The sequence below is a fragment of the Marinitoga piezophila KA3 genome, assembly GCF_000255135.1.
In the GTDB taxonomy this organism is placed as follows: Bacteria; Thermotogota; Thermotogae; order Petrotogales; family Petrotogaceae; genus Marinitoga; species Marinitoga piezophila.
Genome location: NC_016751.1, coordinates 1,326,444 through 1,441,786, shown reverse-complemented (window position 1 = coordinate 1,441,786; position 115,343 = coordinate 1,326,444). Strand labels below are relative to the sequence as shown.

The window sequence follows — 115,343 nt, the reverse complement described above, 5'->3', positions numbered from 1 at the left end:
TTCCATGTTAAATGCTCAATTAGCTTATGAAGAAGTGAAGGGTACAAATACATTGGAAGAAAAAATTAAAAAATTATCTTATGAAAAAGCTAAACTAAATTATGAAAATACGCTTATAAAAGCTCCTATCAACGGTATAATATTTGGATTAAATGTAAGAAAAGGAGATATTTTGCCTTCTCAACAAAAATTATGCATAATAGCAGATGATTCAACATTAGAATTTATTGGATATATTGACATTTTTGACTATAATAAAATTAAATTAAATCAAAAAATAAAATTAAAAATCAATGGACTTTCCGGGGAATATTTTGAGGGAGTAATTTCCTATATTTCGCCAGGAACTGTTGAAAAAGGTTCATCTGATAAAGTGAAAATAAAAGCGAAAATCATTACTAAAAATAGCGATAAACACAAAAAGATTTACTTTGGAGCAACTGCAGAAGGTGAAATTACAACGTTAAATCTTACAGATATAATAAAAATTCCATCAGATGCTGTAATTTTTGAAAATGAAAAAACCTATGTAAAAATCAAAAATGGTGTTGATGAAAATGGAAATCCAAAAATTGAAAAGAAAGAAATAAAAATAGGATTAATTACTGATGATTTTATAGAAGTAAAAGAAGGATTAAAAGATGGTGATACAATAATGATTAAAGCTGCAGATAAAAATCTTTCCATTTTTTAGAAGGTGAAATAATGGAAAAGGTGATTTTTGAAGTAAAAGATGTTAAAAAGGTCTATAAAATGGGAGAAGTTAATGTAAATGCACTTGATGGGATTAATTTTAAGATAAAAGCTGGAGAGTTTGTTATAATTATGGGACCTTCTGGCTCTGGAAAATCTACAACTCTTCATATAATAGGGTGTCTTGATACTCCAACCTCTGGAAAAGTATATGTAGACAATATGGATGTAAGTAATCTTTCAGAAAAAAAATTAGCCCGTATCAGGCGAGAAAAAATAGGCTTTGTATTTCAACAATTTAATTTATTACCAAAACTTACTGCATTGGAAAATGTTGAATTACCAATGATTTATAAAGGACTTCCATCTTCTAAAAGACGAAAAAAAGCCAAAGAATTATTGGAAATGGTTGGATTAGGTGATAGAATTCATCATAAACCCTCGCAACTTTCTGGAGGACAAATGCAAAGAGTTGCAATTGCAAGAGCACTTGCAAATGACCCACAATATATACTGGCAGATGAACCCACAGGAAATCTGGATTCAAAAAGCGGTGAAGATATTATAAATATATTAAAAGATCTCAATAAATCTGGAATGACTGTAATTATTGTTACACACGATCCTGATTTAGAAAGTCTTGGAACACATAATATTTATTTGAAAGACGGATTAATACAAAAGGAGAGTTTCAAATGATTATAGAAATGATAAAAGAAGCTTTCAGATCATTATTTGGAAATAAAATGCGATCATTTTTATCAATGCTTGGAATAATAATAGGTGTAATGGCTGTTATAGTTGTATTATCTCTTGGAAATGGAGCTACATATTCAGTAAAAAAAGATATTGAATCCATTGGATCCAATATAATTATCGCATATGCTTATTCTCCTAAAGAAAAAATTACTATAAAAGAATTAGAGACTTTCAAAAAAAATTCTCAATATATTTCCGAAATAACTCCTAATATATCAAGTTTTGCAGAAGCATCATACAGAAAAAACAAATTTCCCGGTCAAACATTTGGAACAACAAATGATTTTATAAAATTATATAAATTGGAAATATTACAAGGGCGATTAATAAATGACGCCGATAATAAAGCACGTTTAATGGTTGCTATGATAGGAGAAAATATAGCTCAAAAATTGTTTAAACATGAATTCCCAATAGGAAAATATATAAAATTAAAAATTAAAGACAGAGTTATAAAATTAAAAGTTGTAGGCGTTTTAAAGAAAAAAGACATTAACATGTTCCTCAATGTCGCTAATAGTATCTTTATACCTTATACTACATTAATTGAACGAATTTTAAAAACCAATGCTATAAATGAATTTTTTGCCAAAGCCAAAAATGGAGCAGTTATTGAACAGGCAAAAGCAGAAATTCAATTTTTTCTAAAAAACAAGATAAAAGATAAAAAATACTTTGAAATATACAGTCAAACAGAGATGCTGGGAACTGTTAATGAAATAACAAATATGTTAAATCTTGTTTTTGGTATTGTGGCTGGAATTTCATTGCTTGTTGGCGGTATAGGTATTATGAATATAATGCTTGTTTCTGTTACTGAACGAACTCGTGAAATTGGTATAAAAAAAGCTATTGGTGCTACAAACGCTAATATACTTATGCAATTTTTAACAGAATCAATCTTTTTAACAACAGTGGCTGGAATAATTGGACTTATTATAGGATTATACGTATCAAAAGGTATTGGTATATTAATAAAGATTACTCCGTTCTTTGATATTAATCAGATAATAATGACTGTTCTTATTTCTATGAGTATAGGCCTATTTTTTGGAGTGTCTCCTGCTGTAAAAGCTTCTAAACTTAACCCGGTTGATTCTTTAAGATATGAATAATAAAAAACAACAAAAGCCATATAGGCTTTTGTTGTTTTTTATTATATTTACTAATATTTTTTTAATTCTTCAAATAATAATTTTATAAATTCTTCTCTATTTACCTTCAATGCCCACTTTGAATTTGGTTTTTCAAATTGCCAGTAATCAACTACTGTTTCTCCATATGTCAATTCGCCTTTTACCTCAACCTGAGCATAATATTCTTTGAATTCAAATAACTCCGGTTTTATTAAATAAGCTATTGTACATGGATCATGTAAAGGTGCTCCTTCTATTTTAAAAACATCATAATATGTCTGGTGAAAAAATTCCAATAAAATTCCCATCTTTGATACTATCTCAGAACTGAATTTTTGCATTTCTTTTATTTCATTCATATGTATCTTTGCCTGATGTGTAACATCAAGTGGAAATACTGTAAGGTTAAAACCAGCATTAAAAACTATTTGCGCTGCTTCTGGATCCGCATATATATTAAATTCCGCACGCGGTTTCACATTTCCAAATTCTATTCCTCCACCCATTATTACCAGTTCTTCTACCTGTGAAACTAATTCCGGATAATTCAGAGCAAATTTGGCGATATTTGTTAAAGGACCCACAGCAACAAAGGTTATTTTGCCAGGATTTTCCTTTACCTTTTCAGCCATAAATTCTAAGTAATTTTTCTCTTCAACCTTTTTTGTAGGTAAAGGAAGGTTTGCTCCTTCCAGACCACTTTCTCCATGAATATCCGGTGCCACTATTTGATCTCTTATTAAAGGTTTCGCAGAACCCTGAAAGACAGGAACATTTATTTTTCCCATTTCCGTAAGTATTAATGCATTTCGTGTAGTATTTTCTACATATGAATTACCTGCAACAGACACTATTCCCAATAAATCTATTTTTTCTGAAATACCTGCAAGTAATATTGCCACTGCATCATCGTGTCCAGGATCACAGTCAAGGATTATCTTTCTTTTCACATTTTCCCCCCCAGTCAAATATATATAATAAACAATTATTCTAAATCATCTTTTAATCCTATTGTGTTTAAGATTATCGAGTCTTTTTTTCTCCATTTTTCTTTTACTTTTACATATAAATCAAGATATACCTTATCGTCTAATAAAGCTTCTATGTCCTTCCTTGCAAGCATACCTATCTTCTTTATCATACGCCCATTTTGGCCTATTATAATACCTTTTTGAGACTTTCTTTCAACATATATTTCAGCTCTAATATATACCAGATCCTCTTTATCTGTAATTTCCTCAACAACAACAGCTGTTGAATGTGGAATTTCCTCTGAAGTTAAATGGAAGATTTTCTCCCTGATTAATTCAGAAATCATAAAAGCAAGAGGTCTGTCTGTTGCCATATCTTCTGGATAATATTGTGGACCTTCTGGTAAATTTTCTATTATCTTATCCATAAGGACTTCAAGATTTTCACCTGTTAATGCTGAAATTTTTATTATTTCTATTAAATTTTTTGCATTTTCAAAAGCTTCTTTTATTCTTGTTTCTGCTTCCTGAACCTGCTCTGGTGTTGCTGCATCAATTTTATTTATTACCAATATTGTTGGGATATTTGATTCTTTTATTATTTTAGCTATATTAATATCTGATTCCCTCACCTGATCAATAGGATCAACAAGGAATAAAACCATATCCTGGCTTTTTAAGGCATTAACCGCTATCTTTACCATATATTCCCCAAATTTATGCAAGGGTTTATGAATACCCGGAGTATCTACCAATACTATTTGTGCATTTTCAGTATTTAAGATACAGTTTACCCTATTTCTTGTAGTCTGTGGTTTATCAGAAACTATTACAACCTTTTTCTTCATTAATGCATTTATTAATGTCGATTTCCCAACATTAGGCTTTCCCGCTACAGCAACAAATCCGCTTTTCATTACATCAGCTCCTTTAAGCTTTTCATTATTTTTTCAGTAGCTCTGCAATCATCTTCATTATATGTAATTATTTTATCCAGACTTTCCTTATTTCCACGCAGAAAGTTTTTATACTCAATAAATATTGCATATCCATTGAGGTCTGTTCTCCATTTAAATCCAAAGAAACGACTGATATCCTTTAAAGAGTATGAAGTTACAGGTAATGCCACATTCTTTTGAATCTTTTCATATAAATCATATGACCTGTTTTCAATTTTATCGAGATATTTATATAAATGAGAACGATTCTTGGTAATTAATTGCAATCTTTTTATATCATATACATCATAATGCACAATTATCTCTTTTGTTCCTTTTAAAAATTTCAAAAATTTTTCAAGGTTATCATCTGTATTCTGAACATTTAAAAATGGTTTATATTTTCCCTGATATAATATTCCATGAAGAAAATCAAGTTCTTTATAAGTTTCCACATCATATACTATGTATTTCTCAGGAATATCAAATTTATTTATTATTATAGGTTTATTTTCCATTAATGATTTTAAGTTATATAATGGTTTCCTGAACTGCGGAGGAACCTGCTCAATTCTATTTTTTTCAACTGTTTTTAAAGGATTAATTCCCAGATCCTTTAAAAGATTCAGGTAACTTTTTGAAATACCTGGCACTATATTTAGATTGCCTTTTTCAAGCAATTCTTTGTGACATCTGCTTTTTAATTTACAGAATTTACAATAATTGCCGGGATTTTTTTCATTTAATCGTTTAAAGGTTTCTATTTCTTTTTCAAAAGTTGGAAGCTTTTTTATAATCCATCTTTCTGAAAAATAATGCATTTTGCTTTCTAAGGTTATTTCAACTCCGCGTACTTCTTTACCCTTTTTTTTAAAGTAAAGATATACGCTAATTATATGAAATATATGACTTAGTTTTAATTTTCTTGATTCTCTCGATATCCTTATTACCTTACGTCTTTTATCATAATCATCATAATTGGCTGTAATTTTTACTCCATTTAATTCTATATCAAAGTATTTCCCCGGCCTTTTATAACTTGAAACAAAATACGGACATTTTTTTATATTTTGATAATTTAACAAATCCATTTTTTCAGCTCCAACTTTTTATTTTATTAACTGTATAACTTGGATATATCTCCAAATTCAAGGAATAGATTGGCTATATTTTTCAAAAATCCCAATCTATTCATTCTAATACTCTCATCTTTATCCATAACAAATACATTATCAAAATAATTGTCAATACTATCTTTCATGGTTAATAATTCATCTATTGCTTCTTTGTAGCTTAATCTTTCTAATTTTTCTTCTATCTTTCCTTTGGTTTCAAGGTATTTTTCAAACAATTGCTTTTCTGCTTCTTCTTTAAATAATCTTCCTTCATATTTCAATGAATTATGCTTTTTAGATATATTCTGAACCCTCTGGAATGTTTTTATAAATACCTTAAATTCTTCGGAATTTGCAACTTCATTTAAAGCTTCTGCTGCAAGATATGCTCTTAATGGTTTATTCCAATTTACCAAAACTGTATTTATAACCTCTGAAGAGATTTTCTTTCTTGATAAATAAGTTTCAAACCTATTTTTAAAGAATTCGGAAATTTCATTTTCCTTATATTCAACACCTATTAATTCTGAAATTTTTCTCATTAGTTCTTCAAGATCTATATCCCAGTTGTTTTCTATTATTATTCTTAATACACCATATGCCTTTCTTCTTAAAGCAAATGGGTCTTTTGAACCTGTTGGAATTTTATTTATTCCAAAGAATCCAACTATATCATAAAGTTTATCTGCCATAGAAACTATTAAAGAATTAAGTTCCAAAGGCAAAGTATCGGTTTCTTCAACTGGTTTATAATGTTCTTCAGCAACAATATATACATCTTCAGAATAATTATGATGTTTTAAATATATCCTTCCCATTGCTCCCTGTAATTCCGGGAATTCATAAACTATATGTGAAGGTATGTCTATTTTTGAAAGTTCTGTTGCTTTTATGAGATTTTCGTTTTTATAATCCAATGATTTTGCTATTAATTCTGAAATTTTCATCATTATATTTATTTTATTTAAATATGTTCCTAGACCAGCCTGATATGTAATTTGATTTAATTTCTTTAAATACACCTCAACAGGTGTATTTAAATCTTCATCATAATAGAATTTTGCATCGTCAAGTCTTGCGTTAATAACCCTCGAATAACCGTTTACAACATTTTTTTCTTCACTTAATCCATCCTGAAATGCTATATAATTATTTGAAATCTTACCATTTTTTCTTGCAACAAAACTTCTTTGATGATGTTTAACTGTTATTTTTATTACTTCCTCTGGAAGCATTAAATATTCTTCGTTAAATGTTCCCACAACAGCTGCCGGATATTCTGTTAATTGAGCAATTTCATTTATTAATTCTTCATCCATTTCTATTTCCAATTCATTATTTACAGCAACCTTTTCTAACTCTTCTTTAATTCTTTCTTTTCTTTCTGAGTAATTAGCAATTACAAAATTTTCTCTTAATATGTCAAAGTACTCATCAGGTCTGGAAATAAATACTTCGCCTTTACTCATAAATCTATGCCCGAAAGTTCTTCTTGAAGAGTTAATTCCGAACAATTCAAAATCTATTATATCATAATCTAATAACGCCATTATCCAATGCACCGGTCTAACAAATTCATATTCACCATTTGACCATCTCATTGGTTTTTTAAATCTCAATTTTTTTATTACAGCTGGATATATTTCTGCAAGGGATTCGGAAATAGGTCTACCTGCTTTTTTTATCTTTGCAAATAAATATATATTGCCTTTTAATTCTTTCTCTTCAATTTCATACTCTGTTCCTTCAAGAGATCTTAAAAAACCCTGATATGGTTTTGTTGGATTTCCGTCTTCATCAAATGAAACCTTTTTAGCAGGTCCTTTTCTTTCCATTATCATGTCTGGTTCTTTTTCTGGTAAACCTTCAAGATAAACACCAAATCTTCTTGGGGCAATGAAAACTTCCAGCTTTGTATAAGATATATTATGTTTTTTTAATTCTTCTTCCATATTTTGATATAACTGAGTAATTATATTTTCATATTCACTTGAAGGTAATTCTTCAACGCCTATTTCAAGTAATGACTTTTTATTCATCATTCTCTCCTCCAATTGCTTCGAGGTATGTTTGTGCTGTCTTTCTTGCCATGTCTCTAATTAAAAGTATATATTTCTGTCTTTCATTTACACTTATTGCATTTCTTGCATCAAGTAAATTAAACGCATGCGCTGCTTTTACAAGATAATCATATGCAGGTAAATATAATTTATTTTCAATAAGATACTCAAATTCGTTTTTATATGTTTCAAAAAGATTATACAACACTTCTATATTTGCTTTTTCAAAATTAAAGATTGAGAACTGTCTTTCATTTTCTTTGAACATTTCTCCATATTTCACATACTTATTCCACATTGTTTCATATACATTCTCTTTTCCCTGCAAATACATAGCAAGTCTTTCTATTCCATATGTAATTTCAAGTGAAATAGGTTTTAATGAAACTCCACCCATTTGTTGGAAATATGTGAATTGCGTAATTTCCATTCCATCTAACCATACTTCCCAACCTACTCCCCAGGCACCAAGTGTAGGTGATTCCCAGTTATCTTCTACAAAACGTATATCATGTTCATCTGGATTAATTCCTATCGCCTTTAAAGATTCTATATAAATTTCCTGGGATTCCTTTGGTGACGGTTTTAATATTACCTGATATTGATGAAACCTTTGCATTCTATTTGGATTTTCACCATATCTTCCATCTGTTGGTCTTCTACTCGGTTGAACAAATGCAACATTAAATGGTTTTTCACCTAATGTTCTAAAAAATGTTGATGGGTGATAAGTTCCTGCACCCATCTCCATATCGTAAGGTTGTTCTATTACACAACCATATTCAGACCAGAATTTATCTAATTTTAATATTAAATCCTGAATATACAATGTCAGTTCCTCCTTTATTCAAGTGAAATTAACAGCGGATAATGAGGTTGTCCGCCATTGTGTATTTCAACCTCTAAATCTGAAAATTCTTCCATTAATTCATTTGCTATTAATTCTGCTGTTTTTTGTTCTATATCCTGACCATAGAATATTGTCATTATTTCAAATCCTTCAGCCAATTTTTCTCTTAATACCTTTAAAACAGCTTCATTTAAATCAAATCCATGTGCTTTTAATTCTTTTCCCACAAATACCAGATATTCATCTTTTTTAATGCTTTCTCCTGCTATTTCAGAATCTCTAACTGCATATGTTACTTGAATAGGAACAACTGCTGAGATTTCAGACTCAATTGCCTCTTTTAATTCGTCCTTTTCCATTGTATCATCAAATGCAAGCATTGCAGCTACGCCTTCCTGAATATACTTTGTTTTTACAACCAATACTTCTTTATCTTCAACCATATCTGCAACTTTTTCTGCTGTAAGTATAATATTTGGATTATTTGGCAATATTAATATCTTCTTTTGTGGCAATTTTTCTATGGCTTCCATGAAATCCTTTACACTTGGATTCATTGTTTGGCCACCAAATATTACCATATCAACACCTAAACTCTTAAATATCTGAGTCAATCCGTCTCCCGGAGAAACGGTTATTATTCCCCAATTTTCATTATTTGTTTCAAAAACTTCATTTTGTTCTTCTGTATTATCTGTAGTATTTTCGGCAGTATATGTTTCAGTTACATGTTCATGTTGTACCTTCATATTATCAACTTTTACCTTATATAGTTCTCCATATAATAAAAATTCTTCAAAAACCTTTCCAGGATGATTTGTATGTACATGTGTTTTTAAGAAATCTCCCTGATGAACCAGCACTATAGAGTCACCTAATTCTTCAAGAAATGCTCTTATTTTATCCAATTCTTCCTTTGAAATATCCGGATCATTTAATTTCAAAACACATTCTGTACAATACTGGAATTTTATTTCTTCGTATGCAATTTCTTTAATCTCTTCAGCTGAAGCACTTTCTATATTCTTTAAATCTACTTCAGTATCTCCATTTATAGCATCTCTAAAACCTTTTATTATATAGCTAAGCCCTTTTGCACCAGCATCTACAACATTAGCTTCTCTTAATTTTTTTAAGTATTTTGGAGTTTCTTCTACTATTTCTTCTGAAATTTCATATAATCTGTTTATAAACTCTTCAAAATCTTCTATATCAGATAATTCTTCTTCTGCTCTTTCTGCGAGTTTTCTAATCAATGTTAGCATTGTACCTTCAACAGGCTTAATAACCGCATGATATGCAACCTCTTTCGCTTTTTTCAAAGCTTCTATAAAATCTTTTGTAGTTACAACTTCTTTATCTTCAAGGGTTTCTGTAAAACCTCTAAAGATTTGAGATAAGATAACTCCAGAGTTTCCTCTGGCTCCCATTAACAATCCATCTCTCATATTTTTCATTATATCTTTCATTTTATTTTTATTCTTAGTCTTATCAAGCCATTCACATGCTTCAAGCATACCCGATGACATATTTGAACCTGTATCCCCGTCCGGAACAGGAAATACATTTAATGCATTTATTTCATCTTTTTTCACTATAAGGGTTTCTGCTGCTTTTTTAAATGCTATATAAAAATCCTTTGCATGTAATTCCTTCATGTTTTCACCTCTTTAAATTTTTATTCCTACTACTTTTACATTTACTGTTACGTCTACATCCCCCAGAGCTTCCTTTATACGATGATAGACATTTTCCTGGGCATTAGCAGCAACCCTTTTTAAAGGAAGACCATATTCCATATAAATATAAAGATTTACAGTTACCTTATTATCCTCTTCAATTACTTCTACACCTTTTTCCTGTGGCTTTTGTAATACAGATGCCAATTTATTTAATAAACCACCTTTTCCAATATCTACAGTACCATATGATTCAAGTGCTGCTCTATATACTATTTCATTAAATACTTCCGGTTTTATGGTCACTGTTCCGAGATCTGTTTCTATAATCATAAATAACACCTCCGTTATTTTTATTTATTCGAGTATAGCCGAAAGATATCCAACGGTTCTTTCATAATCTCCAAATATTTCTCCACTTGTTGTATGATGTAATATTCTTACATTTTCAAATCCTGTATATAATAATGTATTTATTGCTCCAAATCCACATGCTGTTATATTATATTTTTTTATATACTCATATACCTTTTCAGGCGATTTTTCTTTTAAGGCTTCTATAATAAAATTTCCCTTTTCCAGGGTTACTTCATGATTTTCATAATGATTTAAATCACTTGATGCAATTATAACCACACCATCTTTAGCAAATTTTTTTATAACTTTACTTAACTTTTTCGACATTTCTAATGTTTGAACTCCCATTATTATAGGAACTATTTTAAAATCATTTCCATATAAATATTGCAAAAACGGCAATTGCACTTCTATAGAATGCTCATATTCATGAGCTATAATATCTCCTTTGATTCTCAATTCAGATAATATAAAATTAGAAATTTCCGTATCCACATCTATGGTTCCAAACGGGGTTAACCATGAACCTTCTGGATATACCGACAAAGATGGACCTACACCTGTATGATTAGGTCCAATAATTATTGCTGTTTTTACTTTTCCTTTTTTCATCAATTCATAATATCCATATGCCGCTGTTTGTCCTGAAAAAACATAACCAGCATGCGGAACAATTAATCCCGTTAAGTCAATTGATTTTTCAGGTATTTCAATCTCTTCAAATCTTTCAAAAAAAGATGAAATTTGTTTTTTTAATTCTTCATAATCAGCAGGATAAAATGTTCCAGCCACTACAGGATATCTCATTTTATTCGCCTCCATATCCTGTTAGTTTTGGCCAAATAAACAATGTCAAATTATATTCTCGATTTCTCTCTTCTGTTGTTTTAAACAATTCGCCCAAAAAAGGGATATCTTTTAAAAACGGGACTCCGGTATTTAATTTTTCCTTTTTTAATAATTTTAATCCACCAATAACTCCAACATAACCATTTTTTATTAACATCTTTGTTTTTAATTCGCGTGATGTTTCCGCATTATATTTAGATATTGAAGATTTTTCCGGTTCACTGACTTTTAAAGATAAATCTAAATCTATTAAATCCTGATATTTATTATATCTCGGTTCTATTTCAAGAAACAATCCACTTTCTATATACTGTATAGAAGACTCATTTACTATAGGTACTCTATAAACAGATTTAAACATAGCTTTACTTCCAGATTTTACTATTATTTTGGGTTTAGATAATAGTTGCGAATTTGATTTTGAGTTAATGTTTTTTACATCAAATACCGCCTCAATAATTTCAGCATATAACTGTGGTGTAATTATTCCATTATTTAAAGATGCCACTATATCTTTAGAATTAAACCTGTTCTCTATTTTCCTTATTGTTTCTTCTAAAATCGAAGAATCGATTATAGATATTTCTATTGATATAACCTCTGGGATTTTGCTTTTTATTATCAAAATCCCTTCTTTATCTTCCAATATATAATTATATTCATTTAAAAGATATTCAATATTTTTTTTATTTGAATAATCTACATTATAATTATACACCGAAATAGCTTTTAAATCATCATTATTTATCAAACTGTAATTTTTTTCTTTTGCAAATTTTTCAATAATTTTATACAGAGAAATTGTTTCATTTTTTTCTTTATTTTTATTAATTATACCCTGTTTCAGTAATGAAATATCTGCTTTTACATCTGTCGCTTCATCTGATTCATCGGAAATCTCTTCTTCATTTTCGAATTTTTCTATATAATCTTTTATAATGCCTATATCTTCTTCTTTCCCTCTTATTATATAATTTTTTTCTATCTTTTGAATTATAGTATCTTTAAAAATTTTATTAAAAGGTAATAAATCTAATTTTGACTCTATTATTTCAATTTTAATGTTATTTTTATTATTTATATTATTACTTTTTTTATTATTATAATTAATATTAATATTTTCTATTTTTTTCAGTATTTCTTTAAGTTTTTCTATTTTTTCCCCTTTAACCAGATATAATGTTGTTGCAATTTGCGAAATTTCCACATCAAAAAAAGCTTCTAATTTTCTCAAATCATAATTGCTTTTTATTATATCAACTTTATATATTTCGTCTGATTTCTGCATTTTTGCGGAGTTTTCTCCATTTTTTTCAACTTTTTTTAAATGTATCTCTCCATTCTTTTCAGGATATATCACTTCTATTGCATGATTTATTTTTTTTATCTGTTCTGTTTTTTCGTTTGTTGCGTATATAAGATATACATTTTCATTTACTTTAATTCCTTTTATTCCCATAAACCTGATTAATCCCAAAAAATCAGGTATGTTAGATTCTATTAAGCTATAAATATACTCTTCCTTTTTGGTATTCGCATTATTTTCGCGAACAATTATTGGAAAAGCTGTTTTTTCAATATTTAACTTTGAAAAAAGTATGTTATTTTCATCTATATAAAAATACTTTAATCCGCTTTTTTGAATTAATATTCTGAAAATATCTTCTGGATAAAACTTTTTCAGTGTTAAAGAAATATACTTTTCTGGAACTGGATCTATATAATACCTATTCAACTTTACTTCATCCAATACCATTTCAAGAATATCCTTTATCAATATCTTTTTAAAATAATAATCTTTATCTCCTATTTCACCAAATCCTTTTACAATTATTTCCAAATTTTTATTATCCAGTTTATTGATTTTTATATCTCCCTTATTAACAGGAAATATCGTTTCAAATTCAATAATATTATTATATGTATGAATTTTTTTTACAGGCCCACGATAAATCTCCATAGTTTTATCCTCAAATTTTATATTATCTGAAAATATGCATTTATATATATTTTCTCTGTTAAACATCTCAAGAGATGTTAAAATATTGGTAATTTTAATAATTGTTGTATTTTCCACTTGATCAATAATTATTTTATATGAAAATAAATTTATATACATCATCAAAAAAAGAATAAATGGTATGTATAATTTTTTCATCTCAACACCTCAAATCTTTTTTTGTTATTGTCATATAACAATATACCATCTTTAAATATTTTTATAACCCGTTTATCGTTTTTTATTTCTCCATTTTTCAATTTTATTAATTGATTTCCTATATATACATATCCTATCAAATTACCTTCATTTTCTACAACACCTGCAAATTTTAATATTTCAGATTCAGGTAAAAAATTTTTTTCTTTCCAGAGTTCATCTACATCAAAATCTATCCCTTGAAAGAAATTTTTATACTTATTTTGTTTCTCTAACTGAATATTTATAACTTTAACATTTTCAGGAATTTGTCTTTCAATATATATATCATAACTATTATCAAAAATATCTTTTTTTCTCAAAAATAATTTGTCTATTATTACTCCATTTTCATTTTCCAATTTAGATATTATACTGGATATTTCAATTGAGGATAGATTTTTTTTTATTATCGGGTTTTCAGAACATGCTATCTTATACTGAGGAATTTCCACACTTTTTTTCGGGATATTTACCTGTGTTTTATTCATAATAAACAAAGAAATTATAATAATTATTATTGAAAGAGCGTATCTATATATCATTTTCTCAACTCCAGTATTTTATATTGCTTGTATACCAGATCTATATCTCCCTTTTCTTCAATTTCAAATGGTGCCACTATTTCAACCGAATCTTTAATAGATACTGCTATTGTCGCTTCCAGTGTTGTATTAGCAGAATATTTCAGAGATAATATACGAACTTCAGTTTCAAGTTTCTCAAGAAATTTTAAAAAATTAAAAAATTCTTCATTAGTCTTTCTGGCTAATTCTATTCTTTTTTTGTATTCCTGAAACATCTTTTCTCTATTATCAATATAATTGAGTTTAATTTCATAAATTTTATTATTGTAGTAATATATAGAAAATCCCATAAATATTATTGAAATTGATAATATCACATAGGAAAATATATTTAAATATTTTCTCAATCGAGATTCAAACCCCCACAACATTTTTAAAATCACCTTCTAATATTATTTTTTTTATTTTTTCACAATCCAGATTTACACAATAAATATCTTCTGACACATTATTTATATATATTCCATACTCAAAAAACTCTTTTTCTCTATAATAAAGAATTTTTCTTTCCTGAATTTCAAATACTATTGTTTTATATTTTGAAAAATCATTATTAGAAAGGTGTTTCCATAATAATAAATTTATTGGTATATAGTAATCATATTTAATTGAAAATCTGTATTTAAACATAGATTTTTTCAAATATAAATAATACATATTTTCTCCTAAATCTATAACACCAACCTTTTCCTTTGAACTCTCGTAATCTCTTGCATTATTTATAATATACATGTTTAATTCATCTTTATCACTGAATTTTTTTATAATTCCGTAATTATGAACAATATTTATTCTCTTTTCTCCAAAAAAAGATTTCTCTTTTATCTTTTCTTTAAAAAGATATTTATTGTTATAATAATACTTTTTTACCACTTTATCCCTCCCCATGAAAAGGCCGAAGTTACAGGAAGTATTGAAAATCTTAAATATACATTATCGTTTATATATATAGTTCCTCCAGGCCCCTGCATCATAAAATTAAAAAATTGATATACATGAGCATAATTTTTATACTGGGTGTATGGAAGCTGAAGAAATATATTACCAATAAAATATATTTTACCTGCTACTATAACCCTTGAATTCTTCTTTTTAAAATCTATAGAATGATACTTTGCCTGCACAAAAGTATCCATCATATACACAAAATCTATTCTCTTTTTTATGTCTTCAAAAAATGTATGTTTTATAATTATAGGAGCAACTAATATTAAAATACTTTCTATTAACAGTACAACAATCACTTCAAAAAGTATAAATCCTTTTTTTGACTTCATCTATATCCCCTCAAACATATTAATAGCATTAAACATCCCATTATAAAAGGTATATACAATTTCTAAAATTATAACGGACAATATTGATATTAAAATTGGTTCAAATATCTTTTTTAATTTTTGAACATAAGTACCTATTTCCAGATTAAGATGGGTTTCCATTATCTCCAATGGCTTTTTCATATTTCCAATATCATTTGATAAAGATAGTGCATATATTAATTCACCAAAAGAGCTGTCTTTAAATGCATCGGATAAATCTTTTCCATTTTTTATTTTCAAAAGCATCTCATTTATTTCTTCCGCTACTTTTTTAGATGTTGCAATTTCCGAGCTCTTTTCAAATGCTGAATATAAAGTATCCCCACTTTCTATAAAAATTAATGTATTCTCAATAAATTCCAGCAAATAAAACTTCATATATAAATTACCTAAAAAGGGGATTTTATATATTGTTTTATCAAATTTTCTTCTATACTTTAATAGAACAGCTACGGCTATAGCAATAATTGAAAACAATAATATTATCCCCCAGGAGAAAAGAAAATTAAATTTTACATTAAATGTTTTTGAAAAAATAGGGGATATATAAAATTGAAGAAAGAAAAGAAGGGATATTATTGCAGAAAACAATAACAAAGGGTAAGCAATTATATTTTTAAATTCTTTATAATTATTAATTCTATTTTGATATATATTCTCAAGCCTTTCAAGCATTTTAATCATTTCTTTTTCATCTGAAACACCAGAAAGCGATACCCTTAATTCATAATCAAAAAAATATGCGGAACGTAAACTTTCCACATATGTATTACCAGCTATTAAATTATTTACAATAAAATCAAGTGCAACCTTTAATTGATATGTAATCCCTGTATTTTTTCTCATTAAATCTACAGCATCAAAAAATGTAATATTGGTTGCCAGTAATGCTTTTAAAGATTTTATAAAGGTAAGATGTTCTTTTTGAGATAACTTCTTAAATTTTATTCTTTTCACAAATTCGAATTTCTTTATTAAAATACTTTTATTAACCCTTTTAAGTGCATCTGTTTCATTTTTTCCAAATACATATCCTTTTATTTCTCTGGAATATTCTTCGCCTTCGAAATAAAAGAGTTTCATAGACTATACCCCCTATCCCTTTAAACAATCCGAAAAAAATTATATCATAATCATGTACAATTTAAAAAGCTTTGACATAAAAGGATAAATATGGTAGAATTATTCTGTAAAGCCCCGATTTTTTTATACGATATATATAATGGACCCTGAAAACAAAGAAGGTGATAAAGATGATTAATGGTGTATCGGGAGTTGGCTCATATCAATATACACCTCAAATCAATACCAGAAATGCTGCATCATCTGCAGCTAATCAGCAAATGGCTCAAAAAACCAGCCAGGACTTTGATAATCTATTAAACGCTATAGTTTATCAACAGGATGGTTTAACCCGAAAATTAGTAAGGATAATCGGTGATATGTATCAGGGAAAAAATCTGGATATTTTAGCTTAAATGCGGGCTTTAATGCCCGCATTAGTTATTGGAGGGAAAAAATGCTTTTAGACTTACATTCACATTCAACATATTCAGACGGAACATACAAACCAGAAGATCTAATATTATTGGCTAAAGAAAAAAATTTAGAATTATATTCTATAACAGACCACGATAATATAGATGCACAAAAAGAAGCTATTGAATTTGCAAAAAAATATGATGTAAATTATATTACTGGCGTAGAAATCAGTTGCAAATTTAAAAATATGTTTGATCTTTTGGGATATGGCATTGACATAAATAACGAAAAATTAATATCCACACTTAATAGAATTCAGGATTATAGAAAAAATAGAAATAATTTAATGATAGAACGACTCAAAGAACTTGGTTTTGAAATAACCTTAGATGAAGTTGCCGAAGAAGCTCAGGGAGATGTTATTGGTCGACCACATTTTGCACGTGTTCTGTTAAAAAAAGGATATGTCAAAGATAGAGAAGAAGCTTTTGATAAATATCTTGGAGACGGAAAACTTGCATATATTCCAAAACAAAAATTACAACCAGAAGAAGCTGTTTCTTTAATAAAACAGGCTGGGGGTTATCCTGTAATTGCTCATCCAAAGTATTTAAAATTATCTCCATCGAAACTTATAGATTTAATATACTATTTAAAACCTTTTGGATTATGGGGTATTGAAGTTTATTATTCCAAACATACAAGAAAAGAAATTGAAATTTTCAAGGATATTGCTTTAAAAACAGGATTAATGATAACAGCAGGAAGTGATTTCCACGGAGAAAACAAACCTGAAATTGACCTTGGAATGAGCGTGGAAGATGAATACCTAAAAAAATCTATAGATGTATTAAAAGGGTGATGAATTTGAATTACAAAGAAAGAGAAAGATTATCAACCATATCATCTATAGTTTCCATAATTGCAAACGCATTACTTGCAATACTCAAAATAGGTATTGGATTCTTTACCAATAGTATGGCTATATTAGCCGATGGTCTTGACACAGCAACAGATATATTAACCTCTGTTATGACATTAATCGCAGGAAAAATCTCCAATAAACCACCGGATATTGAACATCCATATGGACATGAACGTGCGGAAACAATAGCCACAAAAATTGTATCTCTTATAATAATGTATGCGGGTATAGAAGTATTTACAAATTCCATAAAACGTTTAATAAATCATGATGCAAATATAGATAATCTGCTTTTTGTAGTTATTATTTCTGCTATTTCCGTAGTGGTAAAGTACTCCCTGTACAAATATAGATTATATATAGGAAAAAAAATAAATAGCAACGCAACAATTGCAGATGCTTTAAATATGAGAAATGATGTTTTTACTTCTTCTTCTGTTTTAATAGGAATATTAGTTCTATACTTCACAGGATTATGGTGGATTGATTCCGTATTAGCTATTTTTGTATCTTTAATGATTTTAAAAACAGGATTTGAACAGTTTATGGAATCATCAAGTGAATTAATGGAAAGTTCCCCTGAACTAAAAGAATTATATGAACTCGTCGCAAACTGTTCATGCAAAACAGCCAAAGCACAAAATCCTCATAAAATAAGGGCAAGAAAATTTGGTCATAGATATTTTGTTGATATGCATATTGAATTGCCACCGGAAATGACAGTAAAAGAAGCAAATGAAATATGTGCAGAATTGGAAAAAAGAATAAAAGAAAAAAATCCTGCTATTAAAGATATAATAATTCACGTAGAACCATATGGCAATGCCGAAAAGGAATGTTTTGGATTATCAATAGATAATATAAAACACATGAAGGGGGAATAATTGTGTATCCTGTAGTTCATATTTATCCTGAAAAAATAAAGGAAAATGCTCTAAACATCAAAAAAATTTTTGAAGAAAGAGGAATTTCATTTACTGCTGTTACAAAAGTTACCGCCGGAAATATTGATGTAGCAAATGCTTTAATAGAAGCTGGCGTTAAATCAATTGGGGATTCAAGAATACAAAATATAATTGATATGAAAAATGCCGGTATTGATGCAGAATATATGCTCTTAAGAATTCCTATGAAAGACGAAATAGAACTGTTGGTTAAATATGTTGACGTTACACTTGTTTCTGAAATAGAAACAGTAAAATGGATAAATGATGCAGCTGAAAAAACTGGAAAAATACAGGATATAATCTATATGGTTGATGTTGGTGATTTAAGAGAAGGCGTATGGTATGAAAATGCCGTAGAAGAAATATCTAAAGTCAAAGATTTTAAAAATATAAAACTCAAAGGTATAGGAACAAACCTTGGATGTTTTGGTGGAGTTTTACCTTCAAAAGAAAATATGACAACATTATTGAACATAAAAAAAGAGATTGAGGAAAAATTAAACATAAAAATTGAAATAGTGTCCGGTGGAAATACTGCAGCATTACCGCTTGTAGAGAAAAATCTATTGCCTGAAGGAATTAATCATTTCAGACTTGGCGAATCTATTATATGCGGAACCGATGTAACAAATAATAGAATTGTACCAGGAAACAATGTTGATACAATGATTTTAGAAGCACAAATTATAGAATTAAAGGATAAACCTTCAGTACCTGTTGGAGAAATAGGTTTTGATGCTTTTGGAAGAAAACCAGAATTTGAAGATAAAGGAATAAGAAAAAAAGCCATTCTGGCTATAGGTGAACAGGATATTATCGCAGATGGACTTATTCCTTTAGATGAAAAATTAGAAGTATTGCACGCAAGTAGCGACCATACCATCGTAGATGTAACTGATTCTGAAAAAGAATATAAGCTTGGAGACACTATAAAATTCAGAATGAGTTATGGATGTCTTTTAAAAGTAATGACAGGTAAATATGTTGAAAAAATAATCCATAAATAATTAACCCCCCGGGTATTTAGCCGGGGGGTTAATTAAAAAGAGTAGCTATATATTTTATTATCGCTTCCGTAAATAAATGTGGTATTAGAAATCCATTTTACAAAGGTTATATGTTCATAATCAGTAATATACTTCGCTATAGTTTCATTTGTATTTATATCCTTTATTAATATAAACTTTCCATCTGTAAATATTATCCTTCCATTATATATATCCAGCGAAATAATCTTTCTAAGTGAATGAGATATTATTTTCTCCATATTGCCTGTGAAAATATTATATATATATAAATTAAATTTTGTATCTTCAACAAGAAGTTTATCGCTGGAGTATGGAATTATTGTTCTTACTGGATAACGAATTACAATTGTTCTATCATATTCTGGTTTATCGTTATAATGAATTATAATCCTGTTTGATGGCGAGGTTGTGAATCTTTTAAATTTGTCTTTTGAATAATATGAAATCATGGTTTTATTGTCAGGTGTTCTTTTGATTTCCGAAATCAATCCCCAATTTCCATAGTATTTTTTTACTATTTTTTTATTTTTATAGTCATATTTTACTATTTCTCTGTTTTTATTTCCATAATAGATATAATCACCATCAAAGTCTGCAGATAATTGCAATTTCTGGTCTTCAAATAGTTCTTTGCCATTTTTTAAGTTATATAATCTAACTTCACCGTCATTACATGAAATAAATAAAATATCCTTTATTATTTTTAAATTTGAAAGGTAATCAAATAATTCTATATTTAAGATTTCATTTCCATCTTTTTTTATTGATACTTCACAAAATTCATTTTCTATTATTTCATAATCTCCTATTTTCCAGTAATTATTTATATTATTTTCTGTTTTAAAAAGTAATTTTTCGTTTTCGATATAATCTGGATAGTCCTTTAAGCTACGAATTTTTCTGTATAATTCTTTATTTTCAGGTATTGTATAGTCCAGAGCATAAAACCTTAAATATCCATCGATATTTTTTGCAAATAGATTTTTTGTAAGGTATCCTATTTCAGGATATGCAACCCTTCCAACATGCATAATATTAACAGTTTTAAATGTATTTAAATCTATTTTCAGTATTTTACCGGAAAGATATAATACATACAGATAATTTTTGTTATTTGAAATCTGGCTGAGATAATCATTTTCTAAAAATAGTTCTTTTACTATTTTCAAAGTGTTTTTATCTAAAATGGTTATTTTATTAAATCCGGAGGTTACTATAATATAATTTTCTGCAGGAATTATATGCTTTATAAACCAGTCTGAGATTTTAATACTTTTTGTAATTTTATTGTTTTCAAAAATAGATACCGTTCCGTCTTCATTTCCAAGGAGTAATTTATTTCCAATTCTTTTTACAACATCGGTATTTATATTATCTATTATTTTCTGTAGTTTTCCTGTATTTAAGTTGTACTTATATATTTCATATCCAGTTGAAAACACAAATATATTATCTAAAATATCTCCTTTAATAAGCGCAGGTTTATCAACTTCTAAAGGTATTTTATGAATTAAAAGACCGGTGTTTTTATTATATATATTTATAATTATATAATCTGCCAAATAGTTATAGGTTATAACATAATTATTATCAATATAGGATAAAAATCTTCCGTTATAAAGAGAATACCTTTTATTAAAAAGATCATATACTGCAATAGAATTATTTATTCTTCCAACTATTTGATTATTATAATTTAAACCAATTTCCCCCTTAAGATTATATATATTTTGAAGCTGAATATTTCCTATAATATAATTTTCATAATATAAATAATAAAAATAATTTGCAGCATATATACCATTAAATGAATTTCCAGAATAATTTTTAACCCATTTAAGCCAATCGCCTATTAATTCATCAAAGTTTTTTCCAGAAATATCTTCAATATTCGTAAAGTAATTTATGTAAAGATTTTTTATTTCATCAATTGTATAATGCTGCAACATATACTCAAAAAATGAAGAACCATATGCGTATATATTATCGTTTTTTGCCATTTCTTTTAGCATTTTATCTGGATTATCAAAATCAAGTTTTTTCCCGTATTTAAAAATAAATTTTAAATACGCAGTATTATATCCTGAGGTAAAATATTGAGGAATTGACTCAACAAGTATTTCAGAATGTATTTTATCCTTTTTATATTCATTTTGGTATTTTTCATATTCAAATTGTGCTTCAACAAAATGTATTAATTCATGACGTAAAGCCCAGCTGGTAGTATAAATTGTACTACCACCGGTATTTAATCCCCCAACATCTATGATATTATTCATTTCAAAATCCTTTAATATATACACATTTGCTTTATTTTTCACATTTTTGAGTTTAAAAAAATCAAATAATTTATCAAGATTTTGTTGTTCTCTTTCGGCTATTATTCTTGAATACCTGGCAAATTCGCTGTCCTTTTCAAAATGAAATATAATGTTTTTTGTTTCGATTTTGCACCAATGTTTATCAGCGTATTCTTTAATATTTCTTAAAACAAAACGATTTTGATCAATTTTTCCGTAATTAATAGAAAAGGATACAATAGCCAGAACTATTAAAAAAAATAAAAAAAAGAATCTTTTCAATATCCCCACCTCCATTGAAAATATCCACTAAGATTATAACAAAAATTTTCGAATAAAAAAAACTGTAACATTGTAAAAATTTCTTTATTTGTGAAACATCTTTTCCTGTAATGAAAAAATTATGTTATAATTAAATTTGAGAATAATTTTAGGAGGATTTTATGAGCAAAAAAATATATATTTTAACACTTGGCTGCCCCAAAAATGAGGCAGATATGGATGTTTTAAAGGGAGAATTTATAAAACGAGGATATGAAATAATAGATAATCCGCTAAAGGCGGATATAGCAATAATAGATACATGTGGATTTATAGAACCTGCAAAAGAAGAATCTATAAATGAAATATTTAATCTTGTTGCATTAAAAGAAGAAAATCCGGATTTAAAGGTCATTCCTATTGGCTGTCTTATTGAAAGATATTATGAAGACTTAAAAAAAGAATTAAAAGAAGTAGATGGTCTTATAGGTGTTGTTCCGCCTTCGTTAATTGCTGAAAATATAGATAAAGGTAATTTTTATTTTAAATTAGAACAGCCATATGATGTATATTCATGTGATTTTAGAGTTATTCCAGATAAACCATATGCATATATAAAAATAGCAGATGGATGTAATAGAAAATGCGCTTTTTGTTCTATACCATATTTTAAGGGGAATCCTTCAAGCAGGGAAATAGAAGATATCGTAAATGAAGCAAAATTCCTCATAAGTAAAGGAATAAAAGAAATAGTACTTGTATCCCAGGATAATACATTATATGGTGTGGATTTATATAAAAAACAGGCTTTACCAGAGCTTTTAAAAGCGCTTAACGAAATAGAAGGTGATTTCTGGATTAGGGTTATGTATTTACATCCAGATTTCATCAATGACGAAATTATAAATACTATACATCAACTGGATAAAGTTGTAAATTATTTTGATATTCCTTTGCAACATGGTTCAAATAATGTTTTAAAACGCATGGGAAGAATAAGAACGGTTGAACAATTAAAAGAAATTATACAAAAAATAAGAAAAAATTCAGATAGCATAATAAGAACAACATTTATAGTGGGTTTTCCTGGTGAAACGGATGAGGATTTTGAAAAATTAATTCAATTTGTTGATGAAATGGAATTTGATAGACTTGGAGCCTTTACATATTATGATGAAGAAGGGACACCTTCATATGCCTTTGATAAAAAAGTTAATGAAAAAACAAAAGAAATAAGACTTGAAGAACTTATGGAATTGCAAAAAGAAATCTCACTGGAAAAATTAGAACAATTTGAAGGAAAGAAATTAAAAGTGTTAATAGAAGAATTAGAGGATAATGTATATGTTGGAAGAACATATATGGATGCACCTGAAATTGATGGAAATATATTTGTATCCTCAAACAGAGAAATAAAAATTGGAGATTTTGTCGAAGTTGAAATAACCAATACATTTGAATATGATATGGAGGGCTTTACAGTATGAATCTCTGGACTGTTCCAAACATATTAACCTTTATACGAATAATAGCAACAATTCCAATGTTTATGATTACATATGACAAAAATCTCTATATAATAGCTTTTTTTGTGTATATATTAGTATCTTTAACAGATTTATTAGATGGATATATTGCGAGAAAATATAATCTTGTTAGTGATTTTGGAAAATTTATGGATCAGATAGCGGATAAAATATTAATAAATGCTTTGTTTATAGCCTTTCTGGATATTCATTTAATTCCAGGTTGGTTTGTGGCTATTATTATAGTTCGCGATATTTTCATTAGTGGATTGAGAATGTTTCTGGCAAATAAAAATATTGTAGTGGCTGCAGATATGTGGGGAAAATTAAAAACCTTTTCTCAGACTATCTTAATTGGTTCATTATACTTAAGCGTTCAGTTTTCATTTTTAAATAGTATAAATACATTTTTAATATGGATTACAGCTTTCTTTTCCATCTTTTCGGGATATAATTATCTGGTAAAAAACATAGCAGGATTTAAGGGGGAGGAAAATGGACAGAAATAAAAAAATCAGAACATTTATAGCAATAGAAGTAAATCAAAGTATTCAGGATATATTGAGAGATACAATTGTAAGATTGGAAAGAATGGGGTTTAAGGGAAACTGGACAAAACCCGAAAATATTCATTTAACCCTATATTTCCTTGGAGATACTCATATCACAAAAATAGCAGAAATCGCAAAAAGAATGGAAGAAAGAATAACCGGATTTCCAACATTTGCATTTGAAGTTAATAGGGTTGGATATTTTAAAAACAGGAATTTTCCACGTGTTGTATGGCTGGGAGTAGACGGTGGAAATACTCTAAAACAGTTACACAATGAGGTTATAAAATCCTTAAAATTATCAGGTATTCATGTTTCTGAAAGTGAAGAACAATTCCATCCACATCTTACAGTCGGTAGAATAAAAAAGGCACCAGAATTCTGGGAAAAGCTCATAGCGGTATTACCTGTAGAAAGAGTTCTGGTTCCAGTAAGTTCTGTTGGTATATATTCTTCAACATTAACCAAAAAGGGACCCATATATAAGAGGTTGTACACCATCGATTTTGAGGGAGGTTTGATTATTAATGGCTAAAAAGGCATCAAATAAAAAGAGCAGTGTCAGTTCAAACAAAGGTGTAAATAAAGAAGAAATGCTCGATAAACTCGTTAAAGAGTTAGAAAAAAATTATGGTCAGGGTTCTATAATGATCCTGGGAAAAGGTCTGGAAGATGAAAGAAAGCTGGATATAGTTCCAACAGGTGTATTATCTGTTGATATTGCTTTAGGTGTTGGTGGATATCCAAGAGGAAGAATTATCGAAATATACGGTAATGAATCAAGTGGTAAAACAACCCTTGCTCTTCATTCAATTGCTGAAGTTCAGAGAAGAGGCGGTATAGCAGCATTTATTGATGCTGAACACGCTCTTGATCTTGAATATGCAAAAAAGTTAGGAGTTGATCCTAACACTTTGATTCTTTCTCAACCAGATTTTGGAGAACAGGCACTTGAAATAGTAGATAGCATTGTTCGTTCAAATATCGTTGATCTTGTTGTTATAGACTCTGTTGCTGCTTTGGTTCCAAGGGCAGAAATAGAAGGTAATATGGGAGATTCACACGTCGGGCTTCAGGCAAGATTAATGTCTCAGGCATTGAGAAAACTTGCTGGAAGCGTTAATAAGTCAAAAACTATAGTTATTTTTATTAACCAGACACGTATGAAAATTGGTGTAGCCTATGGAAATCCGGAAACAACAGCAGGTGGTGTAGCTCTTAAATTCTATTCAACAATAAGAATGGAAGTAAGAAAAGGTACCACATTAAGAGAAGGTAAAGATGCATATGGTAACGAAGTAAACATCAAAGTTGTAAAAAACAAAGTGGCTCCGCCATTTAAAGAAGCAAAGGTTGATATGATCTATGGCCAGGGGTTAGCAAAAATCAATGATATTTTCAACATTGCTGTAAATCATGATATCGTAAAAAGAAGTGGAGCATGGTTCTCCTATACAGATTTAAATGGCAATGAAATTAGTCTGGGACAGGGTAAAATAAAATCTCTTGATTATTTAAAAGAAAATTCCTATTTACTTGATGAAATTGAATATCGAATAAGAAAAGAAATGGATTTACCAATTCCAGATGATTTAAAAGAAAAAGTGGAAAATCCATCTAACACCTTAGAAGAAGCAGAAGGAGAAGAAATTACAAATAATGAAGAAAAAGAAGATTGATCCTACAGATATTATGCAGGCAGAAAAAAAGGCCATTAGCTTATTAAAGTATCGAGCAAGATCAGAATATGAATTAAGAAAAAGACTGCTCGAAACAGGTTTTTATAAAGAAACCGTTGACGAGGTAATAGAAAAGCTCAAACGCTTTGATATGATTAATGATGAGCTATTTGCATATTATTATCTATATGATAAAATCACCTTTAATTACAAAGGACCATTTTTATTGAAAATGGAATTAATTTCAAAATATCATATAGAAGAAGAGATTATATATAAAGCTTTACAAAAAGTATTGGAAGAAATAAATTTGAAAGAAATAATTCGTGAGATAGTGAAAAAACAAAAAAGATTGGGAAAAGATTCAAGAAAGATAAAAGAGTATTTGTATAAAAGAGGATTTGAAATTTATCAAATAGAAGAAGTTTTGGCAGAAGATGGAGGTGAATAATATGGTAACGTTGTTATATACGTTAATCGTTATATTGGTAATTTTGGTATTTGTAGCATATAAAACAGGTATGACAAAAGGTTTAGAAAAAGGAAATAAAGAGTTTCTTGAAAAATTAAAATCTGAAAAAGAACAGTTAAAAATGGAAATTGAAATAGCTAAGAGAGAAAAAGATGAAATAATAAGAAATGCACAAAAAGAAGCAGACAACATAGTAAAATCAGCTCTCATTGAAAGTAAAGAAGAAATTCAAAAAATGAAAGAAGAATTCAACAGAGAAATAAAATTAGAAAAAGAAGAATTAAAATCAATGGAAGAGCGTTTAATCAGAAGAGAAGAAATGATTGACAGAAAAGAGCAAAACCTTGAAGAATTAAAAAATAGATTAGACTCAGAAAAAGAAGAAATCTCAAAGCTAAAGGAAGAACTTGAAACAAAATTATATGAAATAGCGAATTTAACAATGGAAGAAGCAAGAGAAAAGGTGCTTAATGAAGCAAAAGAAAAATATGAATTAGAACTTGCTCAAACATATAAGGCAATGAAAGAAGAATATGAAGAAGATGCAAAGAAACATGCTCAGTGGGTAGTTAGCATAGCAGTTCAAAGATACGCTTCCGATGTAACATCTGAAATTACAACATCTACAGTTTCATTACCAACCGATGATATGAAAGGTAGAATTATAGGTAGAGAAGGTAGAAATATAAGGGCATTTGAAAAAATGACAGGCTGTGATTTAATTATTGATGATACACCAGAAGTAGTTGTAATATCAGGATTTAATCCATTAAGAAGAGAAATAGCAAAAAGAACGCTTGAAGCACTTGTTGTAGATGGAAGAATTCATCCAGCAAGAATTGAAGAAGTATATGAAAAAACAAAGAAAGAATTGGAAGATATAATAAAAGAAGCTGGTAAAGAAGCTGTAATGAGAGTTGGCATTAAACCATTACATCCAGAATTGGTAAAACTTTTGGGAAGATTAAAATTCAGAACAAGTTATGGTCAGGATGTTCTTGAACACTCAATTGAAGTTGCAAACTTCGCAGGATTAATGGCAGCAGAATTGGGACTTAATGTTGAATTAGCTAAAAGAGCAGCATTGTTGCACGATATAGGAAAAGCAATAGACCACGAAGTTGAAGGGTCACATGCTATAGTAGGTGGCCAGATCGCAAAGAGATATAATGAAAAATTAGAAGTAGTTAATGCAATACAATATCACCACAATGAAGTTGATCCTATGACACCTGAAGCTGTAATTGTTGGTGCTGCAGACGCTGTATCAGCTGCAAGACCAGGTGCAAGAAGAGAAACACTTGAAAACTATATTAGAAGAATTGAACAACTAGAAGAAATTGCAAAAGAATTTAGACATGTGGATAAAGCTTATGCTATTCAGGCTGGTAGAGAACTAAGAGTTATTGTTCAACCTGATAAAATTGATGATGCTCTTGCAGATAAACTTGCAAGGGATATTTCAGCTAAAATCGAAGAAACAATGGAATATCCTGGAGTTATAAAAGTTACTGTTATTCGAGAAAAAAGAAGCGTATCCTACGCATCATAAATTAAATGGCGGCAATTTTTGCCGCCATTTAATAGATTAGAGGTGTTAATTTTGAAATACAAACCCCAGATAACAAATATTCTTATATATATATTATTATTACTTACATTAAACTCATGCGTTTTTTTCCAGAAAGATTCTCCGCTAACAGAAAAAGAGTATATTGCTGGATATCCTTTAAGTCTCACTTTTACAAGAAAAATAGAAAAAATCTATATTTATGATTCAAATGGAAAATTAATATACAAATATGAAGGAAATCCAATCCTTTCTTTAAAGCTTCCATATATAGTCAATAGCAATATTAAAGTGGAATTCTATGAAAGTGAATCAAATAGACATTATATCAATAATATAAATGTGATAAAACCAAAAATAGTTTTTCTCCTTTACGGTGGAGCTGATAACAATCTTGACTATATAGGCAATTCAGAAGATTACAAAGATCCGCTAACAAATAATCTCGATTATTTCTTCAATTATGATATTAATGAAATTAGAAATTCCATAAAAAAATCTACAACTCCAATTGTAACCATAATATTAGCAGACAGACAAAATATAGATGATTATTTCCTTTTCATAACCAATTTTAATGGTTACAAAGAACTGAAATTTTCAACAGAAAATTTTGGATATGAAAAAGAATTATCTTCAGCATCAGAAGATACTCTATATAAATTTATAAATGATTTTACCATAAAAGATTCTAATATAATAAAAATACTTGACATATGGGATCACGGAAATGGATGGAAAGATGAATCAAAAACATTAAAAAATGAAGCAATAAAACCAAAATTAATTGTTGATGATAATGGTTCATATCTTAAAATCAAAAACATACAAAATGTACTAAAAAAATACAAAAACACCTATAATCAAAAAATAAACATGCTTCTTTTTGATGCATGTAATATGATGAGTCTGGAAATTATGTATGAATTTAGAGATTTAACCGATTATTTCGTGGGTTCTGTATATTCTATTGCAGCATTTGGATTTTATTATAATTTTTTTCATGATTTAGATTTAAATAATCTGGAATATTCACTATTATATAATTTAATAGAAAACTACAGATATTATTATTCCTCAATATATCCATTAAAATACATATCACTGAGCGCAGTAAATCTAAATGAATTTAAAAATATATGGGACAAATTGGAATATACAAACAACATATCCGATACACAATTCTTATATAAAAACTCCGACAGTGCATATGTTTCAGAACCAACAGACATGATTGATATTATTAAACTTAAAATAGATAATGAAACTTTATCAAATTATATAAATAATGCTATTATAAATTCTATTGTAAAAATAAATGGAAATATATTGAATAATTACAGTGGAATAGGAATGATGTTTGAAGATATATTTAATAAAAGCCTTTATGATGATTATAAAGCTCTGGATTTCTACACCAACTATAAAAACTGGATAGAAACAACATGGAAAGCTATTATTCTGGAAAACGCAGATTAACAATATAACCCTTTAAATATGATATAATATCATATGTGGAAAAAGAATATAATATAAGAAAAGATAAAAATGCAGGAGGAAAAAAACATGGCAAAACATGATTTAGGAATAGACCTTGGTACAGCAACATTTATAGTATACAAAAAAAATGAAGGAGTTATAATAAATGAACCTTCAGTAGTGGCTGTTGACAAATTAACAAATACCATTACCGGTTTTGGCAGTGAAGTAAAAGCAATGGTTGGTAAAACACCATATGGTATTGAAATAATAAGACCTATGCAGGATGGAGTAATTGCATATCCATCATTAATTGAACAGTTATTAAGATATTTTATAAAACAGGCTAAAACAGGTTTTTTCCCTTCTAAACCAAACCTCGTTATAGGTATTCCAGCACGTACTACAGACGTTGAAAGAAGAGCTGTAAAAGATGCTGCAGAAAAAGTTGGAGCAAACAAAGCTTATCTTGTTTTAGAACCTATTATTGCTGCAATTGGAATTGGATTGGATATTACCAAGCCAAATGGACATTTAATAGTTGATATTGGCGGCGGAACAACCGATATAGCAGTAATCAGTCTTAGCGGTAGCGTTGTTTCGGAATCAATAAAATTCGCAGGAGAAATAATGGATCAGGAAATAATAAAATATGTAAAAAGAAAATACAAATTCTTAATTGGCGAATCCACAGCAGAATATCTAAAAAAAGAAATAGGTAAAGCACACAGAGATATTGAAACACTTGAATTAGAAGTAAGAGGACAGGATCTGGCTACAGGTATGCCATCTTCAAGAGTTATAAACTCCGATGATATATACGAAGCCATAGAAGATGTTTTAAATGATATAATTCAAAAAACAAAAAATGTCTTAGAAATTACTCCTCCAGAATTATCAGCAGATATATTAAAAAATGGAATATATTTAGCAGGTGGTGTTGCCAAATTAAGAGGTTTAGCTCAATTATTTGAAGAAAAAACAGGTGTTACCACAAATGTAGCTGAAGAACCTCAACTATGTGTTGCAAGAGGGGCAGGTATACTACTTGAAAATCCGGAATTATTATCAAAGGTTGCTGTAATTTAATGAAAATATAAGGGGTGAGGATATGTGGTTGGTAGTCTCTGATACACATGATAACATGCATAAAATGAAAGAAATAGAAAAGATAATAGAAAGAGAAAATATAACCGCTGTATTTCATTGCGGAGATTTTGTAGCACCATTTATTCTGCCATATATAATAAAAGAAAATATAGAATTTTATGGCGTTTTTGGAAATAATGACGGTGAAAAATTATTACTTTCTGAACGTTCAAATGGCAGAATATTACCTGGACCAAGAATTATTGAAGTTGAAGGTAAAAAAATTATGATGATGCATGAACCTTTTGCTCTTGAAGCAGCTGAAAAAAGTGGGTTATATGACTTCATATTCTTTGGACATACGCATGAAATTGTTCATCGAGTAACTGGAAAAAGTGTAATCGTAAATCCAGGAGAAGCCTCAGGATGGCTTACAGGAAGGGCAACAGTGGCGCTTGTTGATCCAAAGGACGGAGAAGTAAATATAATGGAGATATAAAAAAATTGTGGCGATTATGCCACAATTTTTTATATCTTTAATTAATATCCTTAATATCATTTTCTTTTAATTAAATAGAATTGGTGTTGATTGAGAAAAATAAAAACTCCCTCAAACGACTTGGTTGCTGATCCTCGAAATTTATCTTTGAAAGTAGAAAAATAATCTACAACCTGCGAGTATTCATTCACTTTTATTTTTTCAATCGTTTGTAATTTTACCTTGGACACTCTGCGAGCCTTCACTCGCTTTTATTTTTTCCAACTATCCTGTCATCACCGCTGCGGGAAATTCTTAGTTTTCATTCACATTATTTTTCTTTTTTCTCATTACATCTAACAGAACACTCTTTAAGCATTCATTCATCTTTTTATTTATATAGAAGAAAATAGTTAGAATAATGTGAGCGAAAACTTGAAAATTCCCGAAAAGAAATAAAAAAGAAGAAATATTAGAAAATAAATAAGGTAATAACAAAAAAGCTCCCATCTGGGAGCTTTTTGTATGGAGCGGAAAACGGGATTCGAACCCGCGACCCCCTGCTTGGCAAGCAGGTGCTCTACCACTGAGCTATTTCCGCTTGAGTATATATTTGGTGCGCGAGGTGGGACTTGAACCCACACGGGTAAATCCCACTGGATTCTAAGTCCAGCGCGTCTGCCAATTCCGCCACTCGCGCGTTGGCAGGTATAAAAAACTGGTGACCCGCCTGGGACTCGAACCCAGGGCCCCTTGATTAAAAGTCAAGTGCTCTACCGCCTGAGCTAGCGGGTCACGCTCAATCCGAGTATTATTATATATTATTTTTTTCAATTTGTCAAGTTAAGAAAAGTGTTTTTTGTTTAAGGTATGAAAAACATTGTGAAAATACCGTGTGAATTGATATATATTGACTTTTTTAAATTTTTATTCATACTGTCAAATTTGTGTAATCTAAAAGGTGTAGTATATAAATACCGACCGGTTGGTCTGATTTTTGCTGTAATTATTGTGAAATTATAAACATCAAAAATAAAATTATATTGGTTAAAAAGGGGGCATGAAGATGATTAAGGTCCATGGACTTAAAAAGTATTATGGAAAAAATAGAGGTATTGAAAAGGTTGATTTTGAAATTAAAGAAGGGGAAATATTGGGACTTATAGGGCCAAACGGTGCAGGTAAAACAACAACAATAAGAATTCTAACAGGATTTTTAACCCCGGACAGCGGAGAAGCTTTTATTGAAGATAAGAAAGTTCCCTTTGAGATTGATAAAATAAAAGAGAACTTAGGTTATATTCCTGGTGAGGTAAATTTTTATGGCGATATGAGGGTAAAGGAATTTCTTGAATTTAATAGATCATTTTATAAAAACATTGATATTAATTATGAAAAAGAAATAATAGAAACACTGAATATAGATGTAAACAAAAAAATTAAAAACCTTTCACTTGGTAATAAGAAAAAGATAGCGATTTTACAGGCTCTTGTGCATAAACCGAAATATTTAATTCTTGATGAACCAACCAGCGGATTGGACCCGCTTATCCAGCAGAGATTTTATTCTTTAATAAAAAAACATAAAGAAAATGGTGCTGTTATTCTCTTTTCATCTCATATTTTATCTGAAGTGGAAAAACTATGCGACAGATTTACAATGATAAAGGATGGAACGGTTATAAAATCGGGAACAATAGAAGGATTAAAGGATATTTCGAAGAAAATAATAACTGTTTGGGATATAAAATTAGATGATAATTTGAAAAGATTTAAATATGAAAAGCAAAACAGTGAAAAAATTAATTTTTATGTAAAAACAGTGGAGCTTAAGGACTTTTTAAAAGTGCTTTTAAATTATGATTTTAAAGATATGGAAATTAAGAATCCGGATCTTGAAGATATATTCCTTGATTTTTACGGGGAGTGATATTATGGGATTAATAAAAAAAGAATTTAAGGATACTTTTAAAGGGTTAATTATATGGAATATTATATTTATTTTATTTTCTGGATTATATATACCCTTTACTGATAAAATGACTGAAAAATCAGATGTTATAAGCAGATTTTTTAATTCCATACCCAGAACATTTTTAAAAGCTTTTAATATATCAGATATGGAAATGTTTTTGAAACCAGAAGGTTTTTTTGGTTCAGAAGGTATGGCCATAGTTTTTATTTTTGCTGCAGTTTATTCAATTATGCTTGTATCAAAAAGTTTTGCCGGTGAATTCGATAACGGTACAATTGAATATTTATTAATAAAACCATATTCAAGATTTAAGATTTTTTTTAGCAAATTATTGGTTATGTTTTTTAATATTACTGTTATAGCTGCAATCTTCACAGTAACGATAGTATGGATGTTTAAATTTTTTGTTGCTTCTAATTATAACGTTGAAATATTATATGGCTTTGGTTTTTATACATATGTTGTTGAAATATTCTTTATTTCTTTTACATTATTTCTTTCTTTCACAATAAAAAAAGGGTCTCTGGTAAATTCCATTGCAATGGGAATTTTATTCCTTATGTATTTTGGTTATACATTGCTTGAAGATATAAAAGGTTTATCTTTTTTAAGTTATATCAGTGTATTTAAATACATTCCACTTGTTGCTACAGTAAAAAATAATACTGTTTATTATCAAAACGGGATATTTATTATTCTCTTAAGTATTGTTTTATTAATAGTTTCCGCTTTATGGTTCAATAAAGAAGATATTTCTTTAGCGTAGGAGATGAGAATATGATTATAAAAAAGGAAATACACTCTACCCTTAAAAGTTTAATAATATGGGCTATTGTATTAATTTCATTTGCGTGGATGATAGCACCTTTTATAGATTATGTATTAAATGATTCTCAGAGTTTAAAGGAATTTATAAATATGATGCCAAAATTTATGTTAAAAGCATTTACGGATAATATAGATTCTTTATTTACACCACAGGGATTTTTTAATGTAAAAATTATGATGATGGCAGAGATATTTACCGCAATATTTTCAATAATGACGGCCGCTTCAATATTTGCACATGAATTTGAAAAAAAGACTATTGAATATATATTAATAAAACCTATAAATAGAAAACAGTTATATCAGAAAAAAGTTTATGCGCTATTCTTGATTTATCTGATTTTTGCCATGATTTTCTGGATAAGTATATTAATTCTCTTTAAAATTTATGTTCATTATCCATATGATGTTAAAATCCTTTCTTCTTTTGCATTATATCTCTTTGTAACAGAGGTTTTCTTTGGTTCTATTACAGCAATGCTTTCTGTAATATATCAGAGGAATTTTATGCCTATTTCAATTACCATGGGAATATTTGTCTTTATGCTTATAGGCGATATGCTTGGAAATGTAATGGAATCAATTAATTGGATACGATATTTCAGCATTTTTAAATATATCTCTTCTAATTCTACAGTGGCAACAGGAAAAATTTATTTATTCAATTCGCTAATTATAATAATAATTAGTATTGGCTTAATATTCACAGGGCAGTATATTTTTGAAAAAAAAGACATATCCATTTAAATGTTATTATAATAATAAAAAGTGGAAGGATGAATCCTTCCACTTTTTAATTAATTTATTCAATAGCTCTCATGGCTTCATTTGGAGATAGTTTCGATGCTGCCTTTGAAGGAGAATATACTGCTATTATTGAAATTAAATAGAATATCAGCGTTGTATAAAGTAATTTTGAATATGGCACAGCAAATGCAATTCCTGTATTTTCATAAAGTTTTAAGTATATAAGATAACTTGCAAATGTTCCTGAAAATATTCCAATTAAAAGCCCTAACATTATAGTTACTGTAGCTTCCACAAAAAAGGTCATAAATATCATATTTCTGGTAAATCCTATAGCTTTTAGCATACCTATAATCCTTTTTCTTTCATTTACCGCTTTCATCATGGTTATTGAAACACCAATAATTCCAACCATTAACCCAAAATACAAAAATGAATTAAATATATCTACCATACCCTGAGTTGCCTTTAATCCAAGATTCATTATATCATCAACAAATATATAAAATTGATTTTTCTTTTTTAAATATTGTTCCACAGAATCTTTATATGATGGATTGTCTAAAGAAAAGAAAAATCCATGTACAGCAGATTTTTTGAACTTTTCAAGATATGGATTTTTAATACTCAATATTGGTCCCATAGCCAATGATTCACTTATTTTAGAGGTAATTCCAATAACCTTATATGTTATTGTTGCACTTGATGTCTTTCCAAAACCAAATGTTGCACTTGTTATATGGCCGGTAAATTCTTTACCCAATTCAAAATCATAACCGCTTTTCGGATCAATTAATCTCTCAGGTAAAATTGCATAATCTGGATTATTATAAACTAAATTCCAGACCTCTTCATTTGATAATCCCTTAAATTCATCTATTGTTTCTTTTATTTTAAGTTTATTATTTAGAAAAAATTCCTTTGAACCAAATACAAGTGCATATTCCTGTTTTGAATTATTTAATGCGCGTATGAAGTAAAATTCACCTACATTTTTAACTCCAGGAAGTTCCTGTAAATCCTCTTTTGTTAATTTATTTATAACTATTGCTGTTGGCATTTCAACAACAACTCCATCAAAACCTGCAAATAATGCATCACGAGAGTTTCTAAGATTTTCAGAATGAATATAAGGAATTATTGTTAAAATTGTTATTATAAATATAACCATACTATATAATGCAATAATTGCACCTGTTCTTTTTGAATTTCTCATTGGATAGGAAAATGATATCTTTAATATTGGAACAAACTTACCCTTTAATTTTATAATGTTTAAAAGGAACTTTTCTATAAGCTTTAAATTAAAAGTGATAAACAATATTGAAGCTACAAGAATTGAAAATATCTTTATACCCAATGAAAGAAAATTTTCTATCTTTAAATAGAGAGCAAATATAAATAAAAGTAAAGCAAATATATTTCCTATTATACGTCTATATTTAAATATACCCTTTTCTTTTTTATTTTCTGGAATATCTTTAATCGCATTTACTATATTCAATCTTCCAACAGAATATGAATACAAATATGTTATTGTTAATGGGATTATTACACCCACAATAACACCAATGAATATAGAATACATCGAAATATAATAAGCATCTAATAATGGAACTTCACCTATTATATTCTCAAAATTAGAAAGCGATTTAAAAAGTGATGTAACCTTTGAAAAGGTAAATTCCGAAATAACTATTCCTGTAAAAATACCAAATGGAATTGACAAAAGCGTATAAAATAAACTTTCATAAAAAATTATTAAACGTATTTCCTTTCTTTTAAATCCAATTGCTCTTAACATTCCAAGTTCTTTCTTTCTCTCTGCAACAAGCATTGAATACATATTAATTATTAATATACCACCTGAAACAATAGCAAATAAACTTAAAGCAAGGAAAATATATGAAACTCCTCCTTGATCCACCGCTCTTATCTGGTTATCTTTTACAGGAATAAAATCAGCCTTTATATTCATTTCATTATATATTTTTTCTACTTGATTTGTTAATTTATTCCCCTGAATATAATCTCCTTTATTTGAAATAAGTATCTGGTGATACTTTCCTTCAGGTATCCCGGTAAAGGAACGTATAGTTTTAAGAGGAATAAAAATAGTACCTGCTCCATTATTTGCTTCAAGTCCTCTATAATTTAAAACTCCTCTGGAATCTATAATCTCAACAACTTTAAAAATTTTAGGAAACAGCAAATTAGCAGCTGTTGATCCGGTAATTATTTCTATTTCATCACCAACATTCACCTTCAGCTTTTGAGCAAGTTTTTTTGTTAGCACTGCATTATAACCCTTTAAATCTAATAATGACTCCGGAACATTTATTTTATCTGTTCCAAAATTTTTTAATAAGTTATAATCCATACCTATAACACTTGCCTGATATATATCTGACACCTTTAATCTACGAATAGACCCCTTTTTAGCAACAGAATACAATTTAAAAACTATGGGAATATTACCATCAATTAAATTTTTTTCTTCCAGCTCTAAAAGAAATGGCTTTATTTCAGAATACTCCATTGTACCTTTTGATACCAACACCTCATCTATTTCTCCAAAATATAATTCCACACTTTTATAAATATAATTTTTAAATGAATCATTAATTCCCAAAGACCCAATAATAAAAGCCATACCTATCATAGAACCTAAAATCATTAAAAAGGCCTCTTTTTTTACCCTAAAAATATTTCTAAATGAAATCTTTAGAATATGCTTCTTCATATATAAACACCACCTGTTTTAATCATTAGATGATTTTAATCTTAAAATTCCACTATCCATTTCAAATGTTTTCTGTGTATATTCTGTAATTCTTGGATCATGCGTAACAATAACAAAAGTTTGATTGTTTTTTTCATTTAATTCCTGTATTAAATTCATTATATTCATTCCTGTTTTAGTATCAAGAGCTCCTGTTGGTTCATCTGCCCAGACTATTTTGGGTTTTGTAACAAGAGCTCTTGCAATTGCAACCCTTTGGGCCTCGCCGCCACTAAGCATATTTGGAAAATTCTTCATTCTATCCTTTAATCCAACCTCTATAAGCATTTCTTCTGCAGCTTCTCTTGCGTCTTTTTCACTATATCCCTGAATTAATAAAGGAAGCTCTACATTCTCAACAGCATTTAATACCGGTATTAAATTAAAAAACTGGAAAATAAAACCCATATATTTTGCCCTAAATTCTGTTAATCTATCATCGCTTAAAGTTGTTATATCAACTCCATCTATAATCACCTTACCTGATGTAGGCGAATCAATGCCAGATAAACAATTTAAGAGTGTAGATTTTCCAGAACCTGATGGACCTAAAATAGAAACCATTTCGCCCTCAGCAATTTCTAAATTAACTCCTTTAAGCGCGTGAACTTCTATACCCTCATTTTTATATACCTTTGTAAGATTTTCAGTTTTTATTAGCATATCTATCACCTCATAAGAATCTTTTATAATTTATAATTAAATTATAAAACTTTTTCAAAAAAATAACAAGAGGGATCTCTCCCTCTTGTTAATAAAGAAAATTCGTTATAATTTTAATTCATCTAATCCTTTTTCAATAATTTCTTTTGTATCTCTTGCAATCATTAATTCTTCATTTGTTGGAACAACCATAGCAACAACCTTTGAATCTGGAGTTGAAATAATCTTTTCTTCTCCTCTTATATTATTAGCTTCCTTATCTATAGTAATTCCAAGATAACCAAGATAATTCTCGATAATTTCTTCTCTCATAATAGGTGAATTTTCACCTACACCAGCTGTAAATACAATTGCGTCTACTCCATTCATTGCTGCAGCATATGCACCAATATACTTTGCAATTCTATATTCATAAACATCAAAAGCCAATCTACATACAGGATCTCCTTCAATTGCATTATCTTCAATATCTCTCATATCACTGCTAAATCCTTTTGTTAATCCTAAAACACCGCTCTTCTTATTTAAGATATTAACAACTTCTTTGGCACTTAAACCTTCTTCTTTTTCTAAAAATTCAACAATAGCTGGATCGATATCTCCACTTCTTGTTCCCATAACAAGACCTTCTAACGGAGTGAAACCCATTGATGTATCTACAGAAACACCCTTATTTACAGCTGCAACTGAAGCACCATTTCCAACGTGTACAGTTATAATCTTCAATTCATTATATGGCTTTCCAAGAATTTCTGCAGCTCTTTTGGATACATATCTATGACTTGTTCCATGGAAACCATATCTTCTAATTTTATATTTTTCATAATATTCATAAGGAATAGCGTATAAATAAGCTTTTGCTGGCATTTTTTGATGGAATGCTGTATCAAATACTCCTACCTGTGGAACTCCTGGTAATAATTTCATTGCAGATTTTATACCCATAATATTTGCTGGATTGTGTAAAGGAGCTAAGAAAGATAAAGCTTCTATAGTCTTTAAAACTTCATCTGTTATTTTTACTGAAGATGCAAATCTTTCTCCACCGTGAACTACCCTATGACCAACAGCATCTATTTCTTTTAAATCCTTTAAAACACCGTATTTTTCAGAAGTTAATAATTCTAAAACTCTTTTTAATCCAACTTCATGATCTGGAATTTCTTCTTCCAAAATGTGCTTTTCTCCATTGATCCTATGAACGATTCTTGACCCGTTTATACCTATTCTTTCTACTAAACCTTTTGATAATACTTCTTCTGTGTTCATGTCAAGAAGCTGATACTTAATAGATGAACTACCTGAGTTTATAACCAATACTTTCATTCTGGAATCCTCCTTTGTGGAATGGTATATTATGATTTCTTAATATACATAAAGATTATATCAAAAAAAACTATAAAAATAAAGATATGTAATGTATCATAATATAACGTTCTCCCTAATAATATATATTTATCAATGAATAAACTCTCAATTTTAACATATATATTAAAATACTAAGAATAAATACTGAGAAAAAAATTTCGTGAAAATTTTTTCATATTATATAATCAAACGAGATTTTTATATGTAATTAATAATAAATAGTAATATACGACTGGAAGTTAGTCTTATGGAGGTTGTTTTATTTGAGAAAAAAATTTAAAATTAAGGTGTAAGTTATTTTATCTTCCGAGGAGGGTGCAGGCATGAGCTTATTTGATAATGCATTGAAACAATTTGATAAAGCATGTAAAGTAATGGATTTAGACCCAGATTTACAGGCAGTACTTTCAAAACCAAAAAGGGAATTAACAGTTAACTTCCCGGTTAAAATGGACGACGGTTCAATAAGAGTATTTACAGGACACAGGGTACAGCACAACATCGCAAGAGGACCTGCTAAAGGTGGAATTAGATATCACCAGGATGTAACTCTTGATGAAGTTAGAGCTTTAGCATTCTGGATGACATGGAAAGCTGCAGTTGTTGATATTCCTTACGGTGGAGGTAAAGGTGGAGTTACAGTAAATCCTAAGGAATTATCAGACGGTGAATTAGAAAGATTATCAAGAAGATTCTTCTCAGAAATTCAGGTTATAATTGGAGAAGACAGAGATATTCCAGCTCCAGACGTAAACACAAATCCACAAATAATGGCTTGGTACATGGACACATACTCAATGAATGTTGGCCATTCAGTTCTTGGTATTGTTACAGGAAAACCACTTGATATTGGTGGTTCAATGGGTAGAACTGAAGCAACAGGTAGAGGTGTTAGAGTATGTGTTGAAGAAGCTGTAGAATACATGAGAGAAAAAGGAAAAATCAACAAGAAAAATGATCAATTAACAGTTGCTATTCACGGTTTTGGTAACGTTGGTTCATACGCTGCATTATTAACAGCTGAAGAATTAGGAATGAAAGTTGTTGCATTTAGTGACTCTTCAACAGGTGTTTACAAAGAAGATGGATTCACACCTGCAGAAATAAAAGATATTATGGATTACATCTCAGCAAGAAAAGCAAGATTAGATGATTACGAAGGAGAAGTAAACTTCAAAAAGATATCAAATGACGAATTATTAACTTTAGATGTTGATATTTTAATCCCAGCTGCAATTGAAAATGTAATCACAGAAAAGAATGCAAAAGATGTAAAAGCAAAATTAATCGTTGAAGGTGCTAACGGACCTATCACACCAGAAGCAGATGAAATATTAAACGAAAAAGGCGTATTAATTGTTCCTGACTTCCTTGCAAACTCAGGAGGAGTTACAGTATCATACTTTGAATGGGTACAGGGATTACAACACTACTTCTGGGAATTAGAAGATGTTAGAGAAGCATTACACAAAAAGATGAAAAATGCATTCTGGTCAACAATTAGAACAATGGAAAAATACAATACAGATATGAGATCAGCTGCATATGTAATTGCTATTGAAAGAGTAGCTACAGCTACAAAATTAAGAGGAATTTATCCATGATCATAAATTAAATATAATAAAAAGGCTCTTCAAATTGAAGAGCCTTTTTTAATTACTTACTATCCGGTTGGGGACGAATTAAGATAATTGTTATTAATATTCCCAGAATTCCAAATATCCATAAGCTATTTAAAACAAAAGGGACATTATTACCAAAAAAGAAGGTATATACTGTAATTAATACATTTCCAACAGCTCTTGTAAACCCCATTAATGCACCAGAAGCAAAACTCTTGTTTTCTGGCAACAACTGTTGCGCATAATGCACATTAACAGACATTGTTAAAAACATAAAAGCATCTGCCAATATATAAGATATTGATAAAACCCATATATTTGTAGATGTTGAAAATAAAAATACCAGTATTGAAAACGCTGAAAAATATAATAAATTAACAAATCTTACATTGGTTTTTTCTTCTAATTTTGCTCCTAATAAATTGGAAAATGTTCCTGCAAGAAATCCAAGAGTTACAAGCAATCCTCCAACAGTTAAATCATAACCGAGCATTCTTGACTTTATAGGTACATATGACCTGAACATTATACTGATAAATGCCCTATGCACTGTTAATAACCATATTGGATAAATATATTTAAAACCTTTAAAACTCTCAAAAAATCGTGTTTTTTTATTTTTAGGCTTTAAATGATGATGAGATTTAAAATAATTATAAGCAAAATAAAAGAGTATTGTGTATAAAATAATCCCTATTAATCCTATATACAATAAATTTTTTAAATTATAATGAGTAACAAAATATGTTATAAACACAGGTCCAAGCGCATAGCCAAATGTTCCACCAACCATAAATATTGCAAGCGTAGTACTTTTCCCTTTACCAATTGTTCCACTTATACCTGCTCCTAAAGGTTCCTGTGCTGCACTTCCCATATACCCAAGGAAAAATATTAAAAATAATAGCCATATTGATTTGACATATCCCAAAAAGAAGATAGGTGTCATGGTTACTATAACCGATATATACAATAATATCAACTTTCTTTCAGATTTATCAGAAATATATCCAAAAAATATCTGGCTAAAAGAAGATGATAGCGTCAAAATTGACGCCATCATCACAAATATTTTTGGTTCATTTATATTAAAATACTCCATAAAAAATGGAATTAATGGTTTAAAATAGGACTTAAAAAAACTTACAAAAAAATTAGTAAACGTAATAAATATTGCTAACGGTTCCATTTATCCCTCCAATATATCCTTTTTATTTCTTCTGCATTGATTTATAATATCTTCAATTGATTCCTTACATTCTGAAGGTAATTTATCCCTTCCACCTTTTTCTGTTTCCCTTGAATTAATAAAATCTATTCTTCTCTGCATTGAAGATATAAAGTTTTCCACATATTCCTTATCTGTCATATCAGGGGTATACCCTTCAATTTCCATTATCTCTATTCCATTTGCCCATTCCTTGAATTCAGCCTTTCCATCAACAATATTTTCAATAATGGATAGGGTTACTTCCTTGGTTATCTTTTTATCAAGGAAATGTCCTGTATTGAGAATATAGCAATCTACTCCCTTTTCAAATAATTTTTTAAAGCTATAATAATCGTCGGATAATGGATATGTTCTAAATGGATTTGCATATGGTTCAAATACCAATGCATCTGGATCTACACCTTCAGCTAATTTCTCCGCAGATGTTCTCTTTGTTGCAAGAGTTGCTCCAAGCGTTGATGCAAGAACAGGATCTGTTACTTTCAAAATAGGTGGTAATACAGGATCCTTCATTAACCAGAAAATAGCATTTATAGGATCATCTATTTTATATACTCTATTGGGTGACCATAATTTTGATTTTAAAGCTCTTCCATTGCCATTTCTAATATCTTCCATAACAGGAATTACTCTACCCTGATTATCTATAGTTGCACCACAGTTCTGTATAGTTAAAAGATATTTATTATCTTCAGAACTTACAGGATAATCCGCTGTTTTATCAAAATATGAAGGTTCAAGTGATATCGATGATCCATCAGCCATTGAAATTACAAAAGCATCATCGTGTAATATTGTTATATCATATTTTCCATTGTGCTTTGCATGAGTTAATGTTGATTTTCCCGAACCTGAGAGTCCAAAAAATGCTGCAACATAACTTTCATTATCCTTTAAAGTATATTTTTTCAATCCGCCATGACAGGAAGCGTAACCATTTCTATTTGCAATGCCCCAACCCAATGTTAAAGTTCCTTTCTTAAATTCACCAAAGTATCTCATACCAAGTATTGCTGCACAATTATGTTCAGGATCAAAGAAGGATAATCCAAGAGGAAAATCTGGATGTTTCCAATCTGGATCTGAAAAGATATATACATCTCCTTCATTTAAAACAACGGAATTTTCATATATTTTTATGAATTCTACTGTAAATGGTTGTAAGTTTAATAACCAATTATATAATATATTTTCATGCCCCTCAGGAATTAAAAGATGATTTTTTATAATAAAATCTTCATGTAAACCTGTAAATGAAATTGCATGATACATTTTTCTAAATCTTGTATTATATACAGCCTCTCTAATTATTTCTGCATATTTTTCAACATCAACATCTGGCTCTCCAACAATTCTTCTACCAGCTGCATATCTACCTGTTACAGCTCCATCATTAAAAATTAAAATCTTGGCGCCTTCATCAAGAGCCAATAACTCAGGTTTATAAACATTTAAATCTGTTATAATTGTCCCGGGAGAATTTTTAGCAAGCTTATATGCTTCTTTTGGCGAATCTACCTTTACCACGTTGTTTCTAAAAAAAGCTGTTTCAATAGTTGTTCTGATCCTTGAAAATACTGGATTTTGTGGGTTAATTTCTTCTGGTGAAAAATAGTTTTTAGTTGCCACTTTCTAATTACCCCCTGTTTAAAATTTATTATTCAAATAAAATAAACCCTTACGGGTTTATTTTATTTGTTTTAGATTTCTTCCAAGATTTTTTAATACATCCTTATACCATTTTTTATACTCCATTATTTTGCCTTCTTCTGAATTTTTTAAATAATTATCCAGAATCTCTTCAACCGAAATATGCTTAAAATCATCTTTAAGCCTATCCTTCAATTCAACAATTGCCTCTATTCCATATATCAATATTAAACTCTTTAAGAGTTTTTCTTCTTTTTCTATTGGATTATTTACTTCTATTTTATTATTAAATATAGAATAACTTCTTTTTATTTCAGAATAAATTTCATCTATCTTTTCATCTCTATTTAATTTAGAATAATCAGCATTTCTCAATTGACTTTTTGTCTCTTCTGCTTCAAGTAAACTCTTTATTTCTTCTTCGATTTCTTCAATTATCTCCCATAAATTCTCATTCTCATCATCTTCATTGTCTATAAATATTTCAATATCAACATCATCATCTTCTTCATCTTCAACCTTTACCTTATCCTTTTTCATCTCAGCAATAAAATTAGAAAAAGCTCTTAGAGATTCATATGGCTCATTAAGCCCTATATAATCCTGAATATTTTTTATATTATAAAGCTGGAATGAATTATCTTCAATATTTTTTAACTCATTATATCCAATAACTTTAATTCTTTCAGAAATCTGTTTAAGAAAATTCTCCTGATTTATTATTTCAGGCAAAACATTTGTTCTAAATTTATTAAATTCATATATTAACGCTTTATAAAATCTCTTTATTTCTGTCATCGTTGCTTTTACTGAAATATCAAAAATACTTTGATAATCATATCTTGAAAAAATAAAGTGATGTTCATAATACTTTCCAACTTTATTTAAATATATTGCTGAAAAATCTATACTCTCATTTAATATATATATTAATAGTTCATGATTTATCACACTTTCAGTAAGCGTTAATGAATCTGTTGATACAAAAGATATCATATTTTTCATTTTATTTTTAAAGAATTTATTTAATCTGAACATTGTAAGAATCATGGGGATATACTCAATTTCAACATCAATGGTATCAGGAATTTCCACACTAAACTCCATGGGATTCCAATAATAATCCCCTGTTTTTGCATTTATTGAAAATATATACCTTTCTTCTACATCTTCATCTATTGAATCTGAAAACCAGAATTTTTTCATAATCCCCGGTTTTAATTCAAAATATGAACCGTCGATTCCATATAAAACAGCCATATTTTACCTCCATTAATCGTAGGAATATAACTTAAAGTATATTCCCAAAAATAGGTACTCCAAAAAGGCTAAACTTACGCCTAAATATGGATAGTCCCAGCTGATGATACCAATTATACCAAATAAAAATGAAAAAACATAGGTTATTATTGCTGTTGTTTTAACAGATATTTTATATCTCTTTTTTATTTTATCATATATATGATCCCTATCCCCGGAAAATGGAGAACGGTGATTGAGAATTCTCCTTAAAAAACTGAAAAACAAATCGGTATAAAACAATGCTGAAACAATCACAGAAATTGCAAATCCGCCAAATCCATGATTATTGGTCATAATTACCATCAAATAAAATATGGTATATGCAAGAAAATACGAACCTGCATCACCAAGAAATATCTTAGCTGGATAAAAATTAAAGATTAAAAATCCTGCTATTGCCGCAACTATAAATATATAATCGTATTGTTTGGAAATAATGCTTAAAAACAAAATAACAAATAATGTATTTCCTCCACATATTCCATCCATTCCATCAATCATATTAACTGCATTAATCAAGGCTACACCAAGTATTATAAGCAAGAAGAAATAAATAATGCCTATAGTAGAATAAAAGGGAATAAGTGTTGCGATAATTATTACAAATTCTACTAATAAACGAATTTTTGGGGATACATCTTTTATATCGTCTATTAATCCAAGAAACATCAGAAGAGAACTGAAAAATACAAATTTTAAATCATGTATAAAAAATATGCTGGAAAGATATATTGCCAATCCTCCAAGATATGGTGTTGCTTTCTCATGAATCTTCAAAGTTTCATCTGGTTTATCCACTATCCCCATGTTCTTTGCAACTGGAATCATTATATATGTAATTATAATTGATAAGAAAAAAACTCCTAAATAATGCATCTAAACACCCCTTAATATGCAACATCTATTATAACCTTTGCAGTTGCCTCTGGAATATATTCTTTTATTATACTATTCATAAGTTTAAAATCATTAGCTTTAAAGGTTCTTTCTATTTTTAAAATCAAATTATCTAATTCTTTCTCATTTAAAATCTTATTCTCTTTTAAAATATATATTCTATCATTTGGCGTTTTTAAAAACTCTTCAGAATCCAGAAATAATTCCTCATATAATTTTTCACCATTCCTTATTCCTGTATAGACAATTTTAATATCCTGATCTGGAATATACCCGGATAATCTTATCATCTCTCGTGCAAGATAATCTATGGATATAGGTTTTCCCATATCAAACACAAATACTTCTCCCTTATTTGCAAAAGCTCCTGCTTGCAATACCAATGCTACAGCTTCAGGTATAGTCATAAAATATCTTTTCATATCTGGATGTGTAACTGTCACAGGACCACCATTTTTTATTTGTTCTTTAAAAATCGGCACAACGCTGCCTCTACTTCCCAGAACATTTCCAAATCTAACAATTCCAAAATGTGTCTTTGACCTTCTGGAAATAGACCTGATTATTATTTCTCCAAGTCGTTTGGAACTTCCCATAATAGATGTTGGATTTATTGCCTTATCAGTTGAAATAAAAACAAAATGTGAAACATCATATTTATCTGACAACCTGGCGAGTATATAAGTCCCATATGAATTAACCCTAAAAGCCTCAGAAGGGTTCTTTTCCATTAAGGGAACATGCTTATGTGCGGCAGCATGAAAAACAACATCTGGCGAAAATCTTTTAAATACCTCTTCCATTCTATCTTCATTGGTTACATCGCTGATAATTTCAACAACTTTTAAATTAGGGAACTTTTCTTTTAATTCCCTGTTTATTTTAAATATGCTATTTTCACCACGACCTAAAATCAATAATTTCTCAGGATTTAACGCTGCAACCTGACGACAAATTTCAGAACCAATACTACCGCCAGCACCTGTAACCAAAACAGTTTTATTGGTTATATAAAAACCTATTTCATCAAAATTAACCTTTATTTCCTTTCTACCAAGCAAATCCTCTATATTAACATCCCTTAAAAATCCCAACGATACTTTATTATTTAATATCTCAAACAAACCTGGTAATGTTTTTAATCTAACTCGTTTTGTATCAATATTACTAATAATCCTCTTTAATTCCTCTGATGTTGCGGAAGGAATAGCAATTATAACCTCATTTATTTTTAGCTTTTCAACATAATCCATTACTTCATTTGTTTTCCCTAAAACAGGAATCCCTCTTATTAATCTTCCAATCTTAATTTCATCATCATCCAAAAATCCTTTAACAACACCATTTTCTGGATTTCTTAAAAACTCATCCAGCAATTCAACCCCGGCTTCACCAGCACCAATAATAAGAATATTCTTTCTATTATCAGGATAATGATTTTCTATATGTTTATTCTTTGAAAACCACCATGTCCTGCTCCCAATAACCAGAATACTTCCTAAAAGGGCAGTTATAAACCCTACTGTAAGAGGCAATGAAAAAGATTTAAAAAATAGTCTTCTAATTGCCTCAACAACAAGAAAATTTAAAAGATATCCCGTAAATGCTGAATATACAATAGGCTTTATTTCCTTTAAAGTAGCAAATCTCCATATCTGGTCATATATTTTATTCACATACATAACCAGAATCATTATTGCCGGAAACAAAAATATCGGCAATATATACTTTTCCATTTCAACATAGTCAGTTTGAAATCTGAAAAATAGGGCTATTATATAACTTACAAAAAATATAATATAATCAAGAACCATCAAAAGTGCTTTTCTTTTCATACTCTCCACCTTTTTAATTTTTTATTTTCTGAAATTACAAACTATTTCAATTATTATACATCAGGTTTTCCAATAACCATACATAATTATTGGAAAATTAGTTAAGAAAACATTCATAAAAAAGTTCATTCAAGCAGGTGAAAATTCTCAAAGAGAAACAATCAACAACACAAAAAATTTTCAAAATGTATAAATCTCAATAATTATTAAGTATATTTCTAAAATTCTCCACAACATATTGCTGCTTTTCAAAATCAAGCTCAGTATAAAAAGGAATAGCTATCGTCAACGATGAAATTAATTCAGTTACAGGATAATCACCATATTCATAACCATATAAATCCCTATAAAATTTCTGTAAATGCACAGGAGAAAAATAGTTTTTTGCCTGAATTCCAACTGCATTTAATTGTTTTATTATATCATAAGTAATTTCCCTTATTTCCAGAACCTTACTCTTCCAGAATTCCCTTTCATTATCTGGAATATACAAAGGTAAATCAAAACTTTTCATATATTCTGGAATATCAATAAAATTTGAAATCCAATCCAGGGAAAGACGAACAACAAATACAAACCAGCTTGGCTTTGTTGTATATTCCTCAACATGAGGTAATATTACTCTATCCTCTTCCTTAAATAATTCATAATAATTCTTTGCTACATTTTCCCTTTTTTCCAGTATTTCATCAAGTCTCTTCATTTGAACATATCCCAGAGCTGCTGATAATTCATCCATTCTATAATTATACCCCAATCTAACATGTTCCAGCCATTCATATGAATCACCGCGGCCCTGATTTGCCATAGACCTTGAAAGCTTCGCTATCTCTTCATTATTGGTAATAATCATACCACCTTCACCGGTAGTAATCTGCTTATTAGGATAAAAAGCAAACGTCCCCGCTTCACCAAGCGTTCCAACCATTCTATCCTTGTATTTTGCCCCTATAGCTTCACAAGAATCTTCAACAACCTTCCAATTATATTTTTTATTCAACTCAAAAAATCTATCCCAATCGAGAGGTTGACCAAAAATATCAACCCCCATAAAAAAAGTTATATCCTTTAAACCTTTAATCCTTTTCCATAATGGATGATCTATATCATTAAGGGTTAATTCTATCTTTTCAATATCAATATTATAATTTTCTGGATCAATATCAATAAACACAGGATGTGCTCTTTCAAACATGGCAACATTTGATGAAGCTATAAATGTAAACGGCGTAACTATCATTCCTTCATTTTCCTTTATTCCCAATGACCTTAAAATCAAATGTAAAGCAGACGTTCCGCTGTTTACAGCAACGGCATAATCAACATTAAAATACTCTTTCATCTTTTCCTCAAATTTATTTAAAAATGACCCCAAAGCCAATCTTTTTCTTCTAAAAACATTTAATAATATCTTTTTTTCTTCTTCTGTTAAACTTGCATCAGAAAGTGGAACATTCATAAACAATACCCCCTCATACTAAAAGAAGCTCGCATGAATGCGAGCTTATTTATTTCCAAATAGATTTATTTCTGTATTCAGTCCAAAAACTACTCTGAAATTTTCCAGAATATTTGGAGGAATTGATGGATTTACCACAGCCAATCCACCAAAAACATTTACCTTATTAAACAACCAGAACTTTTTAAATGACTGAATTCCATAAATATAACCAGCTATACCATATTCAGTTCCATTGCTTTTAAATCCTGTTGTTACTTCAATATTTAAAAACTTATCCGTCTTTTCGTCGCTACTTATTAAATAATTTAACCCTCCGAAAATATTGAAATATGAATCGATAATAGTTTTCGGCTCCTGTGTTGTTTCATTAAATTCTGTTTCCATTTTTTGTGTATAGTCTGTCCCCACAGATAGTTTTAACGAATCGCTTATATAAGAAATATTTCCTATTATGTGGGCACTTTCCACACCTTCAAAACCAAAAGAAACAGAACCTGCCAGAGGAAGATCTCCCATCTTATTACTTCCAACTTTAATATAGGCTCCTCCATTGCTTGTTGAAACACCAACTTCCATAATTCCAAATAACCCATATCTAATAGCTGCAACTCCGGGAGTGATTGTATCAATTTTCAAAATCCCTTCATCTAATACCTCTCCTGAAGGCAATAATGTTTCAAAACCAAAAAACATCACATTTACAAATAAAATTAGCGTTAAAAGAAGCTTTTTCATAAAATCACTTCCCTGCATTTATTAATTTTTTTATTCTTCTTCCTTTTTTCCAAATTCAAGTGTTCTTTCAACCTGAATAAATTTATAGAATTCCATTTCGTCTCCTTCGTTAATATCATCAAAATTAAGGATTTTTACACCACATTCCTTTGGAGCTTCTATTCTCTTTACTTCATCCTTATAATGTCTCAAAGATTCAAGCTTTCCATCATATACAAGCTTTCCGCCTCTATATAATCTTACTCCACCGTCTCTTTCAACATATCCTTCTTTTAATTGAATACCGGCGATGTTACCAACCTTTTTAATTCTAAATACCTGTTTAACTTCACCATAACCTGTAATCTCTTCTTTTTCTTCAGGTTCAAGCATACCCTGTAATGCCTTTTTAAGATCATCTATTAAATTAAAGATTATATCATATCTCTTTATCTGAATTCTTTCCTGTTCAGCAAACTTTACAGCGCTACTATCTGCTTTAACCCTGAATCCAAGAATAACAGCATCTGAAGCTGTTGCAAGCATAACATCACTCTTTGTTATAGCACCTATACCGCCATGAATCACCTGTAACTCAATTTCTGGATTTTGCAATTTAGCTATTGCATTCTTTAATGCTTCAAGAGATCCAAATGTATCTGCTTTTAAAATAATATTTAATATCTTCTGTTCTCCTTCTTCCTGCATCATTTTTAATGCATCTTCAAGACGTATATGTCTTTTCTGAACAGTTTTTTCTTCTAATTCCTTCTTCTTTTCAACATATTCTCTTGCTTCATGTAAAGTTTTCACACCATAAAGAATTGAATGCATATCAGGAACTTCTTCAAAACCCAAAATCTGCACAGGATCAGATGGCCCTGCAACCTTAACATTCTTTCCATTTGGGTCTATCATTCTTCTAACCTTACCAAATGTACTTCCAGCTACAAAATAATCTCCAACCTTTAATTTTCCATCTTTGATTATTGCAGTTGCAACAGGACCAAGAAATTTATCGAGTTTACTTTCAATAATAACTCCTCTTGCCAATCCCTCTGGATAACATTTAATTTCCTGCATTTCTGCAACCAGAAGAATCATTTCGAGCAATTCATCAATTCCCTGACCAGCCTTAGCTGAAATAGGAACTGTAATTGTATCTCCACCCCAGTCTTCTGGAATAAGATTTAATTTTGCAACCATTTGCTGTTTTGTTAATTCAATATTTGCATTTGGTTTATCTATCTTGTTTATTGCCACAATTATAGGAACATTAGCATTTTTGGCGTGATTATATGCTTCAATTGTTTGAGGCATAACACCGTCATCAGCAGCTATAATTAACACAACAATATCTGTAGCCTGAGCACCACGAGCTCTCATTTCTGTAAAAGCTTCGTGTCCTGGAGTGTCAATAAATGTAATTTTTCTTCCTTCATAATTTACCTGATAAGCACCTATAGACTGCGTAATTCCTCCAGCTTCTTTTTCAGCAACCCTTGTATTTCTAATATTATCAAGCAAAGTTGTCTTACCATGATCAACATGCCCCATAATAGTAACAACTGGAGCTCTTTCAACGAGTTTATCCTCTTTTTCTTCATATAACTTCTTCCAGAATTCCTTTAATTCTTCTTCTGGATCAACTTTACCTTCTTTATTTGCTGGAGTTGATTCTGATACTTCTGCTGTTTCTTCAACAATATCAAGCAATGTATTAAACATCATTGCAATCTCTTCTGCTTCAGATTCTGATAAAGCCTGCCCTGGTCTCAATATCTTTCCTTTCATAAAGAAAGCTTTTATAATATCATTTTGACCTTTCCCAAGTTTTTTTGCAAGAATATCTAACTTTAATTCTGATTTAGTTATCTTTACTTCTTTAATATCTTCTTCCTCGCTTTTTTCTTCATTTTTCTTTTCTTCTTTTACAAAATCAGGTTTATTATTTTTATTGAACTTCTTATTTTTATTCTTATTCTTTTTATCCTTTTTATGATCTTTTTTAAAATCCTTTTTCTCTTTAAAATGCTTTTTTTCTTTTGATTGCTGTGATTCCTGTTTCTTTTTCTCAGCTTTCTTCTTTTCTTCTGCTTCCTTTTTCTTCTCTTCAAAATATTCTTTTATGGCCTCAACCTCATTATTTTCAAGTGATGACATATGGCTTTTTAAATCATATCCCAATTCTCTTAATTCTTCTAGAAATTCTCTGGAATTCTTTCCAAATTCCTTGGCTAATTGATATACTCGTGTCTTAGACATTCGAATCACCTCCAACATTTGCTACATCGATTAATCCTTTTACTATATTCTCATCCAATACTCCAACAACACTGATTTCATCTCTTCCAAGAGACTTACCAAGTGTTTCCTTTGTAAAATCTTTTAAAAGAACATATGGAACTCTATGTGATTGACATCTTTTTATTGTATCTTCTTTTATAGACTCACCTGTATCAGATGCAATAACAATAAACTTATATCTTTTTCTTGGATTTCTTATATATTCTCTTATATTATCTTTTCCAAATATTATTTTTCGCATCCTTGCAGCAAATCCCAAAAGATTTACAATCTTTTGTTCATTCATTCTTTAATACCTCCGTTCTTCTTTCTACAATTATTATAACATATAAAATGTGAATAATAAAATCTTCACAGCAATATGCATATTAAATAACAGTCCCTTAACAAAAAAATAACCCCTGATGTTTCAGGGGTTAGAATTCAGCACTTGCATTAAACATAAAATAATAATCTTTAAAACCTTCATCAAATTTATGTCCTAATGTTATACTTACAGAATTTTCATCTTCAATCAATTTTATACCTGCATTATAACCTATATTTCCATCATTGTCATAATGTAAATTCCCAATACCATTTAAATTACTTAAAACCGGTATATTTAAATTAACTTCTACAAAATATGTTTTTTCTGATGTATTATATTCCGTATAAATATTTGATAAAGATAATATCTCAGAATATAAAACTACATTTTTCTTATCAAATTCATACATTCCTTCAAAATAAAGATCATCATTTTCATAATCTCCTTTTACATATTCTAAGGAATCTGAATATTTCCCTTCAATACCAATATTTAAGTATTTAACTCTTGCATAAATATTCATAGATGAATCATCTGTAGCTGGAATATATCCAAAATAACCATTTATGTCTTCCATACTTGTTTTTGATAATAACATATATTGAATATTGTTATTTTTTGAATAAATATCAAGAGTTATATCTAATACAGAAGTTTTTATTCCTCCATAAAAACCTATATTCGTTTTTTCTATATTTTCTTCATAAAAATTCCATAAATTATTAGAAGCTGCATTGTTATATATTCCAAAGAGATATTTTTCGTTTTCCCAATTTATCTTTAATGATTTTAATTTAAATTGCCAGTTTGTATTATCTGCATATAAATTTGCTTCAAATTTCATATTACCTTTATCTGGATTAATTGTTAAAATAAATTCATGATTTATTTCTGGAGTTTTTAACGAAAAAGTATCCTTATCTATTTTAGAATTTAAACTAAACTTATATCCTCCAGATAATATATTATTTGTCTCTTTTTCTGCTTTTTTGATTTTTAATGTTCCATTTTCTAATACTAAAGTAAAAACTCCATTTTTCCCACCAAATCCATCAGGCACATATCCCGGGGCTTCAGGGTCTTCCTTCCAATCACTTCCATTTATAACAAATTTATACTGATATTCACCAGGAGAAAGTTTTATTGCTATTCTCCATACTCCATTATTTACTTTTTTCATTAATAAAGCAGATGAATTCCAGTTATTAAAGCTACCTGCAAGATAAACTGCAGATGCTGTTATATCTTTATATTCAAAAACAACCATATTATTATCTATATAAATCTTTGAAAAAACAGAAATACCCATAATTAATACAATTAAAATAACATATATTCTTTTCACCCATTACACCTCCTAAAATCCTGTTTTTACAGTTAATGAGATTCTTTTTGAAAAATTTTTGCTTGCTCCAAAGTTTCCGTCGCCTAATGATAAAATAATCTCAGAATTTGAAAAACCTGTATACTTAGCTTCGGCATATAATGTTTTATATCTTTCTATTGCACCATATATATACATTCCCTTAATAAAAAAGTTTACGTCTCCAAATCCTCTCGAAACAGAACCATATAGAACTTCCGAAAAACCTCCACTATATACCACGCTATCTTCTATCTCAACATTTTTATTTCCAAAAATATACAATAAATTATAATAAGTATTCATAAAATTACCTTTCATGTTTGCCGAAATAGCAAAATCTGAATATTTCTTTATATTAGACCAATTATCTTCCATACCCTTTTTATAACCAGAAACTGTTAAATCAAACATATTATTAAAATGAAATGGTAAATTTAATGCTATTTCTGATTTGTTTAAATCAAAATTTTTAGCCAGGCCAACATAAAGATAATTAAAATCATTTATTTTTAAATAATTTTTTATATAATCAATACTAAATTTATCAAAAGAAAGTGTATTATCTTCAAAAGAATAATTTACTTCAGAAGAAACTCCTATATTTTTTACTTTTACCTCTCCATAAACGTTTTGTTTAAAACTATCTGGAAGATATTTTTTATCAAATTCAGGAGATAAATATTTTAAATAAACAGCAGTCTCAAAATCTTTGTAATTAAGCCTATTACCAAGAAAAATAAAATAATTATCCTCTAAATAAAAAACTCCTTTTTCATATGAATATCCAAATTCACCCAATAATTGAAAATTATCCTGAGTAAAATTAAAATCAAACATTCTCCAATCTGTATAAATATATTTTGTATAAAACTCTCTACCATATATATAGCTATAATAAAGTTGTCCAAAAGGTATTCCTCTAATTTGAGAAATAAACAAAGAAGAATTTTCACTTTCTCTTTTTACTAAATATGTTTCTAAAGAAAATAACGATATATCAAAATTAGCTTTTAAACCATTTACAGCACCAATTTTTTCATTATTGAAAGCATTAATCCAATCGGTAGTATTAACGCTTTTCTTCTTCCAGAATGTTGTAATTTTATTGGAATCAAATTTAAATTCAAATTCTCCATCGGTTACATAATAATTATTGTCATCCCCTCTATTCAAATTAAATGAGCCAAAAAAGTTTGTTGAATCTGGTTTTAAATAAATATCAAATTTCATACCATTCCAATAAAATTGAGTTGGTGAGGCTTCAAAATCATATGTCCACGAACTTTCAACATTAGCATTAATTCCCACCTGAGAAAACGCAATTAATGGAATAATCAACAAAATATAGATCATGATTTTTTTCATTGAGAATCACCAACCTTTAATTCAACAATATCAACCTTACCTATCAGTGGATAAAACTTAACTGTAAAACCATTTACATTGCTTTTAAATGTATATCTTTGATTTTGAGATGAATCTGAATACACCTCACCATTGAAAATCATCTGCCATGGCATCCATGTTGTAGATGGTGGAATTTTGTATTCAATACTATCATTTGCATTATATGTTTTGTTTATTGTAATTTCAAAATAATCATCTTTTTTTGTCATTTTTTCAGGAGTCCAATTATTTGGAGTTCCTGCAAAATACCATTCCATATTGAGTTTTGTATCATCGCCAATACCTGTGGATTTCCCTTCACTTAATCTTTCAAGATCTAAATATATTGTTATTTTATCTTCAGTTGCAGCAGTTTCTAAAATAGGAATACTATTGGATGCAATATTGCCATCATTCTTTACATAATAAACCTTATAATATCCCATTTTAAATATTGAATCATTATTTTGGATTTCTCCAAAATTTATTTTTTCTTTATCTATTGTTACCTTATATAATTTTAAATTCGCATCATAAACAAATTTACTATTTTCTATAAGCGTTTTATCATCCGTCTGCATCCAGTTATTTCCATCATAACCAACGTATAACCCTTCAGGTACAGATAATCCCAAAATATTCATTAAGCATCCAGAAAATAAAAAAATAGAAAAAAGTATTAAAATTAAAACTTTCCTCAAAAAAATCACCTCCACTTCCTTTAAAAAAACCCACCCCAAAATTGAGGTGGGGATGTATTGAATTTATTGAACGGTATATTCTTGCATATTAACAATTGTTAAAGGTACATTCCAATTCCAACCATCTGGATATGGATTATCTGGTGTGGTATCAGGTGCAGAAGCATTATCTCCTCCAACAATAGTTCCTACAAATTTAATCTTATCTCCCTTACTTAAACCAAGATCTGATAATTTTATTTTTACTTCCATTATAGGATCTGTATTAGTTTTTGATACTATATATTCATCATGCTGAGTTTTTGTTGTGGTACTATCTACTGTCCACAATTGAGGATCTCCATGTTCCCATGAAGCTATAAAGAAATGTATAGGTGTTCCTTCTTGTGTCTGGATAACTCGTGGCCAAGCTCCAAAATTCATATCTGTTGCTCCACCGGTAGCTCCTTCTTTTGAAACATATACAATAAATCCATTACTTGAAGCCTTATATTTAGCACCTATATATAAATATTCGTCATCATTTGCAAATCCCAACCAATTAATATCATTTGATTCTCCCCATTTACTATCATCATCAGCATCATCAAGAACTGTTTTTGTTGCATAATCTGTCCAATCGGATAAATCACCATCTATTATTATCTGACCTGGTGCTGCAATATCTGATGTTTTTCTTGGAACAACTTTTAATTGGTCATGATTATACATAACCACACCTGTTATTGTATATTTTATTCCTTCTACAAATTCTTTTCCTACATAATTTTTTACAACTATAGTTGCATTTTCAGATTCAAAAGTTGCATTGCCATAATTATCATCAGCTTCTTTACATATCCCTTTAAATTTTACTAATTTCCCATAATAATTCCAATTATCCTTTATTTCTATTCCTGTAATATCTTCTGGATCTAAAATTATATTTGATTTTAACACTGTAACAGTAGCTGAATTATTTAAAGAATATTCGTAAGTATCTTCATATTTCTTTGCACTGCCCTCTACATATATAAGATCTCCAACTTTCAAATCTTCTATATTATATGGTTTATATACTTCAATTCCTCGACTGGAATCTTGAATAAAAACATATGTACTGTACTTATAATTAACTACCCCAACACTAGTTGCTTCTATTGTACCTTCAGAATCGATTTTATCTATCACGCTAGAAATTGTTGAAATATTTTCAAGTGGTTCAACTGTTAATTTTGAAAAATGTGGATCAAATGTAACTTTTGCTCCCATTACATAATTTCCTTCAGTGAAATATTTATATTCGTTTCCTGTACCAACTCCATAATAATGTCCTTGTGTAAAGAAAAAAGGTTTTTCTTCATCTGTTTTATCCCAATGATCATAACCTAAAGAAATTTTGAATCCCATAGGATTTTCTGGTCCAAATATTGTTCTGGAAGATATTTTTGTTGTATCAACTATATAAGTACCATTAGTCATTTCAACAAAATCCCAACCTGTTGGAGAACCTACAAAATATATAGTTGATGCATCTTTTGTATTATCTCCCATAACTCCTGCTATTGTTTTGTGATCTGTTGTTGTATCTGCTGAAGGATCAAAATAAAATACAACCTTATCCATATTCTTTGCTATATCAGGATCCATTGGAACACTTGGATCATTTTTTTCAAATCCACCGTAAGCTATAGAACTATCTCCTGTAATTTGAACAACTTTCCACCACCATACTTTTTCAGCATTTTTAGGTGCTGGTACATTTTCTGCTAAATCCAAACCAGAAATTTCCAGTTTATATGTTCCATCATCCTGTTTTACAAACTTCCAATCAGGAATTAAACTAAAATTCCATTCGCTATTAGAAAAATAAAGATAATAACCATCTTCCAATTTTATAGGCTCTTTAGGCTTTGGAAAACATCCTACAAATACCATAGATAAAACTACCAATAAACTTAAAATAAATACTGCCTTTTTCATCTGTCCCCCTCCTATAACAAAAATTTGTAATAATTATGTTGCGTTACTATTATACAACTTCAAAAAATATATATAAAGTCTATTTTTGGTTATTAAACCATTTTATTTCATATTATTGGTAAATAATGGTAATTATTACAAATTTTCTTAAATGCAATTTAATATTGATATTATTTTTATCATTTTATATAAGCAATAAATATTACTGGTAAAAATACATCTATTTATTTTTTTTAATAATAATTATTTAATTATTTGTAAACAACTATAATCAATTATAATTTATTTGTATTGATGTTTACTTATTTTTAAAATAATATTATAATTGGAATGTATAAATATCATTTATAGGAGGGAAAAGTATGTTTAAAAAACTTTTTGTTGTTTTATTAGTTATTTCTATGATGTTTTTTATGTATGCATGTGTCCAAACAGAAGAAAAACCCTCTGATAATACCGAAAACGAAGAACCCACTTATGAAATTTTAGCGCTGGCTGGATATGATGGACTTAATTTATTTGATGTAAGCGATACCTCTAAACTTACTTTATTATCACATCTCGAGTTAACTCATGAATTATTTGATCTATATAAAAAAGACAATTATATTTTCGCTGTTGGTAACAATCTATTATCAGTTTTCGATATCTCTGATCCTAAAAAACCTCTATTATTGAAAGATTATATATTCGGTGGTTACAGTGGTGATTTATTTGTAAAAAACAATCTTTTATTTATTGCAGCTGGAGACGGAGGTATAAAAATTTTTGATATCTCTGATCCCAAAAATATTAAATCTTTAACGGAATTCAATACTTCTGATCTTGCATATTCTATTTTTATTAAAGACAATTATGCTTTTGTTGCTGAAGGATCTTCAGGAATTGAAATTTTTGATATTTCTGACATAAATAATGTCGAGAAAATTACTAACTTTGATACAGACGGATATAGTCAATATGTAACTGTAAAAGACAATTATGCATTTATTGCTGATAGTCAAAATGGCATAGTTGTTATTGATATTTCTGATCCTGAAAATATTGAACAAATAACAACTTTAAAACACGAGGGAACCTATGTAGTTTATTTATACATCAGTGGAAACTATCTATTTTCTTCCGATGCTGGTGTTAAAATTTATGATATTTCAGATATTGATAATATAAAACAAATAGGTTTATATGGTGGAATGGGTACATATAAAGACTTTTATCTGGAAAATAGCATTTTATACCTTGCCGGTGATGATGGTCTAAAAATAGTCGATATTTCAGATATTAATAACCTAAAAGAGATTTCACATTATATGTTGGGAACTGCTGTATATAATTTAGGTGTTAAAGATAATTATTTATTTACTTTAGACCTATATGATGGTATTAAGATTTTTAATGTTGAAGATCCTAAAAATCCTGAATTTATAAAAACATTAAATATAACAGGATATCCAAAGAATATACTTTTTTATGATGATTTTGCATATATTGCTGGTGGTTATAATGGATTAGAAACCTTGGATATTTCAAATACAGAAGAAAGTACCATTGTTTCTCAAACATCTCTATCAAAATCCACATTTGATTTGAGTATGGATGGAACTAAATTATATGTTACAAATTTATCAACGGAAACATATATATTTGATACAACAATACCTGGAAGTCCAACGATAATAAATAAGATTACTACAACAGAAAATATTAGAAATGTATTTGCTAAAGATGATTATTTATATTTGGGTGATTATAATAAGCATTTATATATTTTTAATATTAAAGATATTAATAATCCAGAATTACTAAAAATTATCGATTTAGCTGATTCAATAAGAGACATATATGTAAATAATAATTACCTTTATGCTGCTTTAGCAAATAAAAGTATCGATATTTATAGTATTTCTGATATTTCAAATATTGAAAAAATAACCACTTTATCTTTTGACAATTATATATATTCACTTAATATTTCCGGAAATTATTTATATGTCGCTGCTTTATGGGATGGAATGAAAATATTTGATATTTCTGATATAAATAATATTCAGGAAAAAGGACATATAAACTCAAAAGATGTTACGCTATATATAAACATTTCTGGAAATTATGCATATATTGCTGATTACAAAAACGGCATAATTATAGCAGATATTTCTGATCCTTCGAATCCTGAAATAGTTAAAGATATGCCATGGGGTATATTTAACGGCATCGCAAAATAAGAAATAGGCTGGAGAAATCCAGCCTATTTCTTATTTTGAAGTCTTTTCTATATAATGCTCATAATTTAGGTCTATATAATCAAAGGATTTTTGTATTTTTTTTGCCCATTTGAGGTTTAACGGATGCTCTATTCTTGAAGAAATAACTGTTTCAAGTCCTATATCTCTAATAACGTTTAAGTATTCTGCTGTTTTTAATAATCCCCCAAATTTTGTAATTTCAAAAACAAACCCTGTTGCATAATCCTTTAATTTAAATATATCCTGAAGCGTCTTAAATGATTCATCCCAGAATATATCGTAATTTCCTAATAAATCAACAACAGCACTTTCGTTTCCAACTGGCAACGGTTGTTCTAAAGCTACTATATTATCATTTTTAAATATTTTAAGTATCTGTTTAATTTCATAATGATTGTATAATCCTTTAAAGTCTAACCAGATTGGATATTTATCAACAAACTTCTTATATTTTTCAATTTCTTCAAAATTCATCTTTTCCAAAAACTCTATTTTTAAAATTTCTGGAAATTTTATTTCTCCAAAAACAGCATAACTCATATTTTTATGAAAGTATATTTTAAATATCTCTGTATTATTTTTATTTTTTGAGAACAGCACACTTGATAAATCTAATGATTTTGAATTTAATATATAATCAGCAATTGAAAGTTCCACTGCTGTTTTCGAGGACATATCAAATTTAACTATCTGATTCATTACCTTTTCAAAATCCGCATAATTATTTAAATCCTCCCATTCCTCGGTTAATTTTCTCATTTTTTCAATTATTGCCATTGTTGTTTTATATGTTTCACCAAAATCAGGATTAGGTGTTCCTGCTCCAATTCCTTCTACACCTTCAGATTCTATTTTAAATACTGCATGTTCTATCCATTCTTTGTTTAAGTATTTTAATATACTCCTTTCCTGCCAGTAATACACACTTCTTTTTCTATTCATTATTTCACCCCGTTTTAAAAATTTTTTGTGTATGCAACACTTATTGAAGGTTTTAATTTTTCAGATATATTAAATGAAAAATTAATTTTATTATACGTTTTTATGGCTTTTAATAGCGCTTTGTAATATTTCCCAAAATTATTATAATTAAAGATTATTTTACTGCTTTTTTCTATGTATTCAATGTATATAAATTCTGTTTTGTTTTTTTCACCATTGTCAATTATAATATTTTCATTCCCATATCCAAAATAGCTATATAATTTTGCATTTTTAATCTTTAAATCACCTCTAAAATATAGAACCCATGTATCATCAAATAACCCTTTTTTAGATATATTGAAATTTATTTGAGGTATTTTTACTGAAAATAAACTTTCTTCTATTTGAGGTATATAATATTTTGTTGGAATTTTTAGGAAGATTATATAAATACTTTCATTTAAAAACTGGATGTCTATATCGTTGTATTCATTTATAGATATTCTGGTATCAAATGAAATTTTCTGAAATGGATTAATATAGTTGTTCAGTTTTGTATATTTATCAGATATATTTTTTATTTTTAAATTGAGATATTTTAACTGTTTTAAATTAGCATTTATATTAAACTCTGGTAATTTTATATATTCAATTTTAAATCCCTGTATATTTATTGGGTAAATATATTCTTCAAAAAAAGAATATGATAAATCTTTAATTTCTATTTCTTTGACATACGAGAAAATATTAATTTGTAGTATTAGTATTATAAATATTAAAATCTTATTTCTCTTCATACTGTAATTATAACACATATAAAAATACTCCCTTTCTGAAACCAGAAAGGGAGTTTTTTTATTTTATATTTTTATCTTTTTCTATTAATAACTCTACTGCTTTTATTGCTATTTGAATTGATTTTTCAAGACCATTTTCGTATTCTTCTCCTGCCTGTTTTTTATACTCTCCATCTTCACCCAGTTCTTCTCTAATTGTTATAATAGCACCTGTTCTTAAATTATAGATATTTCCAAGAACATATAATGCTGAAACTTCCATTTCTATAGCAAGAGTATTTGCTCTTACAAATAAATCCATATCTTCTGCTGCTTTTTTGGTATTAAAAAATCTTCCATAATACGAGTCTGTTGATAATACAACACCAAGATGATGTGGATTACCAATAATTCCAGCCGCCTCTTTAAGCGCTGAAATTACATCAAAATGCCCCACTGCTGGAAATGATTTTGGCAAATAATAATCCATAGTTCCATCGCCACGAATTGCTGCAGTTGGAATTATAGAGTCGCCTAATTTTAAATTTTTTTGTAAAGCACCTGTTGTGCCTATTCTAATAAATGTATGTACTCCCAGAGTTTTTAATTCTTCAACTCCTATTGAAATACATGGAGCACCCATTCCTGTAGACATTACAGATACCTTTTCGCCGTTTAAATATCCTGTCATTGTAAAATATTCTCTGTTATCTGCCACAACTTCTGCATTTTCAAGATATTTCGCAATTCTTTTTACCCTTCCTCTATCTCCAGGAAGTAATACATATTTCCCTACCTTTTCCGGGTCATAAATTCTAATGTGATATCTAAGATCTTCTCCCATTTAATCAAGCCTCCTCAATGGTGTTTTCATTAACCTTTAATAATAATATAGCTCCAATTATAAATAATATAGCCACACTTAATACGCCAAACCTTGAACTTTTGGTAATTTGCGAAAAAAATCCTACAAGGAATGGTCCTATAATTGCTGCAAATTTCCCAAAAATATTATAAAATCCAAAGAATTCTGCAGATTTTTCCTTTGGAATTAATTTGCCATATAATGACCTACTAAGAGCCTGTATTCCTCCCTGAGATGTTGCAACAAGCATTGCAAGTACCCAGAAGTCAAAAGCTGAATCAAGAAAATATCCATAAACTGTGATAAATGTATATACTGCTATTCCAGTAAATAACATTGTTTTTACATTCCATTTTTGAGCTAATTTACCATATATCAATGCAAAAGGAAAGGCTACAACCTGTGTTGCAAATAATGCCATTAATAATTGTGTAGTATCAATTCCAACATCCTTACCATATACCGTCGCCATCTTTATAATTGTTCCAACACCGTCTATATAGAAGAAATATGCTAATAAGAATAAGAATATATTTCTATAGTTTTTAATTTCTTTAAATGTTTTTCCAAGTCTTTCAAAACTGTCTTTTATCGGTGTTGAGGATTTTTCGATATAATATTCCTGATGCACATTTTTTAATAATGGAATTGTGAAAATAGCCCACCATAATGCAGTAATAACAAAAGCCAATCTCGTTGCTGTCAATGTACTTGTAAGACCTATTAATCCAGGTTTCATTATTATTGCCATACTTATTATAAACGGTATTGTACTTCCTATATATCCCCATGCAAAACCACTGGAAGATACCCAATCCATTCTATCATCAGTTGTTACATCAATAAGCATTGAATCATAGAAGATATTAGCTCCTGCAAAACCTATAGCTGAAAATATATATATTATCAAACACTGTAACCAATCACCTTCACCAACAGTAGAAAGTAAAAATGTTGCTATTACACCTATGCTCCAGAAAAATACAAGAAAACGTTTCTTGAAATTTTTATAATCTGCAACGGTTCCAAGAATTGGAGCTAATAAAGCAATAATAATAGTTGCTATTGTATTTCCATACCCCCAATATGCAGTAGACAAATAGCCATCAAGATTTTTTGCCGCAACTTCTTTAAAAAATATCGGTAAAACTGCCGTTGTTACTATTAATGAATATGCAGAATTAGCCCAGTCATACATTACCCAGCTCTTCTCTTTTTTTGTCACACTATACTCCCCCTATCTTCCTTAATTAAAATAATTCCTCCATCTCTTTCTTTATTTTTTCATATTTTACCTGATTACCTTCTTCATATAATTCCAATAATTCATTATATATATTCTTTAATTTATCCATGTTTTTAAATCTATCCATTTCAAATAATTTCTTTCTTATAACCAATGCATCTTCAAAGAAATTAACAGCCTTTTCCTTTTCTCCAAGTTTTTTATAGAGCATACCAAGATTATATAATATCATACCTTTATCTTCTCTTGAGGTTTTAAATTCTTCTGTTAGCTGATATGCTTCTTCAAAATATTTTTTGGCATTTTCCAGATTTCCCGTTTCAAGCTCAAAGGCTCCAAGATTATTTAAAATTGCAAATAATGAAGGAATATATTTTTCTCTTGCTTTTTCTGTTAAAGCTCTTCTAATTTCCAGAGCTTTTTCAAAATGCTCTCTGGCTATATCAAATTTTCCAGAATCAACATACATATTTCCCAGACTATTATGCATTACAGATGCATTAAACTGCATATCTACAGATTTATTTTTTTCACAATAGTCAAGTGCTCTTAAATAATTCTTTTCAGCCTCGCTATATCTATGTATTTCCGCATATAAATTACCAATAATATAATATAATGCATAATGATTTTCTTCTCCAACCTTATCCATTAATTTTATTACAAGATTTGCGAGAGTGGTTATATTCCCTTCTGTTGGAGATATATACTTTTTAATTTCTAATATGGAATTTAATAAATCGTTAGTATCTCCAAAAGATAAAGATATTAGATTACTCAATAGCAAAATAATTCCTTTTTCTGCATTTTCCAGTTTAATTTTTAATATATTTATTTCTTTCTTTAATATCTTATTCTGTTCTTCTAAAAACTCTATTTTTTCATCATATTTTTGAGCCTTTTCGTTTATTTTCATCTGAAGCTGCTCAAAATCTTTTTGCACATTCATTTGTTTGGGTGAAAATTCTGGCATTTCAAGTTTTTCATCCGTTTTTATTTCAACTTCACTTTCTTCACTTTCCTTTATTTCCTCTTTTTCATTTAATTCTTCTTCAATATGCTCAAGTTCTGTTATTTCATCAAGCGCATTATCTATTTCTTCTTTTTCACTCTCTTCAACTATCACATCGGCATTTTCTTCTGAACCTATTGTGTTTACATCTTCTTCATCAAGATCAAGTTCTGGCACAGATTCTTCTGATTCTACATTTTCAGTTATTTCCGCTTTTTCTTCTGTTTCCTCTTCAAGATTTAATTCTGGAATTTCTTCTTCAATTGTTTCATTTTCTTCGGTGTTTTCCATTATACTTTCTTCATTTTCTGTTTCTACAATTTCTTCAGATTTATTTTCTTCAACTACTGTATCTTCATCTAAATCCAATTCTGGAATTTCTTCTTTCTCTTCGACATCTTCAACCTTCTTTTCTTCTGTAGCCTCTTCCATCATTACCTCTTCTGTTAAACTTTCTTCATTTTTTTCTTCTATATTTTCTTCAAGGTCTAATTCTGGAATATTTTCTTCAGGTTCAAGTGATGGAATTTCTTCTTTTTCTTCTTCGAGATTTAATTCTGGCATCTCTTCAGGATTTTCTCCATCTGTTTTTTCTTCAGAAATAGTTTCCTGTACTTCTTCAACTACTTCTTCAGAATTCGGATTCTCTTCTATTAATTCTTCTGTTTCGTTTTCCAATTCATCGAGTTCAAGGTTAGGAATAACCTCTTCTAATTTAACTTCTTCCTCTTCAGGTTTTTGAGTGTCAAGATCATCTAAATTTAAATCATCTAAATTAATTTCTTCCTCTGTAATCTGTTTTTCCAATAATTCTTCTGATGAACTTTGCTCTGTTCCAATATCCATCAGTTTGTTAATTTCATCTGTGTTATCAAGTAATTCTGTCATTTCCTCCATGTTTCCCTGTTGGATTTCCTGATTTTCCTGAACTTCCTTTTTTTCTTCATTATTTTCTAACATAATGTATCCCCCCAATACTGTTTTATTGGATATCCCATTTTTTTAATTTTGAAAATAATGTCATCTTGGTAATTCCAAGAATCTTTGCTGCTCTGGATTTATTATTATTCACCCAGTTTAATGTTTTTAATGTATATCTTTTTTCAACTTCTTCAATGGTTAAACCAAGAGGCAATTCTATCTTTTCATCCACAAAACTCTCCAGCAATTTCTCTGGTAATAAACTTTTATTAAGAATATCCTCTGTAGCTATAGCAATCATTGAATATATTACGTTTTTTAACTCTCTAATATTCCCCGGCCAATAATATTTTTGAAAAATTTCTATTACATCTGGATTTACACCTTTAATATTAGTTCCAAATTCTTCATTTGCCATATCCACAAAATAATTAACCAATAGAGGTATATCCTCAATCCTTTCTCTTAGAGGTTTTGCTTCAATATTAAATACCGATAATCTAAAATATAAGTCTTCTCTAAATTGTCCTTCATTTACCAATGTTTTTAAATCTCGATTTGTGGCAGCAATTATTCTCACATCAACCTTTTTAGGTGTTGTACTGCCTATTCTTTCAACCTCTTTTGTCTCTAAAACCCTTAACAACTTTACCTGCATATTTTTAGGTAATTCACCTATTTCATCCAAAAAAAGTGTTCCACCATCTGCAATTTCGAATTTCCCGGGTTTTCCTTTTTCCGCTCCAGTAAAGGCACCCTTTTCATATCCAAAAAGCTCACTTTCAAACAATTCCTGAGGAATAGCTCCACAATTAACTGCCACAAAATTTTTTCTATTACTTGCTTCATGAATAGCTCTTGCTATTACCTCTTTACCTGTTCCGCTTTCACCGGTAATTAATACAGGTATATTCTTTTCGGCAATCATCCCAATCTTTTCTTTTAATCTTTCTATAAATTTGGATTTTCCAATTAAAAGCCCGGATTTTTGTAATTGTTCTTTTAATTTTTTTATTTCTTTTTTTAAATTTACAGTTTCAAATGCTCTATTTAATTCACTTAATAATAATTTTAAATCAACAGGTTTTTCAAGAAAATTATATACTCCCAATTTTGTGGCCTTTACTGCATCAGATATATCTCCATGTGCTGTTATAATAATTATTTCTTCAACATATTTTTTTAATTCTTCAATTATTTCCATACCATTTGTATCAGGTAATCTTAAATCGAGAATAACTACATCCGGAAGTTTTTCTTTTGCAATATTTAAACCTTCACTTCCGGTATATGCACAAAAAATATTGTATTTAAAATTTTTCAAAAAATCGCACATTGTTTCATTTAATACTTTATCGTCTTCTATTATCAAAACTTCAGGCATTATTTACCTCTTTTTTCTTTTTTAAATTAGCAAAAATTCCTAAAATCAATCCGAGAACAAAACTCCATACTGCTGCTAAAGTAATCTGCCATTCTCCCGGCAATGAAAAGGTTATTGTATGTGCTGGTACCCAGAACCATAATAATGTCAGCATTGCACCTTTTAAGCCTTCTGTTGGAATCTTTAACTTTGGCAAATTATCAAGAAATCTATGAATTATAACCAACCATGGACCAAACATTGCATTGGTAAAAAATGATTTAAAAAATGCTTCGTATATTTTTCCAGATGGAAGATAATGATGATTAACCAATTCGTGCACAAAACCGTTAAATCCTATAAATGCATACTTTATTATTACTCCTAATATAGCCCAGGATATAGCCGAATGAATAATTTTAGTTATGGATATCTTACTCTTTGTAATAAGCTTTGCAACTACTTCACCTGCTGTACCAAGAATAGCAAATTTAACCATTGCTGCAACTAATGGATTCATATGTATAATTCCTCCTTTTTAAAAATTTATTAAATTCAACTATAATAATTATAACATAAACTCCCTATTTAATAAATACTACAGTATTCAAGATTTTAAAAAAATGAAAATCAGGAATTTCATTATAACTTTGTTTTTTGCTTTTTTTCATGTATAATATTATTAAGAAAAGGTAAAAATTATTTAGGAGGTTCCCATGAAAAAATATCTTTTAACAATGATGTTCCTGTTAACTTTTACTTTTTTATTTTCACAAATCCAATGGAATACATCACCTTCCAATTATGAAATAGTACCATATAACAAAACAATAACTTTAAATTTTAATCTTATAGAAAGAGATGTCCTTTTTTATATTGTGTATCTGGGTGAAAACAAAAATAACTTAAAAGATATATATAAAGGAAAAGAAAATTATGTTCATATTCAACTTACGCCAAATAAAAATTATTTCTGGAAGGTTATTGCATATACTAAAGACAAAATTTATTCCACAGAAACATTAAAATTCTTTTTAGAACTAAAATCACCGGTTATAACCAATTGTTCTCCTGCTAATTTATACAATGTTTTTCCAGAAAATATTGAATTTAAATGGAATGTAGATTTTAATGCGAATTACATACAAAACTTCATATTATATGAAAAAAACAAAAAAATACTTGAAAAAAGGGTGGAAAATAATTCATTAAAAATTACATATTTAAAACCTGGTTTACAATACAAATGGAAAATAATAATAACCGATGAGTTTGGAAAAAAATATTATTATGGACCATATATTTTCTATACAAAACCTTACGAATTCTATATTTCAAATGAATATTCAATATTTAAAGTTAAAACCTATGGAGAATTTTTAGAAAAAAAAGAAATTTTTAATTCAAAAGATCGTATAAAAAATTATATCCCTTTTCATCAATTTATTATAATAAATATAAAAAGCAAAATTGAAATTATACATAATCTTGGAAATAAAACCTCTGAAATTTTATTAAATAATGAAATAAGCGATTTTTATATTGAAGAATATAATAATCAGGTGCTATTATATATTACAACTGATAATCAATTATGTGTTTATGATATAACCAATCCCTATTATCCCTATATTTTGAAAAAATTAAAAGGCGACTATATCTCTGTGTCAACAAACTCAAAATATATATTTTTACTCTCAAAAAACACTATTACTGTTATGAATCATAATTTTAAAAAACTAAATATATCCAGAAACTTTAATAATGTAAAAATCATTTACAATGATAATGCTGGTTTGATTATATTAACAAATGATTCAATAAAAAAGATTTCATATAAAAACAATAAATTCAAAACAGAAAAAGAATTTTCCCTTAAACTTATAAACAATTATTTTATTTCAAAAAATATAATATCTTTCTCAACCAAAAATAAGGAATTATATATTTTTGACCACAATTTAAATTTGATAAATTATCTATATTTAAATGACGGAATAAAAAGTTATTCCATATATGGAAATGGCGTATATTATTTTAACAACAAAAATGAATTAAAGATTGCTTATTTGAAAGGAAGTGAGTAACGTTGATTGCTGTTATAGGGGGAGGAATTGTTGGCACATTAATTGCCAGAGAGTTAAACAAATATGAAAAAGATGTCTATCTATTTGAAGCAAAAACGAATTTTGGTATGGGGGTAACAAAATCAAATTCTGCAGTTTTACACGGCGGTTACGATGATCCGCCGGGAACAATGAGGGCTAAACTATGTTATATGGGAAATCAGCTTTATACAGAATTGCAAAAAGAATTAAACTTCGATATGAAAAGAGTTGGTTCACATGTTGTTGCTATTGAGGATGAAGAAACACATTATATATATGAACTGCTAAAAAAAGCTGAAAGAAATGGCGTAAAAGGCGTTAGAATTGTTGAAAAACTTGAATTGCTGGAAATGGAGCCAAATATCAATCCACGAGCCAAACGTTCATTATATGCAGAATTTGCTGGAATATTTGATCCATGGATGGTTGCAATTCAGGCTGCCAAATCAGTAAGGGAAAATGGCGGTAAAACTTTTATAGGAAAAACATTAATCGATGTTGAAAAGAAAAATAACAAATTCCTTTTAAAATTTTCCGATAATACCACTTTTGAAGCAGATATTGTAATAAATGCCACAGGATTATATGCAGATGAAATTGCAAAGATGTTTGGCGATGAAGTTCCTGAAATATTTCCTGTAAAAGGTGAATATTTTTTATTATCAAAAGATTATAACTATGTCAATTCAATAATATTCCCTGTACCTACTGGAATATCAAAAGGTTGTCTCGTTTTACCTACTGTAGATGGTGGATTTTTAGTTGGACCAAATGCAAATAGAGTAATTTCCAAAAAGGATACAGCAACAACCAGAGAAGGATTAAATGAAGTAAAAGAAAAAGGTATGAAACTCGTTCCAAATCTTAATTTTAGAAGACATCTTGTGAAAACCTTTGCAGGATTACGTCCGGAAACTGAGAAAAAAGACTTTTATATAGACGTTGGAAAAAGTGGTGCTATCCACGTATCTGGAATTAGATCACCTGGTTTAACAGCAGCTCCTGCTATAGCAAAATATGTTGTTGATTATCTAATTCAGGAAAAATTGGGAATAAACCTTTCAAAAAGAAACGACTATAATCCTATCACTCAAAGAACACCTCATTTAGTTCACATTGATAGAAACGAATGGAATAAAATTATCCAGGAAGATCCAAATGCTGGAGAAATGATCTGTCATTGTAATAAAGTTACAAAAAAAGAAATCATCGATGCCATAAACAATGGTGCAAGAACCCTGGATGATATAAAATTTATGACACGTGCATCATTTGGAGAATGTCAGGGCGGATTCTGTACAGCGAAAATCCTTAAAATACTTGCTGAATATACAGGCCGAAAACCTGAAGAAATTACTCAAAATGAAAAAGGAACATGGATAGTGAATTCGAAGGTGAGAATATGAAATATAAAACAGATGTGGTAATTATAGGTGGCGGTGCTGCTGGAATGGCAGCTGCATATAGTGCAACAAGAGAAGGTGCAGATGTAATATTATTAGAACGAGATGAAGATACAGGTGGAGTATTAAATCAATGTATTCATAATGGTTTTGGTTTGCATTATTTCAAAAAAGACTTAACAGGTCCGGAATTTAAAGAGTTAGCTAAAGAAAGAATAAAAGACTTAAATATACTATATGGAACATATGTTCTGGAAGTTACAAAAGATAAAAGAATAATTTTTGTAGACAGAAGAGGTATACATGAAATTGAAACAAAAGCTCTTGTTATGGCAACAGGAGCAAGAGAACGACATTTCAATTCGTTACCAGTTCCAGGAAAGAGAATAACAGGAGTATTTACTGCAGGACTTGCACAAAGATTTATTAACTTAGAAAATTTAAAACCTGGAAATAAAGCTGTTATTCTTGGTTCTGGTGATATTGGTTTAATTATGGCAAGAAGGCTTACACTTGAAGGAATAAAGGTTGAAGCTGTACTTGAAATAATGCCTTATCCTGGTGGTCTTGAAAGAAATATCCAACAATGTTTAAGGGATTTTAATATTCCATTATATCTTTCGCACACAGTTACTGCTATAGAAGGTGAAAAAAGACTGGAAAAAGTAATAGCTTCACAGGTGGATTATAAATGGAATCCTATACCTGGAACAGAAAAAGTTTTTGATGTAGATATGTTAATTACATCTGTTGGATTAATTCCATCAACCAAACCTGTTGATTTTGTTGATGCTGATCCTGGATTTTTAGTATCAAATACTAACCAGACAAGTGAAGACTGGATATTTGCAGCAGGAAACTGTACTGTAATCTTTGATCTCGTAGATTTCGTTGCAAAAGAAGGAGAAAAAGCAGGTAAATATGCAGCATTATATGCTCAGGGAAAATATGAAAAAAAGAAATTAATTAAAGTTAGAAAAGGTGAAAACATTGGTATAGTGCATCCTGTTTATATAGATCCTACAGAAGAATCTACTTTATACATAAGGGTATCTACTGTATTTGAAAAGGCAAGTATAAAAATAAATCCTTTAGGAATTGAAAAAGTCGAAGAAGATGCTCGACCTCCAGAAATGATAGTTGTTAAAATCAGACCATTTGATGGTGAAAATATTGATGAAATCGAGGTGACAGCTGATGAACTCATCTCAAAACTTGGCTAAGGATCTCGTATGTGTTAGATGTCCAATTGGTTGTAAAGTACATGTTGAATATACTCAAAATATGGAAATAATAAATATCTCAGGAAACAGGTGTCCTCGAGGTAAAGAATATGCTATTCAGGAAATAAAAGATCCTCATAGAATACTCGTAACAAGTATAAAAGTTAAAAATGGAAAATATCCTCTCGCTTCTGTAAAAACAACTGAAGCAATTCCTTTAAGATTATTTGAGGAGGCTATGAAAGAAATAAACAAAATTGAAGTTGAAGCTCCTGTAAAAAGAGGCGATATAGTAATAGAAGGCTTCATGAACACATCTGCAAATCTTATAATAACAAGAACTGTAGAAAAGGAGTAGGATATGGAACAAAAAGACTTAATTCTGGAAACATATTCCAAAATTTCTGATCTTGTAATGGAAATAAGTTCTCTAAAAGACCTTTCCCAAATTGAAAATTCCATTAATACACTGGTAAATAGAATATTAACAGTAAATAATGCATATTTCTTAAAACCGACAGAGAAAGGTTTTGAAGAAGTAAACAACAAAAACGTTCCGGAAGAAATTATGGATCTTGTATCCTGGGCTGCAAAATCATTAAAAATATCAGTATTCCCGCTTGAAGAAGGCGGGAGTGCTTTAATTATCCCATTTTCACGATCCCAAAAATTACTGCTGATATATGCATGTGAAACTGATACAGAAGAAATTTCAAATGAAGCAACTGTATTTTTAAATATAATGAGTTTCTTAACAGCAACAATAATTGAAAACCTTGAATTATATGAAGAAATACTAAAAACAAATGAAATAATTGAAAGCAATAGAAAATTCTTAAACCAAATCCTTGATTCAATGATTAGCGGTTTAGCAGTATATGATAATGAATACAAAGAATTATTTAGAAACAAAAATTTTGAAAAGTTTGAACAGGAATATGGAAAAAAGTTAATAGAATTCATAAAAGAAGAATTGGTAAAATTAGAAATATTTGGAGAAAAAATTACCAAAGAAAAAGAGTTTGATGAACACTTTCTTTCAATAGATTTGCTAAGAACCGAAGAAGATAATTATCTTGTTATTATATCGGATATAACTGGAACAAAGGAATTGGAACGTTTAAGAAAATTAGATCAGATGAAAACAGAATTCTTATCTACTGTATCTCATGAATTGCGAACACCTTTAGCAGCTATTAAAGCTTATTCTGAATCAATTGTAGAAAGTTTAGATTTCATGGATACAGAAACCTTGAAAGATTTTATGGAAACAATACTAAATGAGGCAAATCATCTACAAAACCTATTAGATGAAATCCTCGATTTCTCAAGACTTGAAATGAAGAGTATAAATATTAAAAAAGAAGAATTTTCATTAAATGAATTAATTGATGAAGTATATTCCTCAAATAAATCAAAAGCTGAAAGCAATGATGTTAAATTGTATAAAGTTTTACCAAAAGAAAATATAATTGTTAATCTCGATAGAACAAGAGTAAAACAAATACTGTCTAATTTAATAGATAACGCCATAAAATACAGTGATAAAAGAAAAGATTTAAAATTTGTAAAAATAACCCTACAGGACAGGGGAGATAAGGTATGGATACTCGTAGAAGATAATGGAATTGGAATTCCAAAAGAACATCACGAAAAAATCTTCGAAAAATTCTATAGAGTTGATTCATCATTGACATATGAAGTTTCTGGAACAGGAATAGGGTTATCTGTTGTAAAAGAACTTGTTGAAATGCAGGGAGGAAAAATCTGGCTAAAAAGCGTTGAAAATAAGGGAACCCGTTTTTATATAGAATTTGATAAAGGAAAGTGATAAAATGGCTAATCCTACAATGAAAGAAATTTTAAAAAAATTATCCGAACTCCCAACACCTGATTTTATAATTCAACGAATAATGGACATAGCTTCCAATCCAACCTCAAATACCAAAGAACTGGAAAAAGCTGTTTTACAATCGCCACCACTGGTGGCAAAAATTTTAAAATTATGTAATTCTGCGTATTATGCATTACCACGAAAAATTACCAAAATTTCTCAGGCTATAAATATTTTAGGATTCAAAACCGTTAGAAACCTTGCTATGGGAATATTTGTCGCTGATTCTTTTTTCAGACGCGACTTTGACTTTCTTGATTCAAAAAAATTCTGGCAGCACAGTATAGCAGTTGCCATAGCTTCTGAACAACTTGCTCAAATTGTAAATTATCCTGACAAAGAAGAAATATTTTTAAGTGGGATGTTACATGATCTTGGTAAAATAGCTATGGGTATAGTAACCCCTGAAACAGTAGAAATGATATTAAACGTATCTGAATACAAAAAAGTTTCTTTTTCAAGGGCAGAACAAATGTTAAACGTAATGTCTCATACTACCCTTGGAAAAACCTTATTTGAAAATTGGAATTTACCGGAAAATGTTGTATATACTGCAGAATTCCATAACGATCCAGAAAAACTTCAAATAGATTCATTTATTATGAACGTATATATTGTACATCTTGCCAATTCAACCATAAATACTATTTATTACGGATACTCTGGAAGTTACGACATACCTGTTCCATCAGATGTCGTCTGGAACAAATTCAACATGACAGCAACAAAATACCTTGAATTTCTAAAAAATCTCGAACAAAAACTTGAAGAATCAAATGACTTCATGAATCTTGATTCATTCCTTGAAAGCGATACAGAAACGGAGGAGGATAACAATGGCTAAAGAATTTAGAAGAGAAATGATAGAATCAGAAATAATGAAAATAATAAATACAAATGTTTCAAATTTACGAGACCCTAAAATACAGGGAAAATTAATTTCAGCCACAAGGGTAGAATTATCAAGAGACAAATCATATGCAGATATATATGTTTCTGTATTTGGTGGTGATGCCGATGAAATCATTGCTGTTCTTGAAAAAGCAAAAGGATTCTTTAAAAGCATAATTGGTAGAAACATTAGAATGTATAAAATTCCAGAATTAAGATTTCATAAAGACACCGGGATTGAAGAAAGCATAAAAATTCATAAATTACTAGATGAAATATCTCAAAATAAAGGTGAAGAAAATGAATAATGGATTTCTTTTGGTTGATAAACCAGAAGGAATAACATCACACGATGTTGTAAACGAAATACGAAAAATCTTTTCAACTAAAAAAGTTGGGCATTCTGGAACATTAGACCCTTTTGCAACTGGATTATTGATAATTGGAGTAAATAAAGGAACCAGACTTTTAGAATATTTACAACATCAGGACAAGGTTTATCATGTAAAAGCAAAATTAGGAATAATAACAGATACGTTTGATATCACCGGTAAAATCACAGAAAAAAATGAATTTACAGATTCTGAAATAGAAAAACTTGAGGATACAATAATATCATTTATTGGAAAATACAAACAGGTTCCACCAATGTATTCTGCACGAAAATACAAAGGAAAAAAATTATACGAATTAGCCAGAGAAGGTAAAATAATAAAAATGCCACCCAAAGAGGTGGAGATTTATGATATCTGGAACATATCCATAAAAGACCATGGAGAATTTGAATTTACCTGCAAAGTTTCATCAGGAACATATATCCGTTCATTAATAATGGATATAGGATATAAAATAGGATGTGGAGCAGTAACCACAGAGCTCAGAAGATTAAATGTGGGCAAATTCTCAATAGACAAAGCTGTTGAATTGGAAAAAATATCTTCAGAAAATTTAATTCCTTTATTAGATGTTTTAGATTTCCCAAAAGTTATTCTAAACAATGAGGGTATTGAAAACGTAAAACATGGTCGTCAAATTGTTGTAGATAATATTATAAAATTTGAAGATTTTAAAAAGGATACCCTTGTTTCGCTAATTGATAATAAAAATAATCTACTGGCCATAGCAAAAGCAGAAAGAAACTCTTCATTTATAAACACCCTTATTAATCAAAATAGAAATGAAAGGGTTTTCAAATTAAAAAAGGTATTTATTTAATAAATACCTAAATGGGGTGAAAACATGGAAGGAAAACATCCTTATGTAAAATGGGCTATAGAAGTTATTGAAAATTACATTAAATATGGGAAAAAAATCGAAATAAGAGATAACCTTCCAGATGACCTATTAAACAAAAGAGCTGCATGTTTTGTAACTCTTCATAAATTAAACGGAGATTTAAGGGGTTGTATAGGAACAATAGAACCAGTATATGACAATCTTGCAATAGAAATACGAGAAAATGCAATTGCTGCAGCTACAAGAGATTACAGGTTTAATCCTGTTACAGCTGATGAACTCGATGACATAATGGTAAGTGTTGACGTATTAAGCGAACCTGAATACGTTGAATCAGAAGAAGATTTAGACCCGGAAATATATGGTGTAATAGTTGTTAGCGGCTGGAAAAAAGGAGTTTTACTACCAGCACTTGATGGCGTAAACACTGTTGAAGAACAATTAAGAATTGCTAAATTAAAAGCTGGTATCTTCTCAGAGCCATACGAAATATATAGATTCACAGTGGAAAGATATTTCTAAAATGAAAGAAGCATTATATTATAAAACACTTGAAAATAATAAAGTTCAATGTACATTATGTCCTCACAATTGCATAATAAAAAACAGCTCTACAGGAATATGTAGAGTGCGTAAGAATGTTGACGGAAAATTATACACATTAAACTATGGTGAAATAACAGCAATTGCAAACGATCCTATAGAAAAAAAACCCCTTTTTCATTTCCATCCAGGCGAAAACATAATATCAATAGGTACATGGGGATGTAATTTTAGATGTAAATTCTGTCAAAACTTTGAAATCTCCCAGGAATCCCCATGGAAAATCTATAAATTAACTCCACAGGACATTCTGAATCTTTTACTGGAAAACCATGCAAAAATGCTTGCATTTACATATTCAGAACCAAATATATGGTATGAATTTGTTCTCGATACTGCGAAATTAGTAAAAAAACACGGAATAAAAACCGTAATGGTAACCAACGGTTATATCTCAGAAAAACCTTTAATGGAATTATTACCCTATATAGATGCAATGAATATAGACTTAAAAGGATTCAATAATGAATTCTATGCCAAAATAATAGGCGGAAAAAAAGAACCTGTAATGAACACAATAAAATTGGCATATAATTTTATCTCAGATGTTGAAATAACAACACTTATAGTCACAGAAGGAAATGATGATGAAAGAGAATTCACAGAACTGGTAAAATGGATTTCCAGCATTTCAAAAAATATACCTTTACATATCAGCAGATATTATCCTGTGTATAAATACAACAAACCACCTACACCAATTGAAACACTTAAAAAATTCTATGAAATAGCCAGAAAACATTTAAATTTTGTATATCTTGGAAATGTCCGGGATAAACAATACGAATCAACATACTGTCCATATTGTAAAACCATGCTTATAAAACGCGAAGGATATAATATCGAAATACTAAATGTTGACGAAAAAGGAAGGTGCAAAAATTGCTTAAAAAAAATCCCTATAATTTTTTAAAAAACAAAGGTATATTATATTCCGTCATAGCAGGAATTGCAATTATCCTCACACTGTTTTTGATATTTCATAAACCTTTACCACAATATTATTCCAAAAAGGATTTTGCCCTGGGAACATGGGTTAATGTAAAGGTTGCAGGAAATAAGATTAATTCCGAAAAATTAGCCGATATCGCATTTGATGAAATGAAAAGAATAGAAAGAAAATTCAGCAAAAATATAAAAGGTAGTGTTATCTGGGAATTAAATGAAAAAAGAAGCATTATAGCAGATAAAGAAACATTATTTTTAATGAAAGCTGCTATAAATTATGCTGATTTAACAGGAGGGGCATTTGATCCAGCAATAGGTGCTCTTGTAAAATTATGGGGATTTGATGATATGAACAGTCCGAAAAGAGTTCCTTCAAAAGATGAAATAAATAATGCTTTAAAAGGTATCAGCTATAAATTTATAAAAATAGAAGGAAATAAAATTTCATTATTAAACGATGAAACAATGATTGATCTTGGCGGAATAGCAAAAGGATATGCTGTTGATATGGCAATAAACAAAATCAAAAGTCTCGATCCAAAAGCAACAGGTTTTATAGACGCCGGTGGAGACATTGGAATAATAGGTCCAAAATTTAACAGATTCCCATGGGTAATTGGAATAAGAGACCCTGATGGAAACCCTTACGATATAAAATTGCAGATATACTTAAAAGAAGGCGCAATAGTAACCTCAGGGAATTACGAACGATATTTTGAAAAAGATGGTGTAAGATATCATCATTTAATAGATCCAAAAACTGGATATCCCGCAAACTTCTATAAAAGCGTTTCAATAATATCCGACAGTGCAATGAAAGCTGATGCAATGTCAACTGCAATATTTATCCTTGGAGATAAATTACCCGATATAGACTCAATGATGCAATATGATATACAGATATACGGAATTACATCTGATAACAAAATAATTAAAACTACAGGTTTTGATTATTATTTAAAAAAGTAAATGAAATGGTGAAAAAATGAAAAAAGATATAATCTTTGTAGGAATTATAATACTAATATCAATAATCACAATATTTCTTCAAAACACATTAAAAAATACATTAAAAGGTGCCAAAGTATATATTTCCGGCAAAGAAGTAATGGAAATAACCAGACCGGGAACATATACAATTAAAGATGATAAAGGCGTCTATAAAATGAAAGTAATCTTTGACGGTTCAAAAATCAAAGCAATTGATTCAACCTGTGCCCTAAAAATTTGCGAACATACAGGGTGGGTTGACAACGCTTCACAGGAAATAATATGCATTCCAAATAAAATCGTGATAAAACCAATTGGAAAAGAAAAAAACACAGGAGTTGACGTAATTTCATGGTGAAAAACAACATACCCAAACAGGCTATACTAATTGCATTAGCATCCGCAGTATATTATGTTGAATCATTGGTTCCTTTTCCTATTCCTCTTCCTGGCGCTCGCTGGGGTTTTTCTAATTTTGCAGTATTATATTCAATAGTAGAAGATAAAAACTTAAAAAATGCTTTGTATATCGCCATTTTTAAATCCATACTTGGCTCATTGCTTTCTGGAAAATTCCTATCTCCAACATTCTTTATGGGATTTTCAGGAAGTGTTATTGCAACATTAATAATGTATTTAGCATTAAAAACAAAAAAATTTGGTATAATAGGAATAAGTGAAAGTGGTGCAATATTCAATAACATAACTCAGGTTACATTTGGATGGTTATTTATAATAAAATCTGCAGGAATATACTGGTATTTACCACAAATGATACTAATAGGAACATTCTCAGCAATTGCAAATGCAATAGTGGTAAAATCTGCACTTAGGAGTGTAAAACCGTGAAAAAAATAATATTAGGCTCTGCCTCTCCGAGAAGAAAGGAACTGCTTTCAAAACTTGGAATAGAATTTGAAATTAGAGTTTCAAATATAAAAGAAATAAGTCAAAAAAACACCCCTGTAGAATACGCAATAGATTTAAGCAAACAAAAAGCACAAAGTATTGAAATAAATGAAAATGAATTATTGATCACTGCAGACACAATTGTAGCATTTGAAAACAAAATCCTGGGAAAACCAAAAGATAAAAAAGATGCATTTAATATGCTAAGAATGCTTTCAGGAAAAAAACATGAAGTAATAACAGGTATTACATTCAAAGAAAATAATTCTATATACTCAATATATGATATAACCGAAGTATATTTTCACCATTTAAATGATAGCATTATACAATATTATATTGAAAACTACTCCCCGTTAGACAAAGCAGGAAGTTATGGTATTCAGGATTTTGCTGGTGTTTTTATAGAAAAAATAAATGGTGACTATTACAACGTTATGGGATTACCAATAAACAAAATTTTTTGGTACTTATATGAGAAAGGAGTTCTAAATGTCTGAACTACCAAGAGAAAAACTCTTAAAATATGGTCCAAAAAATTTGACTATTGACGAATTATTAGCTATAATAATAAGAAAGGGAACAAAAGATAAAAACGTATTTCAACTATCAAAAGAAATTACAGAAAAATATTCTTTAAAAGATTTATTTTATATGAATGTAAATCAATTGAGTCAAATAAAAGGAATTGGAAAAGTTACTGCAATTACCTTAAAAGCTGTTTTTGAGCTTGGAATAAGATTTCACAAAGAAGCCCTAAAAAAAGAAAATATAAAATTGGATTCTCCTGATAAAGTCTACGACTTAATATATGATAGATTTATATTTGAAGACAGGGAAAATGTACTATGCATATCATTAAATAGCAAACTAAATCCTATATCCATTGATACAATAAGTATAGGAACAGCAAATCATTCAATATTACATCCAAGGGATATATTTAAAACCGCAATAAAAAATAATGCAATTTCAATTATATTAATTCATAATCATCCTTCAGGAGATAGCACTCCAAGCATGCAGGATTATGATATTACTGAAAAAATAGAAAAAAGCGGTGAATTATTGGGAATAAAATTGTCGGATCATATAATTATAGGAAAATCAGAATACTACAGCTTCAAACTGGGAAGAAAGGTGATAAGAAATGGATAATATGCCTGATAACTTAAAAGCATTAATGCAATTAAAGAAAAAATTTGAAAAGGATTTAAAAAGAAAAGGAATAAACATTGAACAAAAAAAGAAAAAAACTGTTGAAAGAGCAAATATAGAGATAAAATACATCTCTATACCTATTGACGATGTTCAAACAATTGTTGATTTAAACTACTACGACTTTAAAAATAACAACCTTGAACTTGCAAAACATATAGAAAAACTATTAATAAACAAACCAAAAAGTTCATATGTCAACCAACAGGCAGTTGCACATATACTCAAAGGTGAATACGAGGAAGTAAAAGAACTTTTAGACAATCCTTCATTCCCGGAAGATTATTTCAATCTGGGAATGGCTAAATTTTTGCTCAGGGAACCTGATGCATATGAATTTGCAGAAGATGCATTAAAAAGATTCCCAAACAACAAACACGCAAACCTTTTAATGGCAATGAACGCTGTATATAAAGGAGAATATTACAAAGCATATAAAGCTGTTGAAGAAGCTGCACGAAATTCAAATGATCCTTTATTATATTTCGTTGTAGCAATGTATGAAAAAGATTATGTAAAAGCCAAAGAGCATTTAAGTAGAGTATTCTTACAGGGAAAAGTAAAATACGTTGCCTCAATATACCAGGGATATCTTTACTATCTTTCTCAAGAAGGCGACAAATTATATCATATGAGAAAAAACTTTGAAAACAACATTCCATGCGCAAATTGTCTTTTAAGAAGATCAAAATTAAAAGCTGTAAATGTACCTCCAGATTATTGTAAATACTGGAAAATATTAGAAGCATTTGAATACGAAACCTCTGGAAGGTTTGAAACAGAAACAAATTTACCAGAACAGGCTATAATTTCATTCCTCGGATTCTACAATTACAACAATGAAGAAATGGCAAATAAAACATTTGATAAAATATTTGAAATGTTTGGAGAAGTTAGAGTAATATTCTTCCCAAATGACTCACATGTAAAAGGGTTAAAAACATTTACATTAGAACCTATAAAAAATGGAAAAGTTGCAAAATTATACGGACCTGGATATTATCAAAAAATAAAAAATATACTTCAAAGATTAGAAACAAAAGAAGGAGTAAGATACGATTTTGCAATTGATATTCCTTTCTATGAAGCAATAAGAATGCTGTTTGGCTGGAGAACATGTCAGATGTATTACGAGGGGGAAGAATAAATGACAAGAGATGAAGCCATACAGTTATTAAAAGAACAGGTAAAAAGCGATAATTTAATAAAGCACTGTTTAGCAGTTGGCGCAATAATGAAAGGTCTCGCAAAAGAATTAGAGGAAGATCCAGATCGATGGGAAATAATTGGTATATTACATGATCTTGATTATGAATTCACTAAAGATAATCCAGAAATACATGCAAAAAAAACAGTTGAAATGCTGGGAGACAAATTATCAGAAGAAGAAAAAAACGCTATACTCGCACACAATGATCATGCTCCATTAAACTCAAAAATGGATTTTGCATTATATGCAGCAGATCCAATTTCTGGACTGGTAACAGCTGCAGTTTTAGTAAGACCTGACAAAAAAATTGAAGGATTAAAAGTAAAATCTTTAAAGAAAAAATTTAAAGACAAATCATTTGCAGCTGGTGCCAATAGAGAAAATATCAGAAAAATCGAAGAAATAGGTATAGAATTAAACAGATTTTTTGAAATATCCATAGAATCTATGAAAGAAATAGCAGAAGAACTTGAATTATAACAAAAGTTGCGTTAAACGCAACTTTTGTTTTTAAAAATATACAGAAAGAGGTGGAAAAATGGACTTAAAAAATATCATACAAAAAGAAATTGAAAGGTATAACAAAGAATTCAAAATGCCTGAAAACGATATCTCATTAACTCCTGAGGATGTTGCTAAATATATAGACCATACAATACTAAAAGCAACAACTACACCAGAAGATATAAAAAGAATTTGTAAAGAAGCAAAAGATTATAATTTCTTCTCAGTTTGTGTAAATCCTGTATATGTTCCTTTAGCAAAAGAAGAACTAAAAGGTTCTGAGGTTAAAGTTGCAACTGTAATAGGATTCCCTTTAGGTGCAAATCCAATTGATGTAAAAGCATATGAAACAGATATTGCATTAAATGATGGTGCAGATGAATTCGACATGGTATTAAATGTTGGAATGCTTAAAGCCGGAGAATATGATTACATATATAATGAAATAAAAGCTGTTGTTGAAGCTGCACAGGGAAAAACTGTAAAAGTTATTATAGAAACATGCTACTTAACAACAGAAGAAAAAATTGCTGCATGTGTAATTTCCAAAGAAGCTGGAGCTCATTTTGTAAAAACATCTACAGGTTTTGGAACAGGTGGAGCAACAGCAGAAGATGTAGCTTTAATGAAATTTGTAGTTGGTGATGCATTAAAAGTAAAAGCATCTGGCGGAGTAAGAAGCTTTGAAGATGCATTAAAAATGATAAAAGCTGGTGCAGAAAGAATTGGAGCAAGTTCAGGAGTAAAAATAGTATCTGGCGAAAAAGCTGAAGGTACTGGATATTAATAATTAACAAAAATAACCTTCTCTTTATGAGAAGGTTATTTTTTATTATACCCAAAAGCAAGTTAATGTTAATTTTATAGTAATGAAAATACTTTAAAATAACAGGGATATTTTAAAATATTAGAGGAGGTATTAAAATGGAAAATAAAGTTACAACTGTATCTGAAAAATTGGCAAATCCTGCACCGCTCGGATTAATGGGTTTTGGTATGACAACTGTATTATTAAATCTTCACAACGCTGGTATATTTGAATTAAATGTTATGATAATGGCTATGGGAATATTCTACGGTGGATTAGCACAGGTTATTGCTGGTATATTTGAATTCAAGAAAAACAATACATTTGGTGCTACAGCATTCACATCTTACGGTCTTTTCTGGCTTTCACTTGTGGCAATATGGACAATGCCAAAAATGGGATTAGGTGAAGCTGCTTCAGCAACTGCAGTAGCATTCTATTTATTAATGTGGGGAATATTCACATTATATATGTTTGTAGGAACATTAAAAGGAAACAAATCACTTCAGGTTGTTTTTGGAACATTAACAATATTATTTTTCTTATTATCAATGGGAGATTTCCTGGGAAGTACAGCTATAAAACATTTAGCTGGTTGGGAAGGTATATTCTGTGGAGCTTCTGCAATTTATACAGCAATGGCTGAAGTATTAAATGAAGTATACGGCAAAAAAGTTTTACCTTTATAACATAAATAAAAAAGCCCCTTAAAAGGGGCTATTGTTTTATTAGAGAGCTCTTACGTTTACAGCTTGTAAGCCTTTTTCATTTTCTTGAACTTCGTATTCTACTTCTTGACCTTCTTCTAAAGTCTTGAAGCCATCCATTGTGATAGCTGTGAAGTGTACAAATACGTCTTTTCCATCTTCACCAGAAATGAAACCATAACCTTTTTTTGCGTCAAACCATTTAACTTTACCTTTCATACTTTCCTCCATGTTCCTACCGTGTTACCCATTGCAACTACGGATGTGATTCTCAACCCTTAAGGGTCACACTAATTATATACCTTTTTTTATTAAAAGTCAACTAAAAAATAAAAAAGCCCCTTAAAAGGGGCTATTGATTGTTAGATAGCTCTTACGTTTACAGCCTGTAAACCTTTAGCGTTTTCTTGAATTTCGTATTCAACTTCTTGTTCTTCTTCTAAAGTTTTGAATCCGTCCATTGTAATAGCTGTGAAATGTACGAAAACGTCATTTCCATCTTCTCCAGAAATAAATCCGAATCCTTTTTTTGCATCAAACCATTTAACTTTTCCTCTCATGTTTTCCTCCATGTTTCTCCGTGTTACCCTTGTAACTACGTGTGATTTCTCTTATAGTATATACTTTTATTATTACATTCCACTACTTTATATATTACAATATCTGGATATATACAACAGATAAAATTTTTTACTGTTTTAATTCACTTTTGACGGACTTTCAAAGTTCGTTTTTATAAACCACACATTGATTTTTACTCCATCTATTTCTTCTATTTCATGTTTGAAATCCTCTATTGCTTCTGAATATATCACAAGCCAGCCTTCTTTTAAGCCACTTCTTTTTAAATATTCCACTAATTGCTTTTTCGATTTTTCATATTGATCTTCATCTATATTTGATTTTATTTCTATTAGATATTCTTTGTTATTTAAATTTATTAATAAATCAATTCTTCCTCCTCCTATTTGTGTTTCTGGATATACCTTTCCTTCTGCTGCCTCTACATATAAGCTTAAGAATTGGTCTAAGTTATATTGATATACTCCTTCATAATAATTCCTTCCTTTGAACATTATCGCTCCTCTATTTTTTATGTATCTTGTATATCTTTCGAGTAATTTATTTAAGTCTAAACTTCCATCTTTCCTCAAATATGTTTTTACACTTTCATTTAATGTTTTCATTTCACTTTTTTCTCCATTTACTTTTGGTCTGAATCTTGTATATAATGCTTTATAATATAATGGTACTTTTACACAACATTTTCCATCACAATTGTCTATTACTCCATTTAAATATAAATACTGTATGTTTTCATCGTATATGTTAAATTCTATTTTTTCCGGTTCAAATAGTATTTTCATTATTAACTCTTTTTCTTTTTTCGCTTTGTTTATTATGTTTGATATGTTTTTATCTATATATACTCTCATATAATCTTCAAGTGTTTTTTCAAAATGTTTTACTGTTATAATCTTTTCACCGAAAGCCTTTTTTACTACCAAATCATTTGCAAGGCCATTGGTTAATCCAGGTTGTCCTGCTGCGTTATGCCATATTAATTCTTTTACCTTTTCTTCAAATATTTGCCCTGTTTCCTTTTCATGTTGTGAAAGTAAGTCATATACCTGTTCTTTTGTAAAGTATGGAAATTCCATTTCATATGCTATGTTATATGGACTTGCTGGATCATCCGGAAATATTGGTATGTATTCTGTTCCTGATATTATCACACTTCTTAATCCATATAATTCTTTTTTATGAAACATTGCTCTTATTATATGCAAAAGATCATTTAATACTTCTTTATTATCCAATTCATTATAATCATCTATCATTAATATTATATCTTTTTTCTGTTCTTCGTGAAGTTCATAAAAATAATTTTCAATATCTCTTAATCGTTTAAGTTTATTGTTTATTTCTATACTTTCAAAAAATTTATTTACAAAATCTTCGGAATTCTCTATATTTTTATAATCTTTAAATGATACATACATAGGTAAATATTTGTCTTTTATTTTTTCTTCTAACATTCTTAAAAAAGTTGTTTTTCCAGAGTGTGCAGGAGCTATTATATTAAAATATTCCCATCTTTCTATATGATTAAGCGCTTCTTCCGTTATATCCGGTCTTTCCACATAATAACATGTTTTCTTATCAACTGGTCCTGATGTACAAAACATCCTCATCACTTCCACCTCCTACTCTTCAATTATACCATATCAAAACAAAATGATGCTTTCGCCTTATTTTGTAAATAGTAAAATAGGGGCGAAGACTAAGATTTTCCCGAAGCGGTGATGACAGGATAGTTGAAAAAAATAAAAGCGAGTGAAGGCTCGCAGAGTGCCTGAGAAAATTGTGAGTGGAAGGGGGCAAAATCACACGGATGTGATTTTGAGTGAAGACGAACACGGACGTGAGTCTGCAACGACCCCTGAGAACGAACAATTTTCGAAGATCAGCACTCAAGTTGCCTGAAAGAGCTTTTATTTTTTCCAACACAAAAAATTTTCAAATGGAGCAAGGATCAGAAATTCTTGCCGTCTGAGTGAATATTATTTTTCTATTTTCAAAGATAAATTTCGAGGATTAGCAACCAAGTCGTTTGAGGAAGTTTTTATTTTTCTCAATCAACAACACAAAAGGACAAACACGGACGTGAGTCTGCAACGACCGTATATACTACTAAAAAAAACCCCTCTGGTTTTATACCAGAGGGATACAATTAAAACTTATTATTTTTCAACAACTACTCTTGGTGCATTATCATAATTTTCTATTGTTCCTAAGTGCTGAATGTATTCTTTTACAACATCAGCAAGAACAAATCCTGTATCGAATCCTTTTAATCCTTTTAACATCTTATAACCGTCTCCACCACCAGCAATGTAGTTATTAGCTGCTACTTTATATGTAGCTTTTAAGTCTATTGGTTTTCCATTTACCATAACATCAACAGGTTTCTTATCCTTAATCTTGTATGTCATACCACCAACGTGCAACCATGCACCTTTACCAGCTGGTATTGTTGCTGCGTATTCTAATACTTTCATTAAATCTGCACCTGTCATTTCAAATACATATGTTGTATTTCCAAATGGTAATACAGTTAAAATATCTCTATATGTAATTGGTCCTGGTTGAATTGAAGCTCTAATTCCTCCACCATTCTGCAATGCAACATCTGCACCTGTTTTCCAGATTAATGCATCTGTAATTAAGTGGCCAAGATTTGTATCTCCACTTCTTACATGTGCCCTTTCACCATCTAATAATATCTTTGTTTCTCCAACAACTTTATTTAATTCTTCTGCACCTAATGAATAATAGTAATCAGCAATCATTTTGATAAATGGATCTTCTGGAATTGGTTCTGTTACGTATTCATATTTTGAATGTCCATTTTCGTCTTTTCCTAAATATTTCTTTAAGTTAATAGGAATTGCTGCCCATTCGTAATCAACGATTTTTCCATTTTCTACCCATAAATCCAATCTTCCAAGATATTTACCCCATTCACCAGCCTGAACAACAATTGTTTTGTTGATATATGCTGCTTTATTCATTAATGTGTGTGAATGTCCGTCAATAATTATATCAATACCCTTAACATCTTTTGCTAATTGATCTGATGTTGTGTATTTTACACCAAGTGGTTGATCATCTTTACCATAACCAAGATGTCCTAATACAACAACAATATCAGCTTTTTTCTTTAATTCTGGTAAGTATTTCTTAACTGTTTCTTCTACATTTAAGAATTTTCCGCCATTTAAGTGAAGTGGTTCCAATACCTGTGTCTGTTCTGTTGTAACACCTAATATAGCAACCTTAACTCCACCAACATTTTTAATGATATATGGTTTGAATAACTGTCTTCCGTCTTTTGTAACAAAATTAGCTGAAAGGAATGGGAATCCAGCATATCTCTGTTGCATAAATGTTGTGCTTAAAGGATTATCAAATTCGTGATTACCTAAAGCCATTGCATCTACACCCATATAATGTAATGCAACAAAGTCCGGAATTGCATCTAATTGATCTGATTCTGGAACACCTGTGTTTACGTCACCAGCATGTAAGAATAATACATTATCATTAACTGCTCTTTCCTGATTTACCAATGTTGCAATTCTTGCAAAACCACCAATGTCAGGATTGTGATACTCACCATATGGCCATACATGTCCATGTGTGTCGTTAATGTGGAAAATAACAAGATGTGTTGGTGCTGCAAAGATAGCAATAGACAACAATGCAACCAACAATACTAAAAGCTTCTTCATCATAATACCCCCTTAATATAAGATTTTAGGATTTATTTTACAAAAAGATTCTTTCTTGAAAAGATTATATCCCCAACATCTACCTTTAATTCTCGAGCAACAACAGGACATTTTGCCATTAATGCAAAGTATATCTTTTCAGATTCTCCATTAAGACCTTCAAAATTCCCCTGACCCTTTGAGATAATAATATCAGCCTGTTTATACGCAATTAAAAATTCCTGATTAACATCGCTTAATAATGTACCTGGAATCTTGCTTCCACTTTCAATTACCTCTGATGCCACTTCTTCTAATCCAACTTCCTTTGCATCTTCTAAAGTAACGTCATTTATTACAGGAGCACTTCTTACAGCAGAAATAATATGTACTTCAGGAAATTCTTCCTTTATCATTTTTATAAACAACTTATCAAGAACAATTTCTCCTGCATTATCATGAATATATAATAATATTTTTGCCTCCTGAAGCGTTTCATAAAAAGAATCAAAATCATCCAGAGAAAAATTCTTTAGTTTTAAACTATTTTCAAGTTCCCATTCTAACTCTCCAAAGGAATTTTTTATTCCATAATCTATAACATTTCCAAGAACAGATAACTTTGCTGCATTTTTCAACGGCTCATCAGAATCCTTTAAAAACTTATACAATTCATCATAAGCCTCTAAAAATAATGCATTTGACGCCTGTTTTTCTTCTCTATAAAAGTCATGTGTCTTAGTTTCAGACTTTTCTCCAAGCTTCTCATAAATAACCCTTGCCAATTCTATAGGTCTTTTTCCATATTCTGAATATTTTAAAAGATCCGTAGAAACAGACTTCATCAAATCAAATTTTTCCTTTTCATCGAGATAATCAAAGTTCTTTCCTATAATTGTTTTTATCTGAGAAACTATACAATCTATACACTCAAACTTCGCATACATATTATTACCCCCGTTTCTTTTATTTCTTTATTTAAATTATAGAAATAAAAGTTTACAGTTTTAAAGATTTAAATTGAATATACCTTTTAAATTTGATTAACCCTTTACAACTCCAACGGGGGTTAACTTTGCAATCTTTCTGGATATTCCAATTTTTTCTATAATATCAACAACAGAATCTACATCTTTATACACTTCTGGTGCTTCCTCAACAATGGTATTTTTTGATTTTGAAATTATCTTTATCTTTTTTTCTTTCATTGAATTTAAAACATTTTTATAATTTAATCTTCTTTTAGCCTGTCTTCTACCTAAAACTCTCCCTGCTCCATGAGCAGATGAGCCAAATGCAATACTCATAGATTTCTCTGTACCCAGCAAAATATATGAAGAACTTCCCATGCTTCCAGGAATCAACACTATTTGGTCCGGAAACGCTCTTGTAGCACCCTTTCTGTGAACAATTAAATCTTTCTCTTCACCATCAACATTATGCTTTTCCAATTTTGCTATATTATGCGTAATATCATATAACAATTTAGATTCAACATCAAATAAATCCTTAAAAATATTTCTTATTTTATGTCCCATTATCTGTCTATTAACAAAAGCAAAATTGGCAGCAGCATTCATTGCAGAAAAATATTCCTGACCATATTTGCTTTTAAAAGGAGCATTTATTAACTGTTTATCTGGAATTTTTTTATTCCAATCTTTTAAATTATCTCTGAAAATTTTTATATAATCTGTTGCAACCTGATGTCCAAGACCTCTTGAACCTGAATGAATCATATATACAATTTGACCTTCAAAAAGACCGTATCTTTCAGCATTTTCTTTCTCGAAAACCTTTTCAACAATCTGGATTTCAATAAAATGATTTCCAGATCCAAGAGTCCCTAATTCATCTGCTCCTCTTTTTATCGCTTCATCACTAACAAAATCCGCATCTGCGTACTTAATTTTACCGCTATCTTCAATATTATACAAATCTTCTGCCAAACCGTAATTATTATTTATTGCCCAATATACACCATTGTTCAGGATTTTCTTCATTTCCTTTACAGACAATTTAAAATTCGTTCTGGAGCCGACGCCAACAGGAATTTCATTATAAACTCTGGTTAGTATCTCATCTATATAATCTTTTATCTCTGAAAATTCGAGAGAGGTAGTCATTATTCTAACACCACAATTAATATCAAATCCAACTCCGCCAGGAGAAATAATACCACTATCAGCATCAAATGCTGCGACACCACCTATTGGAAAACCATAACCCCAATGTATATCTGGCATACCAAAAGAACCTTTCACAATCCCTGGTAATGTAGCAACATTAACCAATTGCATAATAGCTTCATGATATTCCTGGCTACGAATAGTTTGGGAATCGGTTAAAACATAAACAGGAACTTTCATATTTTTAAATTTTTCAACTTTCCACATATATTTATTTTCTCTTATAATATCCATTATTTTCCCTCCATGATAATTATAACATAGCATTTTATTTTTATAAACATTTTTAGAAAAAAATGGAGGAAGGTTATTTTAACCTTCCTCTATTTCTTCCAGCGCATTTTCAAGTGTATGCCAGGCAAGAGTAAAACACTTAACCCTTACCGGAAATTTTGATATCTCAGAATAAACCACAAGATTACCAACCAATTCTTCATCAAAATCCTCACCCTGTGCCATTTTTTTAACCTCTTCAAGAATTTTTTCAGCTTCATCTAAGCTTTTTCCGGTAATTGCTTCACACATTAAAGCAGCTGAAGATTGACTGACAATGCAACCATGTCCCTTAAATCTTGCCTCTTCTATTTTGCCATTTTTTACTTTTAAAAATAGCGTTATTTCATCACCACAGGATAAATTTTTTCCATCTTCAGAAATTGTTGCGTCATCAATTTCACCCTGAAATTGTGGATTTCTTGCATAATCAAGAATAATATCAGAATATAAATCCTCTAAACTCATCTCAACCACTCCCTGATATATTTTAATCCTTCTATTAACCTATCAACCTCTTCTTCTGTATTGTAAAAATAAAAGCTGGCTCTACACACAGATTTTGTTCCAAGCTGTTTTAATAAAGGCTGAGCACACAAATGACCACTTCTTACAGCTATACCAAACTTATCGCTTAAAATCTGTGCAACATCGTGTGGATGAATGTTATCCACGTTAAATGTAATAATTGATGTTTTATCTTCTGGACCATAAACAGTGACAAAATCCAATTCTTTAAATCGTTTATTAGCATACTCAGTTAATCTTTTATCATGTTCAATAATATTATCTATTCCAATTTTGTTTATATAATCAATAGCAGCCTTTAATCCAACAGCACCACCAACATTTGGTGTGCCAGCCTGAAACTTTTCTGGCAATTCAGCAAAATCTGTATTTTCAATGCTAACCCAATTAATCATTTCTCCGCCATAATGAAAAGGAGGCAATTTCTTTAAAAGTTTTTTCTTGCCATAGAATATTCCAATTCCCATAGGTCCAAGTATCTTATGCCCTGAAAATGAAAGAAAATCAACATCGAGTTTCTTTACATCAATTCCAAAATGTGGAACCAATTGAGCACCGTCAACATGAACTAAGATTTCTTTCTCATGAGCAAATTTTATAATTTCCTCAATAGGAATTACCTGACCTGTGACATTTGATAATCCCGTTATTGAAATTAGTTTTGTGTTTTCATTCACATTTCTTAAAAATTCATCAAGGTTAAAGATTCCATTTTCTGGATTATAATATTGAACAGTAAAATCAAATGTATATGCTAACTGTTGCCATGGAACAAAATTAGAATGATGTTCTATGGTAGTAATAAGCACCTCTTTATCTTTTAACCAACCGCTTTTACCTATGGAATATGCAAAAAGGTTTATAGACTCTGTTGTTCCCCGTGTAAAAATCACTTCGCTTGTTTTAGCATTAATAAACTTTGCTACAGCTTTTCTTGAACTTTCATACATATCTGTGGCTTCATTTGAAAGCAAATGCGCACCACGGTGCACATTTGCGTTATGATAATCATAAAAACCCTTTATGGCATCAGTAACTTCAACAGGTGTCAAAGTTGTTGCGCCATTATCAAAATATACCAATTTTTTTCCATTAATCTCTCTCTCAAGAATTGGAAAACTCCTTATCAAATCTTCTCTCGATAACATCTCTTAACGCCCCCGCATATTTAGAATTTATTTCTTCAATAACCTCTATTGCCGGTTCAAAATTCCCAAAAGCAATTTCCTTTTTAGCAGCATTTTTGGAATATCCTCTTGTCATCATATAATAAAGCTTATCCTCTTCTATTGTTCCTACACTTGCAGCATGTCCAGCATTAACTTCGTTTTCATCAACATATAATGAAGGGAAAGCCATTACTTTAGCCTTTTCAGATAAAACAAGATTAAAATCCTGCTCTTCAGCTTCAGCATTCTTTGCACCTTTTTTAATGTCAAGATTCCCTCTAAATATAACCCTTGAAGAATCCATCAAAACGCCACGTCCTACAATATGACCAATGGTTTCTGGTGCATAATATCTTAAAAGATAGAACATATCTATTATTTCATTATCCTGTGTAAGATAATATGGATAAATATCAACCTTTCCATTTTCATTTGCTAACCGAGTTACAATATGTGGGGCAGTAACCTTTCCGCCAATGTTAATATCATAAACAGTTAATTGTGCATTTTTTCCTACATCAAAAAACATATTGTCTGTTGAAATGTCGTTATCAAAAAGATTTATATTTATTACAGTTAATTTTGAATTTTCTTCCAGCTTTCCTCTTAACGTTTTAATCTTTGTACCCTTTCCCTTTGATTCTATAAATCTAATTAAAGTAGCTTCACTATTTTCATCAATATATATTACTTCAAGACCATATAATGGAGATTTATCAATAACCTCTTTTATCCAATAAACCTCATTATTCTGGTTTTTGTTAGTTTTTAAATAGAAGCCTGTGTTAAAAAACACGTCGCTCATTAACAAAAATTTTCTGTGTGAACCATCAAAATCCATATTATTTAAGATTTCAATACCTTTATTATCTATATCATTAATTGATTTAAGATTATCTGACATTAAAGAATTAAACTTTGCAACATATGGCAAAGGATTAAAACCTTCCAATTTACTCCTTTTCCACTTTGGAAATCCTAAAGTTTTATATTCTTCAAATCTTTTTCTTCTAAAACTTTTTAATTCATTACTTGTGTAAAATTTCTCAGCTTCTTCTATTTCAATTATACCATAATCATTATCTGATTTTATCTCAGGAACCTTCCATTCTGTAGCCAAAAAATCATTATGATTTAAAACAAGCGCTTTTTCGTACATTTAAAAATTCACCTCCACTGAAGCTTATCCTATAGAGGATTCAACTTCAAGATTAATTAATTTATTTAATTCCAATGCGTATTCAAGTGGCAATTCCTTTACTAACGGTTCAATAAACCCTCTTACAATCATGCTCTTTGCGTCCGCTTCGCTAAGACCTCTTGACATTAAATAATATATCTGTTCTTCACTGATTCTTCCAATTTTAGCTTCATGTCCAACATCAGCATCATCTGTAAACACCTCAATTAAAGGTACAGTATCACTCTTTGATTTATTGTCAAGCATTAAAGCATTACATTCAACAGAAGATTTAGCTCCTTTTGCACTTTCGGCAATCTTCACCCAGCCTCTATAAAATGCCCAACCGCCACCAATACTAATACTTCTTGCATTAACAACAGAACTTGTATATGGTGCAAGGTGAAATACCTTTGAACCAGTATCAAGATGTTGATTTGGTCCGGCATATGTTAATGTAATACTGCTATTCTTTGCGCCTTTACCTTTTAAGATAGTCATAGGATAAAGCATAGTTTTAAAACTTCCAAGAGAACCGGAAACCCATTCCATAGAACCATCTTCGTCAACAATAGCCCTCTTGGTGTTGAGATTATATGTATTCTTACTCCAATTTTGAATGGTGGAATATTTCATCTTTGCGCCTTTTTTTACGTATATTTCAACCATACCAGCATGTAAATTGGTTACACTATAAAATGGTGCAGAACAACCTTCAATAAATTCAACTTCTGAGCCTTCATCTGCAATAATCAAAGTATGTTCAAGCTGACTCATTCCGGGATTATTCATTCTAAAATATGCCTGTAATGGCAAAGGAACCTTTACACCTTTTGGAACATATAAAAACGAGCCGCCGCTCCATAATGCTCCATGTAAAGCTGCATATCTATGATTATATGAAGGCACAAGCTTCATAAAATATTCTTTTATTAAATCAGGATATTCCTTTACAGCAGTTTCCATATCAAGAAAGATAACCCCAAGTTCGTCTAATTCCTTTTGAATATGCTGATAAACAACTTCCGAATCGTATTGTGCTCCAACTCCAGCTAAAGCCTTTCTTTCTGCTTCAGGAATTCCTAATTTTTCAAAAGTATCCTTAATTTCCTCAGGAACCTCTTCCCATGTTGCAGCCTTTTTGGCATCAGGTTTCATATATGCAACTATTTTACTTAAATCAAGATTTTTAATATCTACACCAAAATTCGGTTCATGGTAAGATTCGAAAATCTTAAAAGCTTCCAATCTATGTTCTAACATCCATTTAGGTTCATTCTTTGCTTCTGAAATCTCTCTAATAACCTTTTCATTTAACCCAGGAGGTGTTTTAAAAGCGTATTTAGCTTCATTTCTAAAATCGAACATCGATTGATTAACCATTATTTCATCATAGTTTATATCATTAATATCCTTCATATTACCACCCCTTTACAGTGTCAGCATCAACAAACTCATTTAAGATACTATAACCCTTTTCCTCAATTTCTTCAGCAAGTGATGCATCGCCTGTATGAACAATTCTTCCATTAACATATACATGAACAAAATCAGGATGCAAATATTTCAAAATTCTCTGATAATGTGTAATCATTAAAATACTCATATCCTCAGTCTTTAATTTATTAATAGCTTCAGCAACATCTCTTAAAGCATCAACATCTAACCCGGAATCTATTTCGTCAATAATTACGAGCTTAGGCTTTAAGAAAAACAATTGCAAAATTTCACTCTTTTTCTTTTCTCCACCGGAAAATCCAGAATTAACGTATCTTTCTAAAAATGATGGTGAAAGATTTATCTCTTCGCATAACTTATTCAATCTCTTGTTTAATTCAATAGGCGAAACCTTTTCATCAGGATGCATATGTCTGTATGCATTAATTAAAAACTGTCTCATTTTAACCCCCTCAATTTCCTGAGGGTGTTGAAAAGTCAGAAATATTCCTAACTTAGCCCTTTCATTTGTATCGAGGTTTAAAATATCCTTTCCTTCAAATAAAACTTCACCATCAGTTACTTCAAACTTTGGTGATCCCATAATAACATTTGAAAGTGTTGATTTACCAGAACCGTTTGGTCCCATTAATACATGTATTTCGCCAGGATTTATAGTTAAATTCACGCCTTTTAATATTTCTTTGTCGTCTTCAATGACTTTAGCTTTTAAATTTTTAATAGATAATAACATTTTAATTCCTCCTTTTTTTGTCATATTTTCTTCTAATATCATTATACAAAATTAGACAAAAAAAGTCAAATTTAAAAATATAAATCATGTAAATAACTATTTAAAAATTTTTTTCTTTTACAATATATAAAAAAATAAAACGCCTGAAAATCAGGCGTTTTATTTCATTTCAAGAGAAAAATCTATATATTTTATTTCTGTGGTCAATTTTCCCATTGATATTATATCTATATTATCATCAACGTATTCCAGATAATTATCTTCACTTATTCCACCGGAAACTTCTATTATTATATGGGGATAATTTTCTTTTAATTTTCTTGCAGTTTCTTTGGCTTTTTCAGCAGAAAAATTATCAAGCATAATAATATCAACACCATTTTTTGCAGCAATAATAGCATCTTTTTCATTTTCAACTTCAATTTCCAATTTTTTTGTAAATGATTTATATTTCCTGGCTGTATTTATTGCATTTTCTATACCGCCATACATCTTTATATGATTATCCTTAAGCATTATACTTTCTGAAAGATTCCAGCGATGTGTATCGCCTCCACCATGTAATACAGCTAATTTTTCAAGATTTCCAAGACCTGGAAAAACCTTTCTCGTTGCTGCTAATCTGGTTTTACCATCTATTTTACTTACAAGATTATGAGTCTTAGTTGCAATTGCGCTCATCATAGAAAGAATATTCAACATTGTTCTTTCAACAATAAGAACATTATATGCATTTCCTTTAATTTCACCAATAATTCCTTTATCAACCTTTTCACCGTCATTAAACTTAAAATCATAATCGATATTATATTCTTCAAATAATCTTTTTATAATCTCAATTCCAGACAACACAACTTCTGAATTTTTTAAAATTATTATCCCTGAAGCTTCTTTATCTCTCAATTCATATGAAGCTATATCAAAAAAAGAATTATCCCTTTCAATCCAATCCTTTAACAACTCAATCTCATATTTAAACATATTATCACTCCATAATTTTAAACATATTTAAAATAGGAATCTTTGCTTTTTCCATTATTTCTTCAGGAAGTTCTATTTCGTGTTCTTCATTTAATAAAGAGAGATATACATTCTTCAAATTATTCTTTTTCATATTATTACATATAGCAAGTTCTTTTAATGGATAAAACTTTTTATCTTTAAATGTATTTTCTAATTTATGAATCATTCCAACTTCAGTACCAATGATAAATTCTTTAGCATCATCTGTTTCAGGAAATTTCATCATCTGTCCTGTGCTTCCAATATAATCACATAAATCTCTTGCTTCCTTTGGTGATTCTGGATGTATTATAATCTTTGCATCTGGATGTTCTTCTCTTACTTTTTTAACATCCTCTGCTGAAAATCTATTGTGAACATAACAGTATCCGGTATCTCCTGGAATTGGAATAACCTTTTTACCTGTTTTTTCTGCAACATATGATCCCAAATTCTTATCTGGTCCAAATAATACTATATCTGAATCTATTTTGCTAACTACATCAACAGCATTTGCTGAAGTACATGTATAATCTGCATATACCTTACATGCTGCAGTACTGTTCACATACAATACAACAGGAGCTTCTGGATATTTTTCTTTAAATTCCTTTATTATTTCCGGAGTTAATGAGTTTGCCATTGGACATGTAGAACCCTTTGTTGGTACTATTATTTTCTTTGAAGGATTTAAAATCTTTAATGTTTCTGCCATAAAATCTACACCAAGAAAGAGTATCTTATCGTTTTCAATTTCCGTTGCCAATCTGGCAAGCTGTAATGAATCACCTGTAATATCTGCTATATCCTGTAATTCTCCAATTTGATAATTATGAGCAAGAATTGTATAACCTTTCTCTTTCTTTAATTCTATAATCTTTTCAATAAAATCTCTTTCAATAGCTGTTTGATTTATCATCTTCATCCTCCTATTTTGATTTTTGAATTTATATTTTTTAATAATCCTGCTACAGATAACGGTGCTAAATAACTTGTTTTAGGATTTTCAGAAGGGAAATTTTCAAATGTAAACTCGTAATTTCCCGCTATTGAATTAATTTTTATATTATGAATATTTCTTTCTACTTTAGGATCAGCAATAATTCTAACCTTTACCTTATCAAAATCCCTTGCTGCAAGCGATAATGTCACAGCTACATTTACATTTTTAGGGAATCTCTTTATTGCTTCCGTTGAACTTCCTTCAAATATAACCTTTTCCTCATCAATTTCAAGTCCAAGGCTTTTTGGAGGTTTTCTTGTTGTTAATGTAATTGATTTTATCTTATCGTTTATTGCATTAATAAGGTCAATTCCCCCAATAGCTCCAGAAACAACGTAAACTCTACTATTTGATTTTTTCAACGCTTCCTGAAAATCATTTAAAAAATCTCTATCAGCAAAAGCACCTGTGCTTAAAATAATAAAATTCTTATTATTTTCAATAACAAACTTTCCATATTCCACAACAGCCTTTGTTGATGCAACTTCTATAACATAATCTATATCTAAATTCGCAATATCCTTTATATCTGCATAAGAAATATTATAAAATTCCTTTAATTTTTCAATTTGGGATTTATCAACATCATACACATAAACCTTATCCAATTCTTCTTTTAATTCTTCCAAAATAATCTTTGCCGAATTCCCGGCACCAATCAAGAAAATTTTCATTACAATCCCTCCATTTTGAAAATAAAATCACAATATATTTTAAGACTTTTATGTTTAGAAATTTTGTCGATTTTATATAAAAGTAATTATAAAAGTGTTTTAAAATAATTTTAATTGCTCGCTTTTATTATTAATCCCTTCCATTTTTTCAATTTCATTCTTTACCTCTTTTATAATTTCACGATATTCAGAAAACTGTTTCAACGTAGATAAAACCTGCTTATCAAAAAGCGTATAATAATCTATCTCAAGCTCATTTGCCTTTACGAGTTTAACAAATTGTGGCAAATGTTCCCTTTCTATACACGCAGAAACAAGTGCAACATCCTTAAACTTCTTATTAAAAATCCTTTCAACAATTCTATAATTTCTCCTATTATTATATTTTATGTGAAAATATAACAACTTATCGTTTAATGTATATTTGAACTTATATATCTCTCTCATTAATTGAATTGCACGAACATGATTTGGAATTGTCTTATACTTATCAAAATCTATCTTTGTAACAGTCTTTGAAATGGCAATTTCTTCAAGAGGTGTTTGTTTTATAACATTATAATATCGAATTAAATCCTCTTTTTTCAACACACCATCTAAAGCTTTAATAAACAAATCCTTTAATATATCCTTTATTTTTCTTGGGGTATCAACCCTTACAATTTCAACTCCATGTGTAATAATATTTTTATCAAAATCATATCCAAAATAACGTTTCTTAACTCCAAAAAATCTAACAACCTTAAATATCTTATCAACTTCCACCTTTAAAGAATTTCTATTTATTATCTCTTCAGTATTGGAATATTTAACAACAAACTCTTTAGCAATATTATCATTTATATATGTTGCTATATATCTCCCAATTTGAACAACATCTTCCTTCGACAACTTTTCTTCACAATGTATCACATTAAATGAACTATCGGTATCAGAATATATAACCTCTGTTCTAAAAGATATCTTCCTGCCATTTATATCAACATCTTTAAATTCATGATTATTGAGTTTATTATTCATATATCTTAATGCACCGCGAGCACCACCAGTTATAGAAGCGGCCACACGTTTATCATGCAAAGGAAACCTTTCAGTACCTATTACACCATACATGGAATTTAGCAGAATCTTATAATTACTCTGTTTAATATCATATTTTATATATTCAGGATTATCTGGAGGAGTAGATTTTTTTAATTGCTTAAATTTCAAACGTTCTTTTAAAAGATACCTAATTAAAGAAGGCAATACGCCTTCAATTTCAAGAGTATATTTTAACGGAATATAATCCTTTCCTTCATCCTGAATCATCAATCCAATATCAACATGTTTTCCGTTATAGTTAAAATCATATCTAAGAGTTTCTGGAGAAAGATTAAAAGTTTGAATTGCATTTGGATAAAGAGATGCATAATCAAGTACAATTACATTTTCATATTTTTTATCCGGTGGCTGTAAAACAATAGCTCCTTCAAAATCAACATTCTTTGAACTATATATATTATAATTTTCCTTAAATGATTTTTTCTCTGGCAATAAAAATTGTTGTAAGTAATGTTCTATTGATATAGAAGGTGCCAATAACATATTTATAGGTATTCTAATTACAGATTGTAACCCGCAAATCAAATTTAAAAGATTTAATTTATCTTCCAATTCAACCAATATCTCAACATCTCTAAAAATATATTCTACAAACTTTTCAAAATTTTTCTTATAATTCAAAAATCCCATGTATTCACTTTTTCCTTCAATATTATGAATTCTGGCAATCTCATCAAGCTTATATGATGGTGGTTTCTCAAAAATATACTTCTTGTATAACTCCATATAATCAAGCAAATTTACACCAGGAATAGAATTATTAAACCTATATCCAGAAGGTTGTTTCTTATATGAAGAATACGGCTTTAATCCATCAATAGCTGAAATGATTATGTGATATTTCTTTCCTCTATTTATAATATATGGAATATCATATCCATTTGAATACCATCCTGTAATAATATCAGGAACCTTTCTCTTCAAAAGATTATTAAACGTTTTTAATAACTCCTCTTCACTATCAACAAATCTTATTTTCTTATTAAACGTATCAACTTTTTCTCTACTAACAATAATGGAATAATATTCTTTTTCATATGAATCATAATATGTAATAGAAATTATCATTCCTTTAGCTAAAATAGATGATGGAACTGAATCTTCAGCAATATCCTCATCGCCTTCAACCTCTATATCCAGAAACCAGATACGTTTATCCTCTATTCTTTCAGAAATATCATAAGGAAAAATATTTATAATATCCCTTCCATATATACCTATTCCTTTTTCTTTTAATTTTTTCAAAAAATTATTATATCTATAATACGAAATATTATTCTCAAAATTTACCTTTACTAAAGGTTTATTGAAAATATCCTTCCAATCTTCCTCAACATTTTTTATATCTGAATTTTTAAAATTATTCTCCCTTAACAACTGCACAATTTCTTTCTTCAAATGTCTTTCAAACAAAAAGGTTAGCGATTTATTTAATTTAATCCATTTTGAAAATGGCCTTTCTTTATAGTAAAATTGTTTATTATTCGGATTTTGCCATATAGCGGAAACATTCATAATATCAACTCCAATACTATTTTCATCAACTCCTATAATATTTATTATACTTTATTAAGAACTTTTTATCAACTTTTATTAACCAAATGAAAAAATAGATGAAAAGAAAATATTATATAAATAATTCTTGATTTTACAAATGATTAAAATAAATCTTTAAAAGGGGGGTAATTTGTGAAAATAAAAACAAAAATGTTATTATTAATGGTTGTTGGTGGGGTGATAGTTGGCATTGTTGGAGCACTTGTATTTTATGAAATATGCGTTTTACAATGTAAATGGAATGATTATATTGAATCAGTAACCATACGGCAAAAATTGGTCTCTGATATAAAAGAGGAATTTGGATATGGTGGAGCTATACATTCATTTAAAAATTATATCTTAAGAGGTGAAGAAAAATATCTTTCATTATTTGAAAAAAAGAAGAATGAAATTATGGAAAATATTGAAAAATATGAAAAACTACCTGATATATCTTCAGATGAATTAAAATCTTTAAATGTGATAAAAAACACATTACTAAAATACTATGAAAACATAAATCTTGTTAATTCTCTCAAAAGCAGAGGAAAATCAATAAATGAAATTGATACAATTATAAAAATAGACGATGAACCTGCTTTAAAAGCTTTTGACATACTTGATAAAATTATGGATAATTTAACAGAGGAAAAAACTAAAAAGTTTGAAGAAAATATTAAAAAACTAAAATACCTTGTAACTGCTGTTTCAATACTGGTAATTGCAATGATGGTTATAATTCAACTTTATCTGGTTAAAAGCATTAAACCGCTACATTTCGTAAAAGATAAATTAAAAGAACTCTCAAAAAGTGGTGGTGATCTGGTAACAAAATTAGAAGTAAAAACATATGATGAAGTTGGAGAAATATCGCGATTTTTTAATGATTTTACAGAAACATTTAGAAATTCATTATGTAGATTCTTTAACAGGTTTAGAAACAGTATCTCTAAATTCAATATAATAAACCATGAATTAAAAATATTTAAAGTAAATTTTGACGATATGGATAAATCGCTATTTAATACAAAAGAACTAATGGATAATATTACTTCATATATAGAGGAACAAAATATGAGCACTTTAGAAATCTCAAATAATATCCAAAAACTTGCAAACACATCTGTTGAACTCAGCAATATAGCTCACGAAATTAGTGAGGTTGCAGGTACAGGGAGAAAAAGTATTGGAATTGTAAATAAAACAATAAATAATATCTCTGATAACATGATACCAATAGTAGAAAAAGTAAAAAACGTCTCAAATAAAGCACAAATTATAAATGATGTTGTAGAAACAATTACAAGCATTTCAGAACAGACAAACCTTCTTGCATTAAATGCTGCAATTGAAGCTGCAAGAGCTGGAGAAGCTGGTAAAGGTTTCTCAATAGTAGCTGAAGAAATAAGAAAACTTGCTGAAGAAAGCAGAAGTGCTGCAGAAAGTATAAGAGAAAACCTTGGTGAAGTTATGCTTGGAGTTAAAGAAACCTCTGATATGGTTATTAACATGTCAGAAGATATAAAATCCGTAACCAAAATAAACGATAAAACATCTGATCAATTATATGAGCTTATAGATTCTGTAGAAAAAATTTCTATATCAGCTGATAATCTTGCAGCAAGTGTCCAGGAACAGGGTGCAGCTGTTGAAGAATTATCAGCTTCATCTCAAAGAATTACAGAACTAATAAATACCTTAAAAAATTACATGGAAAATATAGTTAAAGAAGAAAAATACATGAATACAAAAAACAAATATCTCTTTGATATAATAGAAAATGAAATTAAACAACTAACTAAAACTGTAGAAATCTTTTCCACCTTTAAAATGTTTAAAAAAGAAAATATTATTGCAGAACTGAAAAATGCAATAAAAAATCACGAAGAGTGGATATCAAAATTCGAAGATGCAATAAATAACAATACATATTTAATTGTAGAAGATGAATCTCAAAAATGTGAATTTGGTTTATTTATAAATGTAATTGGAAATAACATACCTGATGAAATAAACGATATATGGAAAGAAATTATAATCCTACATAACGAACTACACAATTATGCTAAAAAATACGAATATAAAAATCAGAATAAAAACGAAAAATTATTAAAAGATGCCAGGATAACATTATCAAAAATGAATGAATCTATAAATACCGCTATAAGAAAATTAAAAAATTAATTTATATACTCCAGGAGATTTTATTTTATAAACTCCTGGAGTATTTTTTTTGAAATATTTTATTTATTTTATGATATAATTATTAATAGAAAGAATTTCAATAATAGAATCAATACAAAACATATTCAAAGGGGTGATCCTATGAAGATTAAAACAAAGATGATGTTATTATTAGTTCTGGCAGTAGTTGTATTCACTATTATTGGATCATTTGTTTTTCTTGAAACAAGTAGTCTGGAAGATAAATGGATAGATTATATTGACTCGGTCACAACAAGACAGAAAATATTATCAGATATTAAAGCACAATTTGGATATGGTGGAGGTATCCATATATTCAAAAACTATGTTCTTAGAGGATATGACAAATACATTTCCGCCTTTGAAGAAAAAGAAAAGGCAATATTAAAAGATTTTGCTGAATACGAAAAATTACATGATGTAAGTCAGGAAGAATTAAAAAACCTTGAAATTATAAAAAATACATTTATGCAATATAGTCAAAATCTACAATTAGCAATAAAACTCAAAAAAGAAGGAAAATCAATAAGTGAAATAGATAAAATAATAAAAATAGATGATGGTCCAGCATTAAAAGCTTTTGGAGAACTTGAAAAAATAATGGACAAATTAACCAGAGAAAAAACAGACGAATTTGAAGGAAATATAAGACGTCTTCAATATCTAATAACAGCTGTATCAATAGCCTTAATCATTACTGTACTTGTAACCTTTATGTATATATTATACATGATGGTACCATTATATTCTGTAAGAAACAAACTTGAGGAACTTTCTAAAAGCGGTGGTGATCTGGTAAGCAAACTTGAAGTAAAAACATCAGATGAAATTGGAGAAATATCTAAATTCTTTAATCATTTTATAGATTCATTTAGAACATCTCTTCAGGGATTTTTCAATAGATTTAGAAACAACATCACACAATTTAATACAATTAATCATGAATTAAAAATATTCAAAACCAACTTTGATGATATAGATGATGCATTAACAAGAACAAAAAGTTCTCTGGATAATATTACCTCATATGTAGAAGAACAAAATGCAAGTACATTAGAAATATCTGACAACATTCAAAATCTTGCAAACACAGCTGTAGAATTAAGTAATATAGCTCATGAGATAAGTGATGTGGCAGAAAGTGGAAGAAAAAGTCTTAACAATGTAAACGAAACTATAAACAACATTTCTGAAAGTATGGTTCCAATAGTTGATAAAGTAAAAGCAGTATCCGATAAAGCCCAGATTATAAATGAAGTTGTGGAAACAATTACAAGTATTTCTGAACAAACAAATCTTCTTGCACTAAATGCTGCAATTGAAGCTGCAAGGGCTGGCGAAGCAGGAAAAGGATTTGCTGTAGTTGCTGATGAAATAAGAAAACTTGCAGAAGAAAGTAGAAATGCTGCAGAAAGTATAAGAGAAAATCTTGGTGAAGTTATGACAGGTGTCAACGAAGCATCGGATATGGTAATTGAAATGTCTGAAAATATAAAATCTGTATCTGAAATGAATGACAAAACATCAAATGAACTATATGAATTAATTGATTCAGTGGAAAAAATCTCAAATTATGCTGACAATTTAGCCGCAAGTGCTCAACAGCAAGGAGCAGCCGTTCAGGAATTATCAGCCTCATCTCAAAATATCACCGAACTTGTTAATAATCTAAAAGAAGAAATGGATGAAATTGTTGAAGAAGAAAAATACATGAACGATAGAAATATGGATTTATTAAAAATCGTTGAAGAAGAAGCAAATCAACTTATAAATACTGTGGAAACATTCTCAACATTTAAAATGTTTACACATAAGGATCTTATTAATGAACTAAATGGTGCCAAAGAAGCTCACAGAAGATGGGTAAAAAGATTTGAAGAATCTGTTCATAACAACACATGGCTGGCAGCAGAAGATAATCCTCACAGATGTGGATTTGGTGTATTTGTAAAAGTATTATCTAAAAATGTACCTGAAGAAATAAATGATATATGGTCTGAAATCTTAAAATATCATGAACAATTACACAATTACGCTAAAAACTTTGAATATAAAAATAGAGATAAAAATGAAAAATTATTATCAAATGTAAAAGAAACATCTACAAAACTCGAATCATTAATAGATCAGGCTATAAATAAACTAAGTTAAAAAAAATAACCCCAACCCTTTTTGGTTGGGGTTATTTTTATATTTCCTCAATTAACTCAGCAATTTTATAAACAGAAAACTTAACAGCTGGTGTTCTATACGGGATAGTTACAGAATCCAGTTTAACAAGCCATGAATTGGTCTTTTTATAAATAGCAACATAATACTGTTGAATAAAATCATCATCTGAAGAAACAACCTTTAACAAATATCTATCATTTATCATATCTTCATAAACATTATTTACAACAAACGTTTTATTACCTTCTTGAAACTTTTTATCCTTTAAATCCTTTAATTTATCAATATCTATAGAATTTATATTCTTATGAGGCATTTCACTCACTCCTTCCAGAATTCTCAAAACCTTATAATCTTTCACTTTCTTAGCAATAAATAAATACTTATTTCTTCCTTCTTTATCCCATTTTAACTCATACTTCGTTTTTATTGGTCTATTAAAATTCTCTATTATTTCCTGTGCCTCAAAAAATTCTGATTTACTAAAATTATCATAAACCTCCTGTGCATACCAGTCAACATCTGTAGCAAGTTCAATAGTTCCACCTTTTCTTAATACATCAGCAAGGGTTAAAATAAATGATTCAATAAAAATTCTTCTTTCCTTATGTCTTTTCTTTGGCCATGGACATGGAAAATTCACAATAAGCTTTGAAATAGAACCAGACGGAAACAATTCTCTGATTAACAACCTTGCATCACCTTGAATAACCCTGGCATTCTTAATATTATTCTTATAAAAATTAATTTGAGCCTTATATAAAGCTGTTAAAGAAGTTTCAAAGCCAACAAAATTAATATCTGGATTCTCTTTAGCAAGTGCTGCCATATACTCTCCACTTCCAAAACCTATTTCAACATATAATTTCTTCCTATTTCCAAAAATATCCTTCCAATTTACAGGATACTCATCAAAAGTCTGCGGTTTTAAAAAATATTTTAAAACTGCTATTTTATCATGCATATCAATTCCTCCCAATAATTAATCCTTAACGTATAAAACATTATACCATAACTGACTTAACATATATAAATTCTTCAAAATATATTAAATTATTCTTATAATAAAAAACCTCCGGAATAAATCCGGAGGCATTACTAAAATCAATATTTATTTAATACAAAGTGATCCAATATTACATTAACAGGGAAGAAACCGTCTTCTTTTTTCTTATCTGTTTGCTGTGCAACACCTTTTACAAGAACCTTAACCTGATTTCCATCAACAATAACTTCTACAAAATGATGAATTCCTGTTATATCCTTTGTTGTAAATGGATACTTTTCATTGTATGATCTTACTTTACTGTATAATGGAGCTCCTCCTCCACCAGTTACAATATATTCAATCTTATTATTTGTAAATCTTTCATACATATGATAATGACTGTTGAATACAATATCTACACCATATTTTTCAAATACAGGTTTCCAGTAGTCAATAGTTGGACTTACAGGGTCTTTACCATACTCTGTACAATTTGTCCAGAATGGTTCGTGGAAGAATACAAATTTCCATTTTGCATCTTTATGTTTTTCAAGATCGTTAATTAACCATTGTGTTTCTCTTTCCATTCCCTCTTTATCCTTCTGCATTAAAAGAATATCTGCATCAAGAACAACAAAATGTGCATTTCCATAATCAAACGAATAATACTGTTCATTATAATCTCCGCCACCCTGTGGGGTTACAAATGAACTGAAATAATATTTTGAATTATATTCATGGTTTCCAAGAACTGGATAGAATGGAGCTTTTGCAGCCATATTCTTAATTGCCCAGAAAAATCCATCCCAATCACTCATAATTCTTCCATCCATTACAAGGTCACCAACATGAATTACAAAATCTGGATTTTCTTCAGCAATTTTATCTGCAACCATTCTATGTCTCTTATTATATGTTCTTGTATCTGCATATACAACAAATTTGAACTTTTCTGGATGATCAGCAACTGTTCTAAATGTATAAGAATCTGTCGTAACTCCTTTTGCTGCTCCATCTTCTACAACAAGTGAATATGTATATTCTTCACCAGGTTTTAATCCTGTAATCTTGAAATGATGTAAATTAGATACTGTATTATCTTCTAAAATCTTTCCATTAATTAATATCTTTCCTTTTGCTGGAACTAAAGTTTTCCAGTTAATATATACGCTATCCTTTCCTAAATCTGAAAGATATGGTCCCCATAACACCTTATTTTCTTCTGCGTATTTACCAACAACAACATCGGCTTTTATTTCTTCTTCACCTTTAACAACAATTTCTGGTGCCTTTACTGTGTTTACACCCATAACATCAACTTTAGCTGTATATTTTCCAGGATTTGCCGGGAATTTATAATTACCGTTTTCATCTGTATAAGCTACAATATACAATATTCCTTTATCGTCAAAAATATTTACCTTTGAATTTGCTATTGGTTTTCCATTTGCAAATTCTGCTTTACCGCTCACCATTGTATAACCTTTACCTCTAATATCAAGAGATGTCTCCAATACTGAAGATAAATCCTTACCTACAACAAATATTCTCTGGAATGTAACCTTTTCTCCATTTTTAATAGCAACTGTTTTAATTTCTGGATCAGCAAAGATATAAGAAATATGAATATCTCTTAATTTTCCATTTTCATCTCTTTCTGTTGTAGTCACACCATAAGCAATTTTATCACCCTGAGCACCGATAAAATCTGTATCAATTCTGCTTACCTTATAACCTAAACCAAAAGTAAATGGTCTTGCATAACCAAAGAATGTAGCATCACCAAGAATCATCTTATCAATATCTTTTCCGCTATTATTTACAAGAGTAGTTTTAATAATAAGATAATTTGTTCCCGGGAATAATGTATAAGTTGTTGTAATTGCTATACCTGGAATATCTGAATGATGTCCTGTTAATTTTAATACTGCAGCTCCACCATTAGATCCATTCTTTTCAATATATATATTTTCATAAATAGCCTGTTTTGGCCAACCAAAATATGTGTGCATTTCATCAAACTGATCTTCTCCGCCACAATAAATAGCATCTAATATGTTTCCACCAGACTTCATATAACCATGATAATTATCCAATTGACCTATTAAGAAAGCAACCTTTTCATTCTTTAAAATATAGTCCCCAACCTTACCATCCGCTGCTGGACCTGGTAATAATTGTGATTTGTCAGTTACTTTAAATGCTTTTGCATTTGCAAATGCAAATACAGAAATCAACAATGAAAATGCCAATAACAATACCAGTGATTTCTTAAACATACTCTAACTCCCCCTTTTTTAAAGATAATATATTGCGATAATATATTGCAAACGTTTTCTCGCAAATATTAATGATACTCCTTTTGTTAAAAAAAGTCAAATATTATCACATCCCGTATAAATCCATTTTAGAATATTATCTTGAAATATTGATTAATATTAAAACTACATATAAAAAACATATTAAAAAATAATTACAAAAAAAAGGGCGAAAATGAACAGCCCTTTTTTATGAGAAATTATATATTATATATTTTCAACTTCCTGAAAATTTTTAAAATTAATTAAAAACACACTTGAAGCTAATGCCAAAACTGCAAGAACCATAGTAAACATATTTATTCCACCCATTGAAAAGAAAATAGAAAGATATGGTCCAAAAAAGTTTCCACTTAATCTAAATGCGGAAAAAACTGCCATACCCTTTTCTTCGAATCCAACAGAAAGAATTGAAGCATATTCGCTGCTCATTGTAATTGATAATCCAAGGAATATACCGGAAACTAAAACAAATATTAAAAATCCTACAAGTGAAAATGAATTTACAAACATTGCTATACTCAATGTTGCAAAAGTTCCAAGGGGAATCCATAGCTTTACACCATGAACCTTATGTTTAAACAAATTACCAAGCATCAATAACAAAGCAAATATAGAAGTATAAATTTTACCGTATAATGGATTATCTACAATGCCCTCAACAAATAAAGGCATAGTTACCTGGAATCCAACAACAATAGCTATAGTAATAATTCCAAAAAACGCTGCGAGGAAAATCCTTGGTGAAAACTTAGCAACCTGTTTCTTTGAATATTCTGAATGTATCTCAATAACAGGTAATTGCTTATAAATAATCAAAGTGAATATAAACAATAAAACACCTAAAGCAGTTAATGTGTGTTTTGGGATATAAATAAATCCAGAACCAATAACCAATGGCCCCATAACAGCACCAAAACTTGCCAAAAATTCTACCATACCAAAATACTTTGCTTTCTCCTGCTTTGAAAAATCACCTTTAGTTATAACTGTTAATGCATTTGCAAACAACGCAGAATCAGCAATTCCCTGAAAACCACGGAAAACGATTGCAAGAATTGGATAACTAAGAGATAATCCTGATAAATATAATGAAACACTCCAAATTACCATTGAAAACAAAAAGGTTTTACTTTCACCATGTTTTTCTAAAATCTTACCCCAAAATGAACCAAAAACTATAGATACAAGTGGTGTAATACCTATAAAAGTACTTGCCAACCATGCAGAACCAAACATCTCTGTTAATTGTGGAAATGATGATGCAATTCCAACCTGAACAAAAACCTGTAAAAATGGTAATGCAAGAATATATTTTAAATATCCTTTCAATCCAATCAACCTCCTTTTTTACCTTTGCCTTCAAGTTTATAATAAAAAATTTAAAATAACATGTGATACATTAAATGTGGATTAAAATAATGAAAATACTTCCAACCGTAAACCAAAAAATACCGATTATTAATTCATATGTAAACAAAAATCACTAATTGCAAAATAAAAAAATAGTTAGAATAATGTGAGCGAAGGCTTGAAATTTCCCGAAAAGAAATAAATATGATTGAGAAAAATAAAAACGAACGAAAACTCGCAGGTTGCCCGAGAAAATCATGAATGGAGGCTGTCAAAAAAACAGGATGTTTTTTTGAGCGCAGCTTCTGCAGGGATGCAGAATCTAAGCGACAGCCGAGAATGAGTGATTTTCGAGGATCAGCAACCAAGTCGTTTGAGGGAGTTTTTATTTTTCTCAATCAACAACACAAAAGGACAAACATGGATGTGAGTCTGCAACGACCGGCGGGAACGAGAATTTTTGAGGATTAGAATTTTCTACCTGTTTGAGCGATTATTATTATTTCTATTTTCCATAAAACTTTCTAAGATCAGCACTCAAGTTGTATGAATGAACTTTTATTTTTTCCAACACAAAGAAACTTCAAATGGAGCGAGGATTAGAAATTCTTGCCGTCTGAGTGAATATTATTTTTCTACTTTCAAAAAAAATTTTCGAAGATTAACACTCAAGTTGCCTGAAGGAGTTTTTATTTTTTCCAATCAACACCAAAAAGACGAATATGAACATAAATCTGCAACAATCATCAGATATGATATAATTAAATTAAATTTCCAACATAAATCTCCATTAAAAACTATTTTCGTTTATAATTTCCAACAAAGTTCAAAACATATAACTCGCTTAAAATATAAATTATAAAAGTTATCAACATAAAAAGTTGTTAACTCTAAATTTAGTTCATAACTTCTCAACCAATCTTCGTTCATAGAAAAAATTCAACAACATTAATATCAACAATCAACGTTCAAAGTTCAAAAATTATAAACCATCTAATAAAATTCAACATTTTTTATAGAACAAATATTCGCATGTACACTTATCAACATAAAAATTTTTTCATATCAACAAAAATCAAAAAAATTATGAACAGTATAAAATTCATTTATAATAATAATTACAATAACATATCAACAATAAACATCACTATACCACCAGCATCTATATAAATAATATAAGAGAGGGATAAAAATATGAAAAAAATAATGTTGTTAATTCCAATACTATTAGTTTTATTAATAATAATAGACATATCAATAATAAAAAACTCTTCAAAAACAACCATTGAAGTAAAAACAAAAAAAACTCAAGAAAGTTCCATAATAAAAGATATTATGAATTCAAAAAACTACTCACAAATCTACACAAAACAAAACACATGGCATAAATTTCTGGAAAACAACAACAACTTAATAATAAAAGACATCTTCAAATATAAAGAATATGTATATATAACTGCAGAATCAAAAGAAATAAAGAAAAAAATACATATATATAAAATAGACAAATATGGAAATATAAAAAAACACATAGAAATTACAGAAAGTATATACACAGAAATAAACTCATTTATACTTGCAGATAGCATATTTATATTATCAGGATACAAAAACTTTAAACCATATATTTTAGAAGTAGATATCAATGGAAACATATTAAGATCAAAAACACTCAATTTCTCTGGAAAAATAAAAAAAATAAAAATAGATAACTTTGACAGTATTTATATTGTAGGATATAAAATAGATAACAATAAAAAAATAGGATTCATGTATGAAATAAACCCATCACTAGAATTACTAAATGAATTTAACATTACATGGTATAATGATGAAATACTAGAAGATATAGAAACGGATAAAAATTATATATATCTTCTTGGAAATACAAATTCAACTGCAAACAACAATTGGGATATATTCATCATAAAACTAAACAAATTAAATTATAGTGATTACTCAATAAAAAAATTTGGTTCTGAAAATTTGGAAGATTATGCTTATTCATTTACAAAGGACAATAAATACTTTTATATTGCAGGATATAGTTCTCCATTAGAAAACTACCCATGGAAAACATTAATAATAAAGACAGATAACAATCTACAAAAAATATGGAGAACAGATTATTTAATGAAAAAATCATCCAGGGGATTATCCATAACTCAAACACTGGATAAAATTGCAGTTACCGGATATGCACTTGAAAAAAATAATGATTTTGACGGATACTCACTTTTTATAGAAAAACAAACTGGAATAGTATTATTTGAAAACTATTATGGAACATTATTAGATGAAAGACTAACAAAGGTGTATAATTATAATGATGGACTGATATTCTCTGGATACCAAAAAAACGGTGAAATAATAAAAGGACTTATAATATATACAGATATCAACGGAAAATCTAACTTTATAAAATAAAATTCTAAGAAACTTTTAAGCTTGAAAACATATAATAAAAATGCATTTCATATCAAGTGAGGTGATTAAATTGAGAAAAAGAGATAAGCAAATAACGCTTTATCATCTTATAATCAAAAATATAATGACTATAGTAATAATTGGAATAGGTTCAGTAATAATGATATTCAGCATGATTAGCCTATATAATCTTGGACGTGTAGAAAAAGAATTTGAAGCAAATGCAGTACAAATTGTTAATATGGCATTCACCTCATTATCAAATGCATTATATGATTTTGATGTTCGATATTATAAAGGGTTGGAGAGATTTATAGAAGCCTTAAAAACTTCTGAAAACAAAGAAGAAACAATAAAAAACATATCAAAATACGCGTTTTTTAATAGTGATACAAGTATAGAGAAAATTGATTACAACAAATTAAATTCAAAAATCAAAGAAAAATTAGATAAACTTGAAAATTACAAATACTATTTTGAACTTGAATTAACCTCAGAAAAACTATTAAAAGATATTTATTTAAAAATAGATAATGAATATTATCTAATAAGAGCATCATATTCCGTAGATAAAATAAAAAATACATTAGATAATTTTCATGCTCTTGAGGAAAAATACAATTTCATAGATGAAATTGATATATGCACGCATAATTTTGAAAATCTTTCAAGCAAAGAAAACGATTTAACAGACAAAGATGTTGAATATCTGAAAAAAGCATTTGACACTGGAAAAGAAATAATAATAAAAAAAGGAAACAAACTGATTTTTTATTATACCTGGAGCTATGAAGATGAAAAATCAACATTCAAACCAATTGGAATAGTATTAAAATTAGATGTTGGGATGCTCAGAAATGCTTTAATATACAACATAACAATATTTATATTAGCTTTAATTATAATAATGTATTTAGTTGCAATAAAAGCAAGAAAAGTTTCAAAACAAATTTCAAGACCATTTGAGTTAATGGTAGATAATATGAAAAAATTCAGAGAAACAAAATACTTAGAATTTGATAGAATGTTTGAAAAATGTGAAATAAAAGAAATAAATGAATTAATGGATGAATATCAAAAAATGGCAGAAGACATAATGTCATCATTTGAAGAAATCAACGCAATGAACGAAGAACTAGAACATTCATACAAAGAAATAGAAAAAGTCAATAATGAATTAGAAGAATCATACTTAAACTTTAGTACTCAACTTTCAATAATCGCTGAAGGTTATGATGAAAATACCGGAAATCATGTTAATAGAGTTGGAGAGCTTTCGGCATTTATAGCTGAAAAAATGGGTTTAGATCATCATACAGTGTATCAAATGAAGTATTATGCGCCATTACACGATATTGGAAAATTAATGATTCCAAAAGACATATTAATGAAAAAAGGAAAATTAACAAATGAAGAATGGAAAATAATGGAAAAACACACAATTTACGGTGGATTATTAATAGGTGACGCACCTATGTTCAAACTTGCTAAAAACATTGCATTATATCATCATGAAAAATATGACGGAAGCGGTTATCCATTTGGATTAGAAGGGGATAAAATCCCAATTGAAGCTGCTATAGTTTCTGTTGTAGATGTATATGATGCATTAAGGTCAGAAAGGCCATATAAACCAGCATTTTCACACGAAAAGGCGTTAAAAATAATTCTTGAGGGAGACAATAGAACACAACCAACACATTTCCATCCAGAAGTATTGAAAATATTCAAAGAGTATTCCGAAGACCTGAGAAAATTATGGGAAGAAGTAGACAAACAAAGCTCCAAATTATATGAACTAATGAAAAATATACAGGAAGATGATATAAAATAAAATAGAAATAATAATATGAGCGAAGACTAAGAATTTCCCGAAGCGGAATGCAGAAAATTCGGGTTGGAAAAACAGGACGTTTTGGAAAGCGAAGCACTTCATGGACGAAGTGTCTGAGCGTGCCCGAATTTTCAAATGGAGCAAGGATCAGAAATTCTTGCCGTCTGAGTGAATATTATTTTTCTACTTTCAAAGAGATTTTTTGAAGATTAGCACTCAAGTCGTATGAATGAACTTTTTTCAACATAAAAAAAATTCAAATGGAGCGAGGATTAGAATTTCTTGCTGTTTGAATGAATATTATTATTTCTATTTTCGAAAAGGAGAGACAAAGATGGAAATATCCAAATTACTCATCGTTGATCCTATTGATGGAGAATACACCGGAAAAATAATAATCAACAATGGAAAAATAGAAAAAATAATAAAAACAGAAGATTCATATTACGACTACATATTAATGCCCGGATTTATAGACACGCATACTCACGGTTATGGCGGAATAGACAC

The 115,343-nt window shown here is 29.2% G+C and carries 101 protein-coding genes and 3 tRNA genes (2 of these 104 cut by a window edge); 45 read left to right on the top strand and 59 right to left on the bottom strand.

Features of this window, described 5'->3' with window-relative positions; translation table 11 throughout:
• The 3 genes in view from MARPI_RS06835 to MARPI_RS06825 are tightly spaced (at most 11 nt apart) and all read left to right on the top strand, a layout consistent with a single transcriptional unit that may run on beyond the window.
• Nucleotides 1-694 carry the 3' portion of an efflux RND transporter periplasmic adaptor subunit gene (locus MARPI_RS06835; protein WP_014296861.1) on the top strand. The gene continues 287 nt to the left of window position 1, outside the view, so only the last 694 of its 981 coding nucleotides appear in the window; its start codon lies off the left edge, out of view; its stop codon occupies nucleotides 692-694.
• Between the two features lie 11 nt (nucleotides 695-705).
• The gene (locus MARPI_RS06830; RefSeq protein WP_014296860.1) at nucleotides 706-1,392 is read left to right on the top strand and encodes an ABC transporter ATP-binding protein; all 687 of its coding nucleotides are present in this window, start codon (nucleotides 706-708) and stop codon (nucleotides 1,390-1,392) included.
• Nucleotides 1,389-2,567 carry an ABC transporter permease gene (locus MARPI_RS06825; RefSeq protein WP_014296859.1) on the top strand — a complete coding sequence of 393 codons (1,179 nt, stop codon included), beginning with the start codon at nucleotides 1,389-1,391 and terminating at the stop codon, nucleotides 2,565-2,567. Before MARPI_RS06830 ends, MARPI_RS06825 begins: the two co-directional genes overlap by 4 nt.
• Before the next feature lie 50 nt (nucleotides 2,568-2,617).
• Here the strand turns inward: MARPI_RS06825 and MARPI_RS06820 are convergent, their stop codons facing one another.
• From MARPI_RS06820 to MARPI_RS06755, 14 genes are read right to left on the bottom strand one after another with little or no spacing between them, the layout of a single operon-like run.
• Nucleotides 2,618-3,538: a nucleoside hydrolase gene (locus MARPI_RS06820; protein WP_014296858.1), complete on the bottom strand. Its 921-nt coding sequence runs from the start codon at nucleotides 3,536-3,538 to the stop codon at nucleotides 2,618-2,620.
• Nucleotides 3,539-3,573: 35 nt separating this feature from the next.
• Nucleotides 3,574-4,476: a GTPase Era gene (gene era / locus MARPI_RS06815; protein WP_014296857.1), complete on the bottom strand. Its 903-nt coding sequence runs from the start codon at nucleotides 4,474-4,476 to the stop codon at nucleotides 3,574-3,576.
• Nucleotides 4,476-5,588, bottom strand: coding sequence for a TM0106 family RecB-like putative nuclease (locus tag MARPI_RS06810; RefSeq protein ID WP_014296856.1), 1,113 nt, complete (start codon nucleotides 5,586-5,588; stop codon nucleotides 4,476-4,478). The genes era and MARPI_RS06810 overlap by 1 nt, the downstream gene beginning before the upstream one ends.
• A 26-nt stretch (nucleotides 5,589-5,614) precedes the next feature.
• Nucleotides 5,615-7,651, bottom strand: a complete 2,037-nt coding sequence (gene glyS, locus MARPI_RS06805; RefSeq protein WP_148265157.1) for a glycine--tRNA ligase subunit beta — start codon at nucleotides 7,649-7,651, stop codon at nucleotides 5,615-5,617.
• Nucleotides 7,644-8,501 carry a glycine--tRNA ligase subunit alpha gene (locus MARPI_RS06800; RefSeq protein WP_014296854.1) on the bottom strand — a complete coding sequence of 286 codons (858 nt, stop codon included), beginning with the start codon at nucleotides 8,499-8,501 and terminating at the stop codon, nucleotides 7,644-7,646. The genes glyS and MARPI_RS06800 overlap by 8 nt, the downstream gene beginning before the upstream one ends.
• Before the next feature lie 14 nt (nucleotides 8,502-8,515).
• A complete protein-coding gene (locus tag MARPI_RS06795) occupies nucleotides 8,516-10,180 on the bottom strand; it encodes a DAK2 domain-containing protein (protein ID WP_014296853.1) in 1,665 nt (554 codons plus the stop codon).
• A 12-nt stretch (nucleotides 10,181-10,192) separates the two neighbouring features.
• Entirely contained in the window at nucleotides 10,193-10,534 is a 342-nt protein-coding gene (locus tag MARPI_RS06790; RefSeq protein ID WP_014296852.1) for an Asp23/Gls24 family envelope stress response protein, read from the bottom strand.
• Between the two features lie 24 nt (nucleotides 10,535-10,558).
• Entirely contained in the window at nucleotides 10,559-11,365 is an 807-nt protein-coding gene (gene amrB, locus MARPI_RS06785) for an AmmeMemoRadiSam system protein B (protein ID WP_014296851.1), read from the bottom strand.
• 1 nt (nucleotide 11,366) lies between these two features.
• A complete protein-coding gene (locus tag MARPI_RS06780; RefSeq protein ID WP_014296850.1) occupies nucleotides 11,367-13,565 on the bottom strand; it encodes a type II secretion system protein GspD in 2,199 nt (732 codons plus the stop codon).
• On the bottom strand, nucleotides 13,562-14,149 hold the full coding sequence (locus MARPI_RS06775) for a hypothetical protein (RefSeq protein ID WP_014296849.1): 588 nt from the start codon (nucleotides 14,147-14,149) through the stop codon (nucleotides 13,562-13,564). The genes MARPI_RS06780 and MARPI_RS06775 overlap by 4 nt, the downstream gene beginning before the upstream one ends.
• Entirely contained in the window at nucleotides 14,146-14,538 is a 393-nt protein-coding gene (locus MARPI_RS06770; protein WP_041638548.1) for a hypothetical protein, read from the bottom strand. The genes MARPI_RS06775 and MARPI_RS06770 overlap by 4 nt, the downstream gene beginning before the upstream one ends.
• A gap of 7 nt (nucleotides 14,539-14,545) precedes the next feature.
• Entirely contained in the window at nucleotides 14,546-15,064 is a 519-nt protein-coding gene (locus MARPI_RS06765) for a hypothetical protein (RefSeq protein ID WP_014296847.1), read from the bottom strand.
• Nucleotides 15,058-15,468, bottom strand: coding sequence for a hypothetical protein (locus MARPI_RS06760; RefSeq protein ID WP_014296846.1), 411 nt, complete (start codon nucleotides 15,466-15,468; stop codon nucleotides 15,058-15,060). Before MARPI_RS06760 ends, MARPI_RS06765 begins: the two co-directional genes overlap by 7 nt.
• Complete coding sequence (locus MARPI_RS06755) at nucleotides 15,469-16,593, bottom strand: type II secretion system F family protein (protein WP_014296845.1); 1,125 nt, start codon at nucleotides 16,591-16,593, stop codon at nucleotides 15,469-15,471. It lies immediately after the preceding gene.
• A gap of 170 nt (nucleotides 16,594-16,763) precedes the next feature.
• Here MARPI_RS06755 and MARPI_RS06750 point away from each other — a divergent pair, with 170 nt between their 5' ends.
• Genes MARPI_RS06750 through MARPI_RS06735 form a run of 4 tightly spaced genes read left to right on the top strand, consistent with a single transcriptional unit; the run spans nucleotide 16,764 to nucleotide 19,871 of the window.
• Nucleotides 16,764-16,988, top strand: coding sequence for a hypothetical protein (locus tag MARPI_RS06750; RefSeq protein WP_014296844.1), 225 nt, complete (start codon nucleotides 16,764-16,766; stop codon nucleotides 16,986-16,988).
• A 41-nt stretch (nucleotides 16,989-17,029) separates the two neighbouring features.
• Nucleotides 17,030-17,854 (top strand): PHP domain-containing protein, encoded by an 825-nt coding sequence (locus MARPI_RS06745; protein WP_014296843.1) that lies wholly within the window; start codon nucleotides 17,030-17,032, stop codon nucleotides 17,852-17,854.
• Nucleotides 17,854-18,801, top strand: coding sequence for a cation diffusion facilitator family transporter (locus MARPI_RS06740; protein ID WP_014296842.1), 948 nt, complete (start codon nucleotides 17,854-17,856; stop codon nucleotides 18,799-18,801). Before MARPI_RS06745 ends, MARPI_RS06740 begins: the two co-directional genes overlap by 1 nt.
• Nucleotides 18,802-18,803: 2 nt before the next feature.
• Nucleotides 18,804-19,871 carry an alanine racemase gene (locus tag MARPI_RS06735; protein ID WP_014296841.1) on the top strand — a complete coding sequence of 356 codons (1,068 nt, stop codon included), beginning with the start codon at nucleotides 18,804-18,806 and terminating at the stop codon, nucleotides 19,869-19,871.
• Between the two features lie 32 nt (nucleotides 19,872-19,903).
• Here MARPI_RS06735 and MARPI_RS06730 read toward each other — a convergent pair whose 3' ends face one another.
• Nucleotides 19,904-22,474 (bottom strand): YncE family protein, encoded by a 2,571-nt coding sequence (locus tag MARPI_RS06730; protein ID WP_014296840.1) that lies wholly within the window; start codon nucleotides 22,472-22,474, stop codon nucleotides 19,904-19,906.
• Between the two features lie 161 nt (nucleotides 22,475-22,635).
• Between MARPI_RS06730 and rimO the strand changes: the two genes are divergently transcribed.
• The 9 genes from rimO to MARPI_RS06685 all read left to right on the top strand — a co-directional run bounded on the left by rimO (nucleotide 22,636) and on the right by MARPI_RS06685 (nucleotide 31,318).
• Nucleotides 22,636-23,940, top strand: coding sequence for a 30S ribosomal protein S12 methylthiotransferase RimO (rimO, locus tag MARPI_RS06725; protein WP_014296839.1), 1,305 nt, complete (start codon nucleotides 22,636-22,638; stop codon nucleotides 23,938-23,940).
• On the top strand, nucleotides 23,937-24,488 hold the full coding sequence (pgsA, locus tag MARPI_RS06720) for a CDP-diacylglycerol--glycerol-3-phosphate 3-phosphatidyltransferase (RefSeq protein ID WP_014296838.1): 552 nt from the start codon (nucleotides 23,937-23,939) through the stop codon (nucleotides 24,486-24,488). Before rimO ends, pgsA begins: the two co-directional genes overlap by 4 nt.
• On the top strand, nucleotides 24,475-25,065 hold the full coding sequence (gene thpR, locus MARPI_RS06715; protein WP_014296837.1) for an RNA 2',3'-cyclic phosphodiesterase: 591 nt from the start codon (nucleotides 24,475-24,477) through the stop codon (nucleotides 25,063-25,065). Before pgsA ends, thpR begins: the two co-directional genes overlap by 14 nt.
• Nucleotides 25,058-26,209 carry a recombinase RecA gene (gene recA, locus MARPI_RS06710; RefSeq protein ID WP_014296836.1) on the top strand — a complete coding sequence of 384 codons (1,152 nt, stop codon included), beginning with the start codon at nucleotides 25,058-25,060 and terminating at the stop codon, nucleotides 26,207-26,209. The genes thpR and recA overlap by 8 nt, the downstream gene beginning before the upstream one ends.
• Nucleotides 26,190-26,660, top strand: coding sequence for a regulatory protein RecX (locus tag MARPI_RS06705; RefSeq protein ID WP_014296835.1), 471 nt, complete (start codon nucleotides 26,190-26,192; stop codon nucleotides 26,658-26,660). Before recA ends, MARPI_RS06705 begins: the two co-directional genes overlap by 20 nt.
• A gap of 1 nt (nucleotide 26,661) precedes the next feature.
• Entirely contained in the window at nucleotides 26,662-28,233 is a 1,572-nt protein-coding gene (rny, locus tag MARPI_RS06700; RefSeq protein ID WP_014296834.1) for a ribonuclease Y, read from the top strand.
• A gap of 51 nt (nucleotides 28,234-28,284) precedes the next feature.
• A complete protein-coding gene (locus MARPI_RS06695; protein WP_041638546.1) occupies nucleotides 28,285-29,730 on the top strand; it encodes a clostripain-related cysteine peptidase in 1,446 nt (481 codons plus the stop codon).
• 87 nt (nucleotides 29,731-29,817) lie between these two features.
• On the top strand, nucleotides 29,818-30,819 hold the full coding sequence (mreB, locus tag MARPI_RS06690) for a rod shape-determining protein (protein ID WP_014296832.1): 1,002 nt from the start codon (nucleotides 29,818-29,820) through the stop codon (nucleotides 30,817-30,819).
• A gap of 22 nt (nucleotides 30,820-30,841) precedes the next feature.
• Nucleotides 30,842-31,318 (top strand): metallophosphoesterase, encoded by a 477-nt coding sequence (locus tag MARPI_RS06685; RefSeq protein ID WP_014296831.1) that lies wholly within the window; start codon nucleotides 30,842-30,844, stop codon nucleotides 31,316-31,318.
• A 505-nt stretch (nucleotides 31,319-31,823) separates the two neighbouring features.
• Here MARPI_RS06685 and MARPI_RS06680 read toward each other — a convergent pair.
• The 3 genes from MARPI_RS06680 to MARPI_RS06670 all read right to left on the bottom strand — a co-directional run bounded on the left by MARPI_RS06680 (nucleotide 31,824) and on the right by MARPI_RS06670 (nucleotide 32,092).
• A tRNA-Gly gene (locus MARPI_RS06680) sits at nucleotides 31,824-31,898 on the bottom strand.
• 13 nt (nucleotides 31,899-31,911) lie between these two features.
• A tRNA-Leu gene (locus MARPI_RS06675) sits at nucleotides 31,912-31,997 on the bottom strand.
• A 19-nt stretch (nucleotides 31,998-32,016) separates the two neighbouring features.
• A tRNA-Lys gene (locus MARPI_RS06670) sits at nucleotides 32,017-32,092 on the bottom strand.
• A 271-nt stretch (nucleotides 32,093-32,363) separates the two neighbouring features.
• On the opposite strand from MARPI_RS06670, the gene MARPI_RS06665 reads away from it, so the two are divergent.
• From MARPI_RS06665 to MARPI_RS06655, 3 genes are read left to right on the top strand one after another with little or no spacing between them, the layout of a single operon-like run.
• Nucleotides 32,364-33,227, top strand: coding sequence for an ABC transporter ATP-binding protein (locus MARPI_RS06665; RefSeq protein WP_014296830.1), 864 nt, complete (start codon nucleotides 32,364-32,366; stop codon nucleotides 33,225-33,227).
• A gap of 4 nt (nucleotides 33,228-33,231) precedes the next feature.
• The gene (locus tag MARPI_RS06660) at nucleotides 33,232-34,038 is read left to right on the top strand and encodes an ABC transporter permease subunit (RefSeq protein WP_014296829.1); all 807 of its coding nucleotides are present in this window, start codon (nucleotides 33,232-33,234) and stop codon (nucleotides 34,036-34,038) included.
• Between the two features lie 11 nt (nucleotides 34,039-34,049).
• Complete coding sequence (locus MARPI_RS06655; RefSeq protein WP_014296828.1) at nucleotides 34,050-34,847, top strand: ABC transporter permease subunit; 798 nt, start codon at nucleotides 34,050-34,052, stop codon at nucleotides 34,845-34,847.
• A 55-nt stretch (nucleotides 34,848-34,902) separates the two neighbouring features.
• Here the strand turns inward: MARPI_RS06655 and MARPI_RS06650 are convergent, their stop codons facing one another.
• The 3 genes from MARPI_RS06650 to ackA all read right to left on the bottom strand — a co-directional run bounded on the left by MARPI_RS06650 (nucleotide 34,903) and on the right by ackA (nucleotide 39,618).
• On the bottom strand, nucleotides 34,903-37,590 hold the full coding sequence (locus tag MARPI_RS06650; RefSeq protein WP_014296827.1) for an ABC transporter permease: 2,688 nt from the start codon (nucleotides 37,588-37,590) through the stop codon (nucleotides 34,903-34,905).
• Nucleotides 37,591-37,608: 18 nt separating this feature from the next.
• Nucleotides 37,609-38,292: an ABC transporter ATP-binding protein gene (locus MARPI_RS06645; RefSeq protein WP_014296826.1), complete on the bottom strand. Its 684-nt coding sequence runs from the start codon at nucleotides 38,290-38,292 to the stop codon at nucleotides 37,609-37,611.
• Between the two features lie 105 nt (nucleotides 38,293-38,397).
• The gene (gene ackA / locus MARPI_RS06640; RefSeq protein ID WP_014296825.1) at nucleotides 38,398-39,618 is read right to left on the bottom strand and encodes an acetate kinase; all 1,221 of its coding nucleotides are present in this window, start codon (nucleotides 39,616-39,618) and stop codon (nucleotides 38,398-38,400) included.
• Nucleotides 39,619-39,983: 365 nt separating this feature from the next.
• Here ackA and MARPI_RS06635 point away from each other — a divergent pair, with 365 nt between their 5' ends.
• Nucleotides 39,984-41,264 (top strand): Glu/Leu/Phe/Val family dehydrogenase, encoded by a 1,281-nt coding sequence (locus MARPI_RS06635; RefSeq protein WP_014296824.1) that lies wholly within the window; start codon nucleotides 39,984-39,986, stop codon nucleotides 41,262-41,264.
• Between the two features lie 52 nt (nucleotides 41,265-41,316).
• On the opposite strand, the gene MARPI_RS06630 is transcribed toward MARPI_RS06635, so the two are convergent.
• From MARPI_RS06630 to MARPI_RS06570, 13 genes are all read right to left on the bottom strand, one after another.
• Nucleotides 41,317-42,471, bottom strand: a complete 1,155-nt coding sequence (locus MARPI_RS06630; RefSeq protein ID WP_014296823.1) for an MFS transporter — start codon at nucleotides 42,469-42,471, stop codon at nucleotides 41,317-41,319.
• Nucleotides 42,472-44,142 (bottom strand): phosphoenolpyruvate carboxykinase (ATP), encoded by a 1,671-nt coding sequence (locus MARPI_RS06625; RefSeq protein WP_014296822.1) that lies wholly within the window; start codon nucleotides 44,140-44,142, stop codon nucleotides 42,472-42,474.
• 57 nt (nucleotides 44,143-44,199) lie between these two features.
• The gene (locus MARPI_RS06620) at nucleotides 44,200-45,423 is read right to left on the bottom strand and encodes a hypothetical protein (RefSeq protein WP_014296821.1); all 1,224 of its coding nucleotides are present in this window, start codon (nucleotides 45,421-45,423) and stop codon (nucleotides 44,200-44,202) included.
• 12 nt (nucleotides 45,424-45,435) lie between these two features.
• Nucleotides 45,436-46,341 carry a glycosyltransferase family 4 protein gene (locus MARPI_RS06615; RefSeq protein ID WP_014296820.1) on the bottom strand — a complete coding sequence of 302 codons (906 nt, stop codon included), beginning with the start codon at nucleotides 46,339-46,341 and terminating at the stop codon, nucleotides 45,436-45,438.
• Between the two features lie 11 nt (nucleotides 46,342-46,352).
• On the bottom strand, nucleotides 46,353-48,197 hold the full coding sequence (locus MARPI_RS06610) for a polysaccharide biosynthesis protein (RefSeq protein ID WP_014296819.1): 1,845 nt from the start codon (nucleotides 48,195-48,197) through the stop codon (nucleotides 46,353-46,355).
• Between the two features lie 196 nt (nucleotides 48,198-48,393).
• Nucleotides 48,394-49,656, bottom strand: coding sequence for a DegT/DnrJ/EryC1/StrS family aminotransferase (locus MARPI_RS06605; protein WP_014296818.1), 1,263 nt, complete (start codon nucleotides 49,654-49,656; stop codon nucleotides 48,394-48,396).
• A 45-nt stretch (nucleotides 49,657-49,701) separates the two neighbouring features.
• Entirely contained in the window at nucleotides 49,702-50,394 is a 693-nt protein-coding gene (locus tag MARPI_RS06600) for a hypothetical protein (protein ID WP_014296817.1), read from the bottom strand.
• Nucleotides 50,395-50,424: 30 nt separating this feature from the next.
• Nucleotides 50,425-52,638: a translation initiation factor IF-2 gene (gene infB / locus MARPI_RS06595; protein ID WP_014296816.1), complete on the bottom strand. Its 2,214-nt coding sequence runs from the start codon at nucleotides 52,636-52,638 to the stop codon at nucleotides 50,425-50,427.
• Nucleotides 52,631-52,966: a L7Ae/L30e/S12e/Gadd45 family ribosomal protein gene (locus MARPI_RS06590; RefSeq protein ID WP_014296815.1), complete on the bottom strand. Its 336-nt coding sequence runs from the start codon at nucleotides 52,964-52,966 to the stop codon at nucleotides 52,631-52,633. The genes infB and MARPI_RS06590 overlap by 8 nt, the downstream gene beginning before the upstream one ends.
• 130 nt (nucleotides 52,967-53,096) lie before the next feature.
• Nucleotides 53,097-54,335: an isoamylase early set domain-containing protein gene (locus MARPI_RS10770; RefSeq protein ID WP_014296814.1), complete on the bottom strand. Its 1,239-nt coding sequence runs from the start codon at nucleotides 54,333-54,335 to the stop codon at nucleotides 53,097-53,099.
• Between the two features lie 12 nt (nucleotides 54,336-54,347).
• Nucleotides 54,348-55,721, bottom strand: a complete 1,374-nt coding sequence (locus MARPI_RS06580; RefSeq protein ID WP_014296813.1) for a hypothetical protein — start codon at nucleotides 55,719-55,721, stop codon at nucleotides 54,348-54,350.
• Nucleotides 55,718-56,443 carry a hypothetical protein gene (locus MARPI_RS06575; protein ID WP_014296812.1) on the bottom strand — a complete coding sequence of 242 codons (726 nt, stop codon included), beginning with the start codon at nucleotides 56,441-56,443 and terminating at the stop codon, nucleotides 55,718-55,720. Before MARPI_RS06575 ends, MARPI_RS06580 begins: the two co-directional genes overlap by 4 nt.
• Before the next feature lie 63 nt (nucleotides 56,444-56,506).
• Nucleotides 56,507-58,405 (bottom strand): hypothetical protein, encoded by a 1,899-nt coding sequence (locus MARPI_RS06570; protein WP_014296811.1) that lies wholly within the window; start codon nucleotides 58,403-58,405, stop codon nucleotides 56,507-56,509.
• A gap of 362 nt (nucleotides 58,406-58,767) precedes the next feature.
• Between MARPI_RS06570 and MARPI_RS06565 the strand changes: the two genes are divergently transcribed.
• Nucleotides 58,768-60,630, top strand: a complete 1,863-nt coding sequence (locus MARPI_RS06565) for an LVIVD repeat-containing protein (RefSeq protein ID WP_014296810.1) — start codon at nucleotides 58,768-58,770, stop codon at nucleotides 60,628-60,630.
• A 30-nt stretch (nucleotides 60,631-60,660) separates the two neighbouring features.
• Here the strand turns inward: MARPI_RS06565 and MARPI_RS06560 are convergent, their stop codons facing one another.
• Genes MARPI_RS06560 through MARPI_RS06530 form a run of 7 tightly spaced genes read right to left on the bottom strand, consistent with a single transcriptional unit; the run spans nucleotide 60,661 to nucleotide 68,278 of the window.
• A complete protein-coding gene (locus MARPI_RS06560; protein ID WP_014296809.1) occupies nucleotides 60,661-61,593 on the bottom strand; it encodes an enolase-like domain-containing protein in 933 nt (310 codons plus the stop codon).
• 14 nt (nucleotides 61,594-61,607) lie between these two features.
• The gene (locus MARPI_RS06555) at nucleotides 61,608-62,390 is read right to left on the bottom strand and encodes a hypothetical protein (RefSeq protein ID WP_014296808.1); all 783 of its coding nucleotides are present in this window, start codon (nucleotides 62,388-62,390) and stop codon (nucleotides 61,608-61,610) included.
• Between the two features lie 40 nt (nucleotides 62,391-62,430).
• Complete coding sequence (locus MARPI_RS06550; RefSeq protein ID WP_014296807.1) at nucleotides 62,431-63,195, bottom strand: nucleoside phosphorylase; 765 nt, start codon at nucleotides 63,193-63,195, stop codon at nucleotides 62,431-62,433.
• A gap of 4 nt (nucleotides 63,196-63,199) precedes the next feature.
• A complete protein-coding gene (locus tag MARPI_RS06545) occupies nucleotides 63,200-64,414 on the bottom strand; it encodes an MFS transporter (RefSeq protein ID WP_050899182.1) in 1,215 nt (404 codons plus the stop codon).
• Nucleotides 64,415-64,466: 52 nt separating this feature from the next.
• Complete coding sequence (locus MARPI_RS06540; RefSeq protein ID WP_014296805.1) at nucleotides 64,467-66,434, bottom strand: tetratricopeptide repeat protein; 1,968 nt, start codon at nucleotides 66,432-66,434, stop codon at nucleotides 64,467-64,469.
• A 22-nt stretch (nucleotides 66,435-66,456) separates the two neighbouring features.
• Nucleotides 66,457-67,779, bottom strand: coding sequence for a sigma-54-dependent transcriptional regulator (locus MARPI_RS06535; RefSeq protein WP_014296804.1), 1,323 nt, complete (start codon nucleotides 67,777-67,779; stop codon nucleotides 66,457-66,459).
• Nucleotides 67,772-68,278 (bottom strand): hypothetical protein, encoded by a 507-nt coding sequence (locus tag MARPI_RS06530; protein WP_014296803.1) that lies wholly within the window; start codon nucleotides 68,276-68,278, stop codon nucleotides 67,772-67,774. The genes MARPI_RS06535 and MARPI_RS06530 overlap by 8 nt, the downstream gene beginning before the upstream one ends.
• A 196-nt stretch (nucleotides 68,279-68,474) precedes the next feature.
• On the opposite strand from MARPI_RS06530, the gene MARPI_RS06525 reads away from it, so the two are divergent.
• From MARPI_RS06525 to MARPI_RS06435, 19 genes are all read left to right on the top strand, one after another.
• Nucleotides 68,475-69,845, top strand: coding sequence for a hypothetical protein (locus MARPI_RS06525; RefSeq protein ID WP_014296802.1), 1,371 nt, complete (start codon nucleotides 68,475-68,477; stop codon nucleotides 69,843-69,845).
• Between the two features lie 2 nt (nucleotides 69,846-69,847).
• A complete protein-coding gene (locus tag MARPI_RS06520) occupies nucleotides 69,848-71,272 on the top strand; it encodes an NAD(P)/FAD-dependent oxidoreductase (protein ID WP_014296801.1) in 1,425 nt (474 codons plus the stop codon).
• The gene (locus MARPI_RS06515; protein ID WP_014296800.1) at nucleotides 71,269-72,492 is read left to right on the top strand and encodes an NAD(P)/FAD-dependent oxidoreductase; all 1,224 of its coding nucleotides are present in this window, start codon (nucleotides 71,269-71,271) and stop codon (nucleotides 72,490-72,492) included. Before MARPI_RS06520 ends, MARPI_RS06515 begins: the two co-directional genes overlap by 4 nt.
• The gene (locus MARPI_RS06510) at nucleotides 72,467-72,850 is read left to right on the top strand and encodes a DUF1667 domain-containing protein (protein ID WP_014296799.1); all 384 of its coding nucleotides are present in this window, start codon (nucleotides 72,467-72,469) and stop codon (nucleotides 72,848-72,850) included. The genes MARPI_RS06515 and MARPI_RS06510 overlap by 26 nt, the downstream gene beginning before the upstream one ends.
• Nucleotides 72,851-72,853: 3 nt before the next feature.
• Complete coding sequence (locus MARPI_RS06505) at nucleotides 72,854-74,323, top strand: sensor histidine kinase (RefSeq protein WP_014296798.1); 1,470 nt, start codon at nucleotides 72,854-72,856, stop codon at nucleotides 74,321-74,323.
• A 4-nt stretch (nucleotides 74,324-74,327) separates the two neighbouring features.
• Nucleotides 74,328-75,230 carry an HDOD domain-containing protein gene (locus tag MARPI_RS06500; RefSeq protein WP_014296797.1) on the top strand — a complete coding sequence of 301 codons (903 nt, stop codon included), beginning with the start codon at nucleotides 74,328-74,330 and terminating at the stop codon, nucleotides 75,228-75,230.
• Nucleotides 75,223-75,585, top strand: coding sequence for a 30S ribosome-binding factor RbfA (rbfA, locus tag MARPI_RS06495; RefSeq protein ID WP_014296796.1), 363 nt, complete (start codon nucleotides 75,223-75,225; stop codon nucleotides 75,583-75,585). The genes MARPI_RS06500 and rbfA overlap by 8 nt, the downstream gene beginning before the upstream one ends.
• Nucleotides 75,578-76,492 (top strand): tRNA pseudouridine(55) synthase TruB, encoded by a 915-nt coding sequence (gene truB / locus MARPI_RS06490; protein ID WP_014296795.1) that lies wholly within the window; start codon nucleotides 75,578-75,580, stop codon nucleotides 76,490-76,492. The genes rbfA and truB overlap by 8 nt, the downstream gene beginning before the upstream one ends.
• Nucleotides 76,493-76,516: 24 nt before the next feature.
• Nucleotides 76,517-77,035: an AmmeMemoRadiSam system protein A gene (amrA, locus tag MARPI_RS06485; RefSeq protein WP_014296794.1), complete on the top strand. Its 519-nt coding sequence runs from the start codon at nucleotides 76,517-76,519 to the stop codon at nucleotides 77,033-77,035.
• A 1-nt stretch (nucleotide 77,036) separates the two neighbouring features.
• Nucleotides 77,037-78,029: an AmmeMemoRadiSam system radical SAM enzyme gene (gene amrS, locus MARPI_RS06480; protein WP_014296793.1), complete on the top strand. Its 993-nt coding sequence runs from the start codon at nucleotides 77,037-77,039 to the stop codon at nucleotides 78,027-78,029.
• Entirely contained in the window at nucleotides 77,999-79,033 is a 1,035-nt protein-coding gene (locus MARPI_RS06475) for an FAD:protein FMN transferase (protein ID WP_014296792.1), read from the top strand. The genes amrS and MARPI_RS06475 overlap by 31 nt, the downstream gene beginning before the upstream one ends.
• Nucleotides 79,034-79,049: 16 nt before the next feature.
• Nucleotides 79,050-79,412: a NusG domain II-containing protein gene (locus MARPI_RS06470; protein ID WP_014296791.1), complete on the top strand. Its 363-nt coding sequence runs from the start codon at nucleotides 79,050-79,052 to the stop codon at nucleotides 79,410-79,412.
• Nucleotides 79,406-79,903: a Gx transporter family protein gene (locus tag MARPI_RS06465; protein WP_014296790.1), complete on the top strand. Its 498-nt coding sequence runs from the start codon at nucleotides 79,406-79,408 to the stop codon at nucleotides 79,901-79,903. The genes MARPI_RS06470 and MARPI_RS06465 overlap by 7 nt, the downstream gene beginning before the upstream one ends.
• Nucleotides 79,900-80,463 (top strand): nucleoside triphosphate pyrophosphatase, encoded by a 564-nt coding sequence (locus MARPI_RS06460; RefSeq protein ID WP_014296789.1) that lies wholly within the window; start codon nucleotides 79,900-79,902, stop codon nucleotides 80,461-80,463. The genes MARPI_RS06465 and MARPI_RS06460 overlap by 4 nt, the downstream gene beginning before the upstream one ends.
• On the top strand, nucleotides 80,456-81,121 hold the full coding sequence (gene radC / locus MARPI_RS06455; RefSeq protein WP_014296788.1) for a RadC family protein: 666 nt from the start codon (nucleotides 80,456-80,458) through the stop codon (nucleotides 81,119-81,121). Before MARPI_RS06460 ends, radC begins: the two co-directional genes overlap by 8 nt.
• Nucleotides 81,114-82,328, top strand: coding sequence for a tetratricopeptide repeat protein (locus MARPI_RS06450; RefSeq protein WP_014296787.1), 1,215 nt, complete (start codon nucleotides 81,114-81,116; stop codon nucleotides 82,326-82,328). Before radC ends, MARPI_RS06450 begins: the two co-directional genes overlap by 8 nt.
• A complete protein-coding gene (locus MARPI_RS06445; protein WP_014296786.1) occupies nucleotides 82,329-82,871 on the top strand; it encodes an HD domain-containing protein in 543 nt (180 codons plus the stop codon).
• Between the two features lie 58 nt (nucleotides 82,872-82,929).
• Nucleotides 82,930-83,682 (top strand): deoxyribose-phosphate aldolase, encoded by a 753-nt coding sequence (gene deoC, locus MARPI_RS06440; protein ID WP_014296785.1) that lies wholly within the window; start codon nucleotides 82,930-82,932, stop codon nucleotides 83,680-83,682.
• A 137-nt stretch (nucleotides 83,683-83,819) separates the two neighbouring features.
• Nucleotides 83,820-84,392 carry an acetate uptake transporter gene (locus MARPI_RS06435; RefSeq protein WP_014296784.1) on the top strand — a complete coding sequence of 191 codons (573 nt, stop codon included), beginning with the start codon at nucleotides 83,820-83,822 and terminating at the stop codon, nucleotides 84,390-84,392.
• A 39-nt stretch (nucleotides 84,393-84,431) separates the two neighbouring features.
• Here the strand turns inward: MARPI_RS06435 and MARPI_RS06430 are convergent, their stop codons facing one another.
• From MARPI_RS06430 to MARPI_RS06360, 15 genes are all read right to left on the bottom strand, one after another.
• On the bottom strand, nucleotides 84,432-84,629 hold the full coding sequence (locus MARPI_RS06430) for a cold-shock protein (RefSeq protein WP_014296783.1): 198 nt from the start codon (nucleotides 84,627-84,629) through the stop codon (nucleotides 84,432-84,434).
• Nucleotides 84,630-84,772: 143 nt separating this feature from the next.
• A complete protein-coding gene (locus tag MARPI_RS06425; RefSeq protein WP_014296782.1) occupies nucleotides 84,773-84,970 on the bottom strand; it encodes a cold shock domain-containing protein in 198 nt (65 codons plus the stop codon).
• A 138-nt stretch (nucleotides 84,971-85,108) separates the two neighbouring features.
• A complete protein-coding gene (locus MARPI_RS06420; RefSeq protein ID WP_014296781.1) occupies nucleotides 85,109-86,605 on the bottom strand; it encodes an AAA-like domain-containing protein in 1,497 nt (498 codons plus the stop codon).
• A gap of 549 nt (nucleotides 86,606-87,154) precedes the next feature.
• A complete protein-coding gene (locus MARPI_RS06415; protein ID WP_014296780.1) occupies nucleotides 87,155-88,705 on the bottom strand; it encodes a 5'-nucleotidase C-terminal domain-containing protein in 1,551 nt (516 codons plus the stop codon).
• 32 nt (nucleotides 88,706-88,737) lie between these two features.
• On the bottom strand, nucleotides 88,738-89,631 hold the full coding sequence (locus MARPI_RS06410) for a damage-control phosphatase ARMT1 family protein (protein ID WP_014296779.1): 894 nt from the start codon (nucleotides 89,629-89,631) through the stop codon (nucleotides 88,738-88,740).
• 96 nt (nucleotides 89,632-89,727) lie between these two features.
• Nucleotides 89,728-91,107 (bottom strand): RtcB family protein, encoded by a 1,380-nt coding sequence (locus MARPI_RS06405; RefSeq protein ID WP_014296778.1) that lies wholly within the window; start codon nucleotides 91,105-91,107, stop codon nucleotides 89,728-89,730.
• 78 nt (nucleotides 91,108-91,185) lie between these two features.
• Nucleotides 91,186-91,614 carry a Fe-S cluster assembly sulfur transfer protein SufU gene (gene sufU, locus MARPI_RS06400; RefSeq protein ID WP_014296777.1) on the bottom strand — a complete coding sequence of 143 codons (429 nt, stop codon included), beginning with the start codon at nucleotides 91,612-91,614 and terminating at the stop codon, nucleotides 91,186-91,188.
• On the bottom strand, nucleotides 91,611-92,822 hold the full coding sequence (locus MARPI_RS06395; RefSeq protein ID WP_014296776.1) for an aminotransferase class V-fold PLP-dependent enzyme: 1,212 nt from the start codon (nucleotides 92,820-92,822) through the stop codon (nucleotides 91,611-91,613). Before MARPI_RS06395 ends, sufU begins: the two co-directional genes overlap by 4 nt.
• Nucleotides 92,779-94,002: a SufD family Fe-S cluster assembly protein gene (locus MARPI_RS06390; protein WP_014296775.1), complete on the bottom strand. Its 1,224-nt coding sequence runs from the start codon at nucleotides 94,000-94,002 to the stop codon at nucleotides 92,779-92,781. Before MARPI_RS06390 ends, MARPI_RS06395 begins: the two co-directional genes overlap by 44 nt.
• Before the next feature lie 24 nt (nucleotides 94,003-94,026).
• Entirely contained in the window at nucleotides 94,027-95,406 is a 1,380-nt protein-coding gene (gene sufB / locus MARPI_RS06385) for a Fe-S cluster assembly protein SufB (protein ID WP_202945947.1), read from the bottom strand.
• A gap of 37 nt (nucleotides 95,407-95,443) precedes the next feature.
• Complete coding sequence (sufC, locus tag MARPI_RS06380; RefSeq protein ID WP_014296773.1) at nucleotides 95,444-96,214, bottom strand: Fe-S cluster assembly ATPase SufC; 771 nt, start codon at nucleotides 96,212-96,214, stop codon at nucleotides 95,444-95,446.
• 159 nt (nucleotides 96,215-96,373) lie between these two features.
• Nucleotides 96,374-97,195: a carboxylating nicotinate-nucleotide diphosphorylase gene (gene nadC / locus MARPI_RS06375; protein ID WP_014296772.1), complete on the bottom strand. Its 822-nt coding sequence runs from the start codon at nucleotides 97,193-97,195 to the stop codon at nucleotides 96,374-96,376.
• A 4-nt stretch (nucleotides 97,196-97,199) separates the two neighbouring features.
• Nucleotides 97,200-98,135 carry a quinolinate synthase NadA gene (gene nadA, locus MARPI_RS06370; protein WP_014296771.1) on the bottom strand — a complete coding sequence of 312 codons (936 nt, stop codon included), beginning with the start codon at nucleotides 98,133-98,135 and terminating at the stop codon, nucleotides 97,200-97,202.
• Between the two features lie 2 nt (nucleotides 98,136-98,137).
• On the bottom strand, nucleotides 98,138-98,893 hold the full coding sequence (gene nadX, locus MARPI_RS06365) for an aspartate dehydrogenase (protein ID WP_014296770.1): 756 nt from the start codon (nucleotides 98,891-98,893) through the stop codon (nucleotides 98,138-98,140).
• A gap of 99 nt (nucleotides 98,894-98,992) precedes the next feature.
• Complete coding sequence (locus tag MARPI_RS06360) at nucleotides 98,993-101,512, bottom strand: DNA polymerase domain-containing protein (RefSeq protein WP_014296769.1); 2,520 nt, start codon at nucleotides 101,510-101,512, stop codon at nucleotides 98,993-98,995.
• 174 nt (nucleotides 101,513-101,686) lie between these two features.
• Here MARPI_RS06360 and MARPI_RS06355 point away from each other — a divergent pair, with 174 nt between their 5' ends.
• Together MARPI_RS06355 and MARPI_RS06350 are read left to right on the top strand one after the other, a co-directional pair.
• Nucleotides 101,687-103,720: a methyl-accepting chemotaxis protein gene (locus MARPI_RS06355; RefSeq protein ID WP_014296768.1), complete on the top strand. Its 2,034-nt coding sequence runs from the start codon at nucleotides 101,687-101,689 to the stop codon at nucleotides 103,718-103,720.
• Nucleotides 103,721-103,861: 141 nt separating this feature from the next.
• Complete coding sequence (locus MARPI_RS06350) at nucleotides 103,862-105,892, top strand: methyl-accepting chemotaxis protein (RefSeq protein WP_014296767.1); 2,031 nt, start codon at nucleotides 103,862-103,864, stop codon at nucleotides 105,890-105,892.
• A gap of 37 nt (nucleotides 105,893-105,929) precedes the next feature.
• Here MARPI_RS06350 and trmB read toward each other — a convergent pair whose 3' ends face one another.
• The 3 genes from trmB to MARPI_RS06335 all read right to left on the bottom strand — a co-directional run bounded on the left by trmB (nucleotide 105,930) and on the right by MARPI_RS06335 (nucleotide 110,551).
• Nucleotides 105,930-106,877: a tRNA (guanosine(46)-N7)-methyltransferase TrmB gene (trmB, locus tag MARPI_RS06345; RefSeq protein ID WP_014296766.1), complete on the bottom strand. Its 948-nt coding sequence runs from the start codon at nucleotides 106,875-106,877 to the stop codon at nucleotides 105,930-105,932.
• A 140-nt stretch (nucleotides 106,878-107,017) separates the two neighbouring features.
• Entirely contained in the window at nucleotides 107,018-109,180 is a 2,163-nt protein-coding gene (locus MARPI_RS06340) for a metallophosphoesterase (protein WP_014296765.1), read from the bottom strand.
• 246 nt (nucleotides 109,181-109,426) lie between these two features.
• Complete coding sequence (locus MARPI_RS06335; RefSeq protein ID WP_014296764.1) at nucleotides 109,427-110,551, bottom strand: MFS transporter; 1,125 nt, start codon at nucleotides 110,549-110,551, stop codon at nucleotides 109,427-109,429.
• A 1,215-nt stretch (nucleotides 110,552-111,766) separates the two neighbouring features.
• On the opposite strand from MARPI_RS06335, the gene MARPI_RS06325 reads away from it, so the two are divergent.
• The 3 genes from MARPI_RS06325 to nagA all read left to right on the top strand — a co-directional run.
• On the top strand, nucleotides 111,767-112,999 hold the full coding sequence (locus tag MARPI_RS06325) for a hypothetical protein (protein ID WP_014296763.1): 1,233 nt from the start codon (nucleotides 111,767-111,769) through the stop codon (nucleotides 112,997-112,999).
• A 70-nt stretch (nucleotides 113,000-113,069) separates the two neighbouring features.
• Complete coding sequence (locus MARPI_RS11185) at nucleotides 113,070-114,833, top strand: HD-GYP domain-containing protein (RefSeq protein WP_014296762.1); 1,764 nt, start codon at nucleotides 113,070-113,072, stop codon at nucleotides 114,831-114,833.
• 334 nt (nucleotides 114,834-115,167) lie between these two features.
• Nucleotides 115,168-115,343 carry the start of an N-acetylglucosamine-6-phosphate deacetylase gene (gene nagA / locus MARPI_RS06315; RefSeq protein ID WP_014296761.1) on the top strand. 904 nt of this gene lie beyond the right edge of the window, so the window shows 176 of its 1,080 coding nt (coding positions 1-176); its start codon is at nucleotides 115,168-115,170; its stop codon lies beyond the right edge, outside the window.

Bases quoted from the DNA above. Each gene is read 5' to 3' on its own strand.
- MARPI_RS06790 (WP_014296852.1), bottom strand. From the start codon at position 10,534: ATGATTATAGAAACAGATCTCGGAACAGTGACCATAAAACCGGAAGTA.
- MARPI_RS06830 (WP_014296860.1), top strand. From the start codon at position 706: ATGGAAAAGGTGATTTTTGAAGTAAAAGATGTTAAAAAGGTCTATAAA.
- MARPI_RS06405 (WP_014296778.1), bottom strand. From the start codon at position 91,107: ATGGATATTATAAGAGAAAATAAATATATGTGGAAAGTTGAAAAATTT.
- MARPI_RS06510 (WP_014296799.1), top strand. From the start codon at position 72,467: ATGAACTCATCTCAAAACTTGGCTAAGGATCTCGTATGTGTTAGATGT.
- MARPI_RS06535 (WP_014296804.1), bottom strand. From the start codon at position 67,779: ATGCCTGAAGTTTTGATAATAGAAGACGATAAAGTATTAAATGAAACA.
- mreB (WP_014296832.1), top strand. From the start codon at position 29,818: ATGGCAAAACATGATTTAGGAATAGACCTTGGTACAGCAACATTTATA.
- MARPI_RS06445 (WP_014296786.1), top strand. From the start codon at position 82,329: ATGACAAGAGATGAAGCCATACAGTTATTAAAAGAACAGGTAAAAAGC.
- rbfA (WP_014296796.1), top strand. From the start codon at position 75,223: ATGGCTAAAGAATTTAGAAGAGAAATGATAGAATCAGAAATAATGAAA.
- MARPI_RS06550 (WP_014296807.1), bottom strand. From the start codon at position 63,195: ATGGGAGAAGATCTTAGATATCACATTAGAATTTATGACCCGGAAAAG.
- MARPI_RS06795 (WP_014296853.1), bottom strand. From the start codon at position 10,180: ATGAAGGAATTACATGCAAAGGATTTTTATATAGCATTTAAAAAAGCA.
- MARPI_RS06745 (WP_014296843.1), top strand. From the start codon at position 17,030: ATGCTTTTAGACTTACATTCACATTCAACATATTCAGACGGAACATAC.
- thpR (WP_014296837.1), top strand. From the start codon at position 24,475: ATGGACAGAAATAAAAAAATCAGAACATTTATAGCAATAGAAGTAAAT.
- MARPI_RS06570 (WP_014296811.1), bottom strand. From the start codon at position 58,405: ATGAAAAAGGCAGTATTTATTTTAAGTTTATTGGTAGTTTTATCTATG.
- MARPI_RS06425 (WP_014296782.1), bottom strand. From the start codon at position 84,970: ATGAGAGGAAAAGTTAAATGGTTTGATGCAAAAAAAGGATTCGGATTT.
- MARPI_RS06470 (WP_014296791.1), top strand. From the start codon at position 79,050: ATGAAAAAAGATATAATCTTTGTAGGAATTATAATACTAATATCAATA.
- MARPI_RS06565 (WP_014296810.1), top strand. From the start codon at position 58,768: ATGTTTAAAAAACTTTTTGTTGTTTTATTAGTTATTTCTATGATGTTT.
- MARPI_RS06515 (WP_014296800.1), top strand. From the start codon at position 71,269: ATGAAATATAAAACAGATGTGGTAATTATAGGTGGCGGTGCTGCTGGA.
- nadX (WP_014296770.1), bottom strand. From the start codon at position 98,893: ATGAAAATTTTCTTGATTGGTGCCGGGAATTCGGCAAAGATTATTTTG.
- MARPI_RS06435 (WP_014296784.1), top strand. From the start codon at position 83,820: ATGGAAAATAAAGTTACAACTGTATCTGAAAAATTGGCAAATCCTGCA.
- nadA (WP_014296771.1), bottom strand. From the start codon at position 98,135: ATGATAAATCAAACAGCTATTGAAAGAGATTTTATTGAAAAGATTATA.
- MARPI_RS06465 (WP_014296790.1), top strand. From the start codon at position 79,406: ATGGTGAAAAACAACATACCCAAACAGGCTATACTAATTGCATTAGCA.
- MARPI_RS06525 (WP_014296802.1), top strand. From the start codon at position 68,475: ATGAAAAAATATCTTTTAACAATGATGTTCCTGTTAACTTTTACTTTT.
- MARPI_RS06775 (WP_014296849.1), bottom strand. From the start codon at position 14,149: ATGATATATAGATACGCTCTTTCAATAATAATTATTATAATTTCTTTG.
- MARPI_RS06325 (WP_014296763.1), top strand. From the start codon at position 111,767: ATGAAAAAAATAATGTTGTTAATTCCAATACTATTAGTTTTATTAATA.
- MARPI_RS06450 (WP_014296787.1), top strand. From the start codon at position 81,114: ATGGATAATATGCCTGATAACTTAAAAGCATTAATGCAATTAAAGAAA.
- MARPI_RS06750 (WP_014296844.1), top strand. From the start codon at position 16,764: ATGATTAATGGTGTATCGGGAGTTGGCTCATATCAATATACACCTCAA.
- truB (WP_014296795.1), top strand. From the start codon at position 75,578: ATGAATAATGGATTTCTTTTGGTTGATAAACCAGAAGGAATAACATCA.
- MARPI_RS06500 (WP_014296797.1), top strand. From the start codon at position 74,328: ATGGCTAATCCTACAATGAAAGAAATTTTAAAAAAATTATCCGAACTC.
- MARPI_RS06430 (WP_014296783.1), bottom strand. From the start codon at position 84,629: ATGAAAGGTAAAGTTAAATGGTTTGACGCAAAAAAAGGTTATGGTTTC.
- MARPI_RS06685 (WP_014296831.1), top strand. From the start codon at position 30,842: ATGTGGTTGGTAGTCTCTGATACACATGATAACATGCATAAAATGAAA.
- MARPI_RS06665 (WP_014296830.1), top strand. From the start codon at position 32,364: ATGATTAAGGTCCATGGACTTAAAAAGTATTATGGAAAAAATAGAGGT.
- MARPI_RS06615 (WP_014296820.1), bottom strand. From the start codon at position 46,341: ATGCATTATTTAGGAGTTTTTTTCTTATCAATTATAATTACATATATA.
- MARPI_RS06660 (WP_014296829.1), top strand. From the start codon at position 33,232: ATGGGATTAATAAAAAAAGAATTTAAGGATACTTTTAAAGGGTTAATT.
- era (WP_014296857.1), bottom strand. From the start codon at position 4,476: ATGAAAAGCGGATTTGTTGCTGTAGCGGGAAAGCCTAATGTTGGGAAA.
- MARPI_RS06360 (WP_014296769.1), bottom strand. From the start codon at position 101,512: ATGAATGTTTCCGCTATATGGCAAAATCCGAATAATAAACAATTTTAC.
- MARPI_RS06755 (WP_014296845.1), bottom strand. From the start codon at position 16,593: ATGAAACTCTTTTATTTCGAAGGCGAAGAATATTCCAGAGAAATAAAA.
- MARPI_RS06635 (WP_014296824.1), top strand. From the start codon at position 39,984: ATGAGCTTATTTGATAATGCATTGAAACAATTTGATAAAGCATGTAAA.
- MARPI_RS06590 (WP_014296815.1), bottom strand. From the start codon at position 52,966: ATGAATGAACAAAAGATTGTAAATCTTTTGGGATTTGCTGCAAGGATG.
- sufB (WP_202945947.1), bottom strand. From the start codon at position 95,406: ATGGTTAATCAATCGATGTTCGATTTTAGAAATGAAGCTAAATACGCT.
- MARPI_RS06780 (WP_014296850.1), bottom strand. From the start codon at position 13,565: ATGAAAAAATTATACATACCATTTATTCTTTTTTTGATGATGTATATA.
- radC (WP_014296788.1), top strand. From the start codon at position 80,456: ATGTCTGAACTACCAAGAGAAAAACTCTTAAAATATGGTCCAAAAAAT.
- trmB (WP_014296766.1), bottom strand. From the start codon at position 106,877: ATGCATGATAAAATAGCAGTTTTAAAATATTTTTTAAAACCGCAGACT.
- rny (WP_014296834.1), top strand. From the start codon at position 26,662: ATGGTAACGTTGTTATATACGTTAATCGTTATATTGGTAATTTTGGTA.
- MARPI_RS06540 (WP_014296805.1), bottom strand. From the start codon at position 66,434: ATGTTAGAAAATAATGAAGAAAAAAAGGAAGTTCAGGAAAATCAGGAA.
- amrA (WP_014296794.1), top strand. From the start codon at position 76,517: ATGGAAGGAAAACATCCTTATGTAAAATGGGCTATAGAAGTTATTGAA.
- nadC (WP_014296772.1), bottom strand. From the start codon at position 97,195: ATGTTTAAATATGAGATTGAGTTGTTAAAGGATTGGATTGAAAGGGAT.
- MARPI_RS06600 (WP_014296817.1), bottom strand. From the start codon at position 50,394: ATGAAAAAGCTTCTTTTAACGCTAATTTTATTTGTAAATGTGATGTTT.
- MARPI_RS06545 (WP_050899182.1), bottom strand. From the start codon at position 64,414: ATGTATGACTGGGCTAATTCTGCATATTCATTAATAGTAACAACGGCA.
- MARPI_RS06560 (WP_014296809.1), bottom strand. From the start codon at position 61,593: ATGAATAGAAAAAGAAGTGTGTATTACTGGCAGGAAAGGAGTATATTA.
- MARPI_RS06740 (WP_014296842.1), top strand. From the start codon at position 17,854: ATGAATTTGAATTACAAAGAAAGAGAAAGATTATCAACCATATCATCT.
- amrS (WP_014296793.1), top strand. From the start codon at position 77,037: ATGAAAGAAGCATTATATTATAAAACACTTGAAAATAATAAAGTTCAA.
- sufU (WP_014296777.1), bottom strand. From the start codon at position 91,614: ATGAGTTTAGAGGATTTATATTCTGATATTATTCTTGATTATGCAAGA.
- rimO (WP_014296839.1), top strand. From the start codon at position 22,636: ATGAGCAAAAAAATATATATTTTAACACTTGGCTGCCCCAAAAATGAG.
- MARPI_RS06340 (WP_014296765.1), bottom strand. From the start codon at position 109,180: ATGTTTAAGAAATCACTGGTATTGTTATTGGCATTTTCATTGTTGATT.
- MARPI_RS06610 (WP_014296819.1), bottom strand. From the start codon at position 48,197: ATGAAAAGAAAAGCACTTTTGATGGTTCTTGATTATATTATATTTTTT.
- MARPI_RS06760 (WP_014296846.1), bottom strand. From the start codon at position 15,468: ATGAAGTCAAAAAAAGGATTTATACTTTTTGAAGTGATTGTTGTACTG.
- MARPI_RS06415 (WP_014296780.1), bottom strand. From the start codon at position 88,705: ATGAAGAAGCTTTTAGTATTGTTGGTTGCATTGTTGTCTATTGCTATC.
- MARPI_RS06655 (WP_014296828.1), top strand. From the start codon at position 34,050: ATGATTATAAAAAAGGAAATACACTCTACCCTTAAAAGTTTAATAATA.
- MARPI_RS06645 (WP_014296826.1), bottom strand. From the start codon at position 38,292: ATGCTAATAAAAACTGAAAATCTTACAAAGGTATATAAAAATGAGGGT.
- MARPI_RS06395 (WP_014296776.1), bottom strand. From the start codon at position 92,822: ATGTTATCGAGAGAAGATTTGATAAGGAGTTTTCCAATTCTTGAGAGA.
- MARPI_RS06650 (WP_014296827.1), bottom strand. From the start codon at position 37,590: ATGAAGAAGCATATTCTAAAGATTTCATTTAGAAATATTTTTAGGGTA.
- glyS (WP_148265157.1), bottom strand. From the start codon at position 7,651: ATGAATAAAAAGTCATTACTTGAAATAGGCGTTGAAGAATTACCTTCA.
- MARPI_RS06410 (WP_014296779.1), bottom strand. From the start codon at position 89,631: ATGTATGCGAAGTTTGAGTGTATAGATTGTATAGTTTCTCAGATAAAA.
- amrB (WP_014296851.1), bottom strand. From the start codon at position 11,365: ATGAGATATCCTGTAGTGGCTGGAACATTTTATCCTGCTGATTATGAA.
- deoC (WP_014296785.1), top strand. From the start codon at position 82,930: ATGGACTTAAAAAATATCATACAAAAAGAAATTGAAAGGTATAACAAA.
- recA (WP_014296836.1), top strand. From the start codon at position 25,058: ATGGCTAAAAAGGCATCAAATAAAAAGAGCAGTGTCAGTTCAAACAAA.
- MARPI_RS06505 (WP_014296798.1), top strand. From the start codon at position 72,854: ATGGAACAAAAAGACTTAATTCTGGAAACATATTCCAAAATTTCTGAT.
- MARPI_RS06705 (WP_014296835.1), top strand. From the start codon at position 26,190: ATGAAGAAAAAGAAGATTGATCCTACAGATATTATGCAGGCAGAAAAA.
- MARPI_RS06580 (WP_014296813.1), bottom strand. From the start codon at position 55,721: ATGAAAAAAATCATGATCTATATTTTGTTGATTATTCCATTAATTGCG.
- MARPI_RS06530 (WP_014296803.1), bottom strand. From the start codon at position 68,278: ATGAATCCATTAGTTGCAGCAATGGTTAAATTTGCTATTCTTGGTACA.
- MARPI_RS06420 (WP_014296781.1), bottom strand. From the start codon at position 86,605: ATGAGGATGTTTTGTACATCAGGACCAGTTGATAAGAAAACATGTTAT.
- ackA (WP_014296825.1), bottom strand. From the start codon at position 39,618: ATGAAAGTATTGGTTATAAACTCAGGTAGTTCATCTATTAAGTATCAG.
- MARPI_RS06390 (WP_014296775.1), bottom strand. From the start codon at position 94,002: ATGTACGAAAAAGCGCTTGTTTTAAATCATAATGATTTTTTGGCTACA.
- infB (WP_014296816.1), bottom strand. From the start codon at position 52,638: ATGTCTAAGACACGAGTATATCAATTAGCCAAGGAATTTGGAAAGAAT.
- MARPI_RS06605 (WP_014296818.1), bottom strand. From the start codon at position 49,656: ATGAATGTTCCACTTTCTGATGCAAGTTTAACAGAAGAAGAAAAAAAG.
- pgsA (WP_014296838.1), top strand. From the start codon at position 23,937: ATGAATCTCTGGACTGTTCCAAACATATTAACCTTTATACGAATAATA.
- MARPI_RS06825 (WP_014296859.1), top strand. From the start codon at position 1,389: ATGATTATAGAAATGATAAAAGAAGCTTTCAGATCATTATTTGGAAAT.
- MARPI_RS06350 (WP_014296767.1), top strand. From the start codon at position 103,862: ATGAAGATTAAAACAAAGATGATGTTATTATTAGTTCTGGCAGTAGTT.
- MARPI_RS06810 (WP_014296856.1), bottom strand. From the start codon at position 5,588: ATGGATTTGTTAAATTATCAAAATATAAAAAAATGTCCGTATTTTGTT.
- sufC (WP_014296773.1), bottom strand. From the start codon at position 96,214: ATGTTATTATCTATTAAAAATTTAAAAGCTAAAGTCATTGAAGACGAC.
- MARPI_RS06630 (WP_014296823.1), bottom strand. From the start codon at position 42,471: ATGGAACCGTTAGCAATATTTATTACGTTTACTAATTTTTTTGTAAGT.
- MARPI_RS06620 (WP_014296821.1), bottom strand. From the start codon at position 45,423: ATGGCTGTTTTATATGGAATCGACGGTTCATATTTTGAATTAAAACCG.
- MARPI_RS06555 (WP_014296808.1), bottom strand. From the start codon at position 62,390: ATGTGTTATAATTACAGTATGAAGAGAAATAAGATTTTAATATTTATA.